We start from the raw sequence: 114440 nt of genomic DNA, 5'->3' as shown, positions 1-114440 counted from the left end.
GCCGCGCCAGCGATTCGGCGTCGCCGGGTGCGTGCAGCAGCCCGGTCACGCCGTCCTCGACCAGTTCGCGGAACGCGCCGTGCGCGGCCGCGACGGTCGGGACCCCGGCGGCCATCGCCTCGACGACCACGAGCCCGAACGTCTCCAGCCATTCCGACGGCGCCACGGCCACCGCCGCGCGGGTGACCAGCTCGGCGCATTCCGCCTTGCTCCGCAGCCCTTCGTAGCGGACGTCGTCGCGGCCGTCCGCCCAGCGGGCGACCTCGTCCTGCATCGGGCCGGTACCCGCGATCACCAGCGGCATCCCGAGTCCGCCGGTCGCGGCGATCCGGTCCCAGGCCGCCATGAGCAGGCCGATCCCCTTCTCCGCGGTGATCCGCCCGAGGAACAGCACGTGCTCGCCGGTCCCGGAGCGCCGGATGCCGGGATCGGCGACGAAGTTGTACTTCACCGCCAGCCGTCCGGCGGGCATCCCGGCGGCGACCAGCACCTCGCGCTGCGCCTTCGAGATGCAGAAGAACCGGGAGACCCCGGACCACCAGCGACGCCGGTTGAGCAGCAGGCTCGCCGCCATCGGCACGGTCGCGAGCGCCGACCCGCGATAACAGCCGTGCCGCACCGCGGGCGCCGGTGTCCGGCCGACGCAGTCCGTGCACACGTGCCCGTCGCGGTACAGCGTGCCGGGCGGGCAGATCAGGGTGTAGTTGTGCACGGTCGCGACGACGGGCACGCGCGCGTCCGCGCACGCCGCCAGCACCGACGGCGACAGCAGCGGGAACGTGTTGTGCACGTGGACGACGTCGGGCCGGTCTTCGGCCAGCCGACGGGCGAGATCGGCGCGCGCCGCCCGGTTCCACGGCACCTGGAGCGGGACGACGGCCTTGCGCGGCAACGACATCGCGGAGATGTCGTCACTGCGCCGTTCGAACAGGCCGACGTCGTGCCCGGCGGCCGCGAGGAGCGCGACCTCCTGGTCGACGACGTTGTTCTCCCCGCTCGGCTGCTCGGACCGGTAGCGGTTGTGGACCACGAGGACCTTCACACAGGCTCCTTGGCCGGGACGAAATTCTTCTCGCTGACAGGCACCCGCACCAGCAGCGACGCCGCCAGCGCCAGGTGCAGCAGGTACGGCGAAGCGTCACCGAGGCCGGCCTCGGTGTAGGACGCCGAAACGCAGTAGGTGATCAAGAAGATCGCGCACGCTCTGGCCAGCGACGGCGGCCGCAGCGCGGCGACCACGATGAGAACCAGCATGAAGGCCGCGACGATCGCGATCCCGACATACCCCTGTTCGTGGTAGACGGCGAGCCAGCTGTTGTCGATGGGCAGGCCGATGTACGACTTGTTCGTCAACCCGACGCCGAACACGTACTCGCCGAGGGTGCGCGGGTCGGACAGCAGCGCGTCCCACACCTTCGCGCGGCCGGTGAGACTGGAGAAGTTCTCCGAGCTCTGGCCGCGCAGGAACCACGCCTGCAGCAGCGAACCGAGGACGACGGCGGACACCGCGCCGATCAGCGCGACCCCGGCGAACACCTTTCTGGCCCGCGCGCTGGACATCCAGAGCGAAAGCAGCGCGATCAGCACACCGGCGACCAGGCCGAGCGTGGCGGTGCGAGTGTGGGTCAACAGGAGAATGCCGATCGACGGGACGATGACGATCAGCGCGTTCAGCCGGTCCAGCTCACCGCCGAGCCACAGCAGCAGAGTGAGCCCGATGACCACCGCCGAATACTGCCCGACCTGCGGCGGCGTCAGCGGCCAGATGGTGCCGGTCAGCCGTCCGCCGTACTCCTCCGCCAGTGCGATCCCCGGTGACGCGGCCAGCCCGACGACGACCGTCAGCAGCACCACCGAGTAGGTCCGGATGTGGTGCCGCACGAGCCGGATCCCACCGTCCCACCACCGGGTCAGCAGCCACAGCGTGCTGACGAACAAACCGAACCGGAAGCAGCGGAACAACGCGCCGTACCCGACTTCGAGGTTCAAGCTCGCCAGCAGGCTGAGCACCACCAGGATGCTGAGCAGCAGCAGGTACGCGCTCGGCCGGATCCGGAGCCGCGCGTTCAGCGCCAGCGCGATGCAGAACGCCAGCACGAGCGAGCCCATGGTGACCAGCTGGATCACCGAACGCGGGATCGGGATGACCGTCGTGGCGCCGGTGGAACCCAGCGTGTTCAGGATCAGCAGCGCCCACACGAAGGCGACCGCCTTCGGCATGTCCGGCGACTGCGAGGGGCGTTCTCCCCGGGGCAGATGCGGGAAACGGGTTTTCGGCCGCATGTCAGCCTCCCCCTTGACGGCTGTAGGTCGATCCGGCGTCCTGGTGGTACGGGCCGCCCTGCCATTCTCCGATGCTCAGGTTCCGGCTCGGTTCGAAGGCGACGAAGTTCCACGGGCCGACGTAGGTGTTGTCGTGCCATTTGTTGCCCTGGGCGAAGGTGATCGCCTGCTGCACGACTTCGCCCTGGTACGGCGACCAGTCCGGGTACGTGCCGAAGTTCGCGAGCACGGCCATCCGCGCGCAGGTGTTCTCGCAGCCCGCGATGGCCGGGTCGAGGACGAACCGGTTGTGGTGGATCTCGACGCGCTGGGTCTTCCAGCGGCAGTCGTCGAACAGCGCGCCGGACGCGATCGCCGGCCGGGCACACGTCTCGTGCTCCGGCACCAGCCGCGTGCACGCGCCGGACGACGTGTTCGCGGGGCTGTTGCAGAAGCGGTCCGAGTTCTCCCAGAGGGTGATGCCGTTCCAGTTGTTCTCGAGGACGTTCCCGGCGATCTCGACCTTGTCCGTCCGCGCCTTCACCCTCGGCTCGCCGCCGGATTCGGAGACGTAGATCGCCGCCACCGGGAAGCTGTCCCCGCGGTCGATGTAGGACTTGCCGTCCACGCCGTTGTTGCGGCGCAGCGTGTTGCCGCGGATGACGGCGTTGTAGCTGGTCTCGTACATGATCCCGGTGCTGTCGTTGCCCTCGACGACATTGCCCTCGATCAGGAAGTCGTTGTTGTTCGTGTCGGCCCACAACCCGACGCCGCGGTTGGCGTGCACCCAATTGCCGCGGACGTCGGCGCCGTCGACGGACCAGAACTTCACGCCGCCGGTGCAGCCGCAGCCTTCGACCTTCTTCTCCCAGTCACCGGTGTTGTTGCCGGTGATCTCGTTGCCTTCGACGACGAGCCCGGTGATCCCGTTCTTCCCCTCGTAGGCGTTGATCCCGTACTGCCCGTTGTTCCGCAGGCAGTTCCCCCGCACCTGCTGCCGCGCACCCGCCATCAGGCCCGCGCCTTCGTTGTCCTGCACCGTGTTGTGCTCGATGATCCAGCCGGGGGCGGAGTCGTGGTTGACCACACCCTCGTCACGCGGGGCCTGGAAGCCCCGCACCGTGAGGTACTGGATCTTGACGTCGGCGGCGCTGCCGGAGAAGGCGTACTGGTTGATCTTCCGGCCGTCGAGCACGGCGTCCGGCGCGCCGAGGTAGACGTTCCCGGCCTTCGGCTGGACCTGGTCGAAGCGGTCGTCACCGAGCCCATGGGTGCCGGGCGCCAGCCAGAACGTCGTCCCCGGGCCGTTCGCCCTGGTCTTCGCCGCGAGATCACCCGCGACCGCCGGATCGACCGTCACCGCTCCCGCCGGTGCCGCCGCCGGACCAGGCGGCAGTTTGCCGCACACCTGGGCCACGCCGCCGGACGGCGCTCGCCCGGGGTCCGGCGGTGCGCCCGCCTCGTCGGCGGGGCCGGAGGTACACGCGGCCAAGGCCGCCGCGGCCAGCAGGATCGGCAGGAAGCGGTGCGGTCGAGCCGTCACAACGGAGGCCCCTCTGCCTCGAAGGTGAGCACGGTGGTCATCTCGGTCGAGGCCGTCCCGGCGCCGATCAGCGTCCACGCGGGCTCGCGGCGGCCGAATCCCGCCGAGTACCAGCCGAGCGGCGGGGTGGTCTCGCCACGGTGCGCGGACCACCTGAGCTGCGACGGGAGTTCCATCGAAGCGCTCCGTTCCCGGCCATCGGCCGTCCAGGACAACTTCGCCGTCGCACCGGTGAGCACGACCTCGACGGCCGGGCCGAAGTGGAACGCGAGGCGGCACGGCCGGGTCCCGCCGCGGACCTCGTCGAGAATCCGCAGCTCAGTGCCGTCGAGCTCCACCGAACGCCGATGGATCGAAGGCGCGTAGCCGTCGTGCTCCGCGCTCCAGCGTGACGGCGTGCCCGCCCCGAGCACGGTGGTCGCGGCGTGTTTCGTCCACAGGAACGGGCCACCGGAGACGGACTGGTCGGTGCCGGCGAGTTCGAGCGTGTTGTGCCCGGCCGTGGACCGGAAGTACGACCGCCACTTCGGTTCGCCGTGGTAGCAGTAGGTCCCGGGGTCGGCGAGGATGTCGACGCCGTCGTGCCGGACCTCCACCGAGAGCGCGTCCGCGTGCGCGTGGGCGGCGATGGACAGGAAGCCGTGCGGCCCGCCGTCGCAACGGCACCAGACGTCGCCGTCACGCAGGACGGTCATCCCGGCGTCGGCGAAGTCGTCCCGCCGCCGCGCCGGACGCCGGGCGCCGATCTGGATGTCCTTGGCCAGCGCGGAAAAGAGCTGCGTGCGAACGTCCCCGCCCGGCGTCTCCGGCCACCAGTCCAACCGTCCGAAAAGGACGGATCCGGTGTCGAGCAGCGATGCCCAGCGGCTCGTCTCGTCACCATCGACGATGAGCCCGAAGCCGTCGTCCGCGTCACCCTGCCTCGGCGGACGAAGTCGACTGTCCACAATGGACGCCAGGGCGTCGGTCATCCGGAGCAGCACGAGCCAGGTCGACTCGGGCACGGTGACACCGGCGGCCTTCGCCTCCAGCGCCCCGGCGAGCCCCAGTTCCAGGACGAGCCCGTGGTACTCGGTGGCGAGTTCGCGGTTGATCCCGGAGTCGAAGGTGTTGTGCCGCAGCATCTTGTCGAGCGACGCGAGCGCGCTGTCCCGCCACCCGGCGGATTCCGGGAACCAGGCGAACGCGCACGCCGCGGCGAGCTGACCCGCGTCCTCGGCGATCACGTGGTTGTTCGCCGACGAACCCCGGCTCGGGAACGCCGCCAGCCAGCGCTGGTGGTGCCAGATCTGGCCGAGCGCCACGGGGTTGTCCTCGAACAGCGCCGGCGCCTGCGCCCAGCCGTCCAGCAGCCGCCGCACCCACACCCACGAGAGCAGCCGGATGCCGAGCTCGATCCCGCTCACCCAGTGCACCCCGCGCATCGGCGGGTTGGCCGCCCACCACGACTTCAGGTGCGCGGCGACACGTTCGGCGTACCGGTCCTCGCCGGTCAGGGCGTACGCGGCGGCCAGCACGGTGAGGTGCTGGTGCCGCGACGGCTCCCAGATCTGCTTGATGTCGCCGACGGCGTCCTCGCTCCGGTACGGGATGTCGAACGAGTACACGTCGGACGGCGCACGACGGCCGGTCTTCGGGTCGTACGACCAGTCCGGGGCGACGAGGTCGTCCCGCTCGACGCCGAAGTACTCCGCGCGTCCGTCCATCAGCCGGTCGGCGGTGACGACGAGGTCCTTGGCGGCTTCACCCGACACGGCGGCGAGGACGTCTTCACCGGGCACTGTCGCGAAGCGGCGCACCGGCAGCCAGGCGGGCTTCTCCCCCGCGACCCCGCGCCACTGGCGTTTGCGCACGACGTCGGTGACCCGGCCGGCGATCTCGGCGGGCCCCATCCGTGACAGTCTTCGGAGGTACCAGGACGGATCCATCAGCCGAGTCCGATCCGGACCGGCATCCCGGTTTCCAGGCTGCGGCTCACCGCGAGCGTGGCCAGCGTCGTCGAGACGAGCGACTCGACCGAGACCGGCATCGCGACCCCGGTGTTCAGCGCGCCGATGAACGCTTCGAGCTCGGCGGCCTGCCCCTTGTCCCGGCCCTTGGGGAGGCGCGAACTGGCCCACTTCTTGCGGCCGAACACCGACGCGCGCGCGAAGTCGTCGAACTTCAGCACCTTGCCGTCGGCCGTGAGGTCGATCGTTTCCTTGGGAAACGCCGACGAACCGCTCGTGGTGTACGCGATCGACGCCGTCGAGCCGTCCGGGTAGCGCAGCAGGATCTGGAGGTCCTGGTGGCCCGGCGTCGCGGTGGCGTACACGGAGACCGGGTCGGAGCCCAGCAGCCAGCTGACCGTGTCGATGAAGTGGCCGCCCTCGCCCGCGAAGCGTGAACCTTCGCTGTCGGCCTGGTTGTACCAGCTGTTCGCGTCGAGCTGACCGGCGTTGACCAGGTACCGCACGGAAGCCGGGCCGATCCGCGGGCCGAACTGGCGCATCGCCTCGTTCAGCAGCGGGGCGAACCGGCGGTTGAAGCCGACCTGCAGCCGGTCGTTGCCGGATTCCTCGATCGCGCCGAGCACGATCTCCAGTTCCTTCTCCGACAGCGCGAGCGGCTTCTCGACGAAGACCGCCTTGCCCGCGAGCAGCGCCCTCCTGGTCAGTTCGGCGTGCGAGCTGTGCCTGGTCACGATGAACACGGCGTGGATCGACTCGTCTTCGAGCATCGCGTCGACGTCGGTGGAGGCGCGGGCGAAGCCGAACTTGCGTTTGGCGTTCGCACCCGAGAGCGCGGACGTGGTGACGACTTCGAAGAGGTCGAGGTACTCCTCCTCCACGAGATGCGGGATAAGCATCGAGGACGCGTAGTTGCCGGCCCCGATGAAGCCGACCCGCAGGGTGTCGATCTTCGGCGCCGCGCGGGAAGTCACCGGTTTCGGGAGGTCGACCGAGGTGACGGGCTCGGTGGTGGTGGCGGCGCGCTTCTCGTACTCGAACAGCACCGCGACGGCCTTGAGCTCGCCTTCGTTCAGCTTCCGGTACGTCTCGACGGCGTCGGAGAAGGCCGAGACGTGCGAGATCAGCGGCTCGACGTCGAGGCGGCCGCTGCCCATCAGGTCGACGACGCATTCGAGGTTGCGGCGCTCGGTCCAGCGGACCTGGCCGATCGGGTAGTCGCGGCCTTCGAGTTCGTACTCCGGGTCGTAGCGGCCGGGGCCGTACGAACGGGAGAACCGGACGTCGAGTTCCTTCTCGTAGTAGGCGTTCCACGGCAGGTTCAGCGAGCATTTGCCGATGTCGATCACGCGGCCGCGGTCGCGGGCCAGCTTCGCGGCCAGCTCCACCGGCTCGTTCGTGCTGCCGCCCGCGGCGAGGTACACCTGGTCGACGCCGTGCCCTGAGCTGATCTCCGCGACCGCGGTGTCGACGACGCCGGACGCCGGGTCTCCGCACTTCAGGGCACCGAGCCGTTCGGCGAGCGCGCAGCGCGCCGGGTCCGGGTCGACGCCGACCACGCGGACCCCGGAGGCGACCAGCAGCTGCACGACCAGCTGGCCGATCAGGCCGAGCCCGATGACCAGCGCGATGTCGCCGATCTGCGGTTCGCCCTGGCGGACACCCTGCATCGCGATCGAGCCGACCGTGCCGAACGCGGCGTGCCGCGGGTCGACGCCGCCGGGCACCTTGGTGTAGAGGTTCTTGGGCACCCAGTTCAGTTCCGCGTGCAACGCGTGCTCGTTCCCGGCGCACGCCACGTAATCCCCGACGGCGACGTCTTCGATGCCCGCGCCGACCTCCTCGACGACACCGCACAGCGAGTACCCCAGCGGCGTGTACGAGTCGAGTTTGTTCATCGCCTTGCGGTACGTGGCGCCGAGCCCGTTCGTCGCGACGCTCTGCATCACCTTCGCGACCTGATCCGGCCGGGCCTTCGCCTTGCCCACCAGGGAAAGACTCGCCTCGGACACCTTCATCATCTCGGTACCGGTGGAGATCAGCGAATAGGCGGTGCGGACCAGCACACCCCCCGGTTTGCACGCGGGCACTTCGACGTCGAGGAGCGCCAGCTCCCCGCTCTTGTAGTTCTGCACTACCTGTTTCACGTCGCTCCTCGGCGATCAGGTGGTTCGGGTCGGTCGTTTCGGGGTGTCGAAGGGCCAGGCGAAGTTGCCGGGTGCCGGCGACGGTGTCGCGAAAGCCACTTTCGGGACGTCTGGTGTCCCGAAAGTGGCTTTCGCGACACGCCTTCGCCATGAATCGCCGCTCATGACCCACCCTGCCGACCCGCAACGGCGCCGCGATACCAGTACTCGAGGGTCAAGATGTGCCAGAGATGCTTGGACCGGTCCTGCTGCCCGGACGCGTCTTCGTCGACGAGCTTCCGCAAGGCCTCACGACGGAGGAACCCGGCCTTCACCAATTCACCTTCGTTCGTCACCTCGCGCACCAGGGGCGCGAGGTCGCGGCTCATCCAGGCCCGCAGCGGCGCGCTGAACAGCCCCTTCGGCCGGTGCACGATCTCGGCGGGCAGGATCGACAGCGCCGCTTCCTTCAGCGCCATCTTCCCTTGGCGCTTCACGATCTTCCGGTCACCGGGGATCCGGAACGCGGCCTTCACGACCTCGACGTCGACGAAGGGCGTCCGCACCTCGACCGACGCCGCCATGGTGGACCGGTCGGTGTAGGCGAGGTTGAGCCCCGGCAGGAACAGCCGGGAATCGGCGAGACACATGCGGTTCACGAAGTCCGACAACGTGTTGTCGTGATAGGTGTCCGCGTGTTCGGTGAGCACGTCGTCCACCGCGCCGGCGAGGTCCGGGTTCAGCAGTCCGGCGAGCTCGGCCTGGTCGTACATCGTGTAGCTGCGCCGGAACGCGGTCTCCTCGGGCAGCTCCGCGAACGAGAGGAACCGCTTGGCGAACCGGACCGACCGGAAGCCGCGCTTCGACGTCGCCACCGGCAGTCTGTCCACAAGGGACTCCACGGGCCGCCGTACGAGACCGGGAACCCGCTGGTAGGTGACGGCGAGCTGGTTCGCGACATGCTTGCGGTACCCGGCGAACAGCTCGTCGGCGCCCATCCCCGAGAGCATCACCTTGACCCCGGCCTCGCGGGCGGCGGTGCAAATCAGGTAGCTGTTGATCGCCGCCGGGTCGCCGATCGGCTCGTCGAGGTGGTACGTCATCCTCGGCAGCAGATCCAGCACCTGGGGCGCGATCTCGATCTCGTGCAGGTCGACGCCGAACTTCGCGGCGACCTTCTTCGCGTACATCAGGTCGTCCGGCATCGCCTCGAACTTCGCGTCCTCGGCCCGGAAACCGATGGTGTACGCGGAGATCCCCGGCCGCTCGCGCGCGGCGAGCGCGGTCAGGTAGCTGGAGTCGAGCCCGCCGGAGAGGAACGTCGCGACCGGCACGTCGGCGATCAGGTGCTTGCGCGTGGAGTCCTCGATGACGGCGTTGAGGTCGAAGTCTCCCTCGTACGCCGCGCCTTCCTCGGCGACCTGGCGCAGCGACCAGAAGGTGCCGCGTTCGACGTCGCCGTTCGGCCGGAACCGCGCCCAGCTGCCCGGCGGCAGCTTCTCGGCCTCCTTGAACGCGCAGCGGCCGTCCGGGACCCAGTAGTAGAGCAGGGACGCGACGAGCGCGGTGTCGTCGACGGTCAGCGAGCCGCCCAGCTCGGCGGCCAGCGCCTTCAGCTCGGACGCGAAGGCGACGCCCTTGCCGCGGCGCACCAGGAAGAGCGGCTTGATCCCCAGCTGGTCGCGGACCAGCACCAGCTCCCCGGACCGCTCGTCGAAGACCCCGAACGCGAACATCCCGCGCAACCGGTGCAAGCCGTCGGTGCCCCACGCGCGCCAGGCTTCCAGCAGGACCTCGGTGTCGGACGTCCCCCGGAAGCGCACACCGGTGGCTTCGAGTTCCTTCCGCAGCTCGGGCGCGTTGTACAGCTCGCCGTTGTAGGTGAGCGCGAGCCCTTCCTTGACCATCGGCTGCGCACCGGTCTCGGTCAGGTCGACGATCGACAGCCTTCGGTGTCCTAAGTGGACTTCACCGTGATCGTACCGGCCCGAACCGTCCGGGCCCCGGTGGACGAGCGTCTTGGTCAGCCGATCGGTGAGCGGTCCCCCGTCCGGCCAGAAGTAGGCCCCTGCGATACCGCACATCTGCTTTCGCTCCCCTTACAAGGCTTCGGCGTTGTCCTGCGCGACCGGTGCGAATCGGGTGGTCGGCTGGTCGGCGGCGTTCTCTTCGGTCCGCTTGTACGGCGTCGGCGGGCGGCGCGGGGCCGGTTCGGGTGGCGCCACCGCGAGCCGCCGCACGGTGGGCTCGTCGTCCGGGAACATCTCGACCGGCTTCGGCGGCGGCCCGGCGGGCCTCGCGTACGGACGGCGCGCGGGCACCGGCTCGGGCGAGGGCTCGGCGGCCCGGCCGCGCAACGCGGTGTGCAGGCCGTCCCACAGGGTGCCGTCGGTGTGGTCGCGCGGATCCGGGTCGACCAGTACGACCCCGATGATCGGGATCCGGCGTTCGGCCAGCTGACGCGCGACGGTGTGCAGCCATTCGGTGTTCGCCTGCCCGGCGCGGACGACGAGGATCGCTTCCGCGCCGAGGTGTTCGAGATCCGTCCACGCGGTCCCCGGCTCGATCGAGCCGACCCCGATGCGGCGTTCACCGCGGACCTTGGGCTCGTCGCGGTCCAGGACGCGGGCCTGGGATCCGGCGGCCAGTGCTCGCAGGCCCGCCTTCGGCAGTTCGTCGACGAGCGCGACCGGGGCCCGCTCCGCGAGCTCGTTCGCGATGTCGACGGCGAGGGCCGCCGTCGTGGCGCGTGCGCCGAGGTCGAGCAGCGACACCGTCCCGTCGTCTTCGCGGATCGTGCGGATCAGGGTCGTCGCGACCCGCCTTCGTTCCTCCAGCGCGCGGCGTTTCCGGAACCAGCGCGGCGGTTTCGGCAGCTGGGCGATCACCGACGCGCCGAGATGGCGGGAGATTTCGCGGCGCAGCACCGGCCGGTCCTTCACCACACTGCCGATGGCGGCCAGGACGAGACCGGCCAGCAAGCCGAGCACCAGCCCGATCCCGGCGGCGGTGCCCACGGATTTCAGCAGCGACTTCGGCAGGATCCGCGGCGCGTCCACGATCTGGGTCCCCGCGCCGACCTTCGGCGTGCCGATGCCCGCCTCCTGCGCCCGGCCGTCGTAGTCGGAGATCTTGGACGTCAGCTCGGCGCGGCGGGAATACAGCCGCTCCAGCTGGGCCGGGTTGGGGTTCCGCTTCGCCTCTTCGGCGACGATGTCGTTCTGGATGGTGGCGAGTTCGGTCTGCGCCTGGTTGCGCTGATCGAGCAAGGCCTTCTGTTCGGCCGCCGCGCCCGCCTGGTTGCGCGCGACGTACTCGGCGATGAAGGCGTCGGACAGCGCCTGCGCGCGGGCGACCGCGTCGGCGGCGTCCTTGCCTTTGACCGTCACCTGAAGGACGTTGTTCGTCACGCCGAGCCCGGCGTAGTCCTTGAGGAACTCTTCGGGCGGCTGCGTGCTGTTCAGCTTCTTGAGCGCGTCGCCGGCGATCTTCGTCGTCTGCAGCACGGCGACGTCGGTCTCCATCAGGGTGCCGCTGTCACTGGGCGAATCGTCCGCGTGGACGACCAGGATCTTCGCCACGGCCGTGGGCGGCGACGGCAGGAAGGTCGCCACGAGCCCGCCGGCGATCAGCCCGGCCAGCGCGGTGGCCAGCCACAGGCGACGCCGCCGCCGGACCGAGACCACGAGCCGCTGGAGATCGATGAGCGGTTCGGACTTCTCTTTTTCGGCGGTCGTCACGGAGTACCTGCCAGTGCTTCTCGATCTTTCCCAGCCTGCTTCTCGGGCTTCGGCGGCCGGGTGGGCCGCACGGGGCGGATCAGGGCCGCTCCCACCACGGCCAGCCCCGCGTCGGCGCACGCCTCGGCGACACCGACCAGTTCCCACGCGGTCCGCGTGCCCAGACCGAGCACGACGAGCACACCTTCGGCGGTGTGGTCCTCCACCACCGGCCGTCCCGGAGCGACCGTGACCACGGTGAACCGGCGGCCGGCGAGTTCGGCGATCCTGGTGGCCGCGGTCCGCGCGGCGTGATCGCCGTCGGCCACCAGCACCAGCAGCCGCCGCTGCGGAAGCCGGGAAACGAGGCGGCGGTAGTGGACGTCGCCGTCGATCTCTTCAGGGGTGACGTCGATCCGCCGGATGTTCCACGGCTTGTCGTCGCCGAGCAGCTTCGCCCGCAGGCTCCGCTCCGCTCCAGGAACGGATTCGTCGGCGATGTCGGGAATGTCTACAGTGGCCAGCACCGGGCCGCCGAGCGCCGCGCCGATCTCCTCCTCGTCCCGCAGCCGCCGGTCGGTACGGGCCGCGAACAGGTGCCCGAGCAGGCCGAACACGAAGAACAGCGCCGCGCCGCCGAGGGCGAGCTGCGGCAACGTCGGCGCCGCCGCCGAAGTCGGCCGCTGGGCCGCGCCCATGACCACCATGCTGCCGAGGCCGCCGCTCGTGGTGTCGGTGGCGTTGAGGGTCGACATCGCCTGCTCGATCGACGAGCGCAGCGCGGCCAGCTCGGTACGCAGCTGGACGGTCTCCACCGAGGTCGTCCCGTCGGAGACCTTCTCCGTCAGTTCGGTGATCCGCTGGTTCGTCTGCGCGACCTGCTGGCGCAGCGTCTCGCGGCGTTCCTGCGCCACCTTGACCGCGGCGTCACCGGTACTGGCGAGGACCTGCGTCGAGTACTTCACGAACTCCTGGGCGACCTGATCCGCGACCTGCTGCGCGTGCTCGGCGGAGTCGTCGGTCGCGGCGATGGTGATGACGTTGCCCTGCGCGACCGTGGTGCTCACCCGGTCACGCAGGTCGGCGCCACTGCCGCGGCCGAGGACGGCGGCGGCCCGGTCGAGCACCACCGAGCTGGTCGCGACCTCGGCCTGGGTGAGCAGCTCGTCCGCCTCGCGCGGGCCCTGCAGCAGCACATTGGACGTCGTCCGGTAGCCGGGAGAGAGGATCACCGACGATCCCGCGCCGACCAGCGCGCCGAGGAGGGCGAGGACCACCAGGGTCCGCCACCTCCCGCGCAAGACCTGTCCGATCGTGGACAGGCGCACCGTGTCGTCAGTCAAAGCCGGGATCTCCGTCCGGTGCGTGGGGGTGTGCATGAATCCCGTCGGACCGGCCACCGCGTTGGTTACAGGGTTGCCCGACTCTTGTTCGAAACGCGACCGGGAAATCGATCAACGGACCGCGGCCGCGTAGGCCGCGAGCAGGGCTTTCTGGGAGTTCTCCCACGAGAGCGGACCGGCGACGCGTGCCCGCCCCAGCTCACCCATCTCCGCCCGCTGCTCCGGCGAGTCGAGCAGATGAGCGATCAGCTTCGCGAACTCCGGCTCGTCGTTCGCCGGCGCGTAGAGGGCGGCCTCTCCGGCCGAAACGCGGGCCTCCCGCAGCTCGAAGGAAACGATCGGACGGCTCATCGCCATGTACTCCATGATCTTGTTCATGGTCGACACGTCGTTGAGCGGGTTCAGCGGATCCGGCGAAAGGCAGACGTCGGCCGAGGACAGGTAGCGCAGCAGGTCCTCGTCGGAGATCCGGCCGGTGAACTCGACCTGATCGTCGAGCTTCAGTTCCTTGGACAACGCCACCATGGCGTCGAAGGCGTCACCGGAACCGATGAACACGGCATGCCAGTCGGTGCGACCGACCTCGTCACGCAGCGAAGCGAGCGCGCGCAACGCGTAGTCGACGCCGTCCTGCGGGCCCATCACACCGAGGTACGCCAGCAGATGCGGCTTGCCCTTCTTCAGCTCGGGCTCGGCCGGAACCAGGTGGAACCGCTCGACCACGGGCGCGCTGCGTACGACGAAGACGTTATCCGGCGCTTTGCCGCCGCGCTTCACGGCGACGTCCTTGTAGCTCTCGTTGGTCGCGATGACGACGTCGGCCGTCTTGTACGTGCGGCGCTCCAGCGCGCAGACCGCGCGGTACAGGAAGTCCTCGCCGCGATCGAAGCGCGAGAGGTACAGCTCGGGGCAGAGGTCGTGCTGGTCGAAGATGAACTTCGCACCCTGGCGCTTGAGGTACAGCGCGACCAGGAACAGCAGATCCGGCGGGTTGCAGGCGTGCACCACGTCGACCTTGCCGACCTTGCGGGCGAGCCGGAGCGTGTGCCACAGCGCGGAGCCGTACTCCTGGACGTACCCGGCCGGACCACCGGTGGCGGCCTTCAGCGGGTACCGCAGGATGTGAACGCCGTCGATGGTGACTTCGGCTTCGGTGTCCCGCTTCGTCCCTTGTGGACAGATGACGTGGACTTCCCAGCCGGCGTCGCGGAGTGTCTGGCACTCCTGCCAGACGCGGCGATCGAAGGGGACGGACAGGTTCTCGACGAGGATGAGAGCTTTACCAGGCAAGACCGACATATCCCTCTTCAGCCCGGCGCTCGGCGGCGTCGGGTACGCGGACGAGATCGATGATGGTGTGGCCGCCGCCCGCCGGAAGGGCCGCGAGGACGTCCGGGTCGGAGGAGCCGATGAGGCAGACCTCGGCGTGGTCGACGACCTCGTCGATGGAGCCGGCCAGCAGCTGACCGAGATGCGGCAGCCTGCCCTCGATGTACTCGCGGTTCGCGCCCATCAGCCGCGAAAGGCTGACGTTGGCGTCGTAGATGCGGAGGTCGTAACCCTTGCCGAGCAGCCGCTCCGCGAGCTCGACGAGCGGGCTCTCCCGCAGGTCGTCGGTGCCGGGTTTGAACGACAGGCCGAACAGGCCGATCTTGCGTTTCCCGGTGCGTGCGACCAGGTCGAAGGCGCGCTGGAGGTGTTCGTCGTTGGAGGGCAGCACGTGCGAGAGGATCGGGACGGCGACGTCCGCGCGGTGCGCGGCGTAGACCAGGCCGCGCAGATCCTTGGGGAGGCACGAGCCGCCGAAGGCGAACCCGGGACGGAGGTAGGCGGGGCTGATGTTGAGCTTGCGGTCGGCGAGGAAGACGTCGATCACCTGATGCGAGTCGAGCCCCAGGGCGCGGCAGATGGCGCCGAGCTCGTTCGCGAAGCCGATCTTGAGGCCGTGGAAGGAATTGTCGGCGTACTTCGTCATCTCGGCGACCGGGATCGCGACGCGGAAGACCTCGCCGGGAAGGCCTTCGTAAAGCGCCGCGACGACGTCGCCGCTGGCCGGGTCGAGCTCGCCGATGACGGTCTTGGGCGGGTCGAAGAAGTCCTTGACGCTGCTCCCCTCGCGCAGGAACTCGGGGTTCACCGCGACCCCGAAGTCGACGCCGGCGGTGCGGCCGGAGGACTTCTCGAGGATGGGAACGAGCAGATCCAGGCAGGTGCCGGGGAGCATGGTGCTGCGGAAGACGACGGTGTGCCGTTCGGTCTTGGTCTTGAGCGCTTCGCCGATTTCCTCGGCGACGCGCTCAAGGAACGCCGTCGACAGGCTGCCGTTCGGCGCCGACGGGGTACCGACGCAGATCAGGGAGACTTCGCTGTCCGCGATCGCCTGTCTCACGTCGGTCGTGGCTCTCAGCTTGCCCTGGGCGACCACTTCCGCGGTCAGTTCGCCGATCCGCTCCTCGACCACCGGCGCCTTGCCGCTGGAGACGAGTTCGATCTTCACCGGGTTCACGTCGACCCCGACGACCTCGTGCCCGCGGCCGGCGAGGCACGCCGCCGACACGCACCCGACGTAACCGAGCCCGAAGACACTGATCTTCATGACGAATTCCTCCAGCCGCGTTCCGCTGCCCGTTGGTCGGCGGGGCGGCCGGGTTCGTTACCGGTGTCCGGCGTTCGGCGGAATCGCTGTCGGACAAAGGAATCGATCATCGTCCGAGGGGCGCGAAACGCTACAGGCGGAACGTAAGGGTTTCGTCTCGATAGTCACGACACCACCGGCGCTTTCGTGCTGCGCTCGTCGACTCGTGCCCTTGGGGAATCGTCAGCAAAACCCAGCTTCGCTCGTCCTGCCCGGTGTGGTCGCCACGTTTCACCGGCGTCTTGTCCCGGCAAGCGAAACTGCGGGAAGGACGCCGTCCTCAGCCATCGCACGGCCGCCGAGGAATGGCATCCGGTGCCGATCACCGACGGGTCGGTGGAAACAACCGTTCCCTAGACGAACTCCGCGATCTCCCGACCGCCGCCCGAGTGGCCGGCACCATCATCGACCTTGTCGGCCCCAGCGGCCTTCCCCGCGGAAGCAGGCAAACTCCCTTCGAGGTCGACGGAAAGACACTCCGGGAGGACGTCACCTACGACGCACAGGGTGCCGCGGTGACGGTCTGGCTCGACGGCAGGTCGACGCACTCGACACCGGGTCTCGCCTTCCGGGACGCACCGTGCGCGGTGGCCGCCGAGGTCCGGACCATTCTGCTCCGCGAGGGCTGGAATCCCCGAGGCCCAAGGAAAACGTCAGCCCGCGTTGCCGCTGATCGCGGGAAAGACCTCTAGGACACGTCCAGGACGTCCGTACGGTTGCCCGGCCGCGGTGCCGGAATGTTCCGCGGTGGTCACTCCTCAAGGCCGGGCTTTAGGTTCGATCCGTCAACGATGATCGCCTGGGGGGCGTCCGCAAGGGACGGGTGCGTGTCAGGCGGGACTGGGGAAACACACCAATGCGAAGAACATCGCTGCGCGCCCTCGGCGTGCTCACCGCGGCCTTCACCCTCACCGGACTGGTGACGGCCACACCCGCGAGCGCCGAGCCGGGCCCCAACCTCAAGGTCACGGCGACGGTCGTCCAAGGCCGCTATCTGCCGGGGGACGAGATCCCGGTCGACGTGACGGTCACCAACCTCGGCGACGTCACCGCGACCGAGGCCAAGGGGACCAACTACACCGTCACGGGGCCGTACTTCACCGTTCCCAGGGGAGGCTGGGGCGATCTTGCGAACGACGGCCCGGGTGCCACGTTCGCTCCCGGAGAGACCCGGACCTACCGTGTGATCGGCAAGTCGATGTACGGCGGCAAAGAGGACCCCGCCGTGCAGTTCGAGGTGTACACGCCCGGCGATGCCGACCACCGGGACAACGCTTCCATCGTCACGCTGGAGCACGTTCCTCCTGGTACGACCGATCGTGTCGCCGGGCAGCTCTATGGCGACGCGAACGAGGACGGCGTCCCGTCTCCCGGGGAGAGCCTGGCCGGGGCCGAAGTCCACTTGAGCGGCGTGGGCGCGACGGGCGAGCTGACGACGACCACCGACGCCGCTGGCCGGTTCGAATTCGCCGCCGTGCCGATCACCCCCAACGCGAGTCTCTACTTCTGGAAGGTCCCCAATGGCTGGGTCACCCCGCACACGGGTGACCTCAGGGTGGATGGAAGCGGATCGCAGACCGCGCTCGTCATCAAGGCGACCCGCCCGTTGACCGACGTGCTCCAGGCGAGCGGCAGTCTCGACAAGGCGAGCTACACCGTCGGCGAGACCGCCAAGGCGACTCTCGTCCTCTCCAACGTCGGCGCTCGGCCGCTGGCCGGCCTGTGGGTGGGTTGCGACCCGGTGGGCAGTGGACAGCATCTCGAAATCGCCGACACCCAATGGGGCGACTTCAGCCCGGTGAAGCAGGCGGGCACGCTCGCGGCGGGCCAGCGCCTGGAGATCACGGTCACGGGCAAGGTCCCGGAGAAGGCGAGCTACTTCGGCAAGGTCCATTTGACGTGCTACGTCGAAGGCAAGTCCACATTCTCCGGACCGGTCGTCGAAGCTTCCGGCAAGGTGCCGGGCAAACGGGCCGACTCCCGCGGCCGGATCTGGACCGACAAGAACGGCAACGGCCAGTGGGACTCCGGTGAGCAGGTGCCGAACGTGACCACCACCTTGAGCACCGACGGCGGGAAACTCGTGTCGCTCGCGAGAAGTGACGCTGACGGCTGGGTGACCTTCCCGAACGTCGCGGTCGGTGTCTACCGGTTGCGGGCAGTCGCGCCGTGGCGGGCGGTCGGCGACACCGATGTGTACGTCATCGCCCCGCCCTACGGATTCGGTGACTGGTACCAGCAGGTGGTCCGGCGCTGAAAGTCTCCGATCGGTCTCGTGAGTGGTAAGGGCGGTTCTAACCGTCCTTACCACTCACGAGATGTTCGTCGTCGGTCTTGTACCTGCTTGCAACCGGTGGTCCTCGCCAGCGACTGCTGGGCGGTCGGGGCCGCCCCGGTGATGCGGCGGCGATCACCATCGCCGAGAACAGGAGCGGTTTCCGCATACTCGTGCACCCTTTTGGACCGGCTCGGCACCACCCGACTGTGGGCCCGGCCTGATGGACCGGAGGTCTGTCAGAGAGACTGGGGGCCAGTGCCCGCCCTCTCGACCTGGAGCCTTTTATGCCGCAAGGGACCGTCCGTTGGTTCGACGCCGAACGGGGTTTCGGCTTCCTCGCGCCCGAGGACGGCTCGCCGGACGTGTTCGTGCACGCCTCCGAGATCGTCGGGGACAGCGGCGCGAAAATGCTCCGCGAAGGTCAGGCCGTCGTGTTCGAGGTCGGCGAGAACGACCGCGGGCCCCAGGCGCTGCGCGTTCGCGTCACCGCCGATGCGGCCACCGGCAGCGCCGTGGGCCTGCTCGGCACCGTCAACTGGTACGAGCCGGGCAAGGGGTACGGCTTCGCGTCGCCGGACGGCGGCGGCGCCGACATCTTCGTGCACAGCTCCGCCATCGTGACCGGCGGCGTGGTCACCGAGGGGCAGCGGGTGGCCTTCCTGATCGTCGAAGGCGAGCGCGGCCCGCAGGCCGGGCACGTGATCCCGCTGGGAGCAGGGGCCGGCTCACCCGCCGCGGCTGATATCGCGGACGATGCCGACGGCACGGTGGCCTGGTACGACGAGGACAAGGGCTTCGGCTTCATCAACCCTGACTCCGGCGCCGGGGACGTCTTCGTTCACGCCCGGGCCCTGGCCGACGGGCTGACGTGGCTCGCGGAGGGCGACCGCGTCGCCTACGAGGTGACCAGTGGAGACAAGGGCCCGCAGGCCCGCGACGTGCACCTGGTCCGGGGCGCCGAGCCCCAGACGGCGCCGCAGCGGTCGGCACCTGCCGCGGCGGCGCGGGACGTGCCCGTACGAGGCGGCGAGGGCGTCGTCGCGCGCTACGACGACGACCGAGGCTTCGGCTTCATCACCCCGGACGCAGGCGGCGACGATCTCTTCGCCCACGCGTCCGTGATCATGGGGTCGGAGCCGCTGCGGAAGGGCGACCGGGTTCGGTACGCGGTGCGTCAGAGCGACCGCGGCCCGCAGGCCGACCGCATCGAACGCCTCTGAAGAGGCGGCCCTTCAAGGGCTGTTTTCCCACCGTAGAAGGAAAATCGGTCAAGAGCGGGCAAGCCTGGCGACCCGCGCCACGAGCCGTCCCGCTCGGCGGTACAGCCCCTCCCGCTCGCCGAGCACACCGTCGATCCACTCCTGGTCGACGTCGTGCCGGACCTCGATCCGCGGCCGCAGCCAGCCGTCGCGCGAAGCCGCGCCGCCTTCGGTCGTGTAGACCCTCGTCGCACCGGAGCGCCGGAGCCTGCTGAGCACCCGCCGGTCGTAGGCGCCGAACGGCGGCGCGTACGCGCGCACGGGTTCCCCGCTCAGTTCCGCGAGCAGTTTCGGCGCGGTTTCCAGTTCACGCCGGGCGTTCCGGGCGTCGAGCCGCCGCCAGTCGCGGTGTTCCCAGCCGTGCGAACCGATCGACATCCCCGCCTCGACCAGTGCGCGAAGGCCGTCGGCGTCGAGGAAGCCCCGCTGCCCGATCCGGCCGGCCAGCGGGAAGAACTCGGCCGTGAGATCGCGCTCCACCAGTCTGGGGAGCGCGATCTCGACGTCCGAGGAGTTGCCGTCGTCGAAGGTGAGGCCGACGTCCTCCCGGCCGGCCACCGTGTCGAGCACCCGCTCGAACTGCTCGACGGTCACCCAGGATTCGTTCTCGCCAGGATCCAGCGCGCGCACGGGTTTGCCCACGCCGCCGATCGCCAGGATCACCATCCGCGCCTCATTCGGGACCGAGTTCGTTTCCCGATTAATCGAGTTGGCGAATGGAGTAGTTACATGATCCCGCAAGGTGTCCACTAATGGATTACTTGCGGATCTCCAGGGTGCAGCACTTCGGGCCGCCGCCCGCCTTCCTCAGCTCGGAGATGTCCAGGAAGACCACTTCGTAGCCGCGTTCGGTCAACCGGGCCGCCAGTCCGGTCGCCTCGACCGGCAGGACGACGTTGCGGCCGTCGGAGACCCCGTTCAGGCCGAAGCACTCCGCGTCGGCCCGGTCCGCGATTACCGCGTCCGGGAACATCCGCTCCAGCACCTTCCGCGACCCGGCCGAGAAGGCCTCCGGGTAGTAGGCGATCTGGGCGGACGTGGTGTCGGTCGCCTCGGCGAGCACGAACAGCGCGGTGTCGAGGTGGTAGTAGCTCGGGTCGATCAGCCGCAGCGACACGACCGGGACGCCGAGGACCTCCTGCGCTTCGGCGTGCGCGGCCGGGTCGGTCCGGAAACCGGTGCCGGCGAGCAGGACCTTGCCGGTCCACGCGAAGTCGCCCTCGGCCTCGTTGATCTTCTCGGGCATGGTGATGTCGCGGTAGCCGTGCTCGACGAACCAGCGGCGGAAGTGCTCGGCCTCGGCGGTGCGCTGCGGCGCGCGGAACCGCGAGCCGAGGACACGGCCGTCGACGACGGTGCCGGAGTTCGCGGCGAACACCATGTCGGGCAGGCCGGGCTGGGCGTCGATCTCCTCGACGGTGTGGCCGAGGCGCCGATAGGTGTCGCGGAGTTCGGTCCATTGCGCCATCGCGGTGTCGACGCTGACCGGGACCGATGGGTCCATCCACGGGTTGATGACGTAGTCCACCGCGAAGTACCGCGGCGGGCACATGAGGTAGCGGCGCGTCGTGGGTACACGGGGCTGCTGCTCCAGTTCCGGCATACCCGAAGGGTAAGGCTTACCTAATTCCGCAATCAATCGCTGTTCGCTGCGCACATACCTGCTAAACATTGCGTGTGAACACCATCGACCAGCGAATCGTTTCATGCCTGATGGCCAACGCGAGGTCCAGCTACGCCGATATCGGCAAGGTCGTCGGCCTGTCCGCGCCCGCGGTGAAACGACGGGTCGACAGACTGCTCGAAACCGGGGTCCTGCGCGGGTTCACCGCGGTCGTCGACCCCGAGGCGCTGGGCTGGGGCACCGAGGCGTTCGTCGAGATGACCTGCAACGGCAACATCACCCCCGCCCGGATCCGCGCCCGGCTGGAGCCGCTGCCGGAGGTCGTCGCGGCGTACACGGTGTCGGGGGCGGCAGACGCGATCGTCCATCTGCGCGCGTCGGACATCCATCATCTGGAGACCGCGCTGGAGCGGCTGCGCGGGCTGGAGATCGTCGACCGCACGGTGTCCACCGTCGTCCTGTCCCGGTTGCTGGAACGCCCGCCGACGCCCGAAGCGTGACACCCTCGTCCCCGTGACCGATCAGATCCGCTCCAGCCACGACGGCGGCGTCGCCGTGCTCACCATCGACGCGCCCGCGACCCGCAACGCCCTGACGCTCGACCTCTCCGCACAGCTGGCCGAGGCCGTCTCGCGCGCCGAAGCCGACGAAAGTGTCCACGCTGTGGTCATCGCCGGCGCACCGCCGGCGTTCTGCGCGGGCGCCGATCTGGACACGCTGGCCCGCGCCAGCGAAGACGGGCTCCGCGCCATCTACGACGGATTCCTCTCGGTGGCGCGGTGTTCCCTGCCGACGATCGCCGCGGTCGGCGGTGCCGCCGTCGGTGCCGGACTGAACCTCGCGCTCGCCGCGGACGTCCGCATCGTGGGAAAAAGGGCGAAGTTCGTGGCCAGATTTCTCGATCTGGGCATTCACCCCGGCGGCGGGATGACGTGGATGATCCAGCGGCTCGTCGGACCGCAGAAGGCCGCGGCGATGACACTCTTCGGTGAAGTCGTCGGCGCCGAAGCCGCTGTCAAATGCGGGCTCGCGCTCCGGCTCGCCGAAGGGGATCTGGTCGAGGCCGCCCGTGAACTGGCGAAACCCGCCGTCGGCGCCCCGCGGGACGTCCTTCTGGCGACGAAGCGCACGCTCCGGCACACCGCGGGGCTGACCGACCATTCGGCCGCCGTCGACGCCGAGATCGAGCCGCAGATCGCGTCGCTCACCGGGCCCGCGTTCGCCGAACGACTCACCAAGTTGCGCGCGGCCATTACCGGCCGATGACCGTTCCTCGACCGGACTTCACTACGCTGGAAGGAGATACGGCTCACAATCGGGCCGCATCCCAGACCGTTACCATCGGTAACAGATAAACCGGATAATCCCCGCTCAGCGGCGAGCTCAGGACACTCGAGGAGTAGGTCCAGACCGTTTTTACGGCAACCTGGAAAGTGTGCCGAGGACTAACCTCGGGACATGGCACCTGTGACCTGGCCGACATCGCCGGGCGAGGCACGCCGATCTCCGGCACGGCCGGGGACGACGCACGTCGGGAGAGAGGGAATCCCTGACCTATGAGCACGAGTGCGAACGGCAACGGCTCCTTGTCGGCCGTCAGGCCCACCGAGGTCGCCAAGCTGGACCGGGTGGTCATCCGGTTCGCCGGTGACTCCGGTGACGGCATGCAGCTGACGGGCGACCGGTTCACCTCCGAAGCGGCCGCCTTCGGCAACGACCTGTCGACCATGCCGAACTTCCCCGCGGAGATCCGCGCGCCGCAGGGCACCATCCCCGGCGTCTCGAGCTTCCAGGTGCACTTCGCCGACTACGACATCCTCACGCCGGGCGACCGGCCGGACGTCCTGGTCGCCATGAACCCCGCAGCGCTGAAGGCGAACGTCGCCGACGTCCCGGCGGGCGGGACGATCATCCTCAACACCGACGAGTTCTCGAAGCGGAACCTGGTCAAGGTCGGGTACGACAACGACCCCCTCGACGACGACACCCTTTCGGCCTATCAAGTCCACCGGGTGGCCATGTCGACGCTGACCAGAGGCGCGCTCGAAGAGACCGGACTGTCCAAAAAGGACGCCGAACGCGCGAAGAACATGTTCGCGCTCGGCCTGCTCTCCTGGATGTACCACCGGCCGACCGAGGGCACGGAACGCTTCCTCCGCGAGAAGTTCGCGAAGAAGGCCGACATCGCCGAGGCCAACATCCTGGCCTTCCGCGCGGGCTGGAACTACGGCGAGACGACCGAGTCGTTCGCGACGACGTACGAGGTCGCGCCCGCGAAGCTGAACCAGGGCACGTACCGCCAGATCACCGGGAACACCGCGCTGGCGTACGGGCTGGTCGCCGCCGGGCAGCAGTCCGGCCTGCAGATCCTGCTGGGCACGTACCCGATCACCCCGGCGTCGGACATCCTCCACGAGCTGTCCAAGCACAAGAACTACGGCATCCTCACCTTCCAGGCCGAGGACGAGATCGCCGGCATCGGCGCCGCGCTCGGCGCCTCGTACGGCGGCGCGCTGGGCGTCACCTCGACGTCCGGGCCCGGTGTCGCGCTGAAGTCCGAGGCCATCGGGCTCGCGGTGATGACCGAGCTGCCGCTGGTGGTCGTCGACGTCCAGCGCGGCGGCCCGTCAACCGGTCTGCCGACCAAGACCGAGCAGGCCGACCTGCTGCAGGCGATGTTCGGCCGCAACGGCGAATCCCCGGTGCCGATCGTCGCGCCGCTGTCCCCCGCGGACTGCTTCGACGCGGCGCTGGAGGCCACCAGGATCGCGCTCAAGTACCGCACGCCGGTGTTCCTGCTGTCGGACGGCGCGATCGCGAACGGCTCCGAGCCGTGGCTGATCCCGGACGTCGAGGACCTACCGGATCTGCGCGTGGAATTCGCCACCGAGCCGAATGCCGAGGACGGTTCCGGGGAATTCTGGCCGTATGTACGCGACCCCGAGACCCTCGCCCGCGAGTGGGCGCTGCCGGGCGCCGCCGGCCTCCAGCATCGCATCGGCGGGCTGGAGAAGGCCGACAAGACCGGCCACATCTCCTACGACCCCGACAACCACGACAAGATGGTCCGCCTGCGCCAGGCCAAGATCGACGGCGTCGACGTCCCGGACCTCGTCGTCGACGACCCGAGCGGCGGCAAGGCACGGGTACTGGCGCTCGGCTGGGGCTCCTCCTACGGCCCGATCGGCGCCGCGTGCCGCCGGGTCCGCAAGGACGGCATGCCCATCGCGCAGGCGCATCTGCGCCATCTCAACCCGTTCCCGGGCAACCTCGGCGACGTACTCCGTTCGTACGACACCGTCGTCGTCCCCGAAATGAACCTCGGCCAGCTTTCGATGCTCCTGAGGGCCAAGTACCTCGTCGACGTGAAGTCGTACACGAAGGTCGCCGGGCTGCCCTTCAAGGCCGAAGAGCTGCAAGGCGTCTTCACGGAGATCATCACCAGTACGGAGGGGACGAAGTGACCGCGATCGATCTGGGGATCCCCACCCTCGGCGGCCTGGACCTTGTGCCGACCGAGACCGAACCGCAGAAGGCCAAGGACTACAAGTCGGACCAGGAGGTCCGCTGGTGTCCCGGCTGCGGGGACTACGTCGTGCTCAACGCCGTGCAGTCGTTCCTGCCGACGCTCGGCCTCAAGCGCGAGAACATCGTGTTCATCTCGGGGATCGGGTGCTCGTCCCGGTTCCCGTACTACCTGAACACCTACGGCATGCACTCGATCCACGGCCGCGCGCCGTCGATCGCGACCGGGCTCGCGACCGCGCGGCCGGATCTGTCGGTGTGGGTGGTCACCGGTGACGGCGACGCGCTGTCCATCGGCGGAAACCACCTGATCCACGCGTTGCGGCGCAACGTGAACATCAAGATCCTGCTGTTCAACAACCGGATCTACGGCCTCACCAAGGGCCAGTACTCGCCGACGTCCGGGCCGGGCATGGTCACGAAGTCCACCCCGATGGGCTCGGTCGACACCCCGTTCAACCCGCTTTCGCTGGCGATCGGCGCCGAGGCGTCGTTCGTGGGCCGCGCGCTCGACTCGGACCGCAAGGGCCTGACCGAGGTGCTGGAGGCCGCCGCGAAGCACCGTGGGTCGGCGCTGGTGGAGATCTACCAGAACTGCCCGATCTTCAACGACGGCGCCTTCGACGTCCTCAAGGACAAGGACGAAGCCGCGACCAGGCTCATCCCGCTGAAGGCGGGCGAGCCGATCAAGTTCGGGCCGCAGGGCGAATACGGCGTCACGCGGAGCGGCTGGGCCGGCCTGGAGGTCGGGAAGGTCGCGAACATCGGCGAGGAGAACCTCGTCGTGCACGACCCGGCGATCGAGGACACGTCGTACGCCTTCGCGCTTTCGCGGATCGGCGACCAGAACCTGAACCACGTGCCGACCGGCATCCTGCGGCAGGTCGAGCGGCCCACCTACGACGACCAGGCGCGTGCCCAGGTCGCGGAGGCGCAGGCCGCCCGCAAGCCCGATCTGCAGGGTCTTCTGCGCGGCAAGGACACCTGGACCGTGGTCAGCTAGCCGGTCCCGAACGCCATGAACGGGCCGTTCCTTGCAAATTTCGCAAGGAACGGCCCGTTCATTGCACTCAGGTGAGGGGACGGAAGCCCACGCGCTCCGCGTCGGCGGCCGAGCGGAACCAGACCTCCGCGACCATCTTCGGGAACTGCGCCGAGTCCTCCGTGCAGTACCGCAGAGCGGTCACGCTGGCCTTGACCGCGAAGTCGTCGGCGGGACGGCCACCGCCCGGCCGCGGCATCGCCGAACCAGGACCGAACGGGCCGGGCGGAACGGATTCCGCCACCGGAGCGACCTCCCGCGCGGGCGGAGGCTCCGGAGCGGGCATCGAGTCGCCGGGCTGGACGGCGGGCTCGAACAACGAGCCGCTCTGCCCACCGGACAGCTCCGGCTCACGACGTTCGATCGCCCGCATCGACGGCTGGATCGGCTGCGGCGGCTCGAAACCACCGCGCACCGCACCCCGCGGCGTGCGCTTGGGCAGCACCTGGGTGGCTTCAGCGGGCGTCTCGGGCTCCGAGTCGAGGAGGCCGGTCTTCGCTTCTTCGTCGGAACCGAAGGCGTACGCGGGCGGATCGTGCAGCTCCTCTTCCCGCTCGAACCAGTTGGTCTCGACGGGGGCCTGCTCGGTCTCCACGCGCGACGCGGGGCTGAACAGCGAAACCGGCTCCGGCTGCGTCTCCGCGCCCTCGGGGTCCAGCTGCATCTCCAGGCGGGACCGGTACGGCCCCTCGGCAGGCGCCGACGGCTGCTGCGGCTCGGGTTCCGGCTCGGGCTCGACGTCCAGCTTCGAAGCGGGCTGAAGATAATCGGTCGCCGCGGCGACGTACGGGTTCTCCGGCTCCGGTTCGGGCTCAGGCTCGGGTTCCGGCAGGGCCGTCGGGATGAACTGCGTCCGCTCGGCCGGGTGTTCCTGGTCCGGCTCAGGCTCCGGGTCCGGCTGAGGCGCGGTGCGGTACTCGGCCTCGTACTCTTCCTCGGGCTCGAAGATCTGCGTCGGGGAGTGCTCCGGCTCCTCGGGAACGTCCTTGACCGGCTCTTCGGCAGGCTCGGTCCACTGCTGCGCGGGCTCCTGCTCGGTGAGCGTTTCGGGGTACGCGGGCTTCGGCTCCTCGACGGCCGCGAACTCCTCGTCCAGCTCGTCTTGCGACGGCCTCGCGAGGTACGCGGTCCCGCCCGCGACGGCCGCCGCTCCCGCGCCGAGGCTCACCCCGGCCGGCAGTCTCGACGTCTCGGCGTGCGCGGTGGCCAGCGAACTTTCCAGCTCACGGATGCGCTTGCGCGCCGGGAGCACCAGCACCAGCCAGGTGAGCAGCGCGCCGACGACGAACGCCAGCAGACTCCACAGCCAAACCTGTCCGAAAATGGACATCCAACCCGCCCTTTGTCAATGCGTTCGCGCGACCAGGTAGTCGGCGACCGATTCGCAGGCGTCCCGGGCGGGCGACGCGGGCAGCGCCGCGAGCTCGGCACGCGCCCGACGAGCGTAGTCGGAAAGAGTTTCGCGTGCGCGTTCGAGTCCGGACGAGGCGCGCAGCAGGTCCAGGGCCTCGGCGACGAGCTTGTCGTCGGAGATCGGGCCGGACAGCAGCTCCACCAGGCGCGGGTCGGTGGCCGGGTCGGCCAGCGCGTACAGCATCGGGAGGGTGCGGACGCCTTCGCGCAGGTCCGTTCCCTGCGCTTTGCCGAGCTCATCCGAAGCGGACGCGATGTCGATGACGTCGTCGGAGATCTGGAACGCCGTCCCGATGATGTCGCCGAAGCGGCGGAGCGCGTCGATGTACTCGTCGGGCGCGCCGGACATCATCCCGCCGAAGCGGCCTGAGGTGGCGATCAGCGAACCGGTCTTCTGCGCGATGACCGTGAGATAGTGCTCCACCGCGTCGTCGCCCTCGGCCGGGCCGACCGTCTCGCGCATCTGGCCGGTGACCAGCTCGCCGAAGGTCTCGGCGATGATCCGGGCCGCGTCGGTGCCGAGGTCTGCCACCAGCCGCGAGGCGTGCGCGAACAGGAAGTCGCCGGTGAGGATGGCGATGGTGTTGTCCCAGCGGGCGTTGACGCTCTCCGCGCCGCGGCGCATCGTCGCCTCGTCCATCACGTCGTCGTGGTACAGCGTCGCGAGGTGCACCAGCTCGACCGCGGCCGCGGCGGTGACCACCTGGTCGCCCTGCTTCGGCCCGAACTGCGAGGCCAGCAGTGTGAACAGCGGACGGAAACGTTTGCCACCCGCTTCGACCAGGTGCGAAGCGGCGTCCTCGACGGCCTTGACGTCACTGCGGACGACCTCGCGGAGCAGCGCCTCGACATCGGCGAGACCGGTGGCGAGGGTGCGCAGGAGCTGCTCGTCGGCGATCTGGAGCCCCACGGACGCGCGCAGGTCCTCGATGGCACCACCTGGGGCAGGTGAAGACACAGACACGTCGGCTCCGCTCTCTTTGACACCGTTCGGGGTTGCTCCCAGCGTAGTGGCTAGCAGCTGAGGCCTGTTGACGTGCTGTCCAGGGGAAACGGTGACGAAGATGACACCCCCGCCGAGTATCCTGCCCACTTCGGCGCGAACTGGGGGAACGCCATGGGGAGTCCGGACGATTCCGGCGACAGACCGGCGTGGAGACCTCCCGCCGAAGACCACCGCGAGCAGCGTTCGACGCTGTGGATCACCGTCGTCCTCTTCGCCGCTTTCATGGCGGTGATGCTGGTCGTGGCCGTGCTCGTGGTGGGCGGCGTGAAGGCGGCCTGAGTCAGCGGCGGCGGATCTTGATGTCGTCCATGCAGGTCGCCTTGCCCGCGACGTCGCGATACGGGTAGCCCTTGGCGTCCAGCAGTTCCATGACCTTCAGCTCGGCTTCGTCGAGTACGTCACGTTCTTCTTCGCCCCGCAGCGTGATGCGGAAGGTGAACGCGCCGAGGTGCGCGCTGTAGGTGAGCAGGCCGTCCTCGGTGAAGCCCATCGCCTGATGCCGATCGAGCTCGGCGAGCAGCCGGGCGCGGGTGTCGGCGTCCGGGTGGTCGAACTTGCCGTTGACGAGGACGCGGTAGGTCGGCATGCGATCGAATATACAGACCTGCATCCGGATACGAACCTGAATATCCAACGGGTGTCCATGATCCACGGTCGAGTGAAACGACCGTCACGCGCGCAACGGGCGAAACCGACACGCAGATAGTGATGACAAAGGAAGAACGGCCAACCGGCTCGCTCTCCGTCACGTGAGGAGGACGTGGAATGCGCATCACCATCGCAAGCCGGGCAGGCCTTGTCGGCGCCCTGCTGCTGGCAGGTCTCAGCGCCGGGGTGACCCCGGCGGCCGCGTCGAATCCCGCCGGCGTGGCCTCACTCGGCTCCGCCGCCTTCACCAAGGGGACCTCGGCACCGATCTCGGTCGCCTCGCTCGCCGACTGCGCGGTCGAGGGACCGACGAGCAACTCGTCCGGGGTCGTGACCAGGACCGGGATCACGTTCGGTGGCGGCACCTCGACGTGCACGACCACCGTCGTCGACCCCGAGAACGACGTCACCACGACGAAGTCGGAGGCCAAGGGGCAGAACTTCGAGCTGTCGGCCCTGGTCTCGGCGGGCGGGCCGCGGATCAAGATCAGGTCCTACTCGGTCAGCTGCGCGGCGACCCAGACCAGCACGAACGCGAGCTGGACCTACGGCGGCGCGACCGGGCTCGGCACCCTGCCGTCGCCGGTGCCGGTCGGCTACGTCAAGCCGATCACCAAGTCCAACGGCACCCTGCTCGCCGAGGCGATCTTCAACGAGCAGACACTGCCGGGCAACGGCAGCATCGGGTTGACCATGCTGCGGATCAAGTTCGCCCCGGGCTCGAACATCACCGGCGAAGTGGTCCTCGGCCGCACGGCCTGCTCCCCCACCCCGTAAGCCATCCCGCCGGGAAAGGGGCGTCCGGATCCACCGGGCGCCCCTTTTCCATTCTGGCTTATATAAGCTAAGGCTGATACCTTGTCGGCAGCCGAGCCGAGGAGGGCACCGATGGTCGACGTGACCAGCCAGATCAACTCCGTCCAGCGCAGGCTGGGCAAGCGCGTGGTCGAAGCGGGAGAGGCGGTGACGGCGACCGTCAGCCAGGTCTACGACACCGGCCTCGACGATCTCTGGGACGCCTGCACGAATCCCGAACGCATCCCGCGCTGGTTCCTGCCGGTCAGCGGCGAGCTGCGCGTCGGCGGCAAGTACCAGCTCGAAGGCAACGCGGGCGGAACGGTCGAGCGCTGCGATCCGCCGAAGGGTTTCGCGGCGACCTGGGAGTACGGCGGCGACGTCAGCTGGATCGAGCTCCGGCTGAGCCCCGAAGCCGACGGGCGGACGCGGTTCGAACTCGACCACACCGCCGTCCCGAACGAGCACTGGAACCAGTTCGGACCGGGCGCCGTGGGCATCGGCTGGGACATGATGCTGAACGGGCTCGCGCTGCACCTCGAATCGGGCGAAGCCGCCGACCCCGAGGCCGCCATGGCTTGGATGACCAGCGAAGAGGGCGTGCGGTTCATGACGCTGAGCAACGAGGCCTGGTACGAGGCCGACGTCGCCAACGGGACGGACCCGGCCACCGCCCGCACCCGCGCCGACGCCACCTTGGCCGCCTACACCGCGCCGCCGGAGAGCTGAAGATCCTCAGCGAGTTCCGGGGCGCGTAGCAGCTCGATGAGCTCGTCGTCCGCCCGGAACACGGCGCGGGCTCCCGGCATCCCCGCCTGCCGGAGCATCGCGTGCAGGACGTCGGCGTGCGGCTGGTCGAGCAGGGTCCAGACCATCGCGCGCCGCTTCACGTCGTCGCCCAGCTCGCGCGCGGCCCACCAGCCCATGACGAGCGCGCCCACCTGGTTGACCGCCGTTTCCCGGCCCCGCGCCAATTGCGCGCGGTTCAACCCGCACACCTCGATGGTCTGCTCGCCCTTTTCGGTCAGAGCGCGGTAGGTCCCGATCGACAGCACCAGGAACAAGTGCTCCAAGGGATCCTCGGCGGTCGGGTCGATGAGCAGGCTGGTGCCGCCCGCGTCCACCGGGAAGAGGTCGCGTTTGTGGTGGCTGTTGCAGTACTCGCAGGCGAGGACGTGGTTGAGCCAGTCGAACGCGCGGCCGGGATTCCGCGCGATCGGTTCGAAATGGTCCACAGTGGACCCGAGCCCGTCTCCGCAGTACATGCAGTAGCCGCGGCCGGCGGCCATCACGTCCAGGCCGGCCCGGAGAGAACGCCGCACGGCACGCGAAACCCGCCAGAGCCGCCGGGCTTCTTTCGTGTCACCGGGAGGGATGCGCGCCGTCAGCTCTTCGAGATCGGCCACCACCCGCTCCGGCAGCGCGACCCGGCGGATCGCGATCACCGATCGTCGGCCTCGAACCGCCTGGCCACCTCGTCGACCCGGCTCGGCGGCGAACTGCTGAGCATCCCCCGCAGGCGTTCCCATTCCCGGACGCCGTTCGCGTCCGCGCGGCCGGACGCCACCTGGAATTCGAGCTCGGCCAGGTGTTCCCGCAATTCCACCGCCTGCGGCGAATACGGCGTGTCCAGGCCGAAAAGGTCGGACAGCACGGCGTCGTCGCCGGAACCGAACACGACCCGCTCGTACAGCTCCTCGGAGACCACGCGGGGCGGGACGTCCTCGTCGGGCCCCGAAAGACGGATGAGGCCGCCAGGGTCGGCCGCCTGGCAGACGTAAGGGCTGTGCGTGGTGACGATGAACTGGATCCGCGGGAAATGCGCCTTGAACCACGCGCCCATGCGTTTCTGCCACGACACGTGGAGATGCGCGTCCACCTCGTCGATGATCACGACACCGGGGCTCTCGTGGTCGAGGCCCGCGCTGTCGAGTTGTTTGAGCAGGTCGACCACGAGCGCGGTCACCGTGCGGTAGCCGTCGCTCATCTCGCGCAGCGGGAACCGGTCGCCCCGGTACTCGACCCAGAGCCCGTCCGAATCGACGTCCCGGATCCGGTAGCCGCCGGGCAGAAGGCCGTCGCCGAGGATCTCCAGCGCCGCGTCCTTCAGCTCGCGAGCGCCCGCTTTTCCTTCCAGGGCACGGAGATGCTGGTTGATCAGCCAGGTGACACCCTCGGCGAGCGAGGCGTCTTCGTGGAACAGGCTGGCCATCCGGGCGAGCGATCCCGCGCCGCGCATCCACGACTCGGCCTCGCCGCTCCCGCCCGCGAGCCGCCGGAACGGCCCATACGCCGCGCAGAACGGCTGCCCCGGCGGAAGACCGGAAATCGGCAGCAGACCGGAGTCGAGCCAGCGGACCTCGACCGGCGCCGGGCCCTCTTCGCGCATCACCGACAGCTCGATCGACCCGGACGTCTGATCGTTCGAGATCCAGCTGCCGGCGTCCGACAGCAACCCCCAGGCGACGTCCGGCGCCGCCGCGACCGCGATGGCGCGCAGCAGCGACGTCTTGCCGGACCCGTTGCGCCCGGCGAGGACCACCCAGCCCGGGCCGGGAAGCCTGAGGTCGACGGCGCGGGCGCCGCTGAAGCCGCGGATGTTCTCCAGCCGGACCCGCTCGATGTACATGGGGAAAGCTTACGACGGCGCGGTCGTCACCTGGCCCCCCGAAAGTGGGTCGCCATCACGATCTCCATCACGGCGTGCGCCTTGGCGACGTCCACGGCCGGGAGCGCCCTGGACCGCTGCCAATCGTCGACGCCCCGCTCCCGCTGCGACGAAATCAGCAGCCGGACATGCCCACGCGAACCGAGATTCCCGAACGGCGAGACGTACATGAGGAATCCGCTGTCGTCCTTGGCACGCAGGGTGGCTCCCGGATTCCCGCTGAACGAGTGCTGACGATGGTCCTTGAAAGTGCCGTTCGGATCCGCGTGCCAGTCGCCGGGCGCGCCACCGTTCATGGTGGCCCCGGCCTCGATCTGTACCCGATGGCGTGGTTCGACGAAGTAGCAGGACCCCGGCGTCGCGATCGGCTCGAACTCCGGCCCGAAGGTCTTCTTGACCGCGTCGCGGAACACCGCGCACTCGACGTTCGGATCGGCGGCACCGGCGGCCAGGATCGCGTCGGCACCCGCGGGGACCTGGGCCTCGACCGCCGGATCGCAGGTCTCGCCCTTGCTGGTGGAGACCCAGTTGGCGCAGGCACCGACGCGAGCGCTGTCCTGGGCGTCCGGCGGGTAGACGAGGTCGCGAGGCAGCTTCGCGGCCCCGGCGGTGGCGAAGTCGCGAAGGAGCCCGCAGTCCTTGCTCCGGCTCTGGAGCCCCAGCTCGAACTGGACCGCGCGCTGGAAACTGACCGGCACGGTGATCGCGCAGCCGTCGACGGAGCCTTCGCGACGGGTTTCGACCTGGTAGGCCTTCACTCCGCTGAGGTCGACGACGGCTCCGTCGTTCCGGAGCGCCGCGTGACCCGGGTCCACGTCCTCGACGTAGAGCAAGGTCTCGTAGCCGCCGCGGAGGAGCGTGCACATCTTCCGGCCGTACTTCACCTTGGGCTCGCGTGTCACCGGCCGGGTATCGCCGCCCTTCCTGCGGTCGTAGGCGGCCAGGTCGATCAGCTCACAGAAGTCGAGAGCGGCCAGCGTCGCGTCGACGGCCTTTGCGTCACGATCCGCGGGACGCGGCTGCTTGGGCTGCCATTTCGGAAACTGCGGTGGCGGCGGGGGCGTATCCACGGAATCCGTACAAGCCGCAAGCAGCCCGAGGAGTACTGCGCCGAGAATCACTCTTCGAAACTTCATTACGCAGAGTGTGCGAATTGGCCGGGTCACCTACCAGGTAGAACCCGGTTTTCCGGGGCAGGTTCACACTATAGATTTTCACGGATAGTCACCAAGTTCGCTAGCGCTATTCAGCGGGGAACAGGACTTTATGCAGCCGGGTTCACCGCCCCGGGAACCCTGGTAATCTTCCCGGCGTCGGATTACGCAGGGTGCATCGGGGAGACGCGCCTTGTAGCCACGGGAGGGGCAGATGACGACAGTGACTTCGGGGCGGCTTCGGCTATTCAGCGGGGAGCGGTTCGGCGCCCTGGGGGTGCATGGCCGTGCCTGAGGGTTCGCCGACCTATGAGCCGGGCCTGCGCTGGAGTGAGGTCGACCGGTTCCGGCCCAGCGGCGGTTCCTATGGGACGCCGGTCGCGCAGGGCGCGGGGTTCAAGTACGACGAGGCGACCCTCCACGAGCTGGTGAAAGAGTGGGCTGACCTGGCCAAAGAGTACAGGTACGACCTCAACGACGCGCAAAACATCGCAGCAGCTCAGCCTCCGGGGCTGGAGTACGCGAGCGGAGACAACGCCGCGATCACTCGACAGTCCGGCGAAGCGCTCGTGGAGGCTCTTAGTCAGCGAATTGCCTACTGCGAGAGCATGGCAGCAAAGTACGTAGCCGCTCTCGGTAAGTACGCCACCGCAGAAGATCACGCCAGAACAGTTATCAACCAGCAGCCGAAGGGCATCGCCTGATGCGACGCACCATCCTTGTCTTCAGCGCGGTCACCCTAGCTCTCTCCGCGTGCTCGACCCCCACCACGAATGGCACGCCCACGCCTTCCAGCGGTGGAACAAGCCCGACCCAGTCGAACTCGGCCATCTTGCCTCCCGGTGTCCCTAGGGTCGAGCACCCGATCGACGTGACACGGTTCAAGCAGGATCCCTGCACCGCCCTAACCAAATCCCAGGCTGAGGAGTTACTTGGAGGCGCCCCCGAAGCCGTACAACGGGACGGTTCGGCTGGGCCTGCCTGCGCATGGTCCATCCCGTCCACCGCACGCCCTGTAATCGACGTGATCATCAGCAACTTCGGAGACAGCGGCACCGCGAAGTTCTACGCAGGCAAGGGGACAACCTACAAACTTCTTGAGCCGCTTGAGCCGATCGACGGTCACCCAGTGACCGCCTACGGCATCAAAGACAGCCGTGCTCAGGGCGACTGTTCGGTGGCGCTGGGGACCAGCGACACCCAAACGCTCGGAATCTCCGCAACTCAGTCCGAAGCAAACGTCGGCAAGAAGGACCCTTGCGACGTTGCTCGTGAAGCCGCGATCAGGGTCCTTGCCACCATCCGAGGGGGCAACTGATGCCGGCAGGACCTCTCACCGCCGCCCAGATCTACGAACAGATCACTGGTGGCGAAGGCCCGGGTTCATTGGCTGACGCACAGAAGAGTGGCTTCAACCTGACCCAGCGGCACCACGAGCGTGCGCAGAAGCTTTCCGCGCTCACCCAGAAGACCATGGCCGGTTGGCAGGGTGGCGCCAGTGACGCGGCCGCCGACGCGACCAAGCCCGTTGTCGAGGCCGCGTACGACGACGCGATGCACCTGGCTGTCGCCCAGTCCGCGATCAGCGCGCAGATGGACGCGTTCGGTATGGCCAAGAACTCGGTCAAGCCGGTTCCGCCCGAGCAGCCCGCGCCGACGGCCGAGGACGTCAAGTCCGCCATGAGTGGCGGCCTGGTCAGCTACTGGAGCAAGGTCCAGGGGTACCAGGCCGACAGCCAGCACAACATCGACACGTTCGCGAGTTACCACTCCGCCAGCACCGCCAACGGTGACGAGCTGCCCGCCCAGTACGCGCAGCTCACCGACCCCGGCGGCAGCGTCAGCTTGGACGAAGGCGGCGGCGGGAAGCCGACGGCCAGGGGTTTCGGCGACGGCTCCGACGGGCGCGAGTACGGGGTCGGCGAGCCCTACCGAGGTCCGAGCGGTACCGACGGGCCGAGTGGTCCCAACGGGCCGGGCACACCGGGCTCGACTGTCAGCGGCCCGCAGCCTGGGCAAGGGCCCCAGCCTGGCCAGCACCATCCCGGCCATCAGCTGCCGGACGACGGGACCCGCGCGAATTCGTACACGCCGCCCCAGACCACTCCGGTCGTGCCGCCGGCGGCGAACGTCGACTTCGGGCCGAACGGCAAGCCGAATCCCACGTACAACGCGCCTGGCGCGTTCCCGCCCGGGTACGGCCCGGGGACGAGCGGTCCCGGGGTCCCGGGCGTCAGGTCACCCGGAGTACCGGGCGGCGGCGGGTTCCGCGGCCCAGGCGGTCCAGGTGGGACAGGCGGCGTAGGCGGGCCCGGACAGCAGCCCGGTATGGGCGGCCGAAGTGGCGCCGGTATGCCCGGCGAGGGCGTGGCCGGCCGCGGTGCGGCGGGTGCGGCGGGCTCGGCCGGTCGTGGCGGGGCGAACGGGATGCCGATGGCGCCCGGCGCCGCTCGTGGGAAGGGCGAGGAGGACAAGGAGAAGAAGGCTCCGGCGTACCTCCAGAACCCGGACCCCGACGAGACCTTCGGTGGCTACACCGAGAAGCCGATGCCGCCGGTGATCGGCGAGAAGAAGAAGTAGCACCACAGTCCCAGGGGAGGGAGACACGTGGTGCTCGCGCGCCCGGTCGAGATCACGCTCGACACCTTGTTGACCGCGTTCCGGCACGCCGGCTGCGGAGATCCGCATCTGATCTTCGCGGGCGGGCTGCGGTATATCCCGCCGTCGTCGCGAAACGGCGAGGACAGGGCGGCGTTCGAGGAGCTCGGCGGGCACGGGTTCACCGAGGGCAAGCGGCTGACCAGTGACTTCGAGGACGTCCTGCACATACTCGACCGGCCGAACACCGAGTACTACGCGACGTTGCGAACGGAGACCGAGCAGTACAACGTGCTCGTCGCCGTCCGCGGACGGGCCGCGGTGACCGCGATCTGCGAAGGCAACCGCGTGTGGCTCAAAGGCGTGCGGACCGCCGACCGCGCGGCGGCGCTCGTGATGAACCTGCCCGAGTACCCGCCGGCGCGGTTCGCCCCGTTCTCCTTGCCCCAGGACGATTTCAACAGCAGCGGCGGAGACGGACTCTACGACGAGCCCGAATCCCGAAGCCGCGAAGCGCGGCAGCTGGACGAGGTCTTCGAGCAGCCCTATTTCGGCGTCGGCTTCTTCGCCGCGGCCATGCACCCGGACGGGGGTAAACGCACAGAGGCGACGGACAGTCTGACCTATTTGGACCTCGACGCCGGACGGGTGGCCATGCACGTGAGTGGTTCTCCCCGGAACCGGTACATCACCGTCCTGCCCGGCGAACCCACGCTACTGGCCCAGAAGGTCGCCGCGTTGCGGGCGAGCCTCGATCACTGACTCGATCAGGCGTACCGACCGGGCCGGATCCAGCGCGACCGCGTCCACAGTGGACCGAAGGTAGGGTTCGACATCGCACGGCCGGTGCAGGAACAGCCCGCACCGCCGATGTTCCAGGTACACCACCGGCGGTGCGTCGCCGAATTCCAGCAGAACGTGGGCATCACCCGCATGTGCTCCGGCGGCGAACGGGATGACCCGGAGTTCGACGGCGGGCCGCTCCGCCATCGAGACCAGATGCCGCAGCTGATTCGCCATCACGAGCGGCCCACCGACCTGACGGTGCAGCGCCGCTTCGTCGATATAGGCGACGAGTCTCTTCTGGCCCAGCACCGCGGCGGAAGAGTTCGCAGCCCTCGCGTAGGCGGGAGTCCGCAGCAGTCCGGGCAGGAGCGTGGTCCCGAAAGCGACGATCCTGGTGGCCTCCTTTTCGTACCGCGCAAGCGTTTCATCTTGGAAGGACGCGTCGGCGAACCACCACGGCTCACTGTCGCGAGCCAGCGAGAGCAGCGCTTCTCGCCGCTCCCCTGTCACCTGATAGACCGCCAGCAACGCCGACACCTCCTCGGCGGACGCCGCGCGCACGCCGGTTTCGATCCGGCTGATCGTCGGCTGGGACCACGCCAGCTTGTCGGCCACTTCGGTCGCGGCCAGCCTGGCGGCCTTCCGCGCGGCTCGCAGTCCATCGGCGAGAGCTCTCGCCTGGGGTGTGGGCTTCGGCATCGCGAACACCCTGCCGGATGCGCTCGGGCAAGTCACACCCTGACCGGGGCGACCTCGCGAACAGCATCGGAAATGGCACGGAAGTCCTTCCGTAGCAAGGCGCCATGGTTGCTCGCGACCTTCGCGCTGATCTTGATTTCCGGGTTGCGGACCGTCACGGCGTCGAGCCCGGCCCGGATCTGTTCCTGTTCGTCTCCCTTGCTGCCGAAGGAGGTTCCCGAGGCGACCACGTAGCGCGTCGGCACGGTGATGCCGTCGAGCACCGGCCCCAGCTCGGCTTCCCTCGAGAGCTTGCCGAGTTCGATGTTGCTCTCCGCCTGCTGCGCGGCGGTCATCCGCGGGGCCAAGCCGGTCGGGCGCAACAGCGGCATGACCAGGTTCAGGCGCTTGAACATCTTGCGGATCCGCTGCTCCATGGCGTCGTCCAGCCAGTCGTACGGGAACGCTCCGTCGACCAGGACCGCGCCGATGGTGCGCTCCGGGTTCCGGGCCGCCCAATGCGCCGCGACGACCGCGCCGTAGGACCAGCCCACCACGACGGCCCGCTCCACTCCACGGGCCGCGAGGACGGCGTCGACATCGCGAACGGCGGCCTCGAAGGAGTAGTCCGCGGAACGGCGAGACTTGCCCCGGGCGCGCTCGTCGTAGGTGATGTGGCGGAAGTCCGTGCCCAGGTCGGCGAGGATCCGCCGCCAGTAGCCCTGCGTGGCGAACTGGCCGTTGAGGTAGATGACGGGAACACCGGAGCCGCCGGTGTCGGTGACGGCCAGCGCGGTGTCTTCGACGGGGACCATCCCGGTCCAGGAAGAGGAAGTCATGAGAGGACTATCGAGGTCCGCCCTGACACGGCTCTGACGTCGCCCTGACACGAAAAAGCCCCCTCATGACAGCGAGGGGGCCTTTCGTGAACCGGACTACTTGAGGGCGAACCCGCCGGAGCCCGCCCAGTCGAGGGCGAACGCCGGGAGCAACCCGAGCACCAGCGTGACGATGACGCCGAGCGTGATCGCCGTGGTGGTGAACGCGCCGGGCACGGTGACGGTCGGGCCGTCGGGCGCCGGCTCGGAGAAGTACATCAGCACGATCACCCGCAGGTAGAAGAACGCGGCGACGGCGCTGAAGATCAGGGCGACGACGACCAGCGGCGCCATCCCGTCGGACAGGGCCGCCGAGAACACCACGAACTTGCCGACGAAGCCACTGGTCAGCGGGATACCGGCCAGCGCCAGCAGCAGGAAGGTGAACACGCCCGCCAGCACCGGAGACCGCTTCGCCAACCCCGCCCACGCGGACAGGTGCGTCGCCTCACCGTTCGAATCCCGCACCAGCGAAACGACACCGAACGCGGCGAGCGTGGTGAAACCGTAGGCCAGCAGGTAGAACAGCGTGCTCGACAGGCCGTCCTCGGTCATCGCGATGGCACCGACGAGCAGGAAGCCGGCGTGCGCGATGGACGAGTAGGCGATCATGCGCTTCACGTCGGTCTGCGTCAGGCCCAGCACCGCGCCGATCAGCATCGAGATGATCGCGACGCCCCAGAGCACGCCGCGCCACTCCCAGCTGGTCGACTCGAACGCCACCTGGAACACCCGCAGGATCCCGCCGAACGCGGCGACCTTGGTGCAGGCACCCATGAACGCGGTGACCGGCGTCGGCGCGCCCTGGTAGACGTCCGGGGTCCAGGTGTGGAACGGGCCGACCGAACCCTTGAACAGCAGGCCGACCGCGAGCAGCCCGAGCCCGGCGAACAGCAGCGTGTCCGACCGGTCCGAACCGGCGGCGGCGTTGGCGATGTCCGACAGCTTCACGGAGTTCGCGTAGCCGTAGAGCAGCGCGAGCCCGTAGAGGAAGAACGCCGACGAGAAAGCGCCGAGCAGGAAGTACTTGACCGCGGATTCCTGCGAGAGCAGGCGGCGACGGCGGGCGAGACCGCACATCAGGTACAGCGGCAGGCTCAGCACTTCGAGCGCGATGAACATGGTGAGCAGGTCGTTGGCCGCGACGAAGGCCATCATGCCGCCGAGCGCGAACAGCGTCAGCGGGAAGACCTCGGTCTGCATCCCGGTGGTGCCGACCTGCGCGCGGTCCTGAACGGTGCCCGGGCGGATACCGGCCTGCGCGACGAACGCGCCACCCGGCTCGACCGAGCGGTCGGCGATCAGCAGCAGCGCGCCCAGCGCGAGCGCGAGCAGAGTGCCCCACAGGAACAGCGACGGCCGGTCGACGGCGATGGCGCCGCTGAAGGTCGTGACGCCGCCCTTCGGCGCGGAAGTGCTGGCGTACCAGGCGAGGAACACGCCCGCCGCCCCGATCCCGACCAGGGACAGGAAGACCTGCGAAGGCCACCGCATGTGCTTGGGCAGGAAGGCTTCGAACAGCACGCTGACACACGCGGCCCCGAGGATGATCAGGATCGGCGTGACGGCGAAGTAGTCGATCGACGGCAGCTGCACCGCCGGCGTCTGAGTCAAGAAGAGCACTGTTACTTGCCTCCCTGTACGGACGACATCGTCGCCTGCACCGACGGGGTGATCGTGTCGAGCACCGGCTTGGGGTAGAACCCGAGCGCGATGATCAGCACGACCATCGGCGCCAGGATCGCGATCTCCTTGCCGCCGAGGTCCTTGATGGCTTTGGTGGCCCCGAGTTCGGGAGCGATGGCCGTACCGGGGCCGCCACCCGCGGCCATCAGGGCGTCACCGCGGACGGGGCCCTGCATGACGCGCTGGTAGAGCCAGAGCACGTACGCCGCGGCCAGCACCATGCCGACCGTCGCGATGATCGTGTACACCGGGTAGTCCACAAAGGACCCCAGCAGCACCAGGAACTCACTGATGAAGGAGTTCGTGCCGGGCAGGGACAAAGTGGACAGACCGGCGATGAGCAGCATCCCGCCGAGCAGCGGGGTCACCTTCGCCATGCCGCCGTAGTCGGAGATCCTGGTGGATCCGCCGCGCATCACGATCAGGCCGACGACCACGATCAGCATGCCGGTGGCGAGGCTGTGGTTCAGCATGTACGACACCGAGCCGACCATCGCCTGCTCGTTGAAGGTGAAGATGCCCAGCGCGATGAAGCCGAAGTGGGCGATCGACACGTAGGCGATGAAGCGTTTCATGTCGCGCTGCCCGGCCGCGAGGATCGATCCGTAAAGGACACCCGCGACGGCGAGCACCAGCACCCATGGCGCGAGTTCCTTGCTGGCGTCGGGGAACATCGGGAGGCAGTAGCGCAGGAACCCGAACGTGCCGACCTTGTCCAGCACGCCGACCAGCAGCACCGCGACGCCGATGGGCGCCTGGCCCGCGGCGTCCGGGAGCCAGGTGTGGAACGGCACCAAAGGGGCCTTGATCGCGAACGCGAGGAAGAACCCGATGAACAGCCAGATCTGCGTGCCCAGCGGGGCGTCGCGGACGACCGTGACGAGCGTTTCCCAGTCGAACGTGCCCTTGCCGAGCTTGTCCGAAGCCAGCGAGTACGCCCCGATCGCCGAGGCCAGCATGATCAGGCCGCCGAGGAACGAGTAGAGGAAGAACTTGACCGCCGCGTACTGCCGGTTCGTGCCGCCGTAGCCGCCGATCAGGAAGTACATCGGGATCAGCATGATCTCGAACAGCACGTAGAACAGGAAGACGTCGGTCGCGGCGAACACCGCGATGGTCAGCGCCTCCTGCACCAGGATCAGCGACAGGAACCCGCCCGCCGAGCGCCCGGCGGGGAGCTTGTCGGTCAGGCCCAGCGCGCCGACCACGATCGGCACCAGCAGACCGATGACCGCGATCATCACCAGCGCGATGCCGTCGATGCCGAACGAGATGTGGATGCCGAAGTTCGGGATCCAGTCCATCGAGGACTTCTGCTGGATGCGGTCCCCCGAAGGCGCGTAGCTCGCCCACATCGGGATCACCAGCAGGAACGTCAGGATCGACACCACGAGCGCGGTGAGCGTCGCGAGCCTGTCGTTCTTCTTCATCCCCGCGACGACCGCGGCGCCGGCGAGCGGCAGCAGGATGGATGCGAGTACCCAGGTCATCAGGAGAACCTCACCAGCAGGAGTGCCGCCAGAAGCAGGAATGTGCCGCCCAGCATGGACAGTGCGTACGAGCGGACGAAGCCGGTCTGCAGGCGGCGCAGGCGCCCGGATCCGCCACCGAGCCCGGCGGCGAGGCCGTTGACCGCGCCGTCGACCCCGCGGTTGTCCACGTAGACCAGCGCGCGGGCGAGCCAGGTGCCCGGGCGGGCGACCAGCGTCTCGTTCAGGGTGTTGCCGTACAGGTCGTTGCGCGCGGCCTTGACCACGGCCGAGACCCGCTCGGGGCGTTCCACCGGGACGTCCTTACGGCCGACGAAGAGCCACGCCGCCGCCGCGCCGAGCACCGAAAGCGCCACGGTGAGGATCGGGACCAGCGCGTGCGGGATGACATTGTGGCCACCCTCTTCGAGCGGGCCGACCACCGGCGAAAGCCATTCGGCGAACCGGTCGCCGAGAGCGAAGAACGCACCGGCGCCGATCGAGCCGATCGCCAGGATGATCATCGGCCACTTCATCACCGCGGGCGACTCGTGCGGGTGGAAGTCGCGGCCGTCGGAGCTCTTGATCTCCTTCCAGCGTTCCTTGCCGAAGAAGGTCATCACCATCAGACGGGTCATGTAGAACGCGGTGAGCCCGGCGCCGAGCAGCGCCGCGCCGCCCATCACCCAGCCGCGCCAGCCGCCCTGCGACAGCGCCGCTTCGATGATCGCGTCCTTGGTGAAGAAGCCCGAGAGCGGCGGGATGCCGATCAGCGCCAGGTAGCCGAGCGCGAAGGTCCAGAAGGTGACCGGCAGGTGCTTGCGCAGCCCGCCGAACTTCCGCATGTCGACCTCGTCGTTCATGGCGTGCATGACCGAACCGGCCCCGAGGAACAGCCCGGCCTTGAAGAAACCGTGCGCCACCAGGTGCATGATGCCGAGCGCGTAGGCGATCGGCCCGAGGCCGACGGCGAGCATCATGTACCCGATCTGGCTGACCGTGGAGTACGCCAGGACCTTCTTGATGTCGTCGTAGGCGCAGCCGATGATGCACCCGATCAGGAGCGTGACCGTGCCGACGAGGGTGACGATCAGGCGGCCGTCCGCGGTGGCGTTGAAGATCTCGTGCGCGCGGGCGACCAGGTAGACGCCGGCGGTGACCATCGTCGCCGCGTGGATGAGGGCCGAGACCGGGGTCGGGCCCTCCATCGCGTCGGGAAGCCAGGCCTGCAGCGGGAACTGGCCGGACTTACCGCAGGCTCCCAGCAGCAGGAGGATCGCGATCGCGGTGACCGCGCCGGTCGGGATCTGGCCGACGGCGCCGAAGACCTCGGCGTAGCCGGTGCTCCCGACGTACTTGAACATCAGGAAGATCGCCAGCGCGAGCCCGACGTCACCGACGCGGTTCATCAGGAACGCCTTCTTCGCCGCGGTGGCCGCGGACGGGCGGTCCTGGTACCAGCCGATGAGCAGGTACGACGCGAGACCCACGCCCTCCCAGCCGAGGTACAGCGTCACGAAGCTGTTGCCCAGCACCAGGATCAGCATCGAGGCGACGAACAGGTTGAGGTACGCGAAGAACCTCGACCGGTCTCGATCCTCGGACATGTAGCCGATCGAGTAGAAGTGGATCAGCATGCCGACGCCGGTGATCAGCAGCACGAACGTCAGCGACAGCGCGTCGATCCGCAGCCCGAAGTCGACCTGCAGCGCCGAAACCGGGATCCACGAGAACAGCTTGACGTCCGCGGTGGCCTTCGTGTCGGCCGTGAAGAACAGGATCAAGCCGTACACGAAGGACAGTGAGACGGTCGCGCTGCCGAGGAGGTGTCCCCAGCCCCTGGCCCGCTTACCCGCCAGCAAAAGAATGAGGGCGCCGAGAGCCGGGAAGGCCACCAGCAGCCACGATGATGCGGTCACTCTCGGTGCTCCCTAGTACTTCAGCAGGTTGGTGTCGTCGACCGAGGCCGAGCGCCGGGTGCGGAAGATCGCCATGATGATCGCGAGCCCCACCACGACCTCCGCGGCGGCGACGACCATCACGAAGAACGCCATCACCTGGCCGTCCAGCGACCCGTTGATCCGGGCGAACGTGACCAGGGACAGGTTCGCCGCGTTCAGCATCAGCTCGATGCACATGAACACGACGATCGCGTTGCGGCGCACCAGCACCCCGACCGCGCCGATGGCGAACAGCAGCGCGGACAGGAGCAGGTAGTACGTCGGGGTCATTCCTCGTCCCCTTCTTTCTTACCCACGAGCGCGTGGGCGTCGGGAACCTCTTCCGTTCCGGCGACCTGCTTGCGCTCGGTTTCCAGCTGCGCGGCCGAAGTCGACTCGATGATCTCCGAGAGCGACTCCCTCGCGATCGAACCGTCGGGCAGCAGCGCCGGGGTGGCGACCGAGTTGGCCGTGGCGAAGACACCCGGGCCGGGCAGCGGCGAAGGCCGGTCGTGCTTGCCGGTGAACCGGTCGACGACGAGTTCCTTCTGGTTCTTCTTGCCGCCCTTGGCGTGCCGGTCGGTGAACGCGAGCACCATCGCGCCGAGCGCGGCGGTGATCAGCAGCGCCGAAGTGAGCTCGAACGGGAACAGGTACTTGGTGAAGATCAGCCGTCCCAGCCCGCCGGGGCCGCCGCCGTCGACGTTCGCCGGGTCGACCGGCAGGGCCGGGGTCACGTTGGCCATCGCGCGGGCGAGCCCTGCGGCGAGCAGCCCGCCGACGCCGATCCCGAGCAGGGTCGCCATGACCCGCTGTCCGCGCAGTACTTCGACGACCGAGTCGGAACTCTCGCGGCCGACCAGCATCAGCACGAACAGGAACAGCATCATGATCGCGCCGGTGTAGACGATGATCTGCGTGAAGCCGAGGAACGGCGCCTGCTGGATCATGTACAGCGCGCCGAGGCACAGCATCGTGAGGACCAGCCACAGCGCCGAGTGCACGGCGTTGCGGGAGAAGATCATGCCGAGCCCGCCGAGCAGCGCGAGCGGGCCGAGCACCCAGAACGCGATGGTCTCGCCGGTGGTGATCCCGGCCGAAACGTCCGTCTGCGCGAGGAAAGCCGTGATCACTGGACCGGCTCCTTCGGCTCAGCGGGCTTCCGTGCGAGCTCCGGACCGTTGACGTAGTAGTCCTGCTCGTTGTCGCCCAGCCGCATCGGGTGCGGCGGCTGCTCCATCCCGGGCAGCAGCGGCGCGAGGAGGTCTTCCTTGGTGTAGATCAACCGCTGCCGGTCGTCGTCGGCCAGCTCGTAGAAGTTGATCATCGTCAGGGACCGGGTCGGGCAGGCCTCGACGCACAACCCGCAGCCGATGCAGCGCAAGTAGTTGATCTGGTAGTCGGCGCCGTACCGCTCACCGGGCGAGTACCGCGCCTCTTCGGTGTTGTCGCCGCCTTCGACGAAGATCGCGTCCGCCGGGCAGGCCCACGCGCACAGCTCGCAGCCGACGCATTTCTCCAGCCCGTCCGGATGCCGGTTGAGCTGGTGCCTGCCGTGATACCGCGGAGCCGCGGGGGCACCCGCCTCCGGGTACTCCTCGGTGGCGACCTTCTTGAACATCATGCCGAAGGTGACACCGAAACCCTTGATGGGATCAAACATCCCCATCGCCGGCCTCCCTTCCACTGGAAACCGCCGCGGGCTTGCGCTTGGCAGCCCGGGCTTCGGCCTTCGCGAGGGCCTTCTGACGCGGGGTCTTCTCCGGGACCTGCAGGTCGAGCGGCGGCACGGGGAACCCGCCGCCGGTCACCGGGACGTAGTCGTCGTCCGGAACCTTCTTGTCCGGCAGCAGCAGGCTCAGGATGACGACGACGAGGATGAGCGCGCCACCGCCGATGAGGATCTGCGGGGTGCTCAGGCCACCCGAGTTCTTGATCGCGCGGACCGTGACGATCACGACGATCCAGACCAGGTTGACCGGCACCAGGACCTTCCAGCCCAGCCGCATGAACTGGTCGTACCGCAGCCGAGGCAGCGTGCCGCGCAGCCAGATGAAGCCGAACAGCAGGATGAACAGCTTGGCGGCGAACCAGATCAGCGGGAGCCAGCCCTGGTTCAGCGCGTGATCCGCGCCGACGAACGGGAACTTCCAGCCACCGAGGAACAACGTCGTCGCGAACGCCGAGACGATCACCATGTTGACGTACTCGGCGAGGAAGAACATCGCGAACTTCATCGAGCTGTACTCGGTGTGGAAACCGCCGACCAGCTCGGATTCGGCCTCGGGGAGGTCGAACGGCGCGCGGTTGGTCTCGCCGACCATGGAGATCAGGTAGATCACGAAGCTCGGCAGCAGCAGGTAGAAGTACCAGCCGGTCTGCTGCGATTCGACGATCTGCGAGGTCGACATCGAACCCGCGTAGAGGATGACGCCCACGATGGACAGACCCATCGCGATCTCGTAGGAGATCACCTGCGCGGCGCTTCGCAGCCCACCGAGCAGCGGATACGGCGAGCCGGACGACCAGCCGGCCAGCACCAGGCCGTACACGCCGATCGAGGAGCAGGCGAGGATCACCAGCACGCCGACCGGCAGGTCGACCAGCTGGAGCGTGGTGCGCTCACCGAAGATCGAGACCACCGGGCCGAACGGGATCGCGGCCAGCGCGATCAGCGCCGGCACCGCGGAGATCACCGGCGCGAGGAAGTACACCTTGCGGTCGGCGGTGTCCGGGATGATCTGTTCCTTGAACGGCAGCTTGATCGCGTCCGCGAGGGACTGCAGGTAGCCGCCGGGGCCGACCCGGTTGGGGCCGGGGCGGTTCTGCATCCGGCCGACCGCTTTCCGCTCCCAGACGATCAGGAAGATCGTGAGGATCGGGCCGATCAGCAGGATGACGACCGTCTTGATCAGGATCAGCCACAACGGGTCGTCGGCCAGCAGCGCCGCCCGCTCGGCGGCGTCCGGCATCTGGCTGAGCAACGGAGTCACTTCTCACCTCCGGTGAGGGTGACGGCCGAACCGTGCCCCGCGCTCAGGGAAGCGCGGACGGCCGAGCCGTCGGAGTTGCCCGGGAGCCACACGACGCCGTCCGGCAGGTCCGCGACCTCGATCGGCAACGTGATGGAACCGCGTTCGGTGGAGACCTTCACGGTCTTGCCCAAGCCTTCGGCGGTCTTCGCCGAGAGCTTGGCGACGACCTCGCGCTGCGTGCCCTTGAGGTGCGGCTCGCCGTCCTGCAGCGAACCGTTGTCGATCAGCTGGCGCCAGGTGGCGAGGAGGACCTGCCCGTTCTTGGGCTCCGCGCGTGCAATGAACGGTCCGTTACTTGCAAATTCCGCAAGGAACGCCCCGTTCCTAGCAGGCAGCTTCGCCAGATCGGCGGCGGAAGCGGCCGGGGTCTGGGTGAACAGGTCCGCGTCCATCTCGACGGCGAGGGTGTCGAGCACCCGGCAGTCCGGCAGTGCGCCGGTGCCTTCGAGGGTGACGGCGAACTCGCGGCGGCGGCCTTCCCAGTTCAGGTAGCTGCCCGCCTTCTCGACCGCCGGGGCGATCGGGAGGACGACGTCCGCGTGCTCGGTGACCCCGCTGTGCCGCAGTTCCAGGCTCACCACGAACTTCGCGTTCTCGAGCGCGCGACGGGCCAGATCCGGATCCGGCAGGTCGTCCGGGTCGACGCCGCCGACCAGCAGGCCGTCGATGTCCTGCCCCGAAGCGGCCTTGAGGATGGCGGTGGTGTCACGGCCCTCCGTGGCGGGAAGCGTGACGCCCCAAGCCTTTTCGAGCTCGGCGCGAGCCTCGGCGTCGGCGACCGGGCGGCCACCGGGCAGCAGCGTCGGCACCGCGCCCGCCGCCAGGGCACCGCGTTCACCCGCACGACGCGGGATCCACGCGAGCCGGGCACCGGTGCGCTCCACCAGCCGGTGCAGGGCCGAGAAGAGACCCGGGACCTCGGCGGCACGCTCGCCGACGAGGATCACGGCGCCTTCCGAGGCCAGCGCCTGGTCGACGTCCTGCGCGTGCTGCGCGATGCCGTCGATCGCGGCGGCCTCGGCACCCGGCGCGCAGGCCAGGAGTTCGCCGAAGGTCTTGCGGACCGACGAAGTGGTCCACTGTCCCAAGTGGACGACGCGGGTGCGGTTCTTGCGGGCCGCCTTGCGCAGCCGCAGGAACACGATCGGCGCTTCGTCCTCCGGCTCGAACGCGACGCACAGCACCGTGCGCGCCCGCTCGATCTCGCGGAAGGTGACGCCGCTTTCCGGCGTCGTCCCGACGACGTGCGACGCGAGGAAGCCCAGCTCCTCGGCCGAATGCGGGCGGGCGCGGAAGTCGATGTCGTTGGTGCCCAGGGCGATCCGCGCGAACTTCGAGTACGCGTAGGCGTCCTCGACGGTCAGACGGCCACCGGTCAGCACCGCGGCGCCCTTGCCGTCGCGTGCCTTGGCCAGCCCTTCGGCGGCCGCGCGCAGCGCGTCGGTCCAGGAAGCCTCTTCGAGCACACCGTCGGCGTTGCGGACCAGCGGACGGCGGATGCGGTCATCGGCGGTGGCGTAACGGAACGCGAAGCGGCCCTTGTCGCAGAGCCACTCTTCGTTGACCTCGGGGTCGTCGCCCGCGAGCTTCCGCATGACCTTGCCGCGGCGGAAGTCGGTCCGCTCGGCGCAGCCGGACGAGCAGTGCTCGCACACGCTCGGCGAGGACACCAGGTCGAACGGCCGCGAACGGAACCGGTACGCGGCCGACGTCAGCGCGCCGACCGGGCAGATCTGGATGACGTTGCCGGAGAAGTACGACTGGAACGGCTGACCGGAGGTGGTCCGGGAGGCCAGGTCCAGCACGTCCGCGGTCTCGGCGGTGCCGATCTGCTGGTGGGCGCCGCGTTCGAGGAGCTCGATGAACGGGTCGCCGGCGATCTCGCGGGAGAACCGGGTGCAGCGCTGGCAGAGCACGCAACGCTCCCGGTCCAGCAGCACCTGCGAGGAGATCGGCAGCGGCTTCGCGAACGTGCGCTTCGTGTCGACGAAGCGGGAGTCCGCGCGGCCGTGCGCGAGCGCCTGGTTCTGCAGCGGGCATTCGCCGCCCTTGTCGCAGATCGGGCAGTCCAGCGGGTGGTTGATGAGCAGCAGCTCCATCACACCCTGCTGGGCCTTGTCCGCGACGGCCGAGGTCAGCTGGGTCTTCACGACCATGCCGTCGGCGACCGTCATGGTGCACGAGGCCTGCGGCTTCGGCATCGGACGGCCGCCCATTTCGACCTCGACCAGGCACTGGCGGCAGGCGCCAGCCGGGTCGAGCAGCGGGTGGTCACAGAAGCGCGGGATGACCGTGCCGAGCCGCTCGGCGGTGCGGATCAGCAGCTCGCCCTTGGGCGCGATGACCTCTTCACCGTCGATGACCAGCTTGACGTGGCCTTCGGGGACCGGAGTCTCTTCGACCTCGGTTCCGGGCTTGTCGGGTGCGATCGTCATGCCTGCGCCCCCACCAGTTCGCGCTTGTTGGTTTCACACAGTGCGAGGAATTCCTCGCGGAAGTACTTGATCCCGCTCTGGATCGGCGAGACCGCGCCGTCGCCGAGGGCGCAGAACGAGCGGCCGAGGATGTTGTCGCAGACGTCGAGCAGGGTGTCGATGTCCTCCTCGGTGCCGTGGCCTTCGACCATGCGCTCCAGGATCTGCGCCAGCCAGTACGTGCCCTCGCGGCACGGCGTGCACTTGCCGCAGGACTCGTGCTCGTAGAACTGCGTCCACTTCATCACGGCCCACGGCACGGACACGGTCTCGTTGAACACCTGCACGGCCGTCGTGCCCAGCATCGACCCGGCTTCCGCCGCGCCCTCGAAGTCCAGCGGAACATCGAGGTGCTCGGCGGTGAACATCGGCGTGGACGAACCACCCGGCGTCCAGAACTTCAGCGGGATGCCGTCCTTCATGCCGCCCGCCATGTCGAGCAGCTCGCGCAGCGTGGTGCCGAGCGGGCATTCGTACTGGCCGGGCTTCTCGACGTGGCCGGAGATCGAGTAGATCTTCGGGCCGGGGGACTTCTCGCGGCCCATCTGGCGGAACCAGTCGGAACCGCCGTTGACGATGTACGGCGCGCTGGCGATGGTCTCGACGTTGTTCACCGTGGTCGGCGCGGCGTAGAGGCCGGCGGCGGCCGGGAACGGCGGCTTGAGCCGCGGCTGGCCGCGGCGGCCTTCCAGCGAGTCCAGCAGCGCCGTCTCCTCGCCGCAGATGTACGCCCCGGCGCCCGCGTGCACGGTGATGTCGAGGTCGAATCCGGAGTCGAGGATGTTCTTGCCGAGGTAGCCCGCTTCGTACGCCTCGCGCACGGCCGCGTTGAGGCGGCGGATGCAGTGCAGCGCCTCGCCGCGGACGTAGATGAAGCAGTGGTGCGAGCGCATCGCGTACGAGGCGATGATGCAGCCTTCGATCAGCGAGTGCGGGTCCGCCATCATCAGCGGGATGTCCTTGCAGGTACCCGGCTCGCCCTCGTCGGCGTTGATGACGAGGTAGTGCGGCTTGTCCTCGTTGGGGGGCATGAAGGACCACTTGATGCCGGCCGGGAAGCCCGCGCCGCCACGGCCGCGGAGGCCGGAATCCTTGACCAGCTGGACGATCTGCTCGGGAGTGGCCTTGAGCGCCTTGCGGATCGCCGTGTAGCCCTCAAGGGCTTCGTAGGACTGGATCGTCCAGGAGTTGGGCGAAAGCCAGCGCTTCGTGAGGACCGGGGTGATGGGATCGGCCATTACTTCTTCTCCCCTGTGTTAGAGGGAACCGTGGGGAGCGGAACGTCCTTCATCGCGGGCGCGGTCCAGCCGCGGTCCTGCGCGACCTGCGCTCCCCGCAGGGTTTCGACGGCCTGCGAAGGACCGTCGACGTCCGTGCGGTACTGCTGCGCGTCCTCCGGGAAGAACCCGGCGAGCTGCAGTTCGGCACCCTTGAAGTTCGTCAGCGGCGCGCCGCGCGTCGGGGCAGGCTTCTTGCCCGCCTGCAACGCGTCGACCAGCGCGACGGCCTTGTCCTCGGTCTGGTTGTCGAAGTACTCGTAGTTGACCTGGATGACCGGGGCGAGGTCACAGGCCGCGAGACATTCGGCGTGCTCCAGCGTGATCGAGCCGGGCTCGTTGGGCGTACCCGCGGTCTCGTTGTGCCCCAACGGCTTCTCGTCGGAGCCGAGGTGCGTCTGGAGCTTCTTGTAGATCGCGTCGCCGCCCATGGCCGCGCAAAGGGTGTTGGTGCAGACGCTCACCAGGTGCTCGCCGCACGGGCGGCGCTTGTACATGGTGTAGAACGTCGCGACCGCGCTGACCTCGGCGTCGGACAGATCCAGGTTCTGCGCGCAGAAGGCGATGCCCTCCTGGCTCACGTAACCCTGCACCGACTGCACCAGGTGCAGCATCGGCAGCAGCGCCGACCGCGACTGCGGGTACCGCGCGATCAGGTTCTGGGCCTTCGCGTAGGTGTCGGCGTCGAAGATGTCTTCGAGCTTCGCGTTCTCCAGGATCCCCTCCGCCTCGGCGGGATCCGGCGCGATCGCGATCACGTCGACGTCACCACCGGCGGCGATGTGGGTCTGCTCGGCCAGGCTGGTGCCGGGCTCGGGCGTCGGTGTCGTTCCGGGCTGGGTGCTCAACGGTCCACTCCCCCCATGACGGGGTCGATCGAGGCGATGGCGGCGATCACGTCCGCCACCAGGCCGCCTTCGGCCATCGCGGGCATCGACTGCAGGTTCACGAAGCTCGGTTCGCGCACGTGGACCCGCAGCGGCCTGGTGCCGCCGTCGGAGACCAGGTGCACGCCGAGTTCACCGCGCGGCGACTCCACGGAGGTGTAGGTCTGGCCCGGCGGGACCTTGAAGCCCTCGGTGACCAGCTTGAAGTGATGGATCAGCGATTCCATCGACTGGCCCATGATCTTGCGGACGTGCTCGAGCGAGTTGCCCATGCCGTCGCTGCCGATCGAGAGCTGCGCCGGCCAGGCGACCTTCTTGTCCTCGACCATGACCGGACCCGGCTCGAGCTTCTTGAGGCACTGCTTGATGATCCGCAGGCTCTGGTGCATCTCCTCGACACGCAGCAGGTAGCGCGCCCAGCAGTCCGCCTCGGTGGAGGTCGGGATGTCGAACTCGAACTCCTCGTAGCGGGAGTACGGCTCGGTCTTGCGCATGTCCCACGGGAGGCCCGCGCTGCGCAGCACCGGGCCGGTGACGCCGAGCGCGAGGCACGCGTCGACCGGCAGGTACCCGACGCCCTTGAGCCGGTTGCGCCAGATCGGCTGACCGGTGAAGAGCTTGTCGTATAAGGGAAGCCGCTCGTCCATCGTCTTGACGAACGCGCTGACGACCTCGTGGTAGTCGGCGGGCATGTCCTGCGCGAGACCGCCGGGGCGGATGAACGCGTGGTTCATCCGGAGACCGGTGAGGTGCTCCAGCAGGTGCAGGACCTCTTCTCGCTCACGGAAACCGAGCGTCATCGCCGTGGTGGCGCCGAGTTCCATCCCGCCGGTGGCGATGTAGACCAGGTGCGAACCGATGCGGTTGATCTCCAGCAGCATCACGCGCAGCAGCTCGGCGCGGCGCGGGGCCTGGATGCCGAGCAGCTTCTCGACGCCGAGGCAGTACGCCATCTCCGTCGAGAGCGGGGCGAGGTAGTCCATGCGCGTCACGAAGGTGACGCCCTGGGTCCACGTGCGGTACTCGCAGTTCTTCTCGATCCCGGTGTGCAGGTAGCCGATGACCGAGCGGAGCTGGGTGACGGTCTCGCCCTCCATCTCCAGCACGAGCCGGAGCACGCCGTGCGTCGACGGGTGCTGCGGGCCCATGTTGATGACCATGCGCTCGTCGTGGCGGGAGTCCTCGATGAGGTCTTCCCAGTCACCGCCGGAGACGGTGTAGACGCGGCCTTCGGTCGTGTCGCGGGAGTCGGCTTCGGGAACTTCGGTTGCTTCTTCGTGAAGGCTCACGAGTACGACCTCCGCTGGTCCGGCGGCGGGATCTCCGCGCCCTTGTATTCGACCGGGATCCCGCCGAGCGGGTAGTCCTTGCGCTGGGGGTGACCGTCCCAGTCGTCCGGCATGAGGATGCGGGTCAGCGCCGGGTGGCCGTCGTAGACGATGCCGAACATGTCCCAGGTCTCCCGCTCCTGCCAGTCGGCCGTCGGGTAGACCCCGACCAGCGACGGGACGTGCGGGTCTTCGATGTCGAGGGTGACCTCGAGCCGGATGCGGCGCCGGTAGGTCATCGACGTGAAGTGGTAGACCGAGTGCAGCCGCTGCGGGACGTCGACGCCGTAGTCGACGCCGGACACCGAGCTGAGCAGTTCGAAGCGGAGACCGGCGTCGTCGCGCAGGACCTTGGCGATCTCGACGAGGTGTTCGCGGGAGACGTAGAAGGTGATCTCGCCGCGGTCGACCGTCGTCTGCAGGATCGCGTTCGCCGGGATCTTGTTGTCCGCCAAGGCCGCGTAGAACTCGTCGGCGAACTCGTCGAACCAGCCGCCGTACGGCCGCTCCGCCGGGGGCGGGCTGTACGCGGGGAGGCGGACGCCGCCGTAACCGGAGGTGTCGCCGGTGCCGCGGACACCGAACATGCCCTGGCGCTCTTTACCGGTGACGACCGGCTCGGCCGGGCGGGTGCCCTGCGGCTCCAGGCCGCCTTCGGGCCGGTCGGCGCTGGACTGCTCGCCGCCGGTTTCCGGGGTTTCGGGGGAGTTTTCTTCGGGCACGTCGCTCACTTCTTCGCGTACTTGATCGAGGAGGCGATCAGCTCGGTGCGCTCACCGCTGGCGGCGCGGATCGCGGCCCGGCGGGCGTTGATCGGCTCGTCCTGGATCTTGGCGTGCAGCTTCAGGATCGCGTCGAGCAGCATTTCGGGGCGCGGCGGGCAGCCGGGGAGGTACATGTCGACCGGGACGATGTGGTCGACGCCCTGCACCACGGCGTAGTTGTTGAACATGCCGCCGGACGAGGCGCAGACGCCCATCGCCAGCACCCACTTGGGCTCGGCCATCTGGTCGTAGATCTGGCGGAGCACCGGCGCCATCTTCTGCGTGACGCGGCCGGCGACGATCATCAGATCGGCCTGGCGCGGCGTCGCGCTGAAGCGCTCCATGCCGAAGCGGGCGATGTCGTAGCGGGAACCGCCGACGGTCATCATCTCGATCGCGCAGCAGGCGAGACCGAAGGTGGCGGGCCACATGGAGTTCTTGCGGGCCCAGTTCACCAGGCCTTCGAGACTGGCCAGGAGGATGCCGTTGGGGAGTTTTTCTTCGAGGCCCATGCTTCTCTAGTTCCAATCCAGGCCGCCGCGACGCCACACGTAGGCGTACGCGAAACCGACCGTCGCGATGAACAGCACGATCTCCACCAGGCCGAACATGCCCAGCGCGTCCGCGGAGACCGCGAACGGGTAGAGGAAGACCATCTCGATGTCGAACAGGATGAACAGCATCGCGGTGATGTAGTACGCGACCGGCATCCGGCCGCCGCCGACGACCGGCTGCGGCGACGGTTCGATACCGCATTCGTAGGCCGCGAGCTTCGCCTTGTTGGCCCGGCTCGGGCCGACGAGCGGGCCGAGCAGCACCGACAGCACCGCGAACGCGAGAGCGAGGACGAACAAGAGGACCAGGGGGAGGTACATGTCCAGGTTCGGCACCGAAGGGGTGCTCGCCTGGGACAGCACGGGCAACATCAGCACGGGGTTTTCGCCATCCTTTCCGCGCCGCTGCGGTTTTCGAGTCGGGGTTCACCGCTTCCCTCGGTCGGCACCCTAAGTCACCTGGGTCACACCGCCGTGGGTTAGGCAACCCTTACGGGCCGTGCATGACGGCCCCCTTGCTTGTGAAATAGTTCACAAGCCTCCCGTCGAGGATGTGAAGCGATTCACAAAGCATGGGGCGAGTGTAGGACGTGACTCACATTCTTGTCCCTAGGCCCCGTGCTATAAGGCTGCCCTAACTTGACCGCACGGCCAGTACGGTTACTTCCGGCGTGCGATACCGATGACCTGCGACGTCGTGCCCAAGATCGGCTTCACGGGGCTGTTTGACCACATTTGTCCTGTGACCGATACCACTGCGCGGAGTACCCGTGACTGGTCCAGACGTGTGGAACCAGCGCAATTAGTCGACTGCTTGCGGCCTCTTCCGACGCGCGCGGCTGATCCAACCTGCGTCAGTAGGCACTAGCGGAGTGGTGTGGGCTGAAGGCTCCCTTCACCGAGTCTGACGCGACGAAAGGAGCCTTCGCCCCCGGCCGGCTACGGGGAGCGGCGGTTCGGTCGCAGGTGTCGCCGTACCCTCGGACGGGACGTTGCGAAAGCCACTTTCGCAACGCTCAAGGTTGCGAAAGTGGCTTTCACAACCCTCTGAGCAGGGCCGGGTTGCCCATGAGCGGTCCGGACGTGGTGGCGGGCCGTGGCACACAGCATTTCGTCCTCTGAATGCGGTGGTTCGAGGGCGAACTACCGCATTCAGAGGACGAAATGCGTGGCGTCAGCGCGGCGAGGGGGTGGCGCGGGCGAGAGCGGCGATCAGGCGGTCGACGCCGTCCCCGCCCTTGGCGTCGTAGCAGCCCGAAAGTCCCTTGTAGACCAACGGAAGGATCGAGTTGATCCGCAGTCCGTACTTCGTCGCGGCGTGCATGACCTTCGGCTTCCCGATCAGCTTCGCGAACACGTTGCCGAGCCGGTAGTAGCCGCCCATCAGCTCCCCGACGGCGCGCGGGTAGCCCTCCAGCGCACGCTCGCGCGAAGGTCCTTCGCGCCGCGCCAGCGCCTGCACAACGAACTCCGAAGCCAGCTGCGCGGACTCCATCGCCGCCGAGATGCCCTCGCCGTTGAACGGGCTGACCATGCCGCCGGCGTCGCCGAGCAGCAGCAGGCCGTCGCGGTAGTGCGGCGTGCGGTTGAAACCCATCGGGAGCCCGGCGCCGCCGACCTTGCCGATGGCGTTCTCCTCGCGGTAGCCCCATTCCTCGGGCGTCCCGTCGAGCCACTGGCGCAGCAGCGCGCGGTAGTCGGTGCTGCGGAACGCGGCCGACGTCGACAGCATGCCGAGGCCGACGTTCACCGTGCCGTCGCCCAGCGGGAACGCCCAGCCGTAGCCGGGCAGCAGCTTCGGGTCGCGCGGGTCCGAGCGGTCCCACAGCTCCAGGTGGCCCTCGATGAACGGGTCGTCGTGACGCGGGCTCTTGTAGTACTGCCGCACCGCGACACCCATCGGGCGCTTCTCGTTCTTCTGGATGCCGACGCTCAGCGCGAGCCGCGCGGAGACGCCGTCGCAGGCCAGCACCAGCGGAGCGCGGTAGCTCACCGGCGTCTTCTCCGGGCCGACCTTCGCCTCGACGCCGATCACGCGACCGGTCGGGCTGGTGATGGCACCGGTGACGGTGGTGCGCTCGTAGAGCCGCGCGCCCGCCTTCACGGCGGTCTTCGCGAGCAGGTCGTCGAAGTCCTGGCGGGTCCGCGAAACGCCGTACGGCGGGTAGCTCGTCAGGTCCGGCCAGTCCAGTTCCAGCGTGAGCTCGCCGGTGAGGATCCGCAGGCCACGGCTGTGCACCCAGCCCGCGTCCTCGCTGGTGTCGATCCCCAGGTCGATGAGCTGCTTGACACCGCGCGGGGTCAGGCCGTCGCCGCACACCTTCTCGCGCGGGAACTCGGTCTTCTCCAGCAGCAGCACGTCGACGCCCGCCCTGGCGAGGTACGTGGCGGCGGTGGAGCCGGCCGGTCCGGCACCGACGACGATGACTTCGGCGTCGTGGTCTGCGTTGCGACGGGTCATGTCTAAGAATCTACAGAGGGCTTTTTGGCGCGGTGGATGGCGACGACGCCGAACGTGAGGTTCAGCCACTCCACCTCGGTCCACCCGGCGCTCGCGATGATCTCCCCCAGCGTCCGCTGATCCGGCCACGCCAGCATGGATTCGGCCAGGTAGGAGTAGGCCTCGGGGTTCGACGAGGTCCTGGCGCCGACCCAGGTGAGCAGCTTCGCGATGAACTTGCGGTGCAGGAACCGGATCGGCGGGAATGTGGGCGTCGACACCTCGCAGATCACCAGACGGCCGCCCGGTTTGACCACGCGCGCGATCTCGGTGAGCGCGGCCTTGGTGTCGACGAAGTTCCGCAGCGCGAGCGAGATGGTCACCGCGTCGAAGCTGCCGTCGGCGAACGGCAGCTTCATCGCGTCCGCGGCCACCATCGGGACGCCGCGATGCTTGCCCGCCTTGAGCATGCCGACCGAGAAGTCCGCCGCGAGGCACCACGCGCCGTTGCGCGCGTACTCGACGGTGGACACGCCGGTGCCCGCCGCGAGGTCCAGCACCTTTTCGCCGCGTTTGGCGTCCAACACCCGGCCGGTGATGGTCCGCCAGCGGCGGTCGAAGCCGAAGGTCATGAACGAATTCGCGCGGTCGTAGCCGTCCGCGACGTCGTCGAACATGGCGGCGACTTCGTGCGGATCCTTGTCAAGACTCGCTCGGGACATACCCGAACACTAACCCCGAGCCCCTGAGACAGGTCACCCAAGCGGGAGCAAAGCGGCGGCCCGTAGGTTCACCTGGCCCGGTGAAGCAACGCCGGGGCACGGTGCGCACCGGCCCCCGCGACCTCGCCGGCGAGGATCCTCCGCTCCAGCAACCGCAGTTCCGGCCCGGGTTCGAGGCCGAGCTGATCGACCGAGATCCGGCGCGCACGCCGGTAGGCAGCCAGCGCGTCGGACGTGCGCCCGGCTCGCCACAGAGCGTCCATCAGGAGGTACTGGGCACGCTGCCGCAACGGGTTCCGCCGCACCAGATCCACCAGCTCGACGGCCGCGCTCGCGTGCCGGCCGAGGTCCAGTTCGGCCTGGTAGAGCTCTTCGAGCAGGACCAGGCGGTGTTCCGAGAGCCGCATCGTCTCGTCCGAGAGCAGCGGGACGTCGAGGCCTTCGTAGGGCGCGCCGTGCCAGTGCGTGAGGGCCTGCCGGATCAGCGAGGCTCGCTGGGCGGGGTCCACGGACTTCAACGCCTGGCCCGCCAACGTCTCGAAGGTCTCGACGTCGAGTTCGCCGGGGTGGACCTCCAAGCGGTAGCCGCCGTTGTCGAAGACGAGCCGGTCGCCCTCGGGCAGGGCCTGCCGCAGCTTGTGGACGTGCCAGTGCAGCTTCGGCACCGCCCTCGGCTCCCACTTGCTGTCCCACAGTGCCTCGGTGAGCACGTTCACCGGGACGAAGGTGTTCGCCCGGACCAGCAGCACGCCGAGGAGCGTTCTCCTCATCCGGCCGTGCAGCGGGACCGACCGCGATCCGGAAGAGATGCTGAACGTGCCCAGTACTTCGAACCTCACGTGCCGTCCTCTCGCTCGATGGCGTGAGGGGACGATGAATGCCGGTTGTACAAAAGAGATACAAATGATCTTGCGGTGATCAGGTGTGCGCGGAGAGCATTCCCCGCACCGACCGCGGCCAGGCGAATTCCTCCGCGCGGGCCCGCGCCGCCGCGCGCCGGGCGTCTTCCGGGCTCTCCAGCAGTCCGGTGACCGCACCCGCGAAGGCGGGCGCGCGATCGTCGACGGCCTCACCGCAGCCGGGCCGCACGATCTCCCGCAGCGCCGACGACGCCGAGACCACCACCGGCGTGCCCGAAGCGAGCGCCTCCAGCGCGGCCAGCCCGAACGTCTCGTGTGGACCGGGCGCGAGGGAGACGTCGGCGCTGGCCAGCAGCCGCGCGACGTCGCCGCGTCCGGAAAGGAAGCCGAGGAAGGTCACCGGAAGCCCGCGTGCCCGCCGTTCCAGCGCCCGGCGGCGGGGCCCGTCGCCCGCGATGACGAGCCGTACGCGGTGTCCCGCCTCGGTGAGCTCGGCGACGGTGTCCACGCTGCGCTCGACGTGCTTCTCCGGCGAAAGACGTCCACAGTGGACGATCAGCGCGTCGGCGTTCCCGGTCAGCGTGTGCCGCCAGCCATCGTCACGCCTGGCCGGGGCGAACGTCGTGAGGTCGACGCCGAGCGGGACCCGGCGCACGTTCGGCGCGGCGATCCGGTCGAACTCCGCGCGGGCGAACGCCGTCGTGCAGACCACCGTGTCGTAGTGCCGCGCCATCCGCCGGTTCGCGACGTCCGCGACGCGCCGCGCGACGGGTTCCGGCATCAGGAACTGCTCCAGCAGCCGGTCGAGGCGCTCGTGCGAGATCACCATGCTGGGTACGCCGTTGCGCCGCGCCCAGACACCCATACCGCGCAGGGTCAGCCTGTCGGACACTTCCAGCCTGTCCGGCTCCAGGCGTTTCAGCACCGCGCGCACCCGATGCGGATCGACCGCGCGATAGCCGCCGGTGCCGGGAATCTGTGGCGCGGGAAGGGAAAACCGGCGTACGCCCGAGGGCAGCGTCTCGTCCGCGTGGCGCTGCCCGGGCACCACGAGGGTCACCTGATGGCCGCTGGCCACGTACCCGGCGCCGAGATGGTGCAGCGCCGTCCGCAGGCCGCCCGAGCGTGGCCCGTAGAAGTTGGCCAGCTGGACGATGTGCATCTTCTACGCCGCGCGAGCGATCTTGCCCTGGACGGCTTCGTAGTGGCCGACCAGTTCGTGGCAGACCGCCGGCCAGGTCCGGCCGAGCACGACCTTGCGCGCCTTCTCCCCCAGCCTGGCCCGGAGCGCTTCGTCACGCAGATCGTTCACCTTGTCCACCAGCGCGGTCGCGAAACCGGCACGGTCTGCGGGCAACAGGTACCCCGTGCGGCCAGGCAGGACCAGATCCTTCGGGCCGCCCGCGTTCGGCGCCAGCACCGGAAGCCCGGACGCCATCGCCTCTTGGATGGCCTGGCAGAACGTCTCGTGCGGTCCTGTGTGGACGAAGACGTCCAGGCTCGCGTATGCGGCGGAAAGCTCTTCACCGTATCGGGCGCCGAGGAACGCCGCGCCCGGGATCCGTTCGCGCAGCATCAGCAACTCCGGGCCGTCACCGACGACGACCACACGGATCCCCTCGATCCCGGCGAGCGCGGTCAGCCGCTCGACCTCCTTCTCGGGCGCGAGCCTGCCGACGAAACCGACCAGCAGTTCGCCGTTCGGCGCCAGCTCGGCGCGCAACGCGGGATCGGCGTGAACCGGCGAGAACCGCTCGATGTCGACGCCGCGCGCCCAACGGTGCACCCGCGGGATCCCGTGCAGTTTCAGCTGATCCACCGAGTCCGTCGACGGCGCGAGCGTGCGGTCGGCCCTCGAATGCAGGCGGCGCACCCAGCGCCAGGCGGCGCGGGCGGCGATGCCGAAGCCGTACGCGGCGGCGAAGCCGGCGATGTCGGTCTGGTACACCGCGACACACGGCACCCGAAGCCGTCGCGCGGCGGCGAGCCCGCGGGCGCCGACCACGAACGGCGACGCCAGATGCACCACGTCCGGGCCGAAATCGGCCAGTGCGGTGAGCACCGTCCTGGTCGGCACGCCGACCGGGAGGGAGTTCACGCCAGGGAAGTCGAGGGCGGGAATGCGCACGACCGGGGCGCCGAGGTACTCCACGGGACCAGGACCCGGGGCGATGATCAGCACGTCGTGCGCGCGGTCGCGGAGGTGTTCCACGACGCGGAGCACGGAGTTGGTCACGCCGTTCACCTGGGGCAGGAAACTTTCGGTGACTATCGCGACTCGCACGCGGATCACTGTCGCATCCGGTTGTGACACCCACGCCAACAAAAACGGAACAGACGACATGTCATCTCAAGGTCGTGTTCCGTAAACCAGGCTCGGCCACACTAGTCAGGCATGACCCTCCTGTCGTCTAGGCCGCCTCAGCCCGTCGAGCCCGGGCTGGTGTCGAGGGCCCTCGAAGTGGCCGGGCGGCTGGCCAACGACGCGACCGACGTGATCACCGCGACCGCGGGCCGGGGCGCCCAGCCCGATCCGAAGGACTCGCCCTTCGACTGGGTCACCGACACGGACCGGATCCTCGAACGCCACACCCGGCGCGTGCTGACCGCGGAATTCCCCGGTATCCCCGTCGTCGGTGGTGAATTCGGCGCCGACCACGGTGCCGACGTCGCGGAATACCGCTGGGTGGTCGACCCGGTCGACGGCACCGCGAACTACGTCGCCGGGGTCCCGTGGTGCGCGTACAGCCTCGCCCTGATCGACGCTTCGGGGCCGGTGGTGGGTGTGGTCGCGGACCCGTACCGCGCCCAGATCTACGCCGCCGCGCGCGGCCGCGGCGCCCGGGCGAACGGCAAGCCGATCACGCTCACCGACCGCTGCGGGACCGCCGGGGCGATCGTCTGCACGGAACTCACGCGCAAGGGTGTCTGGCCGGGGATGGGCCAGTTCATCGAACGGGCCGCCGCCGCGCACGCCGGGGTCCGGGTGCTCGGCTCGGCCGCGCTGGCGATCGCGCAGGTCGCGCTGGGGCACGCGGCCGCCGCGGTGCTGCACAGCTACCGCGAATGGGACGTCGCCGGATCGGTCGCGCTGGCCATCGAGGCGGGCGCCGTGGTCCTGGACCGGCACGGGGAAGGCGCGGCCCTGCCCGTCGACGCCCTGCTGGTGGCGGCCCCCGGCGTCGCCGACGAGGTTCTGGGCTGGTGGCAGGAGTCAGTCGGCTGAGTTACGCGCCCAATCACGCGAGTTACGCCTCTGATCACGCGTGTTCGCCTTCCAATCACGCGTGTCGTCCGTCTGATCACGTGTGATCGCCGGTTCCGCACGGCAAGCTCGCGCGACTGAGCACGGGACTCGCGTGATTGGGGACGGAACTCGCGTGACTAGAGGCGTAACTCGCGTGATTGGGGACGTAACTCGCGTGATCAGGCGGACGACTCGGCGAGCGAGCGCCGGTAAGCCAGCCGTTGCCGCCGGATCCACCACAGCAGCGGGCCGGCGATCAGCCAGGTGAAGACGATCATGCTGCCCAGCGGCAGCAGCGTGTTCGACGCCGAGCGCCCGGCCACTCGCGCGAGTTCCGGGTCGCCGACGTCGTACTCGATGTTCACCAGCTGCCCGGCGGCCAGCCCGGCCGGGTAGAGCACACCGTTGGCCGGGCTGTGCATGATGCCGTCGGGGGTCGCGTAGTTGATGATCGTGCGGTCGAAGGCCACCGATTCGACCTGCGCGGTCGCCTGCCCGAGCTGCGCTTCGATCGCGCTGTCGTTGCGGATGGCGGCGAACAGCAGCGAGACACCGAGCACGGTGACGAGTGAGGCGACAACGAGGGCGGCATACCACCCGATGCGCCTCACCCGCTCCGCTTTGGCCGTCACGCCGCGAGCGTATCGCTACCCGTCAGTGGGCGTGTCGCTCGGCGAGGAATTCATGGGTCGCCTTGATCTGCGGGTAGGACTTCGGTGCGACCGGCGCCACAGCGGCACGGAAAGCCTGTGCGCCGTTCGGGCCCACCGAGGGCTTGCCCTTGGTGTACAGCCACGTCTGGAACAGGTCGTACAGCGGCTTGCCCGAGATCTTCTCCGCGAGCGCGATGAACTCCGGGATCACGGCGGACTTGGCCTTCTTCACCTGCTGCCAGGTCTGCAGGATCCGGAAGAACGTGTCGTCACCCACAGCCTTGCGCAGCGCGTGCACCGCGAGCGCGCCGCGGTCGTAGACGGCCGCGTCGAACTGGTTGTCCGCACCCGGGTCGGCGGGCAGGACCTGCCAGAACGGGTCCTCGGCGGGCACCGAGTCGTAGATGTACTGGGCGAGTTCGTCGGCCGTGCCTTCGCCGGTCTCCTCCGACCACAGGAACTCGCCGTAGGACGCGAAGCCCTCGTTCAGCCAGATCTCGCTCCACTTGCCGAGCGTGACGCTGTCGCCGAACCACTGGTGCGCCTGCTCGTGCGCGACGATCGAGGTGTTGGAGCCGCTCCGGAAGGCCCTGGCGCCGTACACCGGCCGCGTCTGGTTCTCCAGCGCGAAGGTGATGCCGGTGGTGACGACGCCGCCCTGTGCCTCGAACGGGTAAGGCCCGAACTTCGAGGCGAGGAATTCGGTGATCTCCGGCGTCCGCTCGATGCTGGCCTTGGCCGCGCCGAGCGATTCGCCGAGGTCGGCGCCGTAGGCGGTGATGAACGGCTGACCGTCCGGCGTGGTCTGCTGGTTCACCTCGAACTTGCCGACCTCCAGCGACGTGAGGTACGTCGCCTGCGGTTTGGTGCTGCGCCAGTTCCAGCGCGTCCAGCCAGGCCGCTGCACCGTCTTGCGCACGAGCGTGCCGTTCGACAGCGCGGCGACGTCGTTCGGGACCTCCACCGAGACGTCGTAGGTGGCCAGGTCGGTCGGGTGGTCGTTGGACGGGAACCACCAGGCCGCGCTCTGCGGCTCGTCGACGGCCAGCGCGCCGTCCGGGGTCTTCTTCCAGGCGGTGAAGCCGTCGATCTTCACCTTCGACGGCGTGTCCGCGTAGGCGACGACGACGGTCGCCGTCTGGCCCTTCTTCAGCGGCGAGGCGGGCGTGACGGTCAGCTCACCGGTGCCGTCGGTCGACGTCGCGAACTTCGCGGGCCGGTTGTTGACCCGGACGCTCGACACCTTCAGGCCGAAGTCGAGGTTGAACGCCGAGAGGTCCTGCGTCGCGGTGAGCAGGATCGTCGTGGCACCGGAAAGCAGGTCGGTCGCGGGCTGGTAGGTCAGCCGGAGGTCGTAGTGACCGACGTCGTAGCCGCCGTTGCCGGCGTGCGGGTAGTACGGGTCGCCGATGCCGATCGAGCCGGGTGCGGGGGCGGCCGCCGCGGAGCCGGCGAGCAGCACCGAGACGACACCCGCGGTCAATCCGGCGAAGCCGGCGCGAGTCTTCAAGCGCATTGCGAATCCTCCCAGGATTTGTCAGCGCGCTCGAACGTAGCCAGACGATCAACGCGGAGACACGTCCGAAGGAGGGGTTCCTAACCTCTGGACTGAGATCAAAATCGGCTAGACAGCGCGTACGGCCGACGAAACCGCCGTACGGAGGCGCGCGTGGAGCTCACGGTGACGCGTTCGGTCCACGCGGACCTCCACCACCCGCAGCCCCGGCGCGGGTTCGAGCGCCGCGCGGAACTCGGTGAGCGTCTCGGCCACGACGTGCGGCACGCGGTAACCGGCGCACAGGGCACCGAGGTCGGCGCCGTGCGGCGTGCCGAAGACGCGCTCGAAGCTGGCGTTGTGCTCGGGCGCCCCCTGCTCCAGCAGGGAGAAGATGCCACCGCCGTCGTCGTTGAGCACCACGATCGTCAGGTCGGGGCGCTGTTCGGCGGGCCCGGTCAGCAGGCCGCTCGCGTCGTGCAGGAACGTCAGATCGCCGAGCAGGGCGTACGAGTGTCCCCTGTGGACGGTCGCGGCGCCGATCGCGGTCGACACCATGCCGTCGATCCCGGCGACGCCGCGGTTGCGGTGCACGAGGACGTCGGGCCGCAGCCGTCCGGCGAGGGCGACGTCACGGGTCGGGTTGGACGAGCCGACGACCAGCAGCGACCCCTCCGGGACCGCGTCGACCAGCTCGGTCGCCAGGCGCAGCCCGCTCGGCCACGGCTCGTCGGCCAGCGCTTCGGTGACCGCCCCCGCCGCCGCCTTGTCCGCGCGCTGCCAGCTCGCGAGCCACTCCGGATCGGCCGGTTTGGTCGGCTCGTCGAACCACTGGCCGACCTGGCGGACGTTGTGCGCGGGCGCGGGCCAGTCCGAATCGGGCCGGACCAGCAGCACCTCGACGTCGGGATCGGACAGCACCCGCTGGACCTGCCGGAACACCGTCGGGCGCCCGATGCACAGGACCTGTTCGGGTTTGTGCCGCGAGATGAACTCCTCGACGCCGAGCAGCCACGCGCCGGACGAGATCGCGGTCGCGCCCGCCATCCCGATGCCGCCGGTCTCGGAGACGACCGGCCAGCCGTGCAGCTCGGCCCATTCGCTGGCCGCCTGCACGCCGGTGTCGCACGCGATGACCAGACCGTGGCGGGCCGAGGGCACCACGAAAGAGGGAAGCGCGCCGAAGTCCGGGAGCTCCGTCCAGCGAGCGCCGTCGGGACGCCCTTCGAGTGACTCGTACCACTCGCCGTCATCATCGACATCGGGTACGAGCGGCTCGCGGAACGGGATGTTCAGGTGCACCGGCCCGCAGCGCCACTCGCCGTACGCGGCGTTCCAAGCGCGGCAGATCTGCCCGCGCCAGTACGAGTTCTGCCCGGCGCGGCGTTCGGCGACGGCGAGCTCGTCGAAGTAGCGGATGGCGTTGCCGTAGAGCTGGTGCTGGTCGATGACCTGGCTCGCGCCGGCGGCCCGCATCTCGGGCGGCCGGTCGGCGGTCAGCACGATCAGCGGGACCCCCGCGCGGTCGGCCTCCAGCACGGCGGGATGGAAGTTCGCGGCCGCGGTGCCCGAGGTGCACAGCACCGCCACGGGGCGGCCGGTGCGCGCCGCGATGCCGAGGGCGAGGAAACCGGCGCCGCGTTCGTCGATGCGGACGTGCAACTGGAGGCGCCCGGCGGCGGCCGCGTCGTACAGCGCGATCGACAGCGGGGCGTTGCGTGAGCCCGGGCAGAGGACGACGTGCGAGACGGTGTTGCGGACGAGTTCGTCGACGATGACCCTGGCCTGCGCGGTGGAAGGATTCACCGGCAGACCTCGGGTTTCACACTACGACTCACGGCCACACGTCCTATTCTCCCAAACGTGGATGACGCCCAGGTTTCCGAGCTGTTCGACCCCGCCTTGTGGACCGAGGTCGACGGTTTCGACTTCACCGACATCACCTATCACCGCTCCTCTGAGAGCCGCTCAGGCAAACGTGTCGTACGTGTCGCGTTCGACCGTCCCGAGGTCCGCAACGCCTTCCGCCCGCACACCGTCGACGAGCTGTACCGCGCGCTCGACCACGCGCGGATGAGCTCGGACGTCGGCTGCGTCCTGCTCACCGGCAACGGCCCGTCGCCGAAGGACGGCGGCTGGGCGTTCTGCTCCGGTGGTGACCAGCGTATTCGCGGACGCTCCGGGTATCAGTACGCGGACGGGGAGACCTCCGACACGATCGATCCCGCCAGGGCCGGACGGCTGCACATTCTCGAGGTCCAGCGGCTGATCAGGTTCATGCCGAAGGTGGTCATCGCGGTCGTCCCCGGCTGGGCGGCGGGCGGCGGGCACTCGCTGCACGTGGTGTGCGACCTCACGCTCGCCTCGGCCGAGCACGCGCGGTTCAAACAGACCGACGCCGACGTCGGCTCGTTCGACGGCGGCTACGGCTCGGCGTACCTGGCCAAGCAGGTCGGGCAGAAGTTCGCGCGGGAGATCTTCTTCCTCGGCCGGGAGTACACCGCCGAGCAGATGCAGGCGATGGGCGCGGTCAACTCCGCCGTCCCGCACGCGCAGCTCGAGGCCGAGGCGCTGGACTGGGCGTGGGCGATCAACGGCAAGTCGCCGACGGCGCAGCGGATGCTGAAGTACGCGTTCAACCTCACCGACGACGGGCTGGTCGGCCAGCAGCTCTTCGCCGGCGAAACCACCCGGCTGGCGTACATGCAGGACGAGGCCGTCGAAGGCCGCGACTCGTTCCTGGAGAAGCGCTCCCCTGACTGGTCGGCCTTCCCGTACTACTACTGACCTCAGGCGCGTTTCGTCCTCTAGTTGCGGTAGTTGCGTGCGCAACTACCGCAACTAGAGGACGAAACGCGGACGTAGGGTGGCGGGATGCGTGCGGTAGGGGTGGACGGGAGTCCGGAGTCGGTCGCCGAGCTGACCGCGGCACTGGCCGGGGCGCTCGACGGCGGACCGGCCGTCCTTCCCTACTCGTCGGAGTCTCTGCGGGACGCGATGGAGCCGACGCGGCCGGCCGAGCCCGGGACGGCGGTGATCATCGCCACCTCCGGGTCCACCGGCGAACCGAAGGGCGTGCTGCTGTCGGCGTCGGCGCTCGCCGCGTCGGCCAACGCCACCCACGCGCGGCTCGGTGCGCCCGGCCGTTGGCTGCTCGCGACCCCGGCGCACTACATCGGCGGGCTCCAGGTGCTGGTGCGCTCGCTGCTGGCCGGGACGACGCCGTCCGTGCTGCCCGCGTCCGGTTTCCGGCCGGACGACTTCGCCGAAGCCGCCGCGCCGCTGCTGTCCCTGGACGGCCCGCGCTACACCGCGCTCGTGCCGACCCAGCTCGGGCGGCTGCTCGACGCGGGCGGCCCCGGCCTGGCGGCGGCGCGCGCGTTCGACGCGATCATCGTCGGCGCCGCGGCGACCACCGCCGAACTCCGCGAGCGCGCGGCCGAAGCGGGCGTGAAGATCGTGCCCGCGTACGGCATGAGCGAGACCGCGAGCGGCTGCGTCTACGACGGCGTACCGCTGGACGGAGTACACGTCGAACTCGAGGACGAGCGGGTCTGTATCACGGGTGACGTCCTCGCGCACGGCTACCGGCTGCGACCCGACCTGACCGCGGAGGCCTTCGAGGACGGCCGGTTCCGCACTTCCGACCGCGGCCGGTGGTCGGCCGACGGGCGGCTGGAGATCCTCGGGCGGATCGACGACATGATCAACACCGGTGGGGTGAAGGTGGCCGCCGCGGCCGTCGAGCGGATCTTGACCGCACAGCCCGGAATCCGGGACGCGTGCGTGGTCGGAGTACCTGACCCCGAGTGGGGTGAAGCCGTCGTCGCGCTCGTCGTCGGCACTGGTCGCGACGTCGAATCGCTGCGTGCCGCGTGCCGTGAAGAAGCCGGCGCGGCCGCCGCTCCGAAGCGGGTCGAGTTCGCCGAAGAACTCCCGCTGCGGGGCCCGGGGAAGGTCGACAGGACGGCCGTCAGGAATCTCCTACGAAGGTCGTGAATTCCCCACCGATTACCGGGACGTTGTTGACACGATCATTACCCGCGGGTTTACGTCTACCTATGACGCGCTGGACACGCACCGTATTGGCCTGCACCGCCGTCACGATGGGACTGGTCGCTTTGGCCGGGCCCGCGCTGGCGGACGAACCGGAGACCGCCGTTCCGAACAGCGGCACGCTCACCTGGACCCTGGAAGACGCGATCGACGACCTCAAGTAGCGCGGCCCGTCACCTGCTCGAGAGGGCTCGAGCAGGTGACGAGCCCCGCATACCGGCCGGTAGTGGTCAGGGCCAGAATGGCGGCATGGCGACTGCTGGTGAATGGATCGAAGGGGCGCGCCCGCGGACGCTGCCCAACGCGGTGGCGCCGGTGGTCGCCGGAGTCGGTGCGGCGGTCGCGCTCGACGGTTTCTCCTTGACCCGCTCGCTTCTCGCGCTGCTCGTCTCGCTGGCGCTGATCGTCGGCGTCAACTACGCCAACGACTACTCCGACGGCATCCGCGGCACCGACGAGAACCGCGTCGGCCCGCTGCGGCTGGTCGGCTCCGGAGTCGCGAAGCCGAAGGCCGTCCTGGCGGCCGCTCTCGTCGCACTCGGGCTCGCCGGAGCCCTCGGGCTCGTGCTCGTCGCGATCAGCGGGCTGTGGTGGCTGCTGGCGATGGGCGCGGTCTGCATCCTCGGCGCCTGGTTCTACACCGGCGGCAAAAAGCCTTACGGCTACTACGGTTTCGGCGAGATCGCGGTCTTCGTCTTCTTCGGGCTGGCCGGCGTGCTCGGCACCGTGTACGTCCAAGCGGGACAGCTCAGCTGGACCGCGCTCGGCTGCGCGGTCGCCGTCGGCTCGTTCTCGACCGGCGTGCTGACCGCCAACAACCTCCGCGACATCCCGACCGACATCGAGTCCGGCAAGCGCACGCTCGCGACCCGGCTCGGTGATGGCGGCACCCGCCGGCTTTACCTGGTGCTGGTCGCGGTGCCGTACGTCGTGAGCGTGCTGCTCGCCTTCGTGACGCCGTGGGCGCTGCTGGGCCTGCTGACCGCGCCGTTGCTGCTGAAATCGGTCAAGGCCGTCGGCGGCGGCGCGCAGGGGCGGGCGCTGATCCCGGCGCTGCGGGACACCGGGTTCGCGATGCTGGGCTGGGCGGTGCTGACCGCGGTGGCGCTGGCGCTGTGAGCTCTTTGATGCGGGGTTGTGTGGATTTCGGTCTTCGGTCCTGAAGGCATCACCGGACCTTTGATGCGGGACTGTGTGGATTTCGGGGCGTTGGATGACCCGAAATCCACACAGCGCGGCGTGAACGGACCTGTGACCACCGGACGGTGCGCATCGGTCCCGGAGTCGATGAACGGTCCGTTCATCCCTTGAGTTTTCCGGTTTGCGCCACCATATGTAGCGATCCAGGGTGGGCGCGGTCGCTACATGCGGCCCAGGCGGTAGCAAAGGTCCCTTGCTCTTTTGGTGATCCGGCGATTCTGAGGTAGGCCGCCCAGCCGATGTTGCGAAAGCCACAGTGATGATGATGTGTGTGGATGGAGACCGCGGAGGGTTTGACCCGGAAAGCCACTGACGCCCTGGTTGGGGTTGTCTTGCGAAAGATCTGTGGGCTCTTTGTGGGCTCTGTTCATGCACGTGACCAGGCCGGGGGATGTGACTTGATAGGAGCCTGTGCCACCAGGACACCCATCACTGTGTTGTCCATCCCCGCCGGCCCGGTACGTGCCATCCGTCGACCGATCGAGACACGGAATGGCAGAGACCAGGATGACCGATCAGCAGCATGCCGTCGACCTGACCCGGGTGACCGGTGGGGTCGATACCCATAAAGACACTCACACCGCGGCCGCGGTCGACGGGCTCGGCCGGGTGCTGGACACGCGTGCGTTTCCCGCTACCACCGCCGGCTACACCGCGCTGCTGGCCTGGCTGAGGGACTTCGGCGTGGTGACCGCGGTGGGGGTTGAGGGCACAGGCTCCTACGGCGCCGGGCTGGCCCGCCACCTGGCCGCCGAGGGTGTCCGGGTGGTGGAGGTCAACCAGCCGGACCGGCATACCCGCCGCCGCAAAGGAAAGACCGACACCCAGGACGCGATCAACGCCGCCCACGCCGTGGTGTCAGGCCGCGCCGACGCGACCCCCAAGGCCGGGACCGGGCCCGCCGCGGCGATCACCGCCCTGCGCGCGGTGCTCAACAGTGCGGTCAAGTCCCGCACCGCGGCCCTCAACCAGCTCGACGCCCTGATCGTCACCGCCCCTGCCGCGCTGCGCGAATCTTTGACCCGGTTCACCGGAAAGGCCCTGATCACCGCCTGCGCCCGGCTACGGCCTTGCTCCGACCTCACCAGCCCCGCCACCGGCACCAAGACCGCGCTGCGCCGTCTCGCACGCCGCATCCAGCACCTCACCACCGAGATCACCGACGCCAAAGCAGACCTGAAAACACTGACCCAGCAAGTCCTGCCCGCCACCACCACCCTGTTCGGCGTCGGCCCCGGCACCTCCTCCCAACTCCTGGCCACCGCCGGGGACAACCCCGACCGGATCGACACCGAAGCCCGGTTCGCGCACCTCTGCGGCACCGCCCCCATCAACGCCAGCAGCGGCCGCACCGACCGCCACCGTCTCAACCGCGGCGGCGACCGCCACGCCAACGCCGCCCTCTACCGCATCGTCATCGTCCGCCTACGCCACTGCCCCCGCACCCGCGCCTACCTCGAACGCCGCACCGCCGAAGGCATTCCCAAACGCCACATCATCCGCTGCCTCAAACGCTACGTCGCCCGCGAAATCCACAAAGCCCTCACCACAGACCTAGCAAACCTCGCCACCCCTTGACATCTATAGGAGCATCTTTCGCAACCTTGAACGTTGCGAAAGTGGCTTTCGCAACGTCCGGCGAAGCCGGGTCCCCTCAGGCCTCCGGGGCGAGCTTCCCGCTCACCAGGAACTCCCGGTACTTCTCCAGGTAAGGCGCGATGTCGATGTTCTTCTGCGCCAGCCAAGCGTCGTCGTAGTACGTGTTGGCGTACCGCTCCCCGCCGTCGCACAGCAGCGTGACGACACTGCCCGCCTGGCCTTCCGAGACCATCCGCGAGATCAGCGTGAAAGCGCCGAAGAGGTTCGTCCCGGTCGAGCCGCCGGCCCAGTGCCCGGTCCGCTCGCGCAGCACGCGGATGGCCGCCAGCGAAGCGGCGTCCGGCACCTGGAACATCTCGTCGATCACGCCGGGCACGAACGACGGCTCGACACGCGGCCGCCCGATTCCCTCGATCCGCGAAGGCATGCCGGTGCTGTAGTCGAGCGCCCCGGTCTGCCACGCGCCGTAGAACGAAGAGTTCTCCGGGTCGACGACGGCGATCTTCGTGGTGTGCCGCTTGTAGCGCACGTAGCGGCCGAAGGTGGCGCTCGTGCCGCCGGTCCCGGCGCCGACGACGATCCACGTCGGCACGGGGTGCCGTTCGGACTGCATCTGCGCGTACACCGATTCGGCGATGTTGTTGTTCCCGCGCCAGTCCGTCGCGCGCTCCGCGTAGGTGAACTGGTCGAGGTAGTGCCCGTTGCACTCCGAAGCGAGCCGCTCGGCCTCCGGGTACATGTCCGGCGCGCGGTCGACGTAGTGACATTCGCCGCCGTAGAACTCGATGAGCGCGATCTTCTCCGGCGAGGTGCTGCGCGGCACCACGGTGATGAACCGCAGCCCCAGCATCCGCGCGAAGTACGCCTCCGAAACCGCCGTCGAGCCGCTGGATGCCTCGACGAGCACGGTGTCCGGCCCGATCTGGCCGTTCACCAGGCCGTACAGGAACAGCGAACGCGCGAGCCGGTGTTTGAGCGAGCCGGTCGGGTGGACGGACTCGTCCTTCAGGTAAAGGTCCACACCCCATTCCGGGGGCAGCGGGAAGACGTGGAGATGGGTGTCGGCGCTGCGGTTCGCGTCGGCCTCGATGATGCGGACGGCTTCGCGGACCCAGCTGCGGCTCTGCAGGAGGCTCACGCCGCGCCGTCCACCCGGTCGCCGCGCAGCTGCGAGCGCAGTTCGGCACGGGCGCGAGCGCGCTTTTCGTTGCGGCGGGCGAGCCCGGCGGTCACGCGCGCGTTCAGCGGGCGGAACAGCAGCAGGCCCAGCGGCAGCCCCACGACCAGGCCGATCAGCAACGCGACCAGCAGCGGGACGTTGGCCAGCAGCAACGCGCCTGCGATGACCCCGACCAGGACGAACCTGGCCAGCACGTACAGCGTCAGGTCACGGGGCAGGTGATTATCGCTCACATCAACGCAGGCTACGCGTTGCCGTTGCGGCCGTCGTCCAGGCCCGCGTTGTTGGGCCGTCCTTCGAAGCGGGTGGAGAGCACGACGGTGGTGTTCGTCCGGCCGACCCCGGGGATCCGCCGCAGCCTGCCGAGCGTCTTCTCCAGATCGTCGACGGTCGCCACGCGCACCTTGACGACGAAGGCCTCGTCGCCCGCGACGGCGTAGCAGCTTTCGACCTCGTCCAGCGCCCCGAGCGCCTCCGCGACGTCGTCCTCGGTGGCGGTGTCGGTGGGGTGGATGCCGACCAGCGCCGTCACGCCGAGCCCGACCGTGTTCGGGTCGACCATCGCGTGGTAGCCGGTGATCACGCCGGCGGCCTCGAGTTTGCCGACCCGTTCGTGCACTGACGAAGCCGAGAGCCCGACAGACCGGCCGAGGTCGGCGTAGGTAGCCCGCCCGTTCTCCCGTAATGCCGCGATGATCTTCCGATCCACCTGGTCCACCGCTACACCTTAGGTGCCACGGCCCGATTCGCGTGATCAGGGCGCGTTTTCATACATCCGTGACAAGACCGCGGAGCCGGGACACGCATGTCGTGGTTGTCGGTTTTGACCTTTAAGGGCTCTTTACCTATGGACAACCGTTCGAGTACCTGACGGGTGAGATGCAACGATTGCCCCGTTGGCTACCCCGGCACGACGGGCATCGGGCCCGCCCTCCGGTTTAGCACCGAAACCGTGAAGGAGGCGGAAAATGACCGCGACCATGGGCGGCAGGTTGCTCACCCCCGGCGAAGTGGCGGCTCTGTTCCGGGTCGACCCCAAGACCGTGACCCGCTGGGCGACCGCGGGCCGGATCGGCTCGATCCGCACTCCCGGCGGGCACCGCCGGTTCCGCGAGGCCGAGGTGAACGAACTCCTCGCCGAGCTCACCACCGACGCCAGCGAGCCCGCCCGCAAGGTCTGAGCAGGCATTTCCCCTGAAAAGGACTCCAGTGACGAAGGGCTCGTAATCGCCCTTCGTCACATTGGGGTATCCATGAGTCCCCCCGCGCGCGGCAAAGAGGCTAGCCTCGTGGGACTGAGGAACGTCCTCCACGCGGAAGGGACCGAGCATGATCTATCTGCTCGCGGCCATCGGAGCGCTCACCGTCGCCGTGGTGTTGTGGCGCGCGTTCGGGATCGAGCGTGTCGGGGTGTCCTCGCCGCGACCGACTCTGGCCCCGGACGACGACCCCGACTTCTTGCGCAAGCTCGGTGAGCAGCAGCGCAAAGGTAAAGACGAGGACAAAGAGTAGGACTAGGGCTGGATCGGCTGGTACTGCTGGCCGCCGAAGCCGTCCGCGACGGTGGCCGCCAGCTCCAGCAACGCCAGCCGCGTGTCCTCGCCGAGCCGGTCCAGCTCGATCTCCGCGCCCTCTTCCAGGTGCGGGTCGAACGGGATCCGGCACACCGAGCGGACACGCGCGCCGAAGTGCGCGGACAGCTTGTCGAGATCGACCGAGCCGCCCTTCGGTCGCACCGAGTTGATCACCGCGACGGACCGTTTGACCAGGTCGCCGTAGCCGTGCGCCTCCAGCCAGTCGAGGGTGGCCGAAGCACTGCGCGCCCCGTCGACGGAACCTGACGAGACCACCACCAGCGCGTCCGCGACGTCCAGGACGCCCTTCATCGCCGAGTGCATCAAACCGGTCCCGCAGTCGGTGAGCACGATGTTGTAGAAGTGCTCCAGCAGGTTGACCGTGCGCCGGTAGTCGTCCTCGGAGAACGCTTCCGAAACCGCCGGGTCCTGCTCGCTGGCGAGGATCTCCAGCCGGCTCCCGCCCTGCGAGGTGTACGAACGGACGTCGCTGTACCTGGTGATCTTGTCCGCGTCCCGCAGCAGGTGCCGGACGGTCGCGGTGGTCTCGATCGGGATCTTCTGCGACAGCGTCCCACGGTCCGGGTTCGCGTCGACGGCGACGACCCGGTCGCCGCGCAGCGACGCGAACGTCGAGCCCAGCGTGGTCGTCGTGGTGGTCTTGCCGACGCCGCCCTTGAGGCTCAGCATCGCGATCTTGTAGCACCCGCGCAGCGGCTGGTTGATCTGCGCGATCAGTTCGCGTTTGCGCGTGTCCTTGGGGCTCTCACCCGGGTTGACCAGCTTGCCGGTGCCCACGTACAGGGCCTTGCGCCAGCCCGACTGCGGCTTGCGCTTCTGCGGCTTCACCAGGCTCGCGGTGGCGAGCTCGTCCGGGAGCGCGTGCCTGCCCTGCGGCTGAGGCAGCCCCGGAACCGCCTGCTGCGGCTGCGCGTACTGCTGCTGAGGCGGGTACTGGGCGGCCTGCTGCGGCGCCTGCTGAGGGTGCAACGGGGGCAGGTTCTGGTCGTAGGGCTGCTGGTACTGCCCCTGCGACGGCTGCGGCAGCGGCTGCTGCTGGGGAGCGGACTGCTGCGGGTACTGGGCCTGCTGCGGCGGATACTGCGGCTGCACGACCTGGGTGGGCTCGGCCTCGAAACCGCTCGCGGGCGGATGCGGCGCCGAATCCGTCCGGTCCTCGGAGAACAACTCCGAGGGCTGGACGCTTTCGGTCGGTTCGGGGTGGCCAGGAGCCGATTCTTCGCTGGGTCCGGTCACCGCTGAATTCCTCCTCCGCGCACGTCTACCCCCATACCTCAGTATTGACGGTAGTCGTCGCGCGCGCAGAGGCGGCGGTCAGCCCCCGGCGTAGGAGTGCAGGCCCGAGGTCACCAGGTTCACGAAGAACATGTTGAAGATCGTCGCGGAGAACCCGACGATGTTGATGATCGCGGCCCGCTTCCCGCGCCAGCCCGCGGTGGCGCGGGAGTGCAGGTACGCCGCGTAGACGACCCACGCCACGAAGGCGACGGTCTCCTTGGGGTCCCAGCCCCAGAAGCGGCCCCAGGCCGCCTCGGCCCACACCGCGCCGCAGAGCACGCCGAAGGTGAAGATCGGGAAGGCGAAGATGGTGGTGCGGTAGGCGATGCGGTCGAGCACGTCCGCCGAGGGGAGCTTCGGGGCGAACTTGGCGAACTTCGCCGGGTTGTCGTCGTGCGCGGCGCGGAAAAGGTAAAGGACGCTCGCGACACCCGGCACCAGGAAGACACCGGAGCCGATGATCGCCGCGGAGACGTGGATGATCAGCCAGTACGACTGGAGCGCGGGCTGCACCGGCGCGGCCGTCGTGTACAGCATGGTGCCGTTGACGAACATCAGGATCACGACCGGCAGCAGCAGGAAGCCGGTGAGGTGGCGCACCGGGAACTTCCGCATGATGACGATCCAGGTCACCACCGCGATGAAGGTCGTGGCCATGCCGTATTCGTAGAGGTTGCCCCACGGCGCGCGGTGCACGGCGAGCCCGCGCAGCACGATCGCGGCCAGGTGCAGCAGCGCGGCCAGCACCAGCAGCGCGGCGCCCATGCGGCCGATGCGCTCGGGACGGCCGACCTCGCGCGAGGGCTCGACGGGCGTCCCGTACGCCGGCGGTCCGCCCGCGCCGACCAGCTCGCGGGCCTTCTGCCTGCTGCGTTCCGCCGCCAGACGGCCCTTCGCGCCGAAGCCCTGCTCGATGAGGGCGAACATCAGCGCGAGGACGTAGATCGCCGCCGCGGTGGTGTAGGAGTAGTCGCTGTACTGGGACAGCGTCTCGTTGATCGGCATGACCTCTAGTTGCCTCTCTGCCCCTGGACCAGCTTGCCGCTGATCCGCTGGAACTCTTCGCCGTAGCCCGCCTGATCGGTGCGCGCCAGCCCGGCGACCTCGATCACGGTACCCGTCTCACCTTCGCGCGCCGGGGTCACCCGCACCCACACCCGGCGCCGTTTGACCAGCAACGATCCCGCCAGCCCGATCAGCATCGCGACCGCGCAGACCAGCACCCAGCCCTGCACGGGGTCGTGCGAAACCTGGATGGCGACCCATTCCTGGACGCCGTCGAAGCGGACCTTCGTGCCGTCGTCCAGCACGGTCTCCTGACCCTGGTCCAGGTTCTGCCGGGTGAGCTTCTTGAGCCTGCCGTCCGCGACGAGCGACTGGTCGATCTGGAAGATCGACTGCCCGCGGCCGGCGTCGAGGCCGAGGTCGCCGCGGTAGATGTCGACGGCCACGGCGGGCTTGTTCGCCTCGGGCCGCGACGACGTGAGCACGTTGCCGTGCAGGAACGCGGTCGGCGCGAGGAGGCCGGTGATCGCGAGCTGACGGGTGCGGCGTTCGATCGGGTCGGCGATACCCGGCTGGTCGATCTTCGTCGCGCCTTCGGAGAGCTTCGTCGGCTCGTCGGCGGGACGCCACGGCGTGATGTTGGTGCGCACGGTGCCGTCGGGGAAGGTCACCGTGAACTTCGGGGAGTAGCCGAAGTTCAGCAGGTAGACGCGGTCGCCCGCGGTGCGCAGCGGCGAGTTGACCTCGAGCCCGTACGGCTTCCACGCGCCTGTCTTCAGATCCTCGCCGGACTGGTACTCCATGTTGGAGTGGTAGTAGTTCGCCTGCCCGTTCTCGGTGTAGCGCGCCTCGAAGTCCTTCAGGCGGATGCAGAACGCGTTGAGGTCGGTGCCGTCGACGCGCAGCCCGGCGTTGAAGGTGTCGTAGCCGAGAATGCCCGAGTTGCACCACGGGCTGCCGTCGGCCTGGACGATGACCTGGCCTTCGTAGCCGAACATCTTGCCCAGCGCGAAGAAGATGATCAGGCCGAGCATGCCGAAGTGGAAGACGAGGTTGCCGGTCTCGCGGAGGTACCCGCGTTCGGCGGAGATGCTTCGGCTTCCGTCGGCCTCTTCGCGCTCGACGCGGCGCCAGCCTTTGAGCAGCGTGTGCGTGTCCGTCATGACCGTCTCGGGGGTCCGGTCGGTCGTGCTGGACACGTGATGCGGCATCCGCGAGAGCTTGCGCGGCGTGAGCACCGGCTTCGCGCGCATCGCCTTCGCGTACTCGAAGCTGCGCGGCGCGAGACAGCCGATCAGCGAGACCATCAGCAGGAGGTAGATCGCCGAGAACCAGACGCTGCCGTAGACCTCGAAGAACTGCAGGCGGTCGAGCAGCTCACCCCACCAGCCGTGCGCGGCGATGTACTCGTCGGTCTTGGCGACGTTGAGGTTCCGCTGCGGCAGCAGGGCCCCGGGCATCGCGGCGAGCGCCAGCAGGAACAGCAGCACCAGCGCGGTGCGCATCGACGTCAGTCCGCGCCAGGTGTTGCGCAGGAAGGCGAAGACGCGCTTGAGCGGCGTCGTGCGGTATTGGGTGGTCACAAGGGCAACCTGATGTCGTTCACGAGGGTGTTCCGAATCCAGCCGGTCATGTCGCCCCACAACCCGGTCACCAGCAGGACGCCGACGATCAGCAGCAAGACGCCGCCGAAGACCTGCACCTGACGGCCGTGGCGGCGCAGCCAATCGGTGGCGCGGACGGCCCAGCGGGCACCGAACGCGATGAGCAGGAACGGCAGGCCGAGACCGAGGCAGTAGATCAGGATCAGCACGTAGCCGCGCGCGGCCGCGCCGCCGGTGGCGCTGGCCATGGACATGACCGCGGACAGCGTCGGTCCGATGCACGGCGTCCAGCCGAGCCCGAAGACCGCGCCGAGCACGGGCGCGCCCCAGAGTCCGCCGCGCGGCACGTGGTGCGACCGGAATTCGCGCTGCAGGCCGGGGATCCAGCCGAGGAAGACCAGCGCCATCGCGATGGTCAGCACGCCGCCGAGGCGCTGGAGGAGGTCCATGTTGAGCTGGACGACGTCGGCGATCCACACCAGCGTCCCCAGCGTCACCACGAAGACGACGGTGAACCCGAGCACGAACAAGGCCGCCGCGCCGACGACCGCGTAGCGGCCCTTCTTGCGCTCCTCGTCGGGGCGGACCGCGGGGGCGTCCGCGCCGACCAGCGCCGCCAGGTAGGCGAGGTACCCGGGCACCAGCGGCACGACGCACGGCGACGCGAAGGAGATCGTCCCGGCCAGCAGCGCTACGCCCGCTGCGAGCAGCAGCGGCCCTGAGAGCGCCAGCTCGGTAACACCGTTCACGCAAAGGAGCGTAGGCAGTGTGGTCGGAGTGAAAGCGCCGGGGCTGGCCGAACGGGACCTACGTCGCACCCGGTCAGGACCTTGGTCCCGGTGGGCTGAAAGCGTCCTTCACCGCATTTGACGCGACAAAGGGGGCCTTCACCGCGTCAGATGTGGGGAAAGTCCCCTTCAGCGCCCGGATCGCGTTTAGCGGGCTGAACGCGATCCGGGAGGGGTCAGGCGGGTTCGGCGGCCAGGCGTTCCACGACGGGCTGCAGGTCCGACGCCAGCAGCTCCCGCAGGAACACCGCGGCGACGCGGTGCTGTTTGTCCAGCACGATCGTCGACGGGATGATGTTGCGCGGATAGCCCGAGAGCTGCAGCAGCGTCCGCCCCGACGGGTCGTAGATCGACGGGTACGTCAGCTTCCGGTCCCGCATGAAATCCTGCGGCGCCGACCGGTCGTTGTCCCGCAGGTCGATCCCGATCACCTGGACGCCGGACGCCTTGGTCTGGTCGTAGACCTTCTGCATCTCCGGCGCCTCGACGCGGCACGGCCCGCACCACTGGCCCCACAGGTTCAGCACGATGACCTTGCCGGGGAAGTCCGCGATCGAGAGCTGCTTGCCCTCGTTCATCAGGTCGTCGCCGGACAGCGTCGGCGACGGCTGGCGCTCCGCGACGTCGTAGGTGATGTCGACCTTCCCGCCCGGCGAAACGAAGTTGAACGAGCCGCCGGTGACGACGGCGTCCTTGCCGGTGGTGCAGCCGGTGACGACGAGCGCCAGCCCGACGACGGCCGCCGCGAGTCGCTTCATGCGCCGGTCACCTTCGGGTCGGTCGTGCCCGCGGGCTCGCTGTAGACGATCCGCACGAGTTCCTCGCCTTCGAAGACCAGGCTGGTCAGCGACGCGAGCGAGCACTGCCGGTTGCGCGGGTCGTGCCAGAGCCGCTTCGCCTCCAGGAAGCGCCGCACGGTCCAGATCGGCAGCTGGTGCGAGACGCACAGCGCCTCGTGGCCCTCGGCCGCCCGCCGCGCGCGGTGAATCGCGCCGAGCATGCGGTGCGCGATCTCGACGTACGGCTCGCCCCACGACGGCCGGAACGGGTTGACCAGCTTCGGCCAGTGCTTCGGCTGACGAAGGGCGCCATCGCCGACGGCGACCCGCTCCCCCTCGAACTGGTTGTCCGCCTCGATGAGCCGGTCGTCGGTGTCGACGTCGAGGCGGTGCGCGGCGGCGATCGGCGCGGCGGTCTCCTGCGCGCGCTGAAGCGGCGAAGCGACCACGTGGGTGATGTCGTGCTTCGCGACGGCCTCGGCGACCGTCAGCGCCTGACGCTGTCCGCGGTCGGAGAGCTTGAAGCCGGGCAGACGGCCGTACAGGATCTTGTCCGGGTTGTGCACCTCACCGTGGCGAAGCAGGTGCACGATCGTCGTCGCGCTCACGCCTGGACCGCCTCGGCGGCGGCGCGGGCGGCCACGCGCAGTGCGGACTCGATGATCTCGAACTCGGCGTCGCCCATGGCCGCGTTGACGAACCACGCCTCGTACGCGCTCGGCGGCGCGTACACGCCGTTGTCCAGCAACGCGTGGAAGAACGCCGGGAACCGCCAGGTCTCCGAGGCCTGCGCGCCCGGGTAGTTCGTCACCGGGTTCTCGCTGAAGAACACGCTGACGAGGTTGCCCGCGTACTGCACGGTGTGCGTGACGCCCGCCTCGGTCAGCGATCGGTCGAACAGGTCGCCGAGCCGCTTCGCGTTGGCGTCGAGGGCCGCGTACACGGCGTCGTCGGCCGCGCGCAGCGTCGCGAGCCCGGCGGCGACGGCGACGGGGTTCCCCGACAGCGTCCCCGCCTGGTAGACCGGCCCGCCAGGAGCGAGCTTCGCCATCACGTCGGCGCGGCCGCCGAAGGCCGCCGCGGGCAGCCCACCCGACATCACCTTGCCGAAGGTGTACAGGTCGCCGGCGACACCTTCGAGGCCGAACCAGCCCGCCTTCGAGACGCGGAACCCGGTCATCACCTCGTCCATGATCAGCAGCGCGCCGTGCTCGCGCGCGATCTCCTTGAGCCCGGCGTTGAACCCGTCGGCCGGGGCGACGGCGCCCATGTTGCCGGCCGCGGCTTCGGTGATGATCGCGGCGATCGCTTCCGGGTTGTCCACAAAGGACTTACGGACCGCGTCGAGGTCGTTGTAGGGCAAGACGATCGTGTCGGCCGCCTGCGCGCCGGTGACCCCGGGCGACGTCGGGAGGCCGAGGGTCGCGACGCCGGAGCCCGCTTCGGCGAGCAACGCGTCGACGTGGCCGTGGTAGCAGCCCGCGAACTTGATGATCTTCGCCCGGCCGGTGAACCCCCTGGCCAGCCGGATCGCGCTCATCGTCGCCTCGGTGCCGGAGTTGACCAGGCGCACCTGCTCCACCGGCTCGACGCGGCCGATGATCTCCTCGGCGAGCTCGACCTCACCGCGCGTCGGGGTGCCGAACGACAGGCCGTCGACAGCGGCTTCGCGGGCGGCGGAGACGACGTCCGGATGCGCGTGCCCGAGGATCATCGGGCCCCACGAGGAGACCAGATCGACGTAGCGGTTGCCGTCGGCGTCCCAGAGGTACGGACCCTCACCGCGCACCATGAACCGCGGGGTTCCGCCGACGGAGTTGAAGGCCCGCACCGGGGAGTTCACCCCGCCCGGGACCACGGCCTTCGCTCGTTCGAACCATGCCTTGGACTGATCGACTCCGGTAGTCACTTCCCCAGTCTCGCAAATCGCCGAGGACACCCGCCGCTAGGTCGTGTCTGTTCCGGGCACGGCGTGACCAGGCCCACTAGGGTGGGAGCACTCCCGTCGAAAACCTCGCGGAGGAATCCACGTGTCCACGGTGCCGTCTCCACCGACCCACCACCGTCGCCTGCGCTGGCAGGCCTTGGCCGGGTTCGTCGCCATGGCGGCGATCGTGGGGATCGTGGCCGGGCTGGCGGTCGCCACCCGCACCGAGACGCACAACGCGCTGGCCCGCCCCTCGTGGGCGCCGCCGGGCTGGCTCTACGGCCCGATGTGGTCGGTCCTGCTGCTCCTGGTCGCCTTCGCGGGCTGGTTCTACTGGCGCACGGACGGTGAAACGCGCGGCTTCGCCTTCTACGGTGTCTGCCTGCTGCTGACCCTGCTGTGGACGCCGCTGTTCTTCGCCGGCGGCGCGCACGTCCTCGCGCTGGCCGACGTCGTCGTCCTCGACTTCGTCGTGCCGATCACGATGGCGGAGTTCGGCCGCCGGTCGAAACTCGCGGCCTGGCTGCTCGTGCCGTATCTGCTGTGGCTGCTGTTCTCGACCGCGGTCAACGCCGCGGTCGTCTGGCTCAACTAGTCCTTGCGCTTGCGGCCCTTGGCCCGGACGGCGAGCAGGAACTGGCGGATCGCGTCCACCACCAGGATCGCGGCCAGCACGCCCAGCCCGATGGCTCCGGCGAGCGGTCCACCGAAGTAGCGCTGCGATTCGAGCGTCGTTTCGCCGTAGGTGATCACGACCGGGACGACACCGGCCTTCCAGCACGCGAAGGAAGCCCACACGGCGAGCGCGGCGAGGATCAGTTCGACCGCCCCCACCACGGCGCGCAGGGGTTTGTGCAGCCGGGCTTCGCGCCGGGACTCCTCCGGTGGCCACAGATCGGCGCCGGTCGGCTGGGGAAGGTCGATCACGGTGAGCAGTTTCTCATGACTCTGTGGTGCGGGCACGTACCAATTCCCCGAGAGCCGCGCGGAGTGCGTCCGGGTCCTTGGCCCAGGCGCGCACGAAAACGCCGTCTTCGAGTTTCAAGCCGACTTCGCCGAACTTCTTGGGGATCGTCCAGCCACCCCCGAGGACACGCGAGCCGACCGGAGCCTCGTCTTCGAGGACTTCGGCGATCCGGGCCGCCTCCAGCGTTTCCTTGCCCTGCCGGTAGCCCTCCGGTGTGACTTCGAGCGAGAGATACCGGCGGCGCGCGTACACCCAGGGCACGGTGATCGCCACCAGCCCCACCGCGACCAGGATCCAGGCGAGCCAGTGGACCGGGCCGCCCGTCGCCAGCTCCGCGAGCAGCCCGGCGAGCGCGAACAGCGGCGCCCACAGCAAAGCCGTCCAGCCGACGCCGGGTTCGTCGTAGCGGGTCGGCTCGGACGTCATGGCAGCGTGCGCCCGACCTTCGGGAAGTGGTCGGCGACGCTGGGCAGGTACATGAGCACCAGCGCGATCGCCACCAGCAACGTGGACACCAGCAGGAACACGTTGAGCGAACCGCGCAGGATCAGCAGCTCCACCAGGACCAGGAAGACCGCGCCCACGGTGAGGACCGTCCTGGCCGACCGCGTTCCCTCGCGGGCCTTGTACGCGAACAGGGCGAACAGGACCGCGAAGGTGAGCGCGCCGCCGAACAGCATCCACAGCAGGGTGTTCACGCCGGAAGCGACCTGCGCCGGATCGGCGGGCTGCCCGGGAACCGGGTTCTCCCTGATCTGCTTGAGGATCCCCTCGGTCAGCTCGTCCTTCAGCACCAGCAGGGCGATCTGCCCGGCCACCAGGACGACACCGGCGACGATCCACAGCCAGAACGAGATCGCGACCGGCTTCGGCACGGTGATCTTCGGCGGCTTCTGGCCCGGCAGGATCGGGTCCGGTGACATCCCCCGCTTGCGGCGCTCGTCGTCCGTTTCGTCGGCTCTGCTGTCGCTCACGCGAGGCAGCCTAGTCCAGCCAAGCTGCGGCTTCGGCGGCCCAGTACGTCAGGATCATGTCGGCGCCCGCGCGGCGGATCGAGGTCAGCACCTCGAGGATCGTGCGCTCGCGGTCGAGCCAGCCGTTCGCGGCGGCGGCCTCGACCATCGCGTACTCGCCCGAGATGTTGTAGGCCGCGACGGGAACCGGCGACGCCTCGGCGGCGGCCCTGATGACGTCCAGATAGGACAGCGCGGGCTTGACCATGACCATGTCGGCGCCCTCGGCGATGTCCAGCTCGATCTCGCGCAGCGCCTCACGTACGTTGCCCGGATCCTGCTGGTAGGTCTTCCGGTCGCCCTTCAGCTGCGAATCGACGGCCTCGCGGAAGGGACCGTAGAACGCGCTGGCGAACTTGGCCGAGTACGCGAGGATCCCGGCGTCGGTGTGCCCGGCGCGGTCCAGCGCACCGCGGATGACGCCGACCTGGCCGTCCATCATGCCGCTCGGGCCGAGCAGGTGCGCGCCCGCTTCCACCTGCGCCAGTGCCATTTCCGCGTACACGCGGAGGGTGGCGTCGTTGTCGACACCGCCGTCGGCGTCCAGGACGCCGCAGTGGCCGTGGTCGGTGAACTCGTCGAGACACGTGTCCGCCATCAGGACCGTCGCGTCGCCGAGCTCGGACCTCAGGTCGCGCAGGGCGACGTTGAGGATGCCGTCCGGGTCGATCGCGCCGGAGCCCTCGGCGTCCCGCGTCTTCGGGATGCCGAACAGCATCAGGCCGCCGACGCCGGCGTTGACCGCGTCGACGGCGGCTTTGCGCAGCGTGTCGCGGGTGTGCTGGACGACCCCGGGCATGCTGGAGATCGGGCGGGGCGTCTCGGCGCCCTCGGCCACGAACATCGGGAGGATCAGCTGACGTGGGCGCAGCGTCGTCTCACCGACCAGCCTGCGCATCGCCGGAGTGGTACGGAGCCTGCGGGGACGATGTTCGGGAAACACCCTCACGACGGTACTCCCGCCCGCTTGAGCGGCGGTGAACGGCCGAACCTTTCCTAAGGAACGGTAAAGAGTCACCTTTGTCCGATTCCCGCGTCCTGTGACGTGGGTTACCTTCCCCTTCATGTCGAGTTCAACGGTGACCGACCAACTGGAAGAACCGCCCGTCGGCTGGCGCGCACGGCTGCGCCAGGTCGGGCCAGGGATCATGGCCGCGGCGACCGGGGTCGGCGCGGGCGACCTCGTCGCGACGATGGTGGCCGGATCGCGCTTCGGGTACACGCTGCTGTGGGCGGTGCTCGTCGGCACGATCTTCAAACTCGCGCTGGCCGAAGCCGTCGGCCGCTGGCATCTGACCTCGGGCCGGACGATCCTGTCCGGCTGGCGGACGCTGGGGATCTGGGCGCTGATCTACTTCGGGATCTACGCGGTGATCTGGGGCTTCGTCTACGGCGCGACCGCGATGTCCGCGTCGGGCCTGCCGCTGAACGCGCTCTTCCCGGCGATTTCGGTGCGGTACTGGGCGATGATCTGCGGCCTGCTCGGCTTCGCGCTGGTGTGGTTCGGGCGCTACGCGATCATCGAGAAACTGATGACGGTGCTCACCGGCGTCATGTTCGTGACCGTGGTCGGCACCGCGATCCTCGTCGTGCCGGACTTCGCCGAACTGTTCAAGGGCGCCGTCCCGACCCTGCCCGACGGCTCGCTCGTCTACGTCCTCGGCCTGGTCGGTGGCGTCGGCGGCACGATCACCATGGCGGCGTACGGCTACTGGACCCTCGCGAAGGGCTGGCGCTCGGCGAAGTGGCTGCCGATGATGCGCACGGACAACGCCGTCGGGTACGTCATGACCGGGATCTTCGTGATCGCGATGCTGATCGTCGGCGCGGAACTGCTGCTGGGCCAGAAGATCATCTCGGGTGACAAGGGGCTGCTGTTCCTCGGCGACACCCTCGCCGCGGACTACGGGCAGTGGGCGCGGATCCCGTTCCTCATCGGCTTCTTCGCCGTCTCGTTCACGTCGGTGATCGGGGTCTGGCACGGCGTGAGCCTGCTGTTCGCGGACTGGTGGCGCATCCTGCGGCTGCCCAAGGACGCGACGGAAAGCGTTGAGACGTATGAGAAGAAGGCCGGTGAGCGCAGTGCCGCGTACCGGGGATACGTGCTGTGGCTGACCTTTCCGCCGATGGCGTTGCTGTTCCTTGACCAGCCGTTCCAGCTCACCGTGATCTACGGCGTGCTGGGCGCGTTGTTCATGCCGTTCCTGGCGGCGACCCTGCTGGTGCTGCTGAACACCTCGCGGGTGCCGCGGGAAGGGCGCTCGCGATGGCTGTCGAACGGGCTGCTGGGCGTGTGCCTGGCGATGTTCGCGTACCTGGCGTACACGGAGGTCGTGAAGTTCTTCAGCTGAGGCCGCACCCTGCGGCCCAAGTACGTGAAGGCCCCCTTCACTGCGTCTAGCGCAATGAAGGGGGCCTTCACGTACTTCAAGCGACCGTCAGGAGCGGCGAGCCCGCTTCGCCTTGCGAGGCGGCGGGAGCGCGCCTTCGGCACGGAGCCGGGCGGCGTGCTCGGCGAGCGCGTCGACCAGGTGCGGGACGTCGGCCTTCTCGGGTTGGACGTCGACCCGCAGCCCGAACTCCACGGCGGTCTCCGCGGTCTTCGGGCCGATGCACGCGACCAGCGTGCGGGTGTGCGGCTTGCCGGCGATGCCGACGAGGTTCCGCACGGTCGAGGACGAGGTGAAGCAGACCGCGTCGAAACCGCCGGTCTTGATCATCTCGCGGGTCTCGGCGGGCGGCGGCGCGGCCCGGACGGTGCGGTACGCGGTCACGTCGTCGATCTCCCAGCCGCGTTCGCGCAGGCCGGCCGAAAGGGTCTCGGTGGCGATGTCCGCCCGCGGCAGCAGCACGCGGTCGACCGGGTCGAGCACGTCGTCGTACGGCGGGAACTCGGCGAGGAGACCCTCCGAGGACTGCTCGCCCTCCGGGATCAGCTCGGGGATGATGCCGAACGAGCGCACCTTCGCGGCGGTCGATTCGCCGACGCAGGCGATCTTCACGCCGGAGAAGGCGCGGGCGTCGAGGCCGAACTCCTCGAACTTCTCCCACACCGCGCGGACGGCGTTGGTCGAGGTGAAGACGATCCACTGGTAGCGGCCGTCGACCAGACCCTTGACCGAACGCTCCATCTGCGCGGGGCTGCGCGGCGGCTCGACCGAGATGGTCGGGACCTCGTGCGAGGTGGCGCCGTGGCCGCGAAGCCGCTCCGCCATCTCACCGGCCTGCTCCTTGGTGCGCGGCACCAGGACCTTCCAGCCGTACAGCGCGCGCGACTCCCACCACGACAGCTTCGAACGCTGGCCGACGGCCTGGCCGATGGTCACGATGAGCGGGCCGACGAGCTCGCCCGCCTCGTTCGCGACGGTGGCCAGCGTGGTGTCCAGGGTGCGCTGGGTGTTGATGGTGCCGTTGGACGTCACCGCGACCGGGGTGGTCGGCGCCAGCCCGTGCTCGGTCAGCGCGGACGCGGCCTCGGCCAGGTGCGCCGACGTCGCGTGCAGCACGATCGGGCCGGGGGTGGCGGCCAGCGCGGCCCACTCGACGTCGCCGCGGACGTCGACCTCGGTGTGCGTGCCACCGAGCGCGACACCGGCGTACGCCGGGACGGCCGCGCCGGGCGAGACGCCCGGGATGATGTCGAACACGGCGCTGGTCCGGGAAACGGCCTGCACCTCGGCGACGACGGCGGGCTGGGTCAGCGGGTCACCGGCGATGAGCCGGAGCACCAGCCGTCCGGCCTTGGCCTCGTTCACCAGGTCCTTGGCGACCTCGGTGGCCTCGCCGACGGCGGGGCGCACTTCGGCGCCTTCGGCGGCGAAGGCCAGGACGCCGGCAGGGACGTCCGGGTCGGTCACCACGACCTCGGCCTTGGCGAGCAGCTCCTGAGCGCGGACGGTCAGCAGACCGGCGTCACCGGGGCCCGAGCCCACGAAGGCGACACGCCCGGTGGTCTTACGCGCGGGGGTCATCTGTGCGTTCTCCTCTTGAGCGGCCGCAGTCGAGCGCGGCCCTACCTTCAACGTTCTGACTCACTGGGCGGGGCCGGACAGCGCACCGGCCCCCAGGTCGAGCAGCTCGGCGGCCAGTGTCCGGCCGAGCCGATCGGCTTCGTGCTTGTCGGCGAGCGCGGAAGCGCGCACCATGTCGACCGCGTCCCCGTCCCCTTCGACGGCGGCGGTGCCCCGCAACGAGATCCGCTCGACGACCCGCCCTTCGGCGTCCAGGTCCTCGACGATCTCCGCCAGCGCTCCGACCGGTGCGCTGCACCCGGCTTCCAGCGCCGCGAGCAACGCCCGTTCGGCGGTCGCCACGGCACGGGTGCCTTCATCGTCCACTGTGGACCCGAGCAGATGCTCGATGTCCACGTCACCGGTCCGGCACTCCACCGCCAGCGCGCCCTGTGCGGGCGCGGGCAGCATCTGGATCGGGTCGAGGGTCTCGGTGATCTCCTCCGCCCGGCCGATCCTGGCCAGCCCGGCACGCGCCAGGACGACGGCGTCGAGCTCTCCGTCGCTCACCTTGCGCATGCGGGTGTCGATATTGCCTCGGATCGGCACGATTTCCAAACCGAGACCGAGCGCGCGCAGCTGCGCGGTCCGCCGCGGCGAGCCGGTGCCGACGGTCGAGCCGGGCGGAAGCTCGCCCAGCGTCAGCCCGTCGCGGGCGATCAGCGCGTCACGCGGGTCCTCGCGGCGCGGCACGGCGGCGAGCGTGATGCCCGGCTCCGGCTTCGTCGGCAGGTCCTTGTACGAGTGCACGATGACGTCGACTTCCTCGCGCAGCAAGGCTTCGCGCAGCGCGGAAGTGAAGACGCCGACCCCGATCGTCGGGATCGGTGCGGACGATTTGTCGCCCGGGGTGGTCACGGTGACGAGCTCGACCTCGGCTCCGGTGGCGCGCAGGGCGTCGGCGATGGTGCCGGTCTGTGCGAGGGCGAGTTTGCTGCCGCGTGTCCCGATGCGGATGACTCTGCTCACTGATGATCACTGTCTTTCGTAGCGGTGGGACTCGCCACCGCGGCGGGCGCCTGCGGGTCGAGGCAGAACAGCTCGCGCAGCGCGTTGGCGTAATCGGTGTCGGCCGTCTCGGCGGCCAGCTGCTTGACCCGCACCGTCGGCGCGTGGAGCAGCTTGTCGACCACGCGGCGGACCGTGCGGCCGACCTCCTCGCGGACCCCGGGTTCGAGATCCGGCAGGCGGTTGTCCAGCCGCAGCAGTTCGGCGTCGACCACCTCGGCCGCCCGGCGCCGCAGCGCCGTCACCGTCGGGGTGACCTCGGCGCTGCGCTGACCGGCGAGGTACTCGCGCACCTCGTCGAGCACGATGCCGGTGGCCTTCGCGGTCTGCCGTTCGGTGGTCGGGGTGCCCGCTTCCCGCATGCGGCGCTGGATGGTCTCGAGATCGACCACGGTCACGTCGGCCAGCTCGGCGACGTCGTGGTCGACGTCGCGCGGGAGGCCGAGGTCGCAGACGACCAGCGGGCGCCCGGCGCGGGCCGGGACGTGCGCGGCGGTGAAGACCGCGGCCTGCGCGCCGGTGCAGCAGACGACGACGTCCGCCTCGGCGACCGCGTCCGCGATCCCGCTCATCTGGACGGCCTTCGCGGGCACTCCCTGCTCGACGCTCGCGGCGGCGAGGCGGGCGGCCCTGGCCTCGGTGCGGTTGGCGATGGTGATCTCGCCGATCCCGGATTTGCGCAGCTGGGACGCGGTCAGCGCGCCCATCGAGCCGGCGCCGACGATCAGGGCGTGCTTGCCGGCGATGTCGCCGGCCGCGGCCAGCGCCTCGGAGACCACCGACGCGCCCAGCTGGTCCAGGCCGGTCTCGGTGTGGACGCGTTTGCCGACCCGCAGTGTCGTCTGGATCAGCTCGTGCAGCGTGCGGCCGACGGTGCCCGCCTCCCGCGCGGTGGCGTACGACGACCGGATCTGGCCGAGGATCTGCGTCTCGCCGACGACCATCGAGTCCAGCCCGGAGGTGACCGAGAACAGGTGCTCGATCGCGGCGCCCGCGTAGTGCACGTACAGCGAGTCGTAGAGATCCGCGGGCTGCACCCCGGCCTGGCGGGCCAGCACGTCGGAAACGTCGTTCAGGCCACCGTGGAAGGTCTCGACGACGGCGTAGACCTCGATGCGGTTGCAGGTCGAGACGAGGATCGCTTCGCTGACGTGCTCGGCCTGCTGCAGTTCGTGGAGCACCTTGGTCACGTCGGTCGCGGGGACCGCGACGCGTTCCAGGGTGCTCAGCTCGGCACTGCGGTGCGAGAGCCCGACCGCCAACACGCTCATTTCAGCGCACCACCATTCCGTTGCCGTGGCCGTTCACGCTGCCATTGTCGGCGCCCGGAGGGCCACCGTCTGCTCCGCCGTTGCCGTTAGCGGCCAGATCGGCGCGGCGAGCGACGTGGAACGACAGGATCTGCAGTTCGACCGCGAGATCGACCTTGCGCACCTCGATATGTGCCGGAACCTGCAACACCACCGGGGCGAAATTCAGGATGCACTGCACGCCACCTGCGACGAGCCGGTCGCAGACCGACTGCGCGGCGGTGGGCGGAGTGGCGATGACGCCGATGGAGATCTGCCGTTCGGCGCAGACCTTGGGGATCTCGTCGAGATGCGAGACCGGGAGCCCGCCGACCGGGACGCCGACCAGATCGGGGTCGAGGTCGAACAGCGCCTCGACCGGGAATCCGCGGCCGGGGAACCCGCCGTAGTTCGCCAGCGCGTGCCCGAGGTTACCGATGCCGACCACGGCGACCTTGTGTTTGCGGGTCAGGCCGAGGATCCGCTCGATCTGGCTGACCAGGACCTGGACGTCGTAGCCGACGCCGCGGGTGCCGTACGAGCCGAGGTAGGACAGGTCCTTGCGCAGTTTCGCGGAGTTGACGCCCGCGGCCTGCGAGAGCTCCTCGCTGGAGATCGTCGTCGCGCCCTGCTCGGCCAGCCCGGAGAGGACACGGAGGTACACGGCGAGGCGGGCGACGGCGGCTTCGGGGATCGACTTCGCGCGGACCGCTTCCGGTTCGGCGGTGGCCTCGACGGCCGGCATCTCCGCGGTGGGCGCGTTGTCGGCGTCCGGTGTCACCCGGGTGCGCCGGCCTCGTTGCGACACCACGCTTGTCCGCTCCCTCTGGTCCCTGCTGACGACATGAATCGCCCGAACCTGGAAATCGGCTCTTGACCCGCGGCGCTGAGTCCGGTTCGATGCCGGGCGCTTTCGGAGGCGACGTATCTACGGTAGCCACTTGTGAACGCAGGCACAAAGTCACAGGTAGAGGGGATGACGCACCCCACACCCGCTCCTTTCCCGCGTGAAGGCCTCCTTCCCTCGGCTGAGCCGCGTGAAGGGGGCCTTCACGCGCGTTCTAGCGCGCGTTGACCGACACCGTGTGCCAGCCCGTGGCGCCGTCCGGGACCGTTCCGGCGCGTTCCTGCGTCTGCGTGTAGCCCGACTGATCCGTCGCCCGGACTGCGATCTCGTGCTGACCAGCGGCGACCTGGACCTCGGTCCACCACATCCGCCAGGTGTCCTTCGAGGTCTCCGCCGACAGGACGGCCTCCTGCCACGGCCCCTGATCGACCCGGACTTCGACCTTCGCGACACCGGTGTGCTGCGCCCACGCCGTCCCGGACACCACGACCTTGCCCGCGTTCACCGCCGAGCCGGGCGCGTCGATCCGCGACTGCGTCTTCACCGGCGCCTCCTTGGCCCAGCCGCGGCCGAGCCAGTACGCCTGGCGCTCGTCCCACGTGGTGATCTCCAGCTCGGTGACCCATTTCGTGGCGGACACGTAGCCGTAGAGCCCGGGGATCACGATCCGGGCGGGGAAGCCGTGCTCGATCGGGAGCGGTTCGCCGTCCATGCCGAGGGCGAGCATCGCGCCGCGTCGCGGATCCAGGGCGGCATCGACCGGGGTTCCGCAGGTCCAGCCGTCGACGCTGGTCGCGAACATCTGCTCGGCGCCGGGTTTCACGCCGGCTTCGTTCAGCAGGTCGCGCAGGTCGATGCCGATCCAGCGCGCGTTGGAGATGTACGGGCCGCCGACCTCGTTGGAGACGCAGCACAGGGTGACGTCGCGTTCGATCAGCGGCCGCGAGCGGAGGTCTTCATACCGATAGGTGACTTCGCGCTCGACCATCCCGCGGATCTGGAGGCTCCAGTCCTCGGTGCGGACCTGCGGAACCACCAGCGCCGTGTCGATCCGATAGAAATCCTTCGAAGGAGTGATGTACGGCGGGGTGCCGAGCTTCGCGAAATCCGCGTCGGGCGGTATCGGCGGCGCGGTCCTCGCCGCGACGAGCCTGCCGACGGCGGCCCGCGACTCCTCCGCGTTCTTCCTGGTCCCGACGATCTGACCGGTCAGCGCGGCGACACCGGCCCCCGCCGCGACGGACACGCCGGTGATCAGCACCTTCCGCCGGTCCGGGCCCTCGCCTTCACGCTCGTCGAAGAACACCCTCGGGCGGAAGAACGACTGCAACCGCCTGAACACGATCAGCGCGACGACGGTGGCGATCACCGGCGCCAGCAGCGCGATCTGCCCGAGGTCGGTGCGCACGAAGACGGCGGCGACGCCCGCCGCGCCGAGGACGCCGACGATCACCTGGCCGGGCAGCGGAGTGCGGCGCGAGAGCTGTCCGGCGAGCAGCGCGAACAGCACCAGCACGACGGCGAGGCCGATCTTGAGGACGACCTTGTCCCAGGTCTCCAGCGTCTGCTCGGCCCAGGCGACCACCGCGTGCGGGCTGTGGTCGATGACGAAGTTCGCGACGGCGACGAACGGCGAGGCCGTGTAGCCGACGAAGCCCGCGACGAGGTGCCCCACGCCGAGGGCGGCCGCCAGGGACAGGAGCCCGGTCAGCGCGGCTTGCGGGAAGGTGAGCCTGCGTTCGTCGTCCACGACTCCATCTTCGGAGCGAATCGGCCATCGGGGCGGCCGATCGCCCCTTACGAGTGTGTTACGCCAGGGCTTTCCGGAGCCTGTCCTCTTCGACACGCCAGTAGCCGTGCTCGGCGTCGTCGATCAGGATCACCGGCACCCGGTCGCCGTATTCGGCCCGCCATTCGGAGTCGCTGTCGACGTCCTGGGCCGACCAGGCGACGCCCAGCTCGCCGCAGATCCGCTCGATGTCCTGTTCCGCGACCTCGCACAGGTGGCAACCCGTGCGGGTCATGACGGTCACGTGATGCGCCATGGCCTCATCCTTACCTGAGGCGCATCCGGCGCAGCTTCCCGGTGGCGGAATGTGGCAGAGACTCGGCGAACTCGACGGTATGCGGCACCTTGTACCCGGCCAGATGCTCCGCGCAGTGCTCGACGACCTGCTGTTCCGACAGCGAAGCGCCCGGCGCGGGGACGACGACGGCCTTCACCGCCTCACCGGTCCGTTCGTCGACGACGCCGACGACGCCCGCCTCGACGACCTCGTCCAGCATCGAAATCACGTTCTCGACCTCGTGCGGGAAGACGTTGAAACCGTTGACGATGATCAGGTCGTTGGCGCGGTCCACCAGGTGCAGGTCGCCGTCGGTGTCGAGATAGCCGACGTCGCCGGTGCGGAACCAGCCTTCCTCGTCGGGACCGTACGAGCCGTCGGGCCAGTAACCGGAGAACAGGTTCGCGCCGCGGATCGACACGAGACCGGTGCCGCCGTCCTCGTCGAAGGCGTCACCGAGGTCGTCCGGGTCGAGCGGGACGGGCTCCGCGTCGCCGTCGCTGTCGACCAGCCGGAGCTCGACGCCGGGCAGCGGCCGCCCGACCGAACCGGGCTTCGGATAGCCGGTGACCAGGGTCGTGGTGACCACCGGCGCGCATTCGGTGAGGCCGTAGCCCTCGTAGACGTCGAGTCCGGTGGCGCCGCGCAGCGCGGTGAGGATCTTGGGGTGCAGCGGCGCCGCGCCCGAGGTCATCCGCCGGACGGTGGACAGGCCCCGGCCGAGTTCTTCCGGGTCCATCGCGGCGAACTCGGCGTACATCGCGGGAACGCCGGCGATCGACGTCACGCGGTACTCGGCGCAGTCGGCCAGCGTGCGCTCGGCGAGGAAACGCTCGGACAGGATCGCCGTCGCGCCGGCCGCCGTGGTCTGCAGCAGGCCGGGGCCGAGGCCGTAGACGTGGAACAACGGGATGGTGATGAGCACGCGGTCGCCGTGTACGAGCGGAGCCGGGGTGATCCGGCTCAGCTGGTCGAGGTTGGCGAGCAGCGCCCGGTGCGACAGCATCACGCCGCGCGGCGGGCCGGTCGTGCCCGAGGTGTACGAGATGACCGCTATGTCCTCACCGGCGCCGGACGCGTCGACCGGTTCAGCTGCTCCATCCGAGGTAACAGCCGGTGAGAGGCTTGTCACCCCGTCGGGGAGTTCCTCGGTGGGTTCGCGTTCGAGGACGAGCCGGGCGCCGCTGTGCTCCAGCAGCCCGTTCAGCTCCGCCGCCGGCCCCTGCGGCGAGATCGGGACGACCACCGCGCCCGCCCGGAGCGCCCCGAACAGCGAGACGGCGAACGCGGCCGACGTCGGCAGCCGCAACGCCACCCGGTCGCCGCGCTCGATTCCCGCGTCGAGCAGGGCGCGGGCCAGCGTGTGGGCGGCGTTGTCGAGTTGCGACCAGGTCAGCGCGACACCTCCGCCGGTCTCCTGGACGGCCGCCTTGCCCGGCCACTGACGAGCGGCCTCGGCGAGCAAAGTGGGCACACTTGCATCGGCAACCTGCTCCGCGCTCAACTGCGAACCTCTTCCCTGGAGTGAACGGCGTTGCCAGTTTGTCATCCCGGCCACCGTCATGGGGGTCACTCGCTTTCGTCGCAGTTCCGTAACCCCGGCACCGCTACCTACTTCGCGGTAACTACACGTATGCTGCTGTGCGTCGTCGAGTGGTGTTGATCACTCGATGGTGAGAAAGGGAGTCCGGACGTGCAGATCTTGCAGGCCCACGCGGCGGTGGGACATGCGGGCCGGTCCTCCCTGTCCGGAACGGGAGGTGGACCGTGACTCTTCCCGCGCCGAACCCCGTCTCGATGCTGGCGGGCCACATCCTCCGCCGGAGCGGTTTCCCCGCGGCGCCCGCGGCCCGGCCCAAGGCGGAAGAAGGCTCGGACGCCGCTGAAGCCGCGAAGGCCGAAGCGTGGGAGCTGGTCAGCGCCGCGCAAGGCGGCGACACCTCCGCGTTCGGGCGGCTGTACGACCGGTACGTCGACGTCGTCTACCGCTACGTCCTGTTCCGCCTCGGCGACCGGGACCTCGCCGAAGACGTCACCAGCGAGACGTTCCTCCGCGCGCTTCGCCGCATCACGACGGTGAGCTACCAGGGGCGTGACGTCGGCGCCTGGTTCGTCACCATCGCGCGCAACATCATCCTCGACCACGTGAAGTCGAGCCGGTTCCGGCTCGAAGTGGTCACCGACGAGGTCGCCGAGCCCAGCGGGGCGCCGATCGGGAACGTCGGGGTGCAGGCGGTCGCGGGGCCCGAACAGCAGGCCATCAGCCGCGCCACCCGGGCCGAACTGCTGCGTTGCGTCGCCGAACTCGGCGAGGATCAGCGCGAGTGCATCGTGCTGCGGTTCATGCAGGGGCTGTCGGTCGCCGAGACCGCGGCGATCATGAAGCGCAACGAGGGCGCCATCAAGGCCCTTCAGCACCGCGCGGTACGCCGTTTGGCACAACTTCTGCCCACCGGGTTGCGGTGAACCCGCTCGCCGTAACCCTTGGGCCTCCCCGCTCGTTTTCACTGCCAGACCGGTGTCAGGACCGGGCTGAGCAGATGGAGACTTCGCCGTGGGCGTGCCGGGATGGTTCGCGCGGGAGCGGGCGGACGGTGACCGCTTCGCCGACCTTGTCGACGGCACCGAATCCCCGGACGACGACGAGTTCGCGCACGAACTCGCGCTCGTCGGCGGTTTGCGCGAGCTGGGCGCCGGCGGCGCTCCCGACGCGGAGACCCGGCAACGCATCCGTGACGAGATCGCCGGGCGCCTCGCCGAGGCCGAAGCCGCGCCGAAGCGACGTGGCCACGCCGTCGCCAACCTCGCCGCGGCCGCCGTCGCGCTCGTGCTGGCCCTCGGCGGCATCACCCTGCTGCTGTCCAAGGACGCGTTGCCGGGCGATCCGCTGTACGGCATCAAACGGGCGGGTGAATCGGCGGCGCTCGGGCTCACCTTCGACGAGCAGGACAAGGCCAAGAAGCATCTGGAGTTCGCCGCGAACCGCGTCGGCGAGCTCGACGAACTGACCCGGCAGGGCGCGCCGACCGACGCCTACTTCACCGGACTCACCGATTTCGAGACCGATCTGCGCGCCGGTGTCTCGCGGCTGACCGCGTTCGTCACCGACCAGGGTGGCCAGACCCGGCTCGCCGAACTCCGTACGTGGGCGCGGAACCAGTCCGACCGGCTCGGTCTCCAGGTCGAGCACGCGCCCGCCGAGGCGCGCGACAAGTTCTCCGCGGCCCGTGCCCTGCTCGACAAGGTCCAGGAGCGCACGACGGATCTCGGCTCGCGACTGGTCTGCTACACGATCACCACGGGTTCTTCCGACGAACTGGGCGCGGTCCCGGCCGCCGGTGACTGCGTCCGCGATCCCGGTTCCCCCCACGCGGTCCTGCCGCCGGTGGCGTCTTCCCCGCCGTCGTCGGCACCGGCCGGGTCACCGGCACCGGTCACCTCCGCGCCTCCGTCGTCCGCCGTCGACACCGCGGTCCCGACCGGACCGGTCGCGCCGCCGACCGGAGGCACGCCGCCGCCGGTGGCGCCCGTCCCCGGTCCCACGAACCTGCCGCCGCTGCCGACGCCCACCACCACGCCGAAGCCACCGCTGATTTCGATTCCGCCGCTCGTTCCGGGATTACCGCCGATAACCATCGGCTGACTCGGTGTCACGTGAGGCAGGCACCACACCCGGGACAGCGCGCTCGGCCGCTCGCTACGCTGTGCACAGGCACCTGGGATTCCGGAGGCGGTGTGCGTGTCAGTTTGGCGGGGCAAGGATAAGAGTCAAGAGCTCGAACGACTGGCCGAGCTGGCGGGCGAGGCGTCGGCCGAGGCCGCCATGGCGACCGCGTCCGCCGAAGCGCTCGAACCGCCCGCCCCGCCCGCGCCGCCGGACCTGACGGCGGCCGCGTTCTTCGACGTCGACAACACCATGATGATGGGCGCGTCGATCTTCTACTTCGCGCGCGGCCTGGCCGCACGCAAGTTCTTCACCTCCGCCGATCTGGCCGGATTCGTCTGGCAGCAGGTGAAATTCCGGCTCGGCGGCCGGGAGAACAAAGAGGACATCAAGACCCACCGCGAGCGCGCACTGTCCTTTGTGGCCGGCCGCACCGTGCAGGAACTGACCGACATCAGCGAAGAGATCTACGACGAGCTGATGGCGGACAAGATCTGGTCCGGGACCAGGGCGCTCGCGCAGATGCACCTCGACGCCGGCCAGCGCGTCTGGCTCGTCACCGCGACCCCGATCGAGCTCGCGGCCATCATCTCGCGGCGCCTCGGCCTCACCGGTGCGCTGGGCACCGTCGCGGAGACCAAGGACGGCGTCTACACCGGCCGTCTCGTCGGCGACCTGCTCCACGGCCGGGCGAAGGCCCACGCCGTCCGGGCGCTGGCGTCACGCGAAGGGCTGAATCTCAAGCGCTGCACGGCGTATTCGGACTCGCAGAACGACGTCCCGATGCTGTCCGTCGTCGGGACCGCGGTCGCGGTGAACCCGGACGGCGGCCTCCGCGACGTCGCGCGGGCGCGCGGCTGGGAGATCCGCGACTTCCGGACCGGCCGCAAGGCCGCGAAGATCGGCGTGCCCTCGGTGCTCGGCGTCGGTGCCGTGGCCGGTGCCGTCGCGGCGGGCATGGCCTACCGCAAGCGCTGACCGCGTTTCGTCCTCTGGACGCGGTCCTTGCTTTCGACGACGACGTTGCGAAAGCCACTTTCGCAACGTTGAAGGTTGCGAAAGTGGCTTTCGCAACCCGCCACCTTGCCCAGCGCGAAGCGCCGATCCGTCACTCGCGTGCTCAAGGCCGGAACTCGCGTGTCTGAAGCCGTCATTCGCGTGATTGGGGCCGTAACTCGTGAGTTACGGCCCCAATCACGCGAGTCACGGGTCTGAACACGCGAGTGACGCGGTTCTAGCCCTTGAAGACGCTCTTCCGCTGCGAAAGGCGTTTGTACAGCGACTGCTGGATCGACTCCCGCACCTGGTCGGTCAGCGTGAAGACCAGCATCGGGTCGTCGACGGCGTCCGCGTCGTAGGTGTCCGTGCGGATCGGCTCGCCGAACTCGATGCTCCACTTCGTCGGCAGCGGGATCGCGCCGAGCGGGCCGAGCAGCGGGAAGAACGGCGTCACCGGGAAGTACGGCAGGCCGAGCACGCGCGCGAGGAGCTTGATGTCCCCGATCTTCGGGTAGGTCTCCTCCGCGCCGATGACCGACACGGGGATGATCGGCACCCCGGTCCGCAGCGCGGCCGAGACGAAACCACCGCGGCCGAACCGCTGCAGTTTGTACCGCGACGAGAACGGTTTCCCGATCCCCTTGAACCCCTCCGGCCAGACGCCGACGAGTTCTCCCTTGCGCAGCAAGCGTTCCGCGTCGGCGTTGCAGGCGAGCGTCTGCCCGGACTTGCGGGCGAAGGAGCCCACCAGCGGCACCTGGAACACCAGATCCGCGCCGAGGCCGCGCAGATGCCTGCCGCCGGGGACGTGATCGTGCACGGCGACGGCGGTCATCAGCGCGTCGAGCGGCAACGTGCCGGAGTGGTTCGACACCAGCAGCGCGCCGCCGTCGGCGGGCAGGTTCTCGACGCCGAACGTGTCGACGCGGAACCACTTTTCGTACAGCGCGCGCAGCGGCGGCAGCAGCAGGGTCTCGGTGAGCTCGGCGTCGAAGCCGAACTCGTCGACGGTGTAGTCACCGGTCAACCGGTCACGCAGGAAGCCCAGCGCCGACCTGAGCGAGGCCGGGAGGAGATCCGCGTCGGCCGGACTGGTCCTGGCGGGCGCGACGCGCGCCGCCCCGGGGAACTCGACGACGGGCGCGTCCGCCCGGCGCTCCTGCTCCAGATGCTCTTGCGCTTCTTCCGACTCGCGAAGATCCCGTTCCGCCTGGACGGCCGGGTCCGGCTTCTCTCTGCCGGGGCCGTGCAACGGGATGACCTGCGCTTCAGCGCCGCTCACGTTTTCCGCCTCGCCTTCGTGAGAGTTCTCGTGCGGTCTGCTCATCGATGGGCCGCCTGTCCGGTCGCCGCGGCCACCAGCACCTTGCCGGCGAAACCGGCCAGCCTGCCGCCGTCCACCACGGGCCGGAGCCCGCGGCCGGTGATGTAGTCGTCGAACGCTTCCCGCGTCGTCCAGCGCGGGGTGTAGCCGAAGTCGTTCTTGAGCTTGGTGATGTCCACGACGCGGCCGAAGTTCAGCAGCCGCACCTGGTCGGCGGAGAAGTCGACGACCCTCGCTCCGCGCAGCACCTTGCCGACCGACGGCACGACACCGCTGGGCATCGGCAGTCCGACGCGGCCGGCCCGCCGGATCGCCTGGGACAGGGTGAGTACCCCTTCCGAACCGACGTTGAACACGCCGGGCTTGTCGTTCAGCGTCGCCTGCTCGAACACGGACAGCGCGTCCGAAGCGTGCAGGAGCTGGATCCGCGCGTCGTAGCCGAAGACGGTGGGGACGACCGGCAGCGCGAAGTAGCGCGAGAGCACGGTGTCGATCTCCGGGCTGATGATGTTGGCGAAGCGGAACAGCGTCGTCGTGATGTCGGGACGACGGCGCAGCAGCCCGCGGACGTATCCCTCCATCTCGACGGCGTCCTTCACGTACCCGCTGGTCGAGGTGGGGATGAGTTCGGAATCCTCGGTGAAGACGGCCTGGGAGCGCGCTCCGGCGCCGTACACCGCGGCCGTCGACTTCACCACGAGCTTGCGCACGAGCGGCGAGCGCTGGCAGGCCGCCAGCAGCCGCATCGTGCCGATGACGTTGACCTCTTTGATCGCCGTGCGGCGAGCGGGACCGGCCGGATGCGCGGTGCACGACGCGTGCACCACGGTGTCGACCTTGGCCGTGCTGATCACCTTGGCGATCAGCGGGTTGCGGATGTCGGCACGGACGTACTCGGCGTGCCCCATCCGCTGCAGGACCGCTTTCCGCGGGGGCGTGGTGTCGACGCCGATCACCCGCTCGAACTCCGGATTGTTGCCGAGTCTGGCGAGCAGCTTCCCGCCAAGGTCTCCCCCGACCCCGGTCACGAGCACGATGTTCGACGGCATAGGACTCCCTGCGGCTTTGGGCGGTTCTCGGACTTCGATCACGGGGTCCTGATGACCTTGAGCGCTGATGATCAACCGAGTGTGCGCGTACCTGCACTCACTGGAAGCATCGCGCGGCTGCCCTTGAGATGTTACCGCTCATTAGGGGTAGTCGAGCCAGCGCTTACATGCTATTAACCCGCCGCTCGCAGAGGGGATGCACGTCTCACTCGAATGGGCGGAAACCGCCCACGAAATGGGAATGGCCCGCCCAGAAACTGGACGGGCCACTCACCGGCTGTGTCTTACTTGCCGGCCTTCCTACGCTGAACGCGCGTCCGGCGCAGCAACTTGCGGTGCTTCTTCTTCGACATGCGCTTACGGCGCTTCTTGATCACAGAGCCCATCGTGAGCGCTCCTTCCTTCGTCGTCGGTCACGCTGCCCGGCGCAGCGTCCAACGGGTGGAGCGCACAGGCACGAGCGGTCTTCCAGGGTACTCGCGCCCCGGAAGACGCCCTCGGGCGGGCACGTCGTACCCCGCGAAGCGAGCCTCAGCCCACGTCGAAGTACGCGCCCTGCAGATATTCGTGAACGGCCTTTTCGGGCACTCTGAACGACTTCCCGACGCGCACCGCGGGCAGCTCGCCCGAGTGAACGAGGCGGTAGACGGTCATCTTGGAGACCCGCATCAGCGTGGCCACTTCGGCGACCGTCAGGAACTGGACCTGGCCCACCGTGTTGAGCTTGGCCGGGTCATCCTTCTTGTTCGGCGGCATGATTCACCGTGTCCTTCGACACGTGTCGCGCCACGAGGCTTCCCCACCTGTGGTATCGACACGCACGTGCTCTCCTGAGAGTAGCGGGACTGGTGGGACTAAAGCGACGCGAGTCACCGGGATGGGCCCGTCCGACTACGCATTTCGTCCTCTGGATGCGGTGGTTCGACGTCGAACCACCGCATCCAGAGGACTAAACGCGGGGTTCGTGGGCGGCGCCCAGCTCGGTCGACCGGTCCTTCGCCGCCTCGATCGCGGCCAGCAGCGCCGCGCGGACGCCGTGCTTCTCCAGCTCGCGGATGGCGTTGATGGTCGTCCCGGCGGGCGAGGTGACGGCTTCGCGCAGCAGCACCGGGTGCTCGTCGGACTCGGCGAGCATCTTCGCCGCCCCGACCGCCGACTGGATGATCAGCTGCCCGGCGAGCGCGCGGGGCAGGCCGAGCAGGATGCCGGCGTCGATCATGGCCTCGACCAGGTAGAAGAAGTACGCGGGCCCGGAGCCGGACAGCGCCGTGACGGCGTCCTGCTGCGATTCGGGCACCTCGACGACCTGCCCGACGTGCGACAGCAGGTCCTTCACCACCGCGATGTGCTCGGCCGTCGCGTGCGCCCCCGCGGAGACCGCGCTCATCGCCTCTCCGACGAGCATCGGGGTGTTCGGCATGACCCGCACCACCGGGACGCCCTCGGCCAGCCTGCGCTCGTACAGGGCGGTCGGCAGGCCCGCGCACAGCGAGACCACCAGCGACTCCTTGCCCAGCAGCGGCGCGAGCTCGTCCAGCACCGGTTCGATGTCCTGCGGTTTGACCGCGACGACCAGCACGTCGGCCCGGCGGGCGGCGTCGGCGACGGTGACCCCGTGCACGCCGTAGCGCTCGGTCAGCTCGGCCGCGCGCGCCGGATACCGCTCGGTGAACAGCAGGTCGCCGGGGCTGTGCCCGCCGTGCAGCAGGCCCGAGAGCAGGGCCTCCCCGATCTTCCCGGCACCCAGAACCGCGATCACACTCATGCCTTTCAGCGTGCCAAACCGCCGTCAGGCTCCAGGCGCCGGGGCGAGCGCCAGCTGCCGCGCCTGGCAGACCAGCCTGCCCTGCGAGTCGACCACGAGCGCGTCCGAGTCGAACCAGGCCTCGTGCACCGACTGGCTCTGGACGATCACCCGCAGCCAGCCCGGTGCCGGCCGCGTGCGCAGCAACGCGGTCAGCTGCACGGTCGGCGCCCAGCCGACCCGGCCGAGGTTGTAGACCACCGGCGGGTTCACGTCGCTCGCGAGCAGGGCGAAGAACGGGTCCGCCAGCCCGTGCCTCGGCCGGACCCACAGCCGGATCCTCGGCGGATCGCCGATCCGGCCGTGCAGGTAGCCGACGCTCGCGGGATCGAGCCGGACCTCGCAGCCCTTCGCGAGGTTGAACAGGCCCTCGGAGGTCTCGCCGGTCATGGGTACCGCGCCGGGCGGCGGCTCCGCGGGCATGGCGGGGACGTCGGTCCACTCCGGACGCCGCATCGGCAGCCTGCCGGTGGTCACCCTGGCCTCGACGCAACTGCGGCCCCGCTGCTCCAGCGTGACCGCGACGACCGAGGCGCGCCTGCCGACCTTCCGGACGTCCATGCGCAGCAGCACCGGCCCCACCGCCGGCGGATGCAGGAACTCCGCGCTGATCGCCAGCGGCTCGGACGGCGGCTCGCCGCGCTCGTGGAGGAAGCTGAGGGCGGCCCGCGCCATCAGGGCCATCAGGAAGCCGCCGTGGGGGTGTCCACCGATCGACCATTCGGTTCGCAGGACCGCCGTGAAAGTGCCGTCACCCAGCGATCTCGTCGCGCACGCCGCGTCGAAGGAGGTGCTCGTTTCGTCGGCCGCGCTCACCGAGCACTGACCCAGGCCACGAGCCGATCCATCGGGGTGCGGGAGATCAACAAGCGCAGCTGGTTCACGGTCGGAACTTTACGTGTACCAGCGCCTCGGGCGCAGTGAGGAATGAATCTCCGCACCCGGAGACGATCTTTGTCACTGACCGAGGTGCAGCCTCGCGAACAGGAGTGACTCCGCGAGATCCCGCGAGCGCCGCGCCGCGCTCGGCGAGCGCCGGGTGTTGATCTCCAGCACGACCTGTCCGGAGAAGTCGCTGTTCACGAGCTTTTCGAGCAGTTCGGCGCAGGGTTCGATGCCGCGTCCGGGCACCAGGTGCTCGTCCTTCGGCAGGCCCGTGCCGTCCGCCAGGTGGACGTGCGCGAGCCCGGACCCCATCCGTTCGGCGAGCGCGAGGGCGTCCATCCCGGCTGCCGCTGTATGGGACAGGTCGAGCGTGTAGTGGCGAAACCCTACGTCCGTAGGGTCGATCGAGGGCCGGAACGCCGACACGCGGGACGTCCGCGAGCCGCCGGGCGGGCGGACCTTGAACATGTTCTCGACCGCGATCTCGATCCCGCTGTCTTCTTCGAGCTCGTCCACGAGGTCACCGAACGCGTCGCCGTAGCGGCGCTGCCACCGGAACGGGGGATGCACCACGACCGTGCGCGCGCCGAGCTCCTGTGCCGCGTCCACGGACATCCGCAGGCGGACCTCGGGATCGGGCGACCACACGCGCTGGGTGATCAGCAGCGACGGCGAGTGGATCGACAACACCGGCACGCCGGTGCGGCGCGACCAGCGGCGCAGCGCGGAGACGTCCTGGCTGACCGGGTCCGCCCAGACCATCACCTCGACACCGTCGTAGCCGAGGTCGGCGGCCAGCTCGAACGCCGTGCCCGCCCGCAACGGCCAGACGGACGCCGTCGAGAGACCTACCGGAATCTGCTGAACCATTCCGGCATCCTTCCCGAGGCCGCTAACGCGCGACCAGCAGGAGTGCCGCCGGTGAGACCGTCACCACCAGTCCGACCAGTACCGCGAGCACCAGGGTCTGGAGATCCTCCGCCTTGCGGATCTTCCGGACGATCCACACCAGCGCGACGATCACCAGCAGCGCGGCGACCAGCGCGGCGGCGGGGATGTTCACCCACAGCCAGTTGAAGCCCAGCCAGACTCCGGCGCCGCCGACGACGCCGAGGGCGAGCTGACCGGCCAGCGCCAGCCATTGCTTGCCCGGGGAGACCTTCTCGGCGGGCGCCGCGGGCTCGTCCTCGACGACGTCCTCGGCGCTGTCGTCGTAGTCGTCCTCGTACTCGTCGGCGCGGTAGCCGTAGTCGTCGCGGCCGAAGTCCGGGCCGCCGTCCGGGTACGCCGGGTCGGCGAACTCGCGCTCGTACTCGTCGAGGTTGTCCTGCCGGTCGCGGTCGTCGAGGGAGTGCGGTGGCACGAAGGGCATCGGCGCTGGATGGGGCTGGTGGGTAGAAGCCATGGTGGGCGGTCCGGCGTCGAACGGATCCGGCTCGGGGTCGGCGTCCGGCTCGACGGGCGCGACCGGGGGCGGCACCGGCGGGATCCCGCCGATCTCGGTGTCCTCGGACTGCACCTTCTGCCTGCGCTTGCGCCATCCGGCGAGCCCGGCGGGCGGAGCCGCCGGTTCCACCGGTGCGGGGGCCTCGGGTTCGGCCGCCGTTTCGTCGCCGACGGCGGCGAACTGCTCGGTGCTCGGCTCCGCCTTCGGCTGCGGCGGGCGCGCTGCGGGACGGCGGCGCCGCGCCGGCTGGGCGGGCGGCGTCGCGAAAGCGCCGCTGGCCATCGGGCCGGGCTGGTCCTGCACGTCTTCGGCCGGGGTGTCGAGACCACCGTCGAGCCTCGCGGACAGCCCGGAGGACGGCGGACCGGCGGGCGGCTCGGGGCGGCGGCGGACCGGCGGCACCGCGCCACGGGTCTCCTCCTGGCCCGGCGGCCGCGGGCGGCCACGCGGGGGCAACCCCTCGGAGTCCGGCGGGCGCTGCTGATAGCCGGACTGCTCCTGCGGCGGCGTCGGCCGCGCGAACTGACCCGACTGCTGCGGCGGGCGCTGCTGGTAACCGCTTTGCTCCTGCGGCGGCGTCGGCCGTACGAATTGCCCGGACTGCTGGGGCGGCTGCGGCGGACGCTGCTGATAGCCGCTCTGTTCCTGCGGCGGGCGCACCGGCGGAGTCTGCCTGGTCGGGGCGTTCGGTGGCACCGGCAGCGGCGCCGAGTCCTGCTGCGGCTGCGGGAGCGGACGCGCTCCGGAGTCTTGGGGGCGCGAGCGGCGCGGAGGACGGTTGGCAGGCGGCGGGGTGTCGCCGGACACCCTGTCGATGATCGCCTGGGGCGCCGTGTCACTCGGGGACGGCGCGCGCCGTCCGCGAGCGGGCTCGGGAGCCTCGTCGTCGTCGGCCGCGCGGCGTCGCCTGCGGCGCCCGCCCTCGGGCTGGGCTCCGTGCTGCGCGAGCAGCTCCGCCACGGTCTTCTGTGGCTGGCCGCTCTCTGTCTCGTCCGTCATACCGTGCAGTCCAATGCGCGCTCCAGCCGTTGCGAACCGGCACGCGACGGGGCATCGGCGGCGTCGCGCGCGCTATCCACCGTCATCCGCATTTCCGTCACCTCTTCACCGTGCCCGTTCTCCGTCGACCAAGTCCAGTCGGGCGCTGCCGCTCACAGTCTCGTCCGCACCGTTCGAATGGTCCAGCCGTCGAAGGATGACACCTTCTCGCAGCGCCCACGGACAGATCTCCAGTTCTTCCAGGGAAAGCGCCCGCATGGTGGCTTGCGCGACGAGCGCGCCGGCCACCAGCTGATGCGCCCGGCTCGCGCTGACCCCCTCGAGTTGTGCCAGGTCATGGGCGGTCATCCGGGAGATGAACGCGATGAGCTGGCGCAAAGCGGTGTCGGTCAGGGTACGGCGCACATGCGGCCCGCTGGCCGACGGCGCCGCTCCGGTCAGCCGGGCGAGCGACCGGAACGTCTTCGACGTCGCCACGACACGATCGGGTTCACCCAATTTGGCGACCTTCTTCGCGAGCGGGGCGAGTTGTTCTTCGAGCCACGCCGAAGTCGCGATCAGCTCCGACCGGGTGGGCGGATCGTGCTGGAACCGCGTCCGGGTGGTCCGGCCGGCGCCCAACGGCAGCGATTCGGCCAGGTCGGGCTCCTCGTCGCGGCCCATCGCGATCTCCAGGGAGCCGCCGCCGATGTCGAGCACCAGCAGCTTCCCCGCCGACCAGCCGAACCAGCGGCGGACAGCGAGGAAGGTGAGCCGGGATTCGTCGATCCCGGAAAGCACCTTCAGTTCGACGCCGGTCTGTTCCTGGACCTTCGCCAGTACCTTCGGGGCGTTCTTGGCTTCGCGGACCGCGGAGGTGGCGAACGCCATGACCTCTTCGCAGCCGAGCCGGGCCGCGGCCGCCTTCGCCGATTCGACCGCCCGCACGAGGCTGTCCGCGCCCGCGCGGCTCAGGTCGCCGTTGCGGGTGATCTGCTCGGCGAGCCGGAGGACGGCCTTTTCGGAATGCATCGGGGTCGGGTGGGCGCCACGGTGGGCGTCGACCACGAGCAGGTGGACGGTGTTGGAACCGACGTCGAGTACCCCTAGGCGCACGAGCGTCTACGGTACCCGCCCCCACGTCAGGTCACGAAACCGTAACCGTGATCTGTATCGCACGGCTCCGCGTGAAGGCCCCCTTCCCTGGGCTCAGCCGAGGGAAGGGGGCCTTCACGCGCTATCTCACGTCTCGAACTTGTAGCCCAGACCACGCACCGTGACCAGGTGCCGGGGCGAGCCCGGGTCCGGTTCGATCTTCGACCGCAGGCGCTTCACGTGGACGTCGAGCGTCTTGGTGTCGCCGACGTAGTCCGCGCCCCACACCCGGTCGATCAGCTGCCCGCGGGTGAGCACCCGGCCCACGTTGCGCAGCAGGTACTCGAGCAGGTCGAACTCCTTCAGCGGCAAGGAGACCTCCTGGCCGTCGACGGTCACCACGTGCCGCTCGACGTCCATCCGCACCGGCCCGGCGGCCAGCACCAGCGGCGCCAGATCGCCTTCGGAGCCCGGCTCACCACCGCGGCGCAGCACCGCCCGCACCCGTGCGATGAGCTCGCGGGCCGAATACGGCTTGGTGACGTAGTCGTCGGCGCCGAGTTCCAGGCCGACGACCTTGTCGATCTCGCTGTCGCGCGCGGTCACCATGATCACCGGCACCGCGGAACGCTGCCTGAGCTGCTTGCACACGTCGGTGCCACTCATCCCGGGGAGCATGAGATCGAGCAGGACGATGTCGGCGCCGTTGCGGTCGAACTCCTCGAGTGCCTGCTGCCCCGTCACGGCGACGGCGGCGGTGAAGCCCTCTTTGCGGAGCAAGAACGCGAGCGGGTCGGCGAACGACTCTTCGTCCTCGACGATGAGAACCCTCGTCACAGGTTTCCTCCATGGTCGGGGCTTTCTTGCCCTGTTGCCACGAGACGGGGTGTCCGCTCGGGGGTCTTCTCCGGCCGGGACACCGGCGGAGCCTGTTTCGCCGGCGCGGCCGGTTCGGCGGGGATGTGCGCGGGGATCCGCAGGGTGAAGGTCGACCCGGTGCCGGGACGGCTCCACAGGCCGACCGAACCGCCGTGGTTGGCGGCCACGTGCTTGACGATCGCCAGCCCCAGCCCGGTGCCGCCGGTGGCCCGCGACCGCGCCTTGTCCGCGCGGTAGAACCGCTCGAAGACACGCTGCTGCTCGTCCTCGGCGATACCGATGCCGCGGTCGGTCACCGCGATCTCGACCTTCCCGTCGACCAGCCGCCTGCTGATCGACACCGGACTGCCCGGCTGCGAGTACGCGACGGCGTTCTCCAGCAGGTTCGACAGCGCGGTGACCATCAGCGTCCGGTCGCCCTCGATGAGGAGCCCGCTGGCCGCGTCGGTGGTGATGGTGATTTCGGCGGATTCCGCCGAAAGGGTCGTCCTGCCGAGCGCCTCGCGGACGACGGCGTCGACCTCGACGACGTTCAGATCGGGCAGCCGCTCGGCGCCCTGGAGCCGTGACAGCGCGATCAGCTCGGTGACCAGCTGGCCGAGCCGCGTCGATTCGCGGAGGATCTTGCCGCCGAAGCGGCGGACCTCCTCGGTGTCCTCCGCGGCGTCGAGGACGGCCTCGGTGAGCAGCGCGATCGCGCCGACCGGCGTCTTCAGTTCGTGGCTGACGTTCGCGACGAAGTCACGCCGGACGGCTTCGAGGCGGATCGCCTCGGAGTGGTCGACGGCCTCGACCACGGTGAACCCGTCGCCGAGCGGACGGACCTCGCCGAGGACGGCCTCGGGCTGGCGTCCCCTCGCCTCCAGCGGGGAGAGGTCGATCTCCATCGGCTCGTCGGTCTCGACCACCTGCTCGGCGGCCTTACGGGCCCGCGGATCGGCCTGGTTGACCTTCACCAGCCCGAGTTCGTAGGCACGCGGATTGTGCAGGACCATGTCGCCGAACCTGTTGAGGACGACGACGCCGTTGTTGCTGGACCGCACGAGGCGTTCGAGCAGTTCGGCCACGGTGGGACCGGTCGGCCGCCGCTCCTCGCGGCGGGTGCGGCCCCTCGCGATCAGGAAGCCGAAAACCACACCGACGATCAGTCCGCCGACGGCCAGGGCGAGTGCAACAGGCGTGGTCACAGGGGAATCGTAAGCGTGCGGGTAGCCTTTTGGCCTAGTCCCGGCCGCGTACTCGTGATGCCTATGACACCTGGGGACACCCTGTTCGCCTGCAGGTCAGGCCTCGTTCACGTGGCCGAGACCTGCCGGGTGAGGCGGGTCACCCGGAACGGGGACATCGCCGCCGTGTGCTGCCCGGATCCCGACTTTCGTCGTGACCATCCGAAGGCTAATAGCGACGTTCCCGTCACGGCCCCCGGGGATTGTTGGAAGACTGTCGCCGTGGAACTCGTCAGTGACATCTCCCTGATTCGCGGAGAAGAAGAGCTGTTCGACCGGACGGCTCATCTGTTCGTCGCGGCGACCGACATCGCGTGCGCGGCCGACGACCTCTACACCTGGGCGCTCTCCCGGCCATCGCTCACCCGGCAGGGTGAACGGCTGGTGCGCGACAAGCGGATCCGCAAGCTGTATCGCCCCGGTGTCCTGCTGAACGAGCAGACCGCGCGGCACCTGCACCATCTGTCCGAGCTCGGCGCGCAGATCCGGATCGGCACCGAGGAGATCAACGAGACGATCCTGCTCGACGAGCGGGTCGCGATCATGGCGGGCGACGAGGGCAAGGCGGTGCGCTCCTACAGCGTCATCTCGCGTCCCGAGCTGGTGCAGGGCATCCTGTCGCTGTTCGAAAACGCCTGGCTGGCGTCGGCCACCCTGGAGACGTTCGACGCGCGGTTCGCCGACATCCGGATGGAGGCACCGCAGATCCTCGAGTTCCTGACCACCGGCTGCAAGGACGAGAAGGCCGCGAAGAGCCTCGGGATGGGCGTGCGCACTTATCAGCGTCGCGTGTCGGAACTGCTGGTCGCGCTCGGCGTGACGTCGCGGCTCCAGGTCGACGCGCGGGCGCGGGAACTCGGGCTGCTGTGAAACGCTGGACAGGGCTCGTCGTGCTGCTCGCGCTCGCGGGCTGCACCACCTCGGTCTCCGGCACCGCCCGGCCCGAACCGGAAACCCCGCCCGCGAACCTCGCGCTCGTCGATCCGGCGAAGACGGCGTCCGTGCTCACGGCGGTGAAGACGGCCGCCGAAGCGGTGTTCTCCTACGACAGCACGGCCGTGCCCGCCTACGAGAAGGCCCTCGCCGACAATCTGACGCCGGGCGCGCGCGACGAGCTGGCGAAGCTGTTCGCCGAGGTCCGCAAGTCGGCCGAGCCGGTCAAGCTCGTGACCAAGGTGATCGTCTCGGCGCCGGTCGAGGAGACGCCGGACAAGGCGCGGGTGCTGACCGTGCTCGACCAGAGCAGCTCAAGGGCTGGCGCCACCAGCAAGGGCATCGCGTCGGTGCTGCTCGCGGCCGTCCGCGAAGGCGACCGCTGGCGGATCGGCGAGATCAAGGTGAACCCGGCGGATCCCCCGCCCGCGGCGGAGAAGCCGGGCGCGGGTGACCGGGTGTTCGCGAGGACGCGGGATTCCGCCCGTGACGGCGCGCTCCGCGCCGCGGAAGCCCTGCTGAACGTGAATCCGGCCGACCCCGAAGGTACGTACGCCCGCTACGAGTCGGTGTCGACGGGGCAGTTGCTGACCCAGTTCCGGCAAGACAAGGCGGGACACCTGAACCAGATCCGGTCCGTGGGCACGAAGGCGTCGCTGGCGCCGAACCCGGCGGCCGCGGTCATGGAGGTCGTGGACGACAAGGCGAGCGTGCTGCTCTTCGCCACGACGGACGTCACGGACGCGGCCGGGCAGTCGACGAAGAAGTACCTGCCGATCGTCCTGCGTCTCCAGCGGCTGCCCGAGGGCTGGAAGGCGGCGGGCGTCGAGTCGGTCCAGCCCCTCCCCTGAACGCAATTCGTCCTCTAGTTGCGGTGGTTCGAGAGCGAACTACCGCAACTAGAGGACGAAACGCGTGGGGTTCAGCGGCCCTGGTTCGCGACGGCGGCCGCGGCTTCCTTGGCGGCCTCCGGGTCCAGGTAGGTCCCGCCGGCGGTGACCGGCTTCAGGTCCTCGGTGAGGTCGTAGCGCAGCGGGATGCCGGTCGGGATGTTGAGCCCGGCGATCGCGTCGTCGGAGATGCCGTCGAGGTGCTTCACCAGCGCCCGCAGCGAGTTGCCGTGCGCGGCGACCAGCACGGTCTTGCCCGCGCGCAGATCCGGCACGATCTCGGACTCCCAGTACGGCAGCAGCCGCGCGACGACGTCCTTGAGGCATTCGGTCAGCGGGGCGGCGTCACCGAGGTCGGCGTAGCGTGCGTCGCCCACCTGGCTGAACTCGTCGGCCGGGTCGATCGGCGGCGGCGGGGTGTCGTAGGAACGGCGCCAGAGCATGAACTGCTCCTCGCCGAACTCGTCGAGGGTCTGCTTCTTGTTCTTGCCCTGAAGCGCGCCGTAGTGCCGCTCGTTGAGGCGCCAGTCGCGCTTCACCGGGATCCAGTGCCGGTCGGCGGCGTCGAGCGCCAGGTTGGCGGTCGAGATCGCCCGGCGCATCAGCGACGTGTGGACGACGTCCGGCAGCAGACCGGACTCCGCGAGGAGCTGCCCGCCCTTGCGAGCCTCCTGCTCGCCCTGCTCGGACAGCGGCACGTCCACCCAGCCGGTGAACAGGTTTTCGGCGTTCCACGTGCTCTGCCCGTGACGCAGCAGCACCAGAGTCCCAAGCTCAGCCATGGGGTTCAGCCTGCCAGAGCGAGCGGAAGCGCCGGTCAGAGGGCCGCGCTTCGCTTTGTTTCTACGGAGAGTGCGTTACCCGCGAGTAACACCTTCACCCGTCCAGAAGACGGGCCGCCAACAAGTCCCGATCCCCGGAAATCAGGCTGCACTCCGTTATCCCCGTTTTCCAAGTTCACTCGAACGGAGTAACGGGTAGTCTTGTGATTACAGGTGGAGATCTGACAGGTTGACTACGTCCCGCGCGGCCGGATTCCACGCACTCCCCGGTTCGACGCGGGTGACGACCGCGACTCGTCTCCCCCCTGCCGAGTCGCGGCGCCCGCCGGCCCCGTTGGCATCCCCCTCGTCACCGGGTCCACCTTGGCGGGAACTTCAGCGGGGCGGCTCGAGATCGCGACTCCCCCCTCCCTCGAGCCGTCCCGCCTGTTCATCTCCGGGGAGGCCCCTACCGGCTTCCGGCTCCAGTCCGCGCCTGGGATCTCCGAGGCGTGTCGCGAAAGCCACAGTGATGATGATGTGTGTGGATGGAGACCGCGGAGGGTTTGACCCGGAAAGCCACTGACGCCCTGGTTGGGGTTGTCTTGCGAAAGATCTGTGGGCTCTTTGTGGGCTCTGTTCATGCACGTGACCAGGCCGGGGGATGTGACTTGATAGGAGCCTGTGCCACCAGGACACCCATCACTGTGTTGTCCATCCCCGCCGGCCCGGTACGTGCCATCCGTCGACCGATCGAGACACGGAATGGCAGAGACCAGGATGACCGATCAGCAGCATGCCGTCGACCTGACCCGGGTGACCGGTGGGGTCGATACCCATAAAGACACTCACACCGCGGCCGCGGTCGACGGGCTCGGCCGGGTGCTGGACACGCGTGCGTTTCCCGCTACCACCGCCGGCTACACCGCGCTGCTGGCCTGGCTGAGGGACTTCGGCGTGGTGACCGCGGTGGGGGTTGAGGGCACAGGCTCCTACGGCGCCGGGCTGGCCCGCCACCTGGCCGCCGAGGGTGTCCGGGTGGTGGAGGTCAACCAGCCGGACCGGCATACCCGCCGCCGCAAAGGAAAGACCGACACCCAGGACGCGATCAACGCCGCCCACGCCGTGGTGTCAGGCCGCGCCGACGCGACCCCCAAGGCCGGGACCGGGCCCGCCGCGGCGATCACCGCCCTGCGCGCGGTGCTCAACAGTGCGGTCAAGTCCCGCACCGCGGCCCTCAACCAGCTCGACGCCCTGATCGTCACCGCCCCTGCCGCGCTGCGCGAATCTTTGACCCGGTTCACCGGAAAGGCCCTGATCACCGCCTGCGCCCGGCTACGGCCTTGCTCCGACCTCACCAGCCCCGCCACCGGCACCAAGACCGCGCTGCGCCGTCTCGCACGCCGCATCCAGCACCTCACCACCGAGATCACCGACGCCAAAGCAGACCTGAAAACACTGACCCAGCAAGTCCTGCCCGCCACCACCACCCTGTTCGGCGTCGGCCCCGGCACCTCCTCCCAACTCCTGGCCACCGCCGGGGACAACCCCGACCGGATCGACACCGAAGCCCGGTTCGCGCACCTCTGCGGCACCGCCCCCATCAACGCCAGCAGCGGCCGCACCGACCGCCACCGTCTCAACCGCGGCGGCGACCGCCACGCCAACGCCGCCCTCTACCGCATCGTCATCGTCCGCCTACGCCACTGCCCCCGCACCCGCGCCTACCTCGAACGCCGCACCGCCGAAGGCATTCCCAAACGCCACATCATCCGCTGCCTCAAACGCTACGTCGCCCGCGAAATCCACAAAGCCCTCACCACAGACCTAGCAAACCTCACCAACACCCCTTGACATCTATAGGAGCATCTTTCGGGACATCAGACGTCCCGAAAGTGGCTTTCGCGACATGATCGCCAGGGTGATTCTGGAGCCGGAGCCATGAGCCCCTCAGTCCAGCGGGGGCGCGGACGGCAGATCCGAAGCGGTCGCCATCGCGGGCTCCGCCGGACGGCGCCGCTTGCGCAGCCACCACACCAGCGCGGCCGCGGGAACACCGAAGACCAGCAGGAACGGCGCCATCGCGCCGAGCACGGTCAGCAGGCCGCCGCCGAAGGTCAGGAACGCGTCCCAGCCGTCGCCCAGCCCGCCGAGGAACCCGCTGCGGGATTCCTCGGCCGCCGCGACGGTCTCCGCCTTCACCTGGAGGGAGATCGTCGACATGGCGACACTTCCGGCCAGGCTTTCGCGCCGCTTCTGGAGCGATTCGAGCTCGGCCTCGCGGCTCGTCAGCTCACTCTCGACCGAGGCGATCTCCGAGACCGACGTCGCCCTCGCGAGCAGTGCGCGGATGCGTTCGACGCTCGCCCGCTGGGTGGCCAGCCGCGAATCGACGTCGACCATCTGCTCGGTCACGTCCGTCGCGGTGACCTCGCGCTTGATCTGCTTCCCGAGCTTTCCCAGCTGGTCCAGCACCCCGTCGAGGCGTTCGGCGGGCACGATGACGTTGACCGACGCCCGCTTCTCCTGGGTGCTCTCCTGCCCCGTGTAGCCGGCGGCGCCCTGGGTGATGACGCGTACCTGCGAGATCACGTCGGCCACGTTCGGCGCGGTGAGCTCCAGGCTCGCCGTGCGCACCAGCTTGCGGTCGGCGATACCCGGCTGCCCCGCCGGTGCCGGGGCCTTGCCCGAACCCGCCTTGCTGTCGGTCGCCTCCTTGTTGGCCGGCCCTTGGTTCGGCACGGCCTGCTTGGTGTCGGCCGACATCGGCATCGCGGCCGACTCACCGCCGGAATCGTTGGCCGAGCAGCCCGCCAGCGCCAGCACGATGCCGGCGGCGGCCACCCATCTCAATCCCTTGTGCATGAAAACCGTCTCCCTCCAGTGCTGCGGAAAGAGACGGAACGGACGACGGTGCCGTTGCACCGTTCGGGTCACGAGTCGGTCAAGGCTCCGGGTTCGTGCCCGTTCGACGGCTCGACGAGATGTTTGAACGCTTGAAGGTTCGCGAGCGACTCTCCACGGGAAACGCGCCAATCCCACTCGCGTTTGATCGATTTCGCGAAACCGAGCTCCAGCAACGTGTTGAAATCGCCGTCCGCGGCTTCCAGCACCTGCCCGAGGATCTTGTCCAGCTCGGCCTCGGTGACCGTGTCCAGGCCGAACCGGCCGACCAGGTAGATGTCGCCCATCGCGTCCACGGTGTAGTGCACGCCGTAGAGTTTCGCGTTGCGGCGCAACAGAAACCGGTAAACGTCCTCATGGGACTCGTCGGGCCGGCGGCAGACGAAGGCTTCGACGGCGAAGGCGTGGTCCCCGGCGATCAGCCAGCAGTTGGTCTGCAACTTCTTGGTGCCGGGCAAGGTGACGAAGTACTTTCCCTCGCCACGCCTGTCGTATTCCAGGCCCGCATTGTCCAAAGAGGACCGCAAGGTCTCGTCGAGCGTCAAACCGCCACCTCCGCGCGCTGTTCGAGGGCACGCCGGAACGCGCCGGTCGCCTGAGCGTACGTGTCCAGCAGCCGGTCCGTCGTACGGCGCCAGGAGAAGCGCCGCGCGTGGACGACGGCGTTGGCCGAAAGCTCGGCACGCCGGCCTGGCCGCAGCGCGACGTTCGCGAGCGCGCCCGCCCAGTCCTTCGCGTCGTGCGAAGGCACGAGCAGCCCGGAAACCCCGTGCGGCACCGCGACCGGCAGCCCGCCGACCTCGGCCGCGATCACCGGTGTCCCGCAGGCCTGCGCCTCGAGCGCGACCAGCCCGAACGACTCGTTGTAGCTCGGCACGGCGACGACGTCGGCCGCGCGGTAGACGTCGACCAGCGACTGGCCGGGCTGCGGCGGCATGAACCGGGTCTGCTCCTCGATCCCGAGGGAGACGGCCAGCTCGCGCAGGGCCTGCGGCTGCTCCAGCCCGGTCCCGGACGGGCCGCCGACGATCAGCACCACCAGCCGCGAGGCCAGCTCCGGCCGCTCGCGCAGCATTTCGGCCGCGGCCAGCAGGAGAACGTCCGGCGCCTTCAACGGCTGGATGCGGCCCGCGAAGGCCAGCACGATCGCGTCCTGCGGCAGGCCCAGCGCTCCGCGCGCGGCGGACCGGGAGCCGGGGGTGAACCGGTCGAGGTCGACGCCGGGCGGGATGGCGTGCACGGCATGCGGGTCGGCGTCGTACAGCTCGATCAGCTCGCGGGCCTCGACGCGGGTGTTCGCGACCAGGCAGTCCGCCTCCTCGACGACCTGCTCCTCGCCGATCACGCGGGTGCGCGGCTCCGGGGTGTCGCCGTCGGCGAGCGCGGCGTTCTTCACCTTGGCCAGGGTGTGCGCGGTGTGCACCAGCGGCACGCCCCAGCGGTCACGGGCGAGCCAGCCCGCCTGGCCGGAAAGCCAGTAGTGCGAATGGATGAGGTCGTAGTAGCCCGGCTCGTGGAACGCCTCGGCCCGCAGCACCCCGGCGGTGAACGCGCACAGCTGCGCGGGCAGCTCGTCGCGTCCCAGCGGCTCGAACGGACCCGCGGGGATGTGCCGGACCAGCACGCCGGGCGCCAGCTCGGCGACCGGGGGCTGATCCGAGGAAGTCGCCCGCGTGAACACCTCGACCTCGACGCCGCGCCGGGCCATCTCGGTGGCCGTCTGGCTCACGTAGACGTTCATGCCGCCGGCGTCGCCGGTACCCGGCTGCTCCAGCGGAGACGTGTGCAACGACAGCACCGCGACGCGCCTGGGCGCGGCGTCGAACCCGTGCAGGGGGATCGTCACCTGGTCAACACTCCCGAAGTCCTACTGATCGGCGAACCGGCGCAGTAGTTCACCGAACTCGTCCGCCGCTTCGGCGAACGGCAGATGCCCCACCTCAGGTAGCCAACGCATGACAGCCCCCTGAATCTTCCCCGCCGCGTACTCCGCGGACGTCGGATCGATCACAGCGTCCGCGAGACCATGGATGATAAGTGCCGGTTTGTCCAGATCGCGAAGCACGTCCTCACTCCCGATGTCACGGCGGAACAGCGCGGAGCGCACCGCGGGCGGGGTGGAAAGACAGGCACCGAGCAACGACTGAGCGAGCGTGCCGGACACCGGGGCGGCGGTCATCCGCTCGCTGAACTGCGCCAACGCGGGAATCGCGACCGCCGGATCGTCCGAAAGCACCGCCGGGATGGCTTCGCGCATGGCGGGCCCGACCTTGCCGCCTGGCCGATTCTTGCCGATTTCTGTGATGGCGCCCACAAAAACGACGCCGCTGAGCCTCGACGAGCCGTGTACCCGGAGGTAGTCGGTGATCACCAGCCCGCCGTAGGACCAGCCGACGACGATCGCGTCTTCACCGGCGAAGTCGAGCACCGAGGCGAGGTCTTCGGCCCAGACGCGCGGGTCGTCGTAGCCGGCGGAGGGCACCTCGGAATCGCCGTGACCCCGCAGGTCCATCGCCACCAGGCGGAATCGCTCGCTGAGCGCGGGATCCGCCAGCTGCGGCGCCCAGGCCCGGGCCGACTGCGCCCAGCCGTGCACGAACACGATCGGACGGGTGTTCTCGGCGCCCTCGA

General features: G+C 69.3%; 108 protein-coding genes (2 of these 108 running past the window's edge). 29 read left to right on the top strand and 79 right to left on the bottom strand.

From position 1 onward, the window contains the following. From ACOCEP_RS14060 to ACOCEP_RS14015, 10 genes are all read right to left on the bottom strand, one after another. Positions 1-1042: the 5' portion of a glycosyltransferase family 4 protein gene (locus ACOCEP_RS14060; protein ID WP_482337652.1), read on the bottom strand. It extends 152 nt beyond the left edge of the window; the window shows 1042 of its 1194 coding nt (coding positions 1-1042); the start codon lies at positions 1040-1042; the stop codon falls past the left edge of the window. After that, positions 1039-2220, bottom strand: a complete 1182-nt coding sequence (locus ACOCEP_RS14055; RefSeq protein WP_482339711.1) for an O-antigen ligase family protein — start codon at positions 2218-2220, stop codon at positions 1039-1041. Before ACOCEP_RS14055 ends, ACOCEP_RS14060 begins: the two co-directional genes overlap by 4 nt. 64 nt (positions 2221-2284) lie before the next feature. After that, positions 2285-3805: a right-handed parallel beta-helix repeat-containing protein gene (locus ACOCEP_RS14050; protein ID WP_482337651.1), complete on the bottom strand. Its 1521-nt coding sequence runs from the start codon at positions 3803-3805 to the stop codon at positions 2285-2287. Next, positions 3802-5733, bottom strand: coding sequence for a heparinase II/III family protein (locus tag ACOCEP_RS14045; protein WP_482337649.1), 1932 nt, complete (start codon positions 5731-5733; stop codon positions 3802-3804). The genes ACOCEP_RS14050 and ACOCEP_RS14045 overlap by 4 nt, the downstream gene beginning before the upstream one ends. Further along, positions 5733-7901, bottom strand: a complete 2169-nt coding sequence (locus ACOCEP_RS14040) for a bi-domain-containing oxidoreductase (RefSeq protein ID WP_482337648.1) — start codon at positions 7899-7901, stop codon at positions 5733-5735. The genes ACOCEP_RS14045 and ACOCEP_RS14040 overlap by 1 nt, the downstream gene beginning before the upstream one ends. 161 nt (positions 7902-8062) lie before the next feature. Then, complete coding sequence (asnB, locus tag ACOCEP_RS14035) at positions 8063-9964, bottom strand: asparagine synthase (glutamine-hydrolyzing) (protein WP_482337646.1); 1902 nt, start codon at positions 9962-9964, stop codon at positions 8063-8065. 15 nt (positions 9965-9979) lie between these two features. Next, entirely contained in the window at positions 9980-11620 is a 1641-nt protein-coding gene (locus tag ACOCEP_RS14030) for a Wzz/FepE/Etk N-terminal domain-containing protein (RefSeq protein ID WP_482337644.1), read from the bottom strand. Continuing rightward, a complete protein-coding gene (locus ACOCEP_RS14025) occupies positions 11617-12942 on the bottom strand; it encodes a YveK family protein (RefSeq protein WP_482337642.1) in 1326 nt (441 codons plus the stop codon). Before ACOCEP_RS14025 ends, ACOCEP_RS14030 begins: the two co-directional genes overlap by 4 nt. Before the next feature lie 111 nt (positions 12943-13053). After that, positions 13054-14241, bottom strand: coding sequence for a glycosyltransferase family 4 protein (locus ACOCEP_RS14020; RefSeq protein ID WP_482337641.1), 1188 nt, complete (start codon positions 14239-14241; stop codon positions 13054-13056). Further along, the gene (locus ACOCEP_RS14015; RefSeq protein WP_482337640.1) at positions 14222-15538 is read right to left on the bottom strand and encodes a nucleotide sugar dehydrogenase; all 1317 of its coding nucleotides are present in this window, start codon (positions 15536-15538) and stop codon (positions 14222-14224) included. Before ACOCEP_RS14015 ends, ACOCEP_RS14020 begins: the two co-directional genes overlap by 20 nt. Before the next feature lie 895 nt (positions 15539-16433). Here ACOCEP_RS14015 and ACOCEP_RS14010 point away from each other — a divergent pair. Both ACOCEP_RS14010 and ACOCEP_RS14005 read left to right on the top strand, forming a co-directional pair. After that, positions 16434-17834, top strand: coding sequence for a hypothetical protein (locus tag ACOCEP_RS14010; protein WP_482337638.1), 1401 nt, complete (start codon positions 16434-16436; stop codon positions 17832-17834). Between the two features lie 305 nt (positions 17835-18139). Beyond that, a complete protein-coding gene (locus tag ACOCEP_RS14005; protein ID WP_482337636.1) occupies positions 18140-19075 on the top strand; it encodes a cold-shock protein in 936 nt (311 codons plus the stop codon). A gap of 48 nt (positions 19076-19123) precedes the next feature. Here ACOCEP_RS14005 and ACOCEP_RS14000 read toward each other — a convergent pair whose 3' ends face one another. Next, entirely contained in the window at positions 19124-19780 is a 657-nt protein-coding gene (locus ACOCEP_RS14000; protein ID WP_482337634.1) for a polysaccharide deacetylase family protein, read from the bottom strand. 91 nt (positions 19781-19871) lie between these two features. After that, positions 19872-20717, bottom strand: coding sequence for a dimethylargininase (ddaH, locus tag ACOCEP_RS13995; RefSeq protein ID WP_482337633.1), 846 nt, complete (start codon positions 20715-20717; stop codon positions 19872-19874). Between the two features lie 74 nt (positions 20718-20791). Between ddaH and ACOCEP_RS13990 the strand changes: the two genes are divergently transcribed. The 4 genes from ACOCEP_RS13990 to ACOCEP_RS13975 all read left to right on the top strand — a co-directional run bounded on the left by ACOCEP_RS13990 (position 20792) and on the right by ACOCEP_RS13975 (position 25266). Further along, positions 20792-21238 (top strand): Lrp/AsnC family transcriptional regulator, encoded by a 447-nt coding sequence (locus tag ACOCEP_RS13990; protein WP_005151923.1) that lies wholly within the window; start codon positions 20792-20794, stop codon positions 21236-21238. A 13-nt stretch (positions 21239-21251) separates the two neighbouring features. Next, positions 21252-22004, top strand: coding sequence for an enoyl-CoA hydratase (locus tag ACOCEP_RS13985; RefSeq protein WP_482337632.1), 753 nt, complete (start codon positions 21252-21254; stop codon positions 22002-22004). A 290-nt stretch (positions 22005-22294) separates the two neighbouring features. After that, positions 22295-24202 (top strand): 2-oxoacid:acceptor oxidoreductase subunit alpha, encoded by a 1908-nt coding sequence (locus tag ACOCEP_RS13980; RefSeq protein WP_482337630.1) that lies wholly within the window; start codon positions 22295-22297, stop codon positions 24200-24202. Next, complete coding sequence (locus ACOCEP_RS13975) at positions 24199-25266, top strand: 2-oxoacid:ferredoxin oxidoreductase subunit beta (protein ID WP_034310725.1); 1068 nt, start codon at positions 24199-24201, stop codon at positions 25264-25266. Before ACOCEP_RS13980 ends, ACOCEP_RS13975 begins: the two co-directional genes overlap by 4 nt. 67 nt (positions 25267-25333) lie before the next feature. Here the strand turns inward: ACOCEP_RS13975 and ACOCEP_RS13970 are convergent, their stop codons facing one another. Together ACOCEP_RS13970 and ACOCEP_RS13965 are read right to left on the bottom strand one after the other, a co-directional pair. Next, on the bottom strand, positions 25334-26635 hold the full coding sequence (locus tag ACOCEP_RS13970; RefSeq protein ID WP_482337628.1) for a sunset domain-containing protein: 1302 nt from the start codon (positions 26633-26635) through the stop codon (positions 25334-25336). Between the two features lie 15 nt (positions 26636-26650). Next, a complete protein-coding gene (locus tag ACOCEP_RS13965) occupies positions 26651-27676 on the bottom strand; it encodes a polyprenyl synthetase family protein (protein WP_482339710.1) in 1026 nt (341 codons plus the stop codon). Positions 27677-27835: 159 nt separating this feature from the next. Here ACOCEP_RS13965 and ACOCEP_RS13960 point away from each other — a divergent pair, with 159 nt between their 5' ends. Next, the gene (locus ACOCEP_RS13960; RefSeq protein ID WP_482337627.1) at positions 27836-28003 is read left to right on the top strand and encodes a hypothetical protein; all 168 of its coding nucleotides are present in this window, start codon (positions 27836-27838) and stop codon (positions 28001-28003) included. 1 nt (position 28004) lies between these two features. On the opposite strand, the gene ACOCEP_RS13955 is transcribed toward ACOCEP_RS13960, so the two are convergent. After that, positions 28005-28310 carry a DUF6204 family protein gene (locus ACOCEP_RS13955; protein ID WP_378434327.1) on the bottom strand — a complete coding sequence of 102 codons (306 nt, stop codon included), beginning with the start codon at positions 28308-28310 and terminating at the stop codon, positions 28005-28007. A gap of 179 nt (positions 28311-28489) precedes the next feature. Here ACOCEP_RS13955 and ACOCEP_RS13950 point away from each other — a divergent pair, with 179 nt between their 5' ends. Together ACOCEP_RS13950 and ACOCEP_RS13945 are read left to right on the top strand one after the other, a co-directional pair. Continuing rightward, entirely contained in the window at positions 28490-29149 is a 660-nt protein-coding gene (locus tag ACOCEP_RS13950) for a hypothetical protein (protein WP_482337625.1), read from the top strand. Between the two features lie 111 nt (positions 29150-29260). Beyond that, positions 29261-29896, top strand: a complete 636-nt coding sequence (locus tag ACOCEP_RS13945) for an SRPBCC family protein (RefSeq protein ID WP_482337624.1) — start codon at positions 29261-29263, stop codon at positions 29894-29896. Here the strand turns inward: ACOCEP_RS13945 and ACOCEP_RS13940 are convergent. The 3 genes from ACOCEP_RS13940 to ACOCEP_RS13930 are packed head-to-tail and all read right to left on the bottom strand — an operon-like array spanning position 29872 to position 32905. Next, complete coding sequence (locus tag ACOCEP_RS13940) at positions 29872-30612, bottom strand: HNH endonuclease (protein WP_482337622.1); 741 nt, start codon at positions 30610-30612, stop codon at positions 29872-29874. The genes ACOCEP_RS13945 and ACOCEP_RS13940 overlap by 25 nt on opposite strands. Beyond that, positions 30609-31796 carry an AAA family ATPase gene (locus tag ACOCEP_RS13935; protein WP_482337620.1) on the bottom strand — a complete coding sequence of 396 codons (1188 nt, stop codon included), beginning with the start codon at positions 31794-31796 and terminating at the stop codon, positions 30609-30611. The genes ACOCEP_RS13940 and ACOCEP_RS13935 overlap by 4 nt, the downstream gene beginning before the upstream one ends. Positions 31797-31822: 26 nt before the next feature. Continuing rightward, positions 31823-32905, bottom strand: coding sequence for a hypothetical protein (locus tag ACOCEP_RS13930; RefSeq protein ID WP_482337619.1), 1083 nt, complete (start codon positions 32903-32905; stop codon positions 31823-31825). Between the two features lie 365 nt (positions 32906-33270). Here ACOCEP_RS13930 and ACOCEP_RS13925 point away from each other — a divergent pair, with 365 nt between their 5' ends. Genes ACOCEP_RS13925 through ACOCEP_RS13910 form a run of 4 tightly spaced genes read left to right on the top strand, consistent with a single transcriptional unit; the run spans position 33271 to position 36349 of the window. After that, on the top strand, positions 33271-33693 hold the full coding sequence (locus ACOCEP_RS13925; protein ID WP_482337617.1) for a hypothetical protein: 423 nt from the start codon (positions 33271-33273) through the stop codon (positions 33691-33693). Continuing rightward, entirely contained in the window at positions 33693-34307 is a 615-nt protein-coding gene (locus ACOCEP_RS13920; protein ID WP_482337616.1) for a DUF3558 domain-containing protein, read from the top strand. Before ACOCEP_RS13925 ends, ACOCEP_RS13920 begins: the two co-directional genes overlap by 1 nt. Next, entirely contained in the window at positions 34307-35569 is a 1263-nt protein-coding gene (locus ACOCEP_RS13915) for a PPE domain-containing protein (RefSeq protein ID WP_482337615.1), read from the top strand. Before ACOCEP_RS13920 ends, ACOCEP_RS13915 begins: the two co-directional genes overlap by 1 nt. A 27-nt stretch (positions 35570-35596) precedes the next feature. Then, positions 35597-36349, top strand: a complete 753-nt coding sequence (locus ACOCEP_RS13910) for an ESX secretion-associated protein EspG (RefSeq protein ID WP_482337613.1) — start codon at positions 35597-35599, stop codon at positions 36347-36349. Here the strand turns inward: ACOCEP_RS13910 and ACOCEP_RS13905 are convergent. The 21 genes from ACOCEP_RS13905 to ACOCEP_RS13805 all read right to left on the bottom strand — a co-directional run bounded on the left by ACOCEP_RS13905 (position 36302) and on the right by ACOCEP_RS13805 (position 59649). After that, entirely contained in the window at positions 36302-37072 is a 771-nt protein-coding gene (locus tag ACOCEP_RS13905) for a helix-turn-helix domain-containing protein (protein ID WP_482337612.1), read from the bottom strand. The genes ACOCEP_RS13910 and ACOCEP_RS13905 overlap by 48 nt on opposite strands. A 32-nt stretch (positions 37073-37104) precedes the next feature. Beyond that, positions 37105-37890, bottom strand: coding sequence for an alpha/beta fold hydrolase (locus tag ACOCEP_RS13900; protein WP_482337611.1), 786 nt, complete (start codon positions 37888-37890; stop codon positions 37105-37107). 96 nt (positions 37891-37986) lie between these two features. Further along, on the bottom strand, positions 37987-39552 hold the full coding sequence (gene nuoN, locus ACOCEP_RS13895) for an NADH-quinone oxidoreductase subunit NuoN (RefSeq protein WP_482337609.1): 1566 nt from the start codon (positions 39550-39552) through the stop codon (positions 37987-37989). A 2-nt stretch (positions 39553-39554) separates the two neighbouring features. Then, positions 39555-41105 carry an NADH-quinone oxidoreductase subunit M gene (locus tag ACOCEP_RS13890; RefSeq protein ID WP_482337608.1) on the bottom strand — a complete coding sequence of 517 codons (1551 nt, stop codon included), beginning with the start codon at positions 41103-41105 and terminating at the stop codon, positions 39555-39557. Next, positions 41105-43003, bottom strand: a complete 1899-nt coding sequence (gene nuoL, locus ACOCEP_RS13885; RefSeq protein WP_482337607.1) for an NADH-quinone oxidoreductase subunit L — start codon at positions 43001-43003, stop codon at positions 41105-41107. Before nuoL ends, ACOCEP_RS13890 begins: the two co-directional genes overlap by 1 nt. A 12-nt stretch (positions 43004-43015) precedes the next feature. Further along, a complete protein-coding gene (nuoK, locus tag ACOCEP_RS13880) occupies positions 43016-43315 on the bottom strand; it encodes an NADH-quinone oxidoreductase subunit NuoK (RefSeq protein WP_005151882.1) in 300 nt (99 codons plus the stop codon). Beyond that, positions 43312-44157 (bottom strand): NADH-quinone oxidoreductase subunit J, encoded by an 846-nt coding sequence (locus ACOCEP_RS13875; protein WP_192747741.1) that lies wholly within the window; start codon positions 44155-44157, stop codon positions 43312-43314. The genes nuoK and ACOCEP_RS13875 overlap by 4 nt, the downstream gene beginning before the upstream one ends. Beyond that, positions 44154-44693, bottom strand: a complete 540-nt coding sequence (gene nuoI, locus ACOCEP_RS13870; RefSeq protein ID WP_125678873.1) for an NADH-quinone oxidoreductase subunit NuoI — start codon at positions 44691-44693, stop codon at positions 44154-44156. The genes ACOCEP_RS13875 and nuoI overlap by 4 nt, the downstream gene beginning before the upstream one ends. Beyond that, a complete protein-coding gene (gene nuoH, locus ACOCEP_RS13865; RefSeq protein WP_400935878.1) occupies positions 44680-46017 on the bottom strand; it encodes an NADH-quinone oxidoreductase subunit NuoH in 1338 nt (445 codons plus the stop codon). The genes nuoI and nuoH overlap by 14 nt, the downstream gene beginning before the upstream one ends. Next, positions 46014-48494: an NADH-quinone oxidoreductase subunit G gene (locus ACOCEP_RS13860; protein WP_482337604.1), complete on the bottom strand. Its 2481-nt coding sequence runs from the start codon at positions 48492-48494 to the stop codon at positions 46014-46016. Before ACOCEP_RS13860 ends, nuoH begins: the two co-directional genes overlap by 4 nt. Beyond that, positions 48491-49771, bottom strand: a complete 1281-nt coding sequence (gene nuoF, locus ACOCEP_RS13855) for an NADH-quinone oxidoreductase subunit NuoF (RefSeq protein ID WP_126733248.1) — start codon at positions 49769-49771, stop codon at positions 48491-48493. Before nuoF ends, ACOCEP_RS13860 begins: the two co-directional genes overlap by 4 nt. Beyond that, entirely contained in the window at positions 49771-50658 is an 888-nt protein-coding gene (gene nuoE, locus ACOCEP_RS13850) for an NADH-quinone oxidoreductase subunit NuoE (RefSeq protein WP_482337603.1), read from the bottom strand. The genes nuoF and nuoE overlap by 1 nt, the downstream gene beginning before the upstream one ends. Further along, positions 50655-51986 carry an NADH-quinone oxidoreductase subunit D gene (locus tag ACOCEP_RS13845; protein WP_482337601.1) on the bottom strand — a complete coding sequence of 444 codons (1332 nt, stop codon included), beginning with the start codon at positions 51984-51986 and terminating at the stop codon, positions 50655-50657. The genes nuoE and ACOCEP_RS13845 overlap by 4 nt, the downstream gene beginning before the upstream one ends. Further along, a complete protein-coding gene (locus tag ACOCEP_RS13840; protein ID WP_482337600.1) occupies positions 51983-52747 on the bottom strand; it encodes an NADH-quinone oxidoreductase subunit C in 765 nt (254 codons plus the stop codon). The genes ACOCEP_RS13845 and ACOCEP_RS13840 overlap by 4 nt, the downstream gene beginning before the upstream one ends. Positions 52748-52752: 5 nt before the next feature. Continuing rightward, on the bottom strand, positions 52753-53301 hold the full coding sequence (locus ACOCEP_RS13835; protein WP_005151847.1) for a NuoB/complex I 20 kDa subunit family protein: 549 nt from the start codon (positions 53299-53301) through the stop codon (positions 52753-52755). Positions 53302-53307: 6 nt separating this feature from the next. Further along, positions 53308-53715, bottom strand: coding sequence for an NADH-quinone oxidoreductase subunit A (locus tag ACOCEP_RS13830; RefSeq protein ID WP_465367828.1), 408 nt, complete (start codon positions 53713-53715; stop codon positions 53308-53310). Between the two features lie 802 nt (positions 53716-54517). Beyond that, positions 54518-55804, bottom strand: a complete 1287-nt coding sequence (locus ACOCEP_RS13825) for a geranylgeranyl reductase family protein (protein ID WP_037332937.1) — start codon at positions 55802-55804, stop codon at positions 54518-54520. Positions 55805-55806: 2 nt separating this feature from the next. Next, a complete protein-coding gene (locus ACOCEP_RS13820; RefSeq protein WP_063272804.1) occupies positions 55807-56505 on the bottom strand; it encodes a class I SAM-dependent methyltransferase in 699 nt (232 codons plus the stop codon). Between the two features lie 68 nt (positions 56506-56573). After that, positions 56574-57344, bottom strand: a complete 771-nt coding sequence (locus ACOCEP_RS13815) for an AfsR/SARP family transcriptional regulator (protein WP_482337599.1) — start codon at positions 57342-57344, stop codon at positions 56574-56576. 79 nt (positions 57345-57423) lie between these two features. Then, positions 57424-58527, bottom strand: coding sequence for a glycosyltransferase family 4 protein (locus ACOCEP_RS13810; protein WP_482337597.1), 1104 nt, complete (start codon positions 58525-58527; stop codon positions 57424-57426). A gap of 3 nt (positions 58528-58530) precedes the next feature. After that, positions 58531-59649 (bottom strand): glycosyltransferase family 4 protein, encoded by a 1119-nt coding sequence (locus ACOCEP_RS13805; protein WP_482337596.1) that lies wholly within the window; start codon positions 59647-59649, stop codon positions 58531-58533. A gap of 111 nt (positions 59650-59760) precedes the next feature. On the opposite strand from ACOCEP_RS13805, the gene ACOCEP_RS13800 reads away from it, so the two are divergent. Further along, a complete protein-coding gene (locus tag ACOCEP_RS13800) occupies positions 59761-60591 on the top strand; it encodes an inositol monophosphatase family protein (RefSeq protein ID WP_457958541.1) in 831 nt (276 codons plus the stop codon). Between the two features lie 200 nt (positions 60592-60791). On the opposite strand, the gene ACOCEP_RS13795 is transcribed toward ACOCEP_RS13800, so the two are convergent. The 3 genes from ACOCEP_RS13795 to menD form a co-directional block, all read right to left on the bottom strand. Then, a complete protein-coding gene (locus ACOCEP_RS13795; protein ID WP_482337595.1) occupies positions 60792-61244 on the bottom strand; it encodes a DUF3592 domain-containing protein in 453 nt (150 codons plus the stop codon). 22 nt (positions 61245-61266) lie between these two features. Further along, the gene (locus tag ACOCEP_RS13790; RefSeq protein ID WP_482337594.1) at positions 61267-62781 is read right to left on the bottom strand and encodes a M1 family metallopeptidase; all 1515 of its coding nucleotides are present in this window, start codon (positions 62779-62781) and stop codon (positions 61267-61269) included. Between the two features lie 108 nt (positions 62782-62889). Then, complete coding sequence (gene menD / locus ACOCEP_RS13785; protein ID WP_482337593.1) at positions 62890-64566, bottom strand: 2-succinyl-5-enolpyruvyl-6-hydroxy-3-cyclohexene-1-carboxylic-acid synthase; 1677 nt, start codon at positions 64564-64566, stop codon at positions 62890-62892. Between the two features lie 57 nt (positions 64567-64623). Between menD and ACOCEP_RS13780 the strand changes: the two genes are divergently transcribed. The 5 genes from ACOCEP_RS13780 to ACOCEP_RS13760 all read left to right on the top strand — a co-directional run bounded on the left by ACOCEP_RS13780 (position 64624) and on the right by ACOCEP_RS13760 (position 69594). After that, entirely contained in the window at positions 64624-65547 is a 924-nt protein-coding gene (locus tag ACOCEP_RS13780; protein WP_219146235.1) for a 1,4-dihydroxy-2-naphthoyl-CoA synthase, read from the top strand. Positions 65548-65634: 87 nt separating this feature from the next. Next, positions 65635-66759 carry an o-succinylbenzoate--CoA ligase gene (menE, locus tag ACOCEP_RS13775; RefSeq protein ID WP_482337592.1) on the top strand — a complete coding sequence of 375 codons (1125 nt, stop codon included), beginning with the start codon at positions 65635-65637 and terminating at the stop codon, positions 66757-66759. A gap of 62 nt (positions 66760-66821) precedes the next feature. Then, positions 66822-66980 (top strand): hypothetical protein, encoded by a 159-nt coding sequence (locus ACOCEP_RS13770; protein ID WP_167337758.1) that lies wholly within the window; start codon positions 66822-66824, stop codon positions 66978-66980. An 85-nt stretch (positions 66981-67065) separates the two neighbouring features. Then, entirely contained in the window at positions 67066-67935 is an 870-nt protein-coding gene (locus ACOCEP_RS13765) for a 1,4-dihydroxy-2-naphthoate polyprenyltransferase (protein ID WP_482337591.1), read from the top strand. Positions 67936-68508: 573 nt separating this feature from the next. Next, on the top strand, positions 68509-69594 hold the full coding sequence (locus ACOCEP_RS13760; protein WP_482333063.1) for an IS110 family RNA-guided transposase: 1086 nt from the start codon (positions 68509-68511) through the stop codon (positions 69592-69594). A 76-nt stretch (positions 69595-69670) separates the two neighbouring features. Here the strand turns inward: ACOCEP_RS13760 and cds1 are convergent, their stop codons facing one another. Genes cds1 through ACOCEP_RS13745 form a run of 3 tightly spaced genes read right to left on the bottom strand, consistent with a single transcriptional unit; the run spans position 69671 to position 71513 of the window. Beyond that, positions 69671-70753 carry an L-cysteine desulfhydrase Cds1 gene (gene cds1, locus ACOCEP_RS13755; RefSeq protein ID WP_482337589.1) on the bottom strand — a complete coding sequence of 361 codons (1083 nt, stop codon included), beginning with the start codon at positions 70751-70753 and terminating at the stop codon, positions 69671-69673. Continuing rightward, positions 70750-71028: a DUF4229 domain-containing protein gene (locus ACOCEP_RS13750; protein ID WP_482337588.1), complete on the bottom strand. Its 279-nt coding sequence runs from the start codon at positions 71026-71028 to the stop codon at positions 70750-70752. The genes cds1 and ACOCEP_RS13750 overlap by 4 nt, the downstream gene beginning before the upstream one ends. Positions 71029-71039: 11 nt before the next feature. Continuing rightward, positions 71040-71513: an Lrp/AsnC family transcriptional regulator gene (locus ACOCEP_RS13745; RefSeq protein ID WP_482337586.1), complete on the bottom strand. Its 474-nt coding sequence runs from the start codon at positions 71511-71513 to the stop codon at positions 71040-71042. Between the two features lie 250 nt (positions 71514-71763). Here ACOCEP_RS13745 and ACOCEP_RS13740 point away from each other — a divergent pair, with 250 nt between their 5' ends. Together ACOCEP_RS13740 and ACOCEP_RS13735 are read left to right on the top strand one after the other, a co-directional pair. Beyond that, the gene (locus ACOCEP_RS13740) at positions 71764-71976 is read left to right on the top strand and encodes a BldC family transcriptional regulator (protein ID WP_005151795.1); all 213 of its coding nucleotides are present in this window, start codon (positions 71764-71766) and stop codon (positions 71974-71976) included. Positions 71977-72124: 148 nt separating this feature from the next. Next, the gene (locus tag ACOCEP_RS13735) at positions 72125-72307 is read left to right on the top strand and encodes a hypothetical protein (RefSeq protein ID WP_482337585.1); all 183 of its coding nucleotides are present in this window, start codon (positions 72125-72127) and stop codon (positions 72305-72307) included. Between the two features lie 2 nt (positions 72308-72309). Here ACOCEP_RS13735 and ACOCEP_RS13730 read toward each other — a convergent pair whose 3' ends face one another. From ACOCEP_RS13730 to hemL, 7 genes are all read right to left on the bottom strand, one after another. Next, on the bottom strand, positions 72310-73626 hold the full coding sequence (locus ACOCEP_RS13730; RefSeq protein WP_482337584.1) for a MinD/ParA family ATP-binding protein: 1317 nt from the start codon (positions 73624-73626) through the stop codon (positions 72310-72312). A 78-nt stretch (positions 73627-73704) separates the two neighbouring features. After that, positions 73705-74673, bottom strand: a complete 969-nt coding sequence (gene ccsB / locus ACOCEP_RS13725) for a c-type cytochrome biogenesis protein CcsB (protein ID WP_482337582.1) — start codon at positions 74671-74673, stop codon at positions 73705-73707. Positions 74674-74678: 5 nt separating this feature from the next. Beyond that, positions 74679-76178, bottom strand: a complete 1500-nt coding sequence (gene resB / locus ACOCEP_RS13720) for a cytochrome c biogenesis protein ResB (RefSeq protein ID WP_482339709.1) — start codon at positions 76176-76178, stop codon at positions 74679-74681. A gap of 74 nt (positions 76179-76252) precedes the next feature. Beyond that, a complete protein-coding gene (locus tag ACOCEP_RS13715; RefSeq protein WP_482337581.1) occupies positions 76253-77026 on the bottom strand; it encodes a cytochrome c biogenesis CcdA family protein in 774 nt (257 codons plus the stop codon). 215 nt (positions 77027-77241) lie between these two features. Continuing rightward, positions 77242-77823 (bottom strand): TlpA family protein disulfide reductase, encoded by a 582-nt coding sequence (locus ACOCEP_RS13710; protein WP_482337579.1) that lies wholly within the window; start codon positions 77821-77823, stop codon positions 77242-77244. Further along, a complete protein-coding gene (locus ACOCEP_RS13705) occupies positions 77820-78452 on the bottom strand; it encodes a histidine phosphatase family protein (protein ID WP_482337578.1) in 633 nt (210 codons plus the stop codon). The genes ACOCEP_RS13710 and ACOCEP_RS13705 overlap by 4 nt, the downstream gene beginning before the upstream one ends. Then, complete coding sequence (gene hemL, locus ACOCEP_RS13700) at positions 78449-79753, bottom strand: glutamate-1-semialdehyde 2,1-aminomutase (RefSeq protein WP_482337577.1); 1305 nt, start codon at positions 79751-79753, stop codon at positions 78449-78451. The genes ACOCEP_RS13705 and hemL overlap by 4 nt, the downstream gene beginning before the upstream one ends. A gap of 121 nt (positions 79754-79874) precedes the next feature. Between hemL and ACOCEP_RS13695 the strand changes: the two genes are divergently transcribed. Then, positions 79875-80366 carry a TspO/MBR family protein gene (locus tag ACOCEP_RS13695; protein WP_482337575.1) on the top strand — a complete coding sequence of 164 codons (492 nt, stop codon included), beginning with the start codon at positions 79875-79877 and terminating at the stop codon, positions 80364-80366. On the opposite strand, the gene ACOCEP_RS13690 is transcribed toward ACOCEP_RS13695, so the two are convergent. Genes ACOCEP_RS13690 through hemB form a run of 4 tightly spaced genes read right to left on the bottom strand, consistent with a single transcriptional unit; the run spans position 80363 to position 82694 of the window. After that, the gene (locus tag ACOCEP_RS13690) at positions 80363-80734 is read right to left on the bottom strand and encodes a hypothetical protein (protein WP_482337574.1); all 372 of its coding nucleotides are present in this window, start codon (positions 80732-80734) and stop codon (positions 80363-80365) included. The two genes, ACOCEP_RS13695 and ACOCEP_RS13690, sit on opposite strands and share 4 nt — an antisense overlap. Beyond that, a complete protein-coding gene (locus tag ACOCEP_RS13685; protein WP_482337573.1) occupies positions 80712-81164 on the bottom strand; it encodes a hypothetical protein in 453 nt (150 codons plus the stop codon). Before ACOCEP_RS13685 ends, ACOCEP_RS13690 begins: the two co-directional genes overlap by 23 nt. Further along, on the bottom strand, positions 81161-81712 hold the full coding sequence (locus tag ACOCEP_RS13680; RefSeq protein WP_482337572.1) for a hypothetical protein: 552 nt from the start codon (positions 81710-81712) through the stop codon (positions 81161-81163). Before ACOCEP_RS13680 ends, ACOCEP_RS13685 begins: the two co-directional genes overlap by 4 nt. Positions 81713-81722: 10 nt before the next feature. Then, positions 81723-82694 carry a porphobilinogen synthase gene (gene hemB, locus ACOCEP_RS13675; protein ID WP_482337571.1) on the bottom strand — a complete coding sequence of 324 codons (972 nt, stop codon included), beginning with the start codon at positions 82692-82694 and terminating at the stop codon, positions 81723-81725. A gap of 136 nt (positions 82695-82830) precedes the next feature. Here hemB and ACOCEP_RS13670 point away from each other — a divergent pair, with 136 nt between their 5' ends. Beyond that, positions 82831-84102, top strand: a complete 1272-nt coding sequence (locus tag ACOCEP_RS13670; protein ID WP_482337570.1) for an Nramp family divalent metal transporter — start codon at positions 82831-82833, stop codon at positions 84100-84102. 87 nt (positions 84103-84189) lie between these two features. Here ACOCEP_RS13670 and ACOCEP_RS13665 read toward each other — a convergent pair whose 3' ends face one another. From ACOCEP_RS13665 to ACOCEP_RS13635, 7 genes are all read right to left on the bottom strand, one after another. Further along, positions 84190-85722 carry a bifunctional uroporphyrinogen-III C-methyltransferase/uroporphyrinogen-III synthase gene (locus tag ACOCEP_RS13665; protein ID WP_034310603.1) on the bottom strand — a complete coding sequence of 511 codons (1533 nt, stop codon included), beginning with the start codon at positions 85720-85722 and terminating at the stop codon, positions 84190-84192. 60 nt (positions 85723-85782) lie between these two features. Further along, complete coding sequence (hemC, locus tag ACOCEP_RS13660; RefSeq protein WP_482337568.1) at positions 85783-86730, bottom strand: hydroxymethylbilane synthase; 948 nt, start codon at positions 86728-86730, stop codon at positions 85783-85785. Beyond that, positions 86727-88040 (bottom strand): glutamyl-tRNA reductase, encoded by a 1314-nt coding sequence (locus ACOCEP_RS13655; protein WP_482337567.1) that lies wholly within the window; start codon positions 88038-88040, stop codon positions 86727-86729. The genes hemC and ACOCEP_RS13655 overlap by 4 nt, the downstream gene beginning before the upstream one ends. A gap of 1 nt (position 88041) precedes the next feature. Continuing rightward, a complete protein-coding gene (locus tag ACOCEP_RS13650; RefSeq protein ID WP_482337566.1) occupies positions 88042-88869 on the bottom strand; it encodes a redox-sensing transcriptional repressor Rex in 828 nt (275 codons plus the stop codon). 250 nt (positions 88870-89119) lie between these two features. Further along, positions 89120-90655 (bottom strand): molybdopterin-dependent oxidoreductase, encoded by a 1536-nt coding sequence (locus ACOCEP_RS13645; RefSeq protein WP_482337564.1) that lies wholly within the window; start codon positions 90653-90655, stop codon positions 89120-89122. A gap of 58 nt (positions 90656-90713) precedes the next feature. Next, on the bottom strand, positions 90714-90950 hold the full coding sequence (locus ACOCEP_RS13640; RefSeq protein ID WP_482337563.1) for a glutaredoxin family protein: 237 nt from the start codon (positions 90948-90950) through the stop codon (positions 90714-90716). A 10-nt stretch (positions 90951-90960) separates the two neighbouring features. Continuing rightward, a complete protein-coding gene (locus ACOCEP_RS13635; RefSeq protein ID WP_482337562.1) occupies positions 90961-92445 on the bottom strand; it encodes an AMP-binding protein in 1485 nt (494 codons plus the stop codon). Positions 92446-92738: 293 nt separating this feature from the next. Between ACOCEP_RS13635 and ACOCEP_RS13630 the strand changes: the two genes are divergently transcribed. The 3 genes from ACOCEP_RS13630 to ACOCEP_RS13620 all read left to right on the top strand — a co-directional run bounded on the left by ACOCEP_RS13630 (position 92739) and on the right by ACOCEP_RS13620 (position 95613). Next, complete coding sequence (locus ACOCEP_RS13630) at positions 92739-93437, top strand: sigma-70 family RNA polymerase sigma factor (protein ID WP_482337561.1); 699 nt, start codon at positions 92739-92741, stop codon at positions 93435-93437. Between the two features lie 88 nt (positions 93438-93525). After that, positions 93526-94614, top strand: coding sequence for a DUF5667 domain-containing protein (locus ACOCEP_RS13625; protein WP_482337560.1), 1089 nt, complete (start codon positions 93526-93528; stop codon positions 94612-94614). Positions 94615-94710: 96 nt separating this feature from the next. Next, positions 94711-95613 (top strand): HAD family hydrolase, encoded by a 903-nt coding sequence (locus ACOCEP_RS13620; RefSeq protein ID WP_192747707.1) that lies wholly within the window; start codon positions 94711-94713, stop codon positions 95611-95613. 256 nt (positions 95614-95869) lie between these two features. Here ACOCEP_RS13620 and ACOCEP_RS13615 read toward each other — a convergent pair whose 3' ends face one another. The 11 genes from ACOCEP_RS13615 to ACOCEP_RS13565 form a co-directional block, all read right to left on the bottom strand. Beyond that, entirely contained in the window at positions 95870-96961 is a 1092-nt protein-coding gene (locus tag ACOCEP_RS13615) for a lysophospholipid acyltransferase family protein (protein WP_482337558.1), read from the bottom strand. Next, a complete protein-coding gene (locus ACOCEP_RS13610) occupies positions 96958-98007 on the bottom strand; it encodes an NAD-dependent epimerase/dehydratase family protein (protein ID WP_482337556.1) in 1050 nt (349 codons plus the stop codon). The genes ACOCEP_RS13615 and ACOCEP_RS13610 overlap by 4 nt, the downstream gene beginning before the upstream one ends. A gap of 284 nt (positions 98008-98291) precedes the next feature. Then, a complete protein-coding gene (locus ACOCEP_RS13605) occupies positions 98292-98393 on the bottom strand; it encodes a 30S ribosomal protein bS22 (RefSeq protein WP_007030867.1) in 102 nt (33 codons plus the stop codon). A 145-nt stretch (positions 98394-98538) separates the two neighbouring features. After that, on the bottom strand, positions 98539-98763 hold the full coding sequence (locus tag ACOCEP_RS13600) for a helix-turn-helix domain-containing protein (RefSeq protein WP_482337555.1): 225 nt from the start codon (positions 98761-98763) through the stop codon (positions 98539-98541). Positions 98764-98956: 193 nt separating this feature from the next. Then, complete coding sequence (gene proC / locus ACOCEP_RS13595; protein WP_482337553.1) at positions 98957-99772, bottom strand: pyrroline-5-carboxylate reductase; 816 nt, start codon at positions 99770-99772, stop codon at positions 98957-98959. A 24-nt stretch (positions 99773-99796) separates the two neighbouring features. Next, positions 99797-100627 (bottom strand): thioesterase family protein, encoded by an 831-nt coding sequence (locus ACOCEP_RS13590; protein WP_482337552.1) that lies wholly within the window; start codon positions 100625-100627, stop codon positions 99797-99799. 141 nt (positions 100628-100768) lie between these two features. Continuing rightward, the gene (locus ACOCEP_RS13585) at positions 100769-101566 is read right to left on the bottom strand and encodes a sugar phosphate isomerase/epimerase family protein (RefSeq protein ID WP_482337550.1); all 798 of its coding nucleotides are present in this window, start codon (positions 101564-101566) and stop codon (positions 100769-100771) included. Positions 101567-101588: 22 nt separating this feature from the next. Next, positions 101589-103142 carry a hypothetical protein gene (locus ACOCEP_RS13580; protein ID WP_482337549.1) on the bottom strand — a complete coding sequence of 518 codons (1554 nt, stop codon included), beginning with the start codon at positions 103140-103142 and terminating at the stop codon, positions 101589-101591. Positions 103143-103247: 105 nt separating this feature from the next. Next, positions 103248-104237 carry a Ppx/GppA family phosphatase gene (locus ACOCEP_RS13575; RefSeq protein WP_482337547.1) on the bottom strand — a complete coding sequence of 330 codons (990 nt, stop codon included), beginning with the start codon at positions 104235-104237 and terminating at the stop codon, positions 103248-103250. Positions 104238-104363: 126 nt separating this feature from the next. Next, a complete protein-coding gene (locus ACOCEP_RS13570) occupies positions 104364-105053 on the bottom strand; it encodes a response regulator transcription factor (RefSeq protein WP_034310560.1) in 690 nt (229 codons plus the stop codon). Beyond that, complete coding sequence (locus ACOCEP_RS13565; protein WP_482337546.1) at positions 105050-106282, bottom strand: sensor histidine kinase; 1233 nt, start codon at positions 106280-106282, stop codon at positions 105050-105052. The genes ACOCEP_RS13570 and ACOCEP_RS13565 overlap by 4 nt, the downstream gene beginning before the upstream one ends. Positions 106283-106543: 261 nt before the next feature. Here ACOCEP_RS13565 and ACOCEP_RS13560 point away from each other — a divergent pair, with 261 nt between their 5' ends. Together ACOCEP_RS13560 and ACOCEP_RS13555 are read left to right on the top strand one after the other, a co-directional pair. Next, positions 106544-107191, top strand: coding sequence for a DNA-binding response regulator (locus ACOCEP_RS13560; protein ID WP_482337545.1), 648 nt, complete (start codon positions 106544-106546; stop codon positions 107189-107191). Continuing rightward, a complete protein-coding gene (locus ACOCEP_RS13555) occupies positions 107188-108105 on the top strand; it encodes a hypothetical protein (protein ID WP_482337544.1) in 918 nt (305 codons plus the stop codon). Before ACOCEP_RS13560 ends, ACOCEP_RS13555 begins: the two co-directional genes overlap by 4 nt. A gap of 71 nt (positions 108106-108176) precedes the next feature. On the opposite strand, the gene ACOCEP_RS13550 is transcribed toward ACOCEP_RS13555, so the two are convergent. Further along, a complete protein-coding gene (locus ACOCEP_RS13550) occupies positions 108177-108926 on the bottom strand; it encodes a phosphoglyceromutase (RefSeq protein ID WP_125678918.1) in 750 nt (249 codons plus the stop codon). 744 nt (positions 108927-109670) lie between these two features. Between ACOCEP_RS13550 and ACOCEP_RS13545 the strand changes: the two genes are divergently transcribed. Then, complete coding sequence (locus ACOCEP_RS13545; protein WP_482337543.1) at positions 109671-110759, top strand: IS110 family RNA-guided transposase; 1089 nt, start codon at positions 109671-109673, stop codon at positions 110757-110759. 96 nt (positions 110760-110855) lie between these two features. On the opposite strand, the gene ACOCEP_RS13540 is transcribed toward ACOCEP_RS13545, so the two are convergent. The 4 genes from ACOCEP_RS13540 to ACOCEP_RS13525 form a co-directional block, all read right to left on the bottom strand. Next, a complete protein-coding gene (locus tag ACOCEP_RS13540) occupies positions 110856-111770 on the bottom strand; it encodes a DUF4349 domain-containing protein (protein ID WP_482337542.1) in 915 nt (304 codons plus the stop codon). Between the two features lie 68 nt (positions 111771-111838). Continuing rightward, entirely contained in the window at positions 111839-112354 is a 516-nt protein-coding gene (locus ACOCEP_RS13535; RefSeq protein ID WP_482337541.1) for a type III secretion system chaperone family protein, read from the bottom strand. Then, the gene (gene mshA / locus ACOCEP_RS13530; RefSeq protein ID WP_482337540.1) at positions 112351-113655 is read right to left on the bottom strand and encodes a D-inositol-3-phosphate glycosyltransferase; all 1305 of its coding nucleotides are present in this window, start codon (positions 113653-113655) and stop codon (positions 112351-112353) included. The genes ACOCEP_RS13535 and mshA overlap by 4 nt, the downstream gene beginning before the upstream one ends. A 21-nt stretch (positions 113656-113676) precedes the next feature. Then, positions 113677-114440: the 3' portion of an alpha/beta fold hydrolase gene (locus tag ACOCEP_RS13525; RefSeq protein ID WP_482337538.1), read on the bottom strand. It continues 49 nt past the right edge of the window; the window shows 764 of its 813 coding nt (coding positions 50-813); its start codon lies off the right edge, out of view; its stop codon occupies positions 113677-113679.

Source organism: Amycolatopsis sp. CA-211722, from assembly GCF_056828465.1.
Note: the sequence above shows the minus strand (reverse complement) of the source record. Positions and strands in the feature narration are given on the sequence as shown.

Excerpts from the sequence above, each read along its gene's own strand:
- ACOCEP_RS13945 (WP_482337624.1), top strand. The coding sequence starts at position 29,261 with ATGGTCGACGTGACCAGCCAGATCAACTCCGTCCAGCGCAGGCTGGGC.
- asnB (WP_482337646.1), bottom strand. The coding sequence starts at position 9,964 with ATGTGCGGTATCGCAGGGGCCTACTTCTGGCCGGACGGGGGACCGCTC.
- ACOCEP_RS13655 (WP_482337567.1), bottom strand. The coding sequence starts at position 88,040 with ATGAGCGTGTTGGCGGTCGGGCTCTCGCACCGCAGTGCCGAGCTGAGC.
- ACOCEP_RS13820 (WP_063272804.1), bottom strand. The coding sequence starts at position 56,505 with ATGTCCCGAGCGAGTCTTGACAAGGATCCGCACGAAGTCGCCGCCATG.
- ACOCEP_RS13685 (WP_482337573.1), bottom strand. The coding sequence starts at position 81,164 with ATGACGTCCGAGCCGACCCGCTACGACGAACCCGGCGTCGGCTGGACG.
- ACOCEP_RS13830 (WP_465367828.1), bottom strand. The coding sequence starts at position 53,715 with ATGTTGCCCGTGCTGTCCCAGGCGAGCACCCCTTCGGTGCCGAACCTG.
- ACOCEP_RS13800 (WP_457958541.1), top strand. The coding sequence starts at position 59,761 with ATGACCCTCCTGTCGTCTAGGCCGCCTCAGCCCGTCGAGCCCGGGCTG.
- ACOCEP_RS14045 (WP_482337649.1), bottom strand. The coding sequence starts at position 5,733 with ATGGATCCGTCCTGGTACCTCCGAAGACTGTCACGGATGGGGCCCGCC.
- ACOCEP_RS13950 (WP_482337625.1), top strand. The coding sequence starts at position 28,490 with ATGCGCATCACCATCGCAAGCCGGGCAGGCCTTGTCGGCGCCCTGCTG.
- ACOCEP_RS13550 (WP_125678918.1), bottom strand. The coding sequence starts at position 108,926 with ATGGCTGAGCTTGGGACTCTGGTGCTGCTGCGTCACGGGCAGAGCACG.
- nuoK (WP_005151882.1), bottom strand. The coding sequence starts at position 43,315 with ATGACCCCGACGTACTACCTGCTCCTGTCCGCGCTGCTGTTCGCCATC.
- ACOCEP_RS14000 (WP_482337634.1), bottom strand. The coding sequence starts at position 19,780 with ATGGTGATCCTGGCGATCGGCGGCGTGGGCAAACCCGTGCGCGCGCTG.
- ACOCEP_RS13935 (WP_482337620.1), bottom strand. The coding sequence starts at position 31,796 with ATGTACATCGAGCGGGTCCGGCTGGAGAACATCCGCGGCTTCAGCGGC.
- ACOCEP_RS13890 (WP_482337608.1), bottom strand. The coding sequence starts at position 41,105 with ATGACCTGGGTACTCGCATCCATCCTGCTGCCGCTCGCCGGCGCCGCG.
- ACOCEP_RS13740 (WP_005151795.1), top strand. The coding sequence starts at position 71,764 with ATGACCGCGACCATGGGCGGCAGGTTGCTCACCCCCGGCGAAGTGGCG.
- ACOCEP_RS14010 (WP_482337638.1), top strand. The coding sequence starts at position 16,434 with ATGCGAAGAACATCGCTGCGCGCCCTCGGCGTGCTCACCGCGGCCTTC.
- ACOCEP_RS13905 (WP_482337612.1), bottom strand. The coding sequence starts at position 37,072 with ATGCCGAAGCCCACACCCCAGGCGAGAGCTCTCGCCGATGGACTGCGA.
- ACOCEP_RS13960 (WP_482337627.1), top strand. The coding sequence starts at position 27,836 with ATGGGGAGTCCGGACGATTCCGGCGACAGACCGGCGTGGAGACCTCCC.
- ACOCEP_RS13925 (WP_482337617.1), top strand. The coding sequence starts at position 33,271 with ATGGCCGTGCCTGAGGGTTCGCCGACCTATGAGCCGGGCCTGCGCTGG.
- ACOCEP_RS13765 (WP_482337591.1), top strand. The coding sequence starts at position 67,066 with ATGGCGACTGCTGGTGAATGGATCGAAGGGGCGCGCCCGCGGACGCTG.
- ACOCEP_RS13860 (WP_482337604.1), bottom strand. The coding sequence starts at position 48,494 with ATGACGATCGCACCCGACAAGCCCGGAACCGAGGTCGAAGAGACTCCG.
- ACOCEP_RS13605 (WP_007030867.1), bottom strand. The coding sequence starts at position 98,393 with ATGGGCTCTGTGATCAAGAAGCGCCGTAAGCGCATGTCGAAGAAGAAG.
- ACOCEP_RS13955 (WP_378434327.1), bottom strand. The coding sequence starts at position 28,310 with ATGCCGACCTACCGCGTCCTCGTCAACGGCAAGTTCGACCACCCGGAC.
- ccsB (WP_482337582.1), bottom strand. The coding sequence starts at position 74,673 with ATGCCGATCAACGAGACGCTGTCCCAGTACAGCGACTACTCCTACACC.
- ACOCEP_RS13825 (WP_037332937.1), bottom strand. The coding sequence starts at position 55,804 with ATGACCCGTCGCAACGCAGACCACGACGCCGAAGTCATCGTCGTCGGT.
- ACOCEP_RS13980 (WP_482337630.1), top strand. The coding sequence starts at position 22,295 with ATGAGCACGAGTGCGAACGGCAACGGCTCCTTGTCGGCCGTCAGGCCC.
- ACOCEP_RS13585 (WP_482337550.1), bottom strand. The coding sequence starts at position 101,566 with ATGGTTCAGCAGATTCCGGTAGGTCTCTCGACGGCGTCCGTCTGGCCG.
- ACOCEP_RS14020 (WP_482337641.1), bottom strand. The coding sequence starts at position 14,241 with ATGTCGGTCTTGCCTGGTAAAGCTCTCATCCTCGTCGAGAACCTGTCC.
- ACOCEP_RS13615 (WP_482337558.1), bottom strand. The coding sequence starts at position 96,961 with ATGAGCAGACCGCACGAGAACTCTCACGAAGGCGAGGCGGAAAACGTG.
- ddaH (WP_482337633.1), bottom strand. The coding sequence starts at position 20,717 with ATGCCGGAACTGGAGCAGCAGCCCCGTGTACCCACGACGCGCCGCTAC.
- ACOCEP_RS13790 (WP_482337594.1), bottom strand. The coding sequence starts at position 62,781 with ATGCGCTTGAAGACTCGCGCCGGCTTCGCCGGATTGACCGCGGGTGTC.
- ACOCEP_RS13665 (WP_034310603.1), bottom strand. The coding sequence starts at position 85,722 with ATGACCCCCGCGCGTAAGACCACCGGGCGTGTCGCCTTCGTGGGCTCG.
- proC (WP_482337553.1), bottom strand. The coding sequence starts at position 99,772 with ATGAGTGTGATCGCGGTTCTGGGTGCCGGGAAGATCGGGGAGGCCCTG.
- ACOCEP_RS13770 (WP_167337758.1), top strand. The coding sequence starts at position 66,822 with ATGACGCGCTGGACACGCACCGTATTGGCCTGCACCGCCGTCACGATG.
- ACOCEP_RS13735 (WP_482337585.1), top strand. The coding sequence starts at position 72,125 with ATGATCTATCTGCTCGCGGCCATCGGAGCGCTCACCGTCGCCGTGGTG.
- nuoI (WP_125678873.1), bottom strand. The coding sequence starts at position 44,693 with ATGGGGATGTTTGATCCCATCAAGGGTTTCGGTGTCACCTTCGGCATG.
- ACOCEP_RS13600 (WP_482337555.1), bottom strand. The coding sequence starts at position 98,763 with ATGCCGCCGAACAAGAAGGATGACCCGGCCAAGCTCAACACGGTGGGC.
- ACOCEP_RS14015 (WP_482337640.1), bottom strand. The coding sequence starts at position 15,538 with ATGAAGATCAGTGTCTTCGGGCTCGGTTACGTCGGGTGCGTGTCGGCG.
- ACOCEP_RS13610 (WP_482337556.1), bottom strand. The coding sequence starts at position 98,007 with ATGCCGTCGAACATCGTGCTCGTGACCGGGGTCGGGGGAGACCTTGGC.
- ACOCEP_RS14005 (WP_482337636.1), top strand. The coding sequence starts at position 18,140 with ATGCCGCAAGGGACCGTCCGTTGGTTCGACGCCGAACGGGGTTTCGGC.
- nuoF (WP_126733248.1), bottom strand. The coding sequence starts at position 49,771 with ATGGCCGATCCCATCACCCCGGTCCTCACGAAGCGCTGGCTTTCGCCC.
- ACOCEP_RS13710 (WP_482337579.1), bottom strand. The coding sequence starts at position 77,823 with ATGAAGCGACTCGCGGCGGCCGTCGTCGGGCTGGCGCTCGTCGTCACC.
- ACOCEP_RS14055 (WP_482339711.1), bottom strand. The coding sequence starts at position 2,220 with ATGCCGAAGGCGGTCGCCTTCGTGTGGGCGCTGCTGATCCTGAACACG.
- ACOCEP_RS13920 (WP_482337616.1), top strand. The coding sequence starts at position 33,693 with ATGCGACGCACCATCCTTGTCTTCAGCGCGGTCACCCTAGCTCTCTCC.
- ACOCEP_RS13915 (WP_482337615.1), top strand. The coding sequence starts at position 34,307 with ATGCCGGCAGGACCTCTCACCGCCGCCCAGATCTACGAACAGATCACT.
- ACOCEP_RS13760 (WP_482333063.1), top strand. The coding sequence starts at position 68,509 with ATGGCAGAGACCAGGATGACCGATCAGCAGCATGCCGTCGACCTGACC.
- ACOCEP_RS13810 (WP_482337597.1), bottom strand. The coding sequence starts at position 58,527 with ATGCACATCGTCCAGCTGGCCAACTTCTACGGGCCACGCTCGGGCGGC.
- ACOCEP_RS13835 (WP_005151847.1), bottom strand. The coding sequence starts at position 53,301 with ATGGGCCTCGAAGAAAAACTCCCCAACGGCATCCTCCTGGCCAGTCTC.
- ACOCEP_RS13900 (WP_482337611.1), bottom strand. The coding sequence starts at position 37,890 with ATGACTTCCTCTTCCTGGACCGGGATGGTCCCCGTCGAAGACACCGCG.
- menE (WP_482337592.1), top strand. The coding sequence starts at position 65,635 with ATGCGTGCGGTAGGGGTGGACGGGAGTCCGGAGTCGGTCGCCGAGCTG.
- ACOCEP_RS13580 (WP_482337549.1), bottom strand. The coding sequence starts at position 103,142 with ATGACGGACGAGACAGAGAGCGGCCAGCCACAGAAGACCGTGGCGGAG.
- resB (WP_482339709.1), bottom strand. The coding sequence starts at position 76,178 with ATGCGCACCGCGCTGGTGCTGCTGTTCCTGCTGGCGCTCGCCGCGATG.
- ACOCEP_RS13540 (WP_482337542.1), bottom strand. The coding sequence starts at position 111,770 with ATGCACAAGGGATTGAGATGGGTGGCCGCCGCCGGCATCGTGCTGGCG.
- ACOCEP_RS13545 (WP_482337543.1), top strand. The coding sequence starts at position 109,671 with ATGGCAGAGACCAGGATGACCGATCAGCAGCATGCCGTCGACCTGACC.
- ACOCEP_RS13970 (WP_482337628.1), bottom strand. The coding sequence starts at position 26,635 with ATGTCCATTTTCGGACAGGTTTGGCTGTGGAGTCTGCTGGCGTTCGTC.
- ACOCEP_RS13640 (WP_482337563.1), bottom strand. The coding sequence starts at position 90,950 with ATGGCGCATCACGTGACCGTCATGACCCGCACGGGTTGCCACCTGTGC.